Origin of the sequence: Halobacillus sp. A5 (assembly GCF_024189315.1) — a bacterium.
In the GTDB taxonomy this organism is placed as follows: domain Bacteria; phylum Bacillota; class Bacilli; order Bacillales; family Halobacillaceae; genus Halobacillus_A.
Genome location: NZ_JAIZEO010000001.1, coordinates 1,037,546 through 1,150,706, shown reverse-complemented (window position 1 = coordinate 1,150,706; position 113,161 = coordinate 1,037,546). Strand labels below are relative to the sequence as shown.

Genomic DNA, 113,161 nt, shown 5'->3' with positions numbered 1-113,161 from the left:
TATGTTGTAAGAGATAATCTTGAGACCTATGAAGTCGTTTCTAAGAGAATCCGTCCGGGCGTGACGATAGACTTTTACTCCTCTGAAAGCTGGGATTCCCTTTATGGAGAGGATCTCACAGGTATAAAGTCCACGGACCTTATTATTTTAGTTAGTGCCCGCCGCGGGACCGTGGCCTGGCACCCAGAACTTGAGGTGCTTCCAAAAAAGCTTGCTGATATGAACAAGGGAAGCTTAATCGTTTTCTATCCTACGGAAATGAAGGAAGCCGATTTAAGAGGGACGAGAGGAACGGAGGTACCTAAAGAGCTGTTATTTAGAAGCGATTATCATGATTGATTTTACCTGAAGAGCACCTGTCTGGTGCTCTTCTTTTGTTAGAGGCAAGGCGCATCAGAAACGTTCTGTGTCATAATATGATAAAATTTAAGTACACGCTTCGATCTAATTTTTCCTCGTTGAACGAATGTGTTCAATATTTCACTTCTATTCCCATTCATAAGGAGACTCAAGATTATATGTTATTTGAATCATTTGGTACGGATTCTTTTCTGCTTATTACAGCCTTATTATTTTTCAGCGGGATTCTGGTAGCCCGCTTTTCCAGCCGCTGGGGCATTCCTTCCCTTGTCCTCTTTATTCTTGTAGGCATGCTGGTTGGAAGTGACGGATTAGGTCTTATTTATTTCGACAATGCGAGAGTGGCCCAGATTATCGGCGTCTTTGCCCTGGTTATCATTCTTTTTGAAGGGGGCCTGCATACGAAGTGGACCACGGTTCGATCCGTGGCAGGTGCTTCGTTATCCCTTGCTACGCTTGGAGTCTTATTGACATCAACGATTGTTGGATTCGCAGCCTACTTCATTTTAGATATTACTTTGCTTGAAGGTCTTCTTTTTGGGGCAATAGTAGGCTCAACTGACGCTGCAGCAGTATTTGCCGCGTTAAAAGAGCGTAATATCAAAGCGAAGATGGGGGCGACACTAGAAGCTGAATCGGGAACGAACGATCCGATGGCCGTTTTTTTAACGTTATCGTTAATTGAGCTTATTGTCATAGAAGACAGCAGCATTTTCATGATGATTCCAACCTTTTTCCTTCAAATGGGTCTTGGTTTATTATTAGGATTTGGATTCGGTAAATTAGCCTCATTCTCAATCAATCGAATTAAGCTTGACTCGAGCGCACTTTACCCTATTTTCTCAGTGGCCTTCGCATTGATTACCTACAGCGGTACTGCAATTGTCGGGGGAAGCGGCTTCTTGGCTGTATATGTAGCTGCATTAGTTATTGGCAACTCCGAGCTGACCTATCGTTATTCTATTTTTCAATTTAATGAAGGCTTTGCCTGGATGGCCCAAATCCTTATGTTCATCATTTTAGGATTACTTGTATTCCCCGGGCAGCTGTTTACTGTAAATATAATTATTAATGGACTTCTGCTATCTGCTATACTTATGCTCGCCGCACGACCCGCAGCTGTATTCTTGTCCACGATTAAAATGAATTATTCGATAAAGGAAAAGACATTTATTTCATGGGCAGGACTGCGGGGAGCTGTACCTATTGTTCTGGCAACCTTTCCGATTGTAGACGGACTTAACAACAGCCAGACACTCTTTAATATTGTTTTTTTCGTCGTATTAACCTCTACTTTAGTACAGGGTTCAACCATATCTTACGCTGCAAAGAAATTGAATCTCGTCGGTCCTAAAAAGGACATTCCACACCATTCCATTGAATTGATTTCAATGGGGAAAGCGTCCGCTGAAATGATCCAGTATCAAACGAATGCAGAGTCCGCGATTGTAGGTCAAAAATTATCTGAAGTTTCATTTCCGAATCGGGCTAATATTAGTGCCATTATCAGGAATAATCAAGTGATTACACCTTATGGGGAAACGAAAATTGAGGAAGGTGATTTTCTTTATATTTTGGTTGAATCGAAGCACAAAGAAGAACTTCGAAAAGTACTGGAAGAAAAATCAAAGCAGCAAGAAAAAAGTTCATAAACTGCTGCTGCCTTCCCATGAATAATTTTTCTCTCTTTCTTCAAACTAAAAATGAGAAAGGGAGGATGAATATGTCGAAAAAAGATAAAAAAGTGGATAACCAGTTTAAAGAAAACAAAAATCATGGTGAACATCGTAATGGAAGACTGAGCCAATTTAAGAACCACAACAGTCAGAGTGGAGAAAAACCGAACGAATACGTCACCAAAAGAGAAGAATAAATCCGGAGCATGCTTTCTGCTCTGGATTTTTTTAGATTTAAATTAATAAAATAAGTATATTTTTCCATGTCGGCGCCTATACTGTCTAAATAAACACTGATGGTAAAGGAGAGAGGATCTTTGGACCGGGAATGGCTGCATCAACAGGTTTTGAGTGTGAAAGGTCAGATTTGTTCGGGTGAGTTAAAGTTTAAGTGCCGCGATGATTATTTTATTCAGCAGCTGGATAAAGTTAAAGAATGCGAGGATGGATTAGTGGATACTAACACGGTTTCTCCTACATTAATGACGTTGATTCACGCTGTAAATAAGTCTTAAGACATCCTGAAAAAAGGGTGTCTTTTTAATTTTTTCAGAAAAATTTTCATGTACAGGCAGGAAAATGTATAATTTTGTCGAAATAGTCCGATATAATAGGTGTAGGTTCGGGGAGTGGTAGGTCGAAGGAGGGAAGTCGATTGACAGAGGCTTTACAACTTGATTTTCACTCGTACATTTTTGCCATAACAGATCGTTACATTTGTGAGAATTGCCGCACTCATTCAATGGGACCAAGGCATATCTCGTTTCTAGATAAAGATCTTGCAGATGTACTGATTCAGTGCGGAAAATGCGGCGCGACTGAATATATAAAAATAGTAAAGTAGGTCGCAGTGATAGACAGGAGAGGCATTGGAGGTGTCGAATTGTTTGGAGAGGTAGATTATGGTTCTATGAACTATGTCATATTCCATCTATTCTCTTTAGGCATTTGTATGGTTGTGGCTGGTATGATAAGTATGGCGGTTCTTAGGGAGTTGAGGCTTCCTGCTTCGCTGACGGGATCGATTGCATCTATGCTTTCGATTGTGGTTGCTTATGTCTATTACCAGACATTCTTTTAACAGCCATGAGGGCTGAATGAATTTTGAGAACGAAAGGAAAGAGTGGCCATCGAACCGATTAAAGAGTTATACTTTGGCAAAAAGAAATTGAAGATTAGTGGAAGATTCAGTGTAAGAATTGACGATACAATTGTCATTGAACCATATAAAGCCCCAGAGGCAAAGATTAACCAGTACATAGGGGAAAACAAAAGAGCAGACAAAGTGGCTGTAAAATCCTATTACGGGGTTCCGCCGCGTGAGTTGAACGGTCCTTATTTTATGAAAAGGATGCATGGACTCCTCGTACTCGGAAAAGAATGATATTGCCCAAGTGACGAGCTTGAAGACCTCTTTAACATGATAAAATCATTAGGTCTTTCCCAAGTCGAAACTGCAGGAATCCCTCCTTATTTTGGTGAATGTTTATATATACCAAAATAAAGGAGGAATTTTTATGAAGTGGAAAGGATTAGCTGTATTATCATTCGCAGTTACTCTCTCATTGATGCCAAATGCCGGCGAAGCTTCAGCAGACAAAAAAGATGATCTGCCAAAGGTGGAGTCGAAGGCTGAACAGAGCAAGGGGGACTATGTAAAAGGTGAAGTGGTGGTTAAGTTTAAAGAAGGTAAAGGGAAATCTGCTCAACAGTCTGCAGTTAAGGGCGCATCAGCGGAAGAAATCGAGGATAAAGATGCTGTAGATTCAGAATTTAAAGTCTTAAAGGTAGGCAATGTGGAAAAAGCAGTAGAAGCTTTAAATAAGAATCCAAACGTAGAATATGCTGAGCCTAACTATGAGTTTGAAAGCACGTGGTCTCCAAATGATACTTATTATAACAGTGCACAATACGGGCCGCAGAACACAAATACGGAAGCGGCCTGGGACATAACAAGAGGAAGCAGCAGCCAGCAGATCGCTATAGTGGATTCCGGTGTTGATTACAACCATCCTGATTTAGACGGAAAGACTGTCCTTGGCTACGATTTTATAGATTATGATTATAACCCAATGGATGAAAATGGACACGGCACCCACGTGGCGGGAACGGCAGCAGCTGAAACCAATAATGCTCAAGGTGTTGCGGGCATGGCCCCGAATACTGAAATATTAGCTGTACGTGCTTTAGATGCAAACGGAAGCGGTTCTCTGGCGGCTATAGCTGATGCCATTCGCTATTCAGCTGATGAAGGAGCCGAAGTCATTAATTTATCGTTAGGCTGTGACTGCGATACTCAAACCCTGGAAAACGCTGTGAATTATGCCTGGAATCAGGGGTCCGTTGTAATCGCCGCAGCTGGAAATGATGGTGTATCGACTACTTTTGAGCCTGCATCGTACAGCAATGTGCTCGCCGTAGGGGCAGTGGATCAATATGATAATAAAGCATCCTTTTCCAATTATGGCACATGGGTTGATGTAACCGCACCAGGTGTAGATATTGCATCTACGGTTCCTAATGGTGGATATGCTTACATGTCTGGGACATCTATGGCATCTCCGCACGTTGCCGGCCTGGCCGGATTATTGGCATCTCAAGGACGCAGCAATTCCGACATCCGAGCGGCTATTGAGAATACCGCTGATCCAATTTCCGGGACAGGATATTACTTTAATGATGGACGAATTAATTCATATGCAGCATTAAACTATTAATCTATTGAGAAAAAGCTGACTCTTTAAAGGTGGGGGCCTTTAGAGTCAGCTTTTTTGTGTTGTCTACCAGGGCGCTTGCGCTTTTGTTCTTTGAAAGAAACTATTCTTCCCCGCCCTCCGTCTTTTTCTGCAGCCGCAGCTTCTCCACTTCAAGCTTCTTTTGCTCGAGTTCCATTTCTTTTATTTTAAGTTCATTAGATTTTTTCTTGTCGTAGCTTTGGTAAATAAAGGACAGAGCAATAATTATCGTGATGTAAAAAAATAAATCCATTTAGTATTCACCTCCATGATGACGTCAAAAACCAACTCAGCGTATCCTATGCTGCGATTCATCCGAAAAGAATAAATATTATATTAATATATTTATAATAAGTGATAGAATGTAAAAAGAATGTGGAGCGATGTGAAGCGATGAGTCGAAATGCGGATTAAATATATAGTGTTTGCTCGCTGTATCTCTTGTTATCAAACTTTATCATCGAATAATTAAATTTTCTTGAAATAGTAGTTTATCCAGATGCACAGTGGGAAGAAGATGCGTACGTGGGGAAGCTTAGTAGAGATGAACAGCCTGGAAAACGACTTCATTTCGTAGAATACATTTATCATTTTTTTAAGGAGTGTTTTATAATGAAAGATCTTTATCCATCCAGAAAAAAAAATAAGCCGGAGATTTTAGAGAGACAGGATCCAGTTATTCATACGGATCGCTCTAAGGACCACGAAGCCCCGATTTCCAAAGATAAGCTTAATTTTTATGAGAAGAATGGTTTTCTGCAGATTGAGAATTTCTTTTCTGAACAAGAGGTTTCTCAAATGCAGAAAGGGATCTTTGAACTTCAGGACGACAGCCGGGATACTTTTTCTGATAAAGTGGTTCGAGAACCACAGAGTGATGAAATTCGTTCCATTTTCCATGTTCATGAAGATGACAACTACTTCAAAGATGTAGCAAACGATCAACGTATTTTAGACATAGTAAATCATTTATTGGGAAGTGATGTCTATATTCATCAATCCCGCATTAATTATAAGCCGGGATTTACAGGTAAAGAGTTCGACTGGCATTCCGATTTTGAAACATGGCACGTAGAAGACGGTATGCCCCGGATGAGAGCTGTCAGTCTGTCCATTGCCCTATCAGATAACTATACCTTTAACGGGCCTTTGATGCTTATACCAGGGTCCCAAAACTATTACGTGAGTTGCATAGGTGAAACGCCAGACGATAATTACAAAGAATCGCTTCAAAAGCAAAAGCTAGGTGTACCTGATCATGATAGTCTGCGCTGGCTCGCTGAGAAGGGAGAGGGGATTTCAGTTCCAACAGGAAAAGCTGGTTCGATTACCTTATTTGAAAGCAATACGATGCACGGATCCAACGGCAACATTACCCCATACAGCCGAAACAACCTGTTCATGGTTTACAATAGTGTGGAAAACCAGCTCGTTAAACCTTTCTCAGGAGGAAAAGAGCGACCGGAATTCATTGCTGTAAGAGAAGGTGCTAAATCCTTTAGTCACAGCTGATTTCTATAAAAAGCTTCCCCGCAACAGTTAAAAGCTCGAGGTATTTAGAACCTCGAGCTCAGGCTGTCGAGACTTTCTCGACAGCCTGATTTTTTTGATTTCTTTTATTTTTCACCGCGTTCATTTGTTAGCCTATAGATAAGAATCTGTTTAGGAGGTGATCTTTTGTTTCAGTCCAGAAAAGAACGACAAAATGAAATGGAAATCGTAACGATTGAAGAGCTTGTCCCGGAAAATCACTTACTCCGTAAGATTGACCAATACATAGATTTCTCCTTTATCCCCGAAAAAGTTCGAGAGCAGGCGTTACTGACGGCTGCCTGCCAGAACATGAAAAAGATTGCCCTTCACCTAACCAAGGTGAGTTAGGTGAAGGAGAGTCTTTTTTGGTGAAGGGCGGTCAAATACCAGGAGACTCCTGCGGAAAAACGGGCGATTCGAGACCCCGCAGTGGGGTTTTCACGAGGAGGCTCGGGCGTTCGTCCGCGGAAAGCGAATGGTATTTGTCCGCACGGGCGCACAAAAAAAAGCTTGTAGTAAAACACAGGGTTTCTCTACAAGCTGAGCTTGAGGTATTTAGTACCTCGAGCTTTTTCTTTTACTAACTTCAGATGAAACTGAAATCGGGGTGAATCCGTAATATAAGCAAGAAATAAGGATTGGGGTCGTTAGATTATGGCGTATGGATTACAGGACGGATTTTGGGTGGAATTTATCCCACTTATTGGCGCATTAGGATTTATATTGATTGGAATTCCTGCCGTACTTCGTTATATATGGGGAGCTGATAAGAGGAATTGGAATTTAAATGTTTACATAAACGACTTCCATAGAAAAGGAGATTGGTGCTTAAAGACAATTTTCCTGCTAATATTTTTAGCATCAACCTTCATTTTTTACCCTAATACGTACATACCTTTTATAATTTCGATGGTTTTTGCATTCGCTCAGCTTGTATTTCAAACCTATGTAGAGTGGAAATTTGCGGAAAATCGCAGAAATTATAAAGTCTCATTTGTGGAGCTCATACTGCTGTTTGTTATATTTGTGTGGGTTATGCTTTGGATAGATAAGCAGTAGTTATTACACACTTAAGGGCTGTTGGCAGAAGATTCCTTCACTAGAATAAATCAGGGGGAGACCGTTATGAATATACCCAGGCACATTGTTTCAGCTGCGGTAGTAATCGTAAATGAAAACAACGACATTTTGTTAATTAAAGGACCGAAAAGAGGCTGGGAAATGCCCGGAGGTCAAGTGGAAGAAGAGGAGCCGCTGCAAGAAGCTGCTGTTAGGGAGGTAAAAGAAGAGTGCGGGCTCATCATTGAAATCACCAGTTACTGTGGGATTTTTCAAAATGTAACTCGCTGCATATGTAACCATCTATTTACAGCCAGGGCGGTTGGTGGAGAGGTAATAACAACTCCCGAAGCCTTAGAAGTCGGTTACTTTTCTATAGAAGAAGTAAGAGAGAGGGTAACGTGGGGAAATTTTTTGGAACGCATAGAATATTGTTTAGATCAAAACAGCCAGCCGTTCTGCGTCAGTTTTAAATAAGAATGTTAACGATTCGCCGTCCTCACATAAAAGCTTGGCTCCACACTTTCGAGATAAAAGAGAACTGGTTTTTCAACAAACTGAAAAACGCTCAAAGCTGTATGCTTTGAGCGCTTTTTCATTAAAATGGGTTCGTGGCCCATTGAAGTGAAGTTTTTATAAAAATGCGTTGATCGAGTTTAAGCTGTGAAACCATATATTCTGCCAGGTCGTCGGGCTGCATGAATTTTTCTTTATCCTGCTCATCCAGCTTATCTCCAAAGGCAAGCTCTGTAGCTACTAAACTCGGATTCATTGTAAATACACGGATATTATTGCGGCGTACTTCCTGCATCAAGGCTTCGGTCATGCCCTGAACCGCAAACTTCGATCCACTGTAAGCGGTCGATCCGGCGGTACCTTTTAACCCGTTACTGGAGGAAATGTTGATGATATCGCCTTGGTTCTTTTCAATTAGATCGGGAAGCACGGCGCGGGTGACGTGGTACGTACCAAACACATTTACTTCGAAGGTCCGCTTCCACTCTTCAGGGTCGATTTCAAGAAAATTACCTTTTGACCCAATCGCTGCATTGTTTAGTAGGATATCAGCAGGACCCAGATTGTTCTTTAAGTGAGCAACGGCCTCGTTCACTTCATTTATTTGGGAAATGTCAGCAGCGGCATAGCTTGCCTTGACTCCCATCTTTTCCGCTTCTTCTGCAACTTCCTTAAGGCGGCTTTCCGTACGTGCAATCAGACCAACATGAATACCTTCACGTGCAAATTCCAGAGCTGCTGCTTTTCCAATGCCCCGGCCGGCTCCTGTGATGTAAGCAACCTTTCCTTGAATATCCTGCGCCATTTTATCCATCCTTTCTTTTCATTCGTCTAAGCCAATTGTATGGTTAACTTCTTAATTAAGCAAAACATCCGATTCCCGTTAAAATACTTAGGAACCTAAACAAATTCCTTTCGGTGGTCGAAATAATATGGTATGATTTATTGATGTGAAATAGATCTTGAGAAAGAAGGATTAACATGGGTGAACAGCTTAACTCAACAAATGAAACTGAACAAATTAATAGAGGGCCCTTAATGCTCGTCCTCATTTCTGGTGCGTTTGCTGCCATTTTAAATCAGACGCTGCTGGCTACTGCTCTGCCTCATATTATGAGGGACCTAAGCTTAGAAGCAAGCACAGCCCAGTGGCTTACTTCAATATTTATGCTTGTCAATGGAATTATGATCCCAATCACGGCATTTTTAATTGAACGATTTACTACACGTGCGCTTTTCCTTACAGCGATGGGTTTATTTGCAGCAGGAACCGTAATTTGTGCAATTGCGCCAAGCTTTTCTGTGCTGATGGCAGGGAGGGTCATTCAAGCTTCAGGTGCAGGGATTATTATGCCTCTTATGCAGACAATACTAATGATGGTTTATCCTATAGAAAAAAGAGGAGCGGCGATGGGAATGTTCGGGCTTGTTATTTCTTTTGCACCCGCTATCGGCCCTACTCTATCAGGCTGGCTTGTAGAGCAGTTTCCATGGCGCAGTTTATTTTATGTCATTCTGCCCGTTGTCATTATAGACTTTATCGTAGCTTACTTTATTCTTAAAAATGTCACAAAACAAACCTTCCCTAAGGTAGATGTGTTATCTATTATTCTATCTTCCCTCGGATTCGGTGGATTATTATATGGATTCAGTACCGCCGGCAATATGGGCTGGGGGGATGAACAGGTCGTAGTATCTATGGTGGTTGGCGCAATAGCTCTGACTTGGTTTATCCTTAGACAATTTAAACTCAAGCAGCCAATTCTTGAATTTAGAGTTTTTAAAATTAAAATCTTTACGCTGACTACCGTACTGGGAATGGTTATGTTTATAGCTTTAATTGGGGGAGCGACCGTCCTTCCGCTGCTGATGCAGAATATGCTTGGGTTTACAGCGTTTGAATCAGGTTTGATGCTGCTCCCAGGGGCACTCGTGATGGGCTTTATGAACCCGATTACCGGACGGCTGTTTGATAAGTTTGGGGCCCGCTGGCTTGCTATCAGCGGACTCATTATTGTTACGATCACTACGTTCATGTTTACAAACCTTAGTTCAGAAACAACGTTTACGTATTTGGCTGTCGTAAATGCGGCGAGAATGTTCGGAGTAGCAATGGTTATGATGCCTGTCACTACGGCTGGATTGAATCAGCTGCCTACTCACTTAATACCGCACGGCACTGCAATGAATAATACAATGCGTCAGGTATCTGGAGCAGTAGGGACGGCATTGCTCGTTACAGTTATGGCCAATGGAGCGGTTCCTGATGAAGGGGTGGAAGGGATGGTCCATGGCGTCAATGTTTCCTTTATTGTCGCAGGAATTTCAGCTCTAATTGGACTGGTCTTATCCTTTTTTATAAAAAAGAACCCCGCGCAGCCTAATAATATTCAAGTTCACCGGCCGGCAGCGGGCACTAAATAGAGTTAAGTGAAGCTAAAGCACTCGAGAACGTCTCGACCGCTTTAGCTTCACCCTGTGATGGAAGAGCTTGTGCCAGAATAAATCCTGCTCCCGCTCGAAGCAGATTTAATAAAATTGATAGTTTAAGAATAGGAGCTGGTGACAGCACCCAGAAGAAAACTGACTTACTTCAAAGTCAGTTTTTTTTACAAAAATACCCTAATCTTATGTTTGTCTTGTGCTAAACTAAATGTAATCAGCTACTGAAGGATTTATTTTAATGACGCAAAAAGCGGAATTGCTTAAAGCATTTAACGAGGCATTTATTAAAGGAGATATTGATTTTGTATTCGAAAGTGTAACGGATAATATTGCCTGGGAAATGGTTGGAGCAGACGTGATCGAAGGGAAAGAAAATTTTGCTGAAGCTCTAAAGCAAATGAAGAATGACTTTTAGGCAGATGTTTCATTTCATCATGTGACAACTCATGGGATAACGGCTGCCGTGGACGGCACGATTCATATGAAAACAACCGATGGTCAAAAAATATTATACAGCTTCTGTGATATTTATAAGTTTAATAAGTTCAAAGATGGAAAAATTAAAGCTTTAAAGTCATATGTTGTAGAAATTCCTTGAAACCTTCCAGCCTTTAGAAGCGTTTAGATAGTAAGTGACCTCAATAATCATTGAAAGGGGATTTATGTGAATTATAGGATGATTTTTTATCTGGTGTTGAGTACTGCATTTGTGTACTCAGCTGTTTCAACTTACCAGGCGGGTGGAAAACTATGGATAATATGGGCATTTAATTCGGTAATTTTCATCATTGGAATAATAGTAGAAGTCGTCAAGGAAAAACATAAGGAAAGTGAGTCTTAAATTTAGATTTAAGAGGAAAATCTGTATAAAAAAGAAGAGAATTTTCAGGTTAAATATTCGGTTGTAAAAGAAGAAGCAAGAGTGAAAGCTGATTTAATATTTGAGAACTATATATTTGAATGATTCGCACAGCAAAAGGCTGGCCAAACGCTTATTTACATATGTTGATAGAAAACCGACTGCTTGAAGAAAACAAAGTAATCTGAAAAACGAAGGATTTTCTACAGAGGCAGCCTTCTGTTACGTATTAAATCTGAAGGGATGCTCCTGCAAGTCATTCTTAGAATAAGGGTTTCGAAAATCATTTGATTAGTAAAGATGGAAGGAGGGACCTTATGAAATTCACTACACAGCTTCCTGTATTTAATGAGCAGCTGCACGCTAAGCTGGTCAATGAAGGCTGGACCCCGTTTAAGGAACCCAAAAAGTTAACGACAGCGATTTTATTTTCTTTTCCGTTTATGATTTTAAATACTCTGATCGCGTTCGCTGTATTGTATACAGCATCCCTAATCAGCCCGGGTCAGTTTCCTGCGGAGACCTTTAGCATTACGATTAATTTAATGGGGCTGGTTTATCTCTTTCTGCTGCTTATTGTACATGAACTCATCCATTTAATAGTAGTACCGAATTTCTTGAAATCCCGTGAAACATTTATTGGAGTGCACTGGCTTGCAGGGTTCGTTTATACGACTCAGGTGATACGGAAGGGAAGGTTTCTGTTCATATCACTCGCCCCTTTCTTTCTATTATCAATCGCGGCACCTTTTGTTTTGGGGATATTTGGTCTATTAACACCTGCTGTGGCCATACTGGTGATGATCAATGCGGCTGCTTCTTCTGTAGACTCGCTAACCTCAACTATTATCCTTTTTCAGGCGCCGGGCCGAACGAAGATTGCCAGTAATGGGATGATGTCTTATTGGAAAAAAGATGAAAGCTCTAAGGGTGAAGCTGCTGTAAGGTAATGATGCGAGTAATTTTACCAAGGAGGAGGATATGTATTAAACCTGGTATGATTCTTGGTGTCATTGTAGGAATAGGAGTGCTTTTTTTAACCGTACAGGCTGCGGTTCAAGCGTTTCATAAAAAGAAAGGAGCAGGATACGCAGCTGCTTTTCTCATACCATTTACAATTGGCGTAGTGTTTCAAAGCCAGCTGGTGATGTGGGTGAGCCCGCTTACTGTAATTATTCTTGCAATGTACCAGGTTTCTATTAGAAATGAGTCCAGTTACCATCGTTAAGAGGAGTGAAAGCACATGTGGTTTTTCCCGGTTATAGTAATCGCAGGTTTTATAGGGATTTATCTATGGGCGAAGGATGATATCAATGGATCTTCGATTACTAAGCGCGGTTTTATAAAAATGCTGATCGGCTTTGTCGGTATATTATTAGTTTCACTTATAACAGTGGCTGTCACAAATTAGGGGGGGCAATGATCAGCATTCACAGGAGGGTTAGAAGGATGGTGTTTATACATTTCCTTGTTTTATTGCTTTTAACGGGCTGTACTTTTAATCAACTTGATCAACCTCCTGAGGGAAGCGTCCAGGTAAACAGTCGGGAAATTGACCTTATGATAGGTGCTTATCAGTGGGAGACAGGATCATTCTTCTCCAAAGAAACAGTTACTGTTGATGCAGCCAGTCCTATTCAAGCTGCAGCTAATCGTGAAGCAGAAAACGTCCATTCACCTGCCAATGCCGAGGTTTCCTTTGCTCATCGTCCAGAAGAATTGCAAGTTTACCTCTGGGAGAGTGAGACTAAAATGCAGCTTGTTTCCGAGGGAAATCAATGGGAACTGCCAGCCGAAGCAGGGGAATATGTGTATGAAGTTCGTGGTAAGTGGCTTGATGGGGAAGCGTCCTATACTGTGTCTTTAAAAATTGAACCCTCTGACGAATGACCGTAGAGGGTTCAATAAATTTATTAGTAGGATAATCCGTGACCATATTCGTATAATTCTGGGATGGTTACTGGCAGTTCACCGGAGGGGTTAACTTCTCCGGTCAGTACTTTGGCTAACGCTTCTACTGATATTTCTTCGAATCCGTAGGTCAGAACGTTCGCTTCAATATCAGGGAAAGCCATAATATCATATGGATTTCTCATAGAAGTAACGATGACTTCCTTGCCTGTGCTCTGCAGGTCTTCAACAAGCTGCTGCTGGGCTTCATTTGTATTAGCTGTATAGGCAGTAACGATCACTTTGTCTGCTCCTTCAGCCTGATCCACGGCATTTTCAATCTCACTGGAAGTGGGGCTTGTCCCTGTTGACATGGAACGGGATCCAATCCCTTCATTGTTCAGGAGATCTGCTAGTAAATCCGGATTTGCTATAGAAGGACCGGTGACAAACATTTCGTCGTCAGCTTCCAAAGGTAATACGTCTTCATTTTTTACAAGCGTAATGCTGTCTTCTGTCATTTGATCCGCTAAGGCCAGGTTTTCCTCCAGTCCGATATTTTGAAGGGACTCCTCTGAAACACTTGGATCATCAAACAGACCTCGTTTAAACTTCATTTCTAGTATACGGAATACTGATTCATCCACTCTTTTCTCAGAGATTTCTCCTTCTTCAACCGCTTCAAGCATAGCGTCGTAGGCTAGAGGTACATTTGGCGGATTGAGCAGAATATCTGCGCCTGCTTTAAAGGCTTCAACGGGTACCTCCTCCGGCGGGACGACATTCGCTCCTGACATTCCTAAGCTGTCCGTAATGATCACTCCCTCAAAGCCCATTTCCTCCCTTAGTAAATCTGTTAGAATAGGCTTGGATAAAGTAGCAGGAAGTCCCGAATCATCAAGAGCCGGTACGACAATATGGGCGGGCATTATGGAGTCTATTCCTGCATCGATAGCGGCTTTAAAAGGTTTTAAATCCACTTCATGCAGTGTTTCTAAATCATGGTTAATTATGGGCAGCCCGTAATGAGAGTCAACGTTTGTATCCCCGTGTCCAGGGAAGTGTTTGGCTGTGGCTGATACATTTTCACTTTGGAAGCCAGTTACTTGCGCAGAGCCTAATTCCGCCACCAAATCTGGATTTTCTGAATAGGAACGCACGCCGATGACGGGATTCTCTGGATTAACGTTTACATCTAAATCGGGTGCTAAATCCATGTTTATGCCAAGGATTTTTTGTTCCATCCCCATAATTTCAGCGGATTGCTGGGCATACTCTGCTGAACGTGTGGCGCCTATGGCCATGTTACCCGGGAATACGGTCGCAGGCTCCGTCACCCGGGCTACAACACCGCCTTCCTGATCGGTAGCGATCATTAAAGGAATAGGCATTCTTTGATCCATGGCGATGTCCTGCAGACCGTTAGACAGCGATTGAACTTGCTCAAAATCAATCGGGGTTCCAATGTTATCTGTCCAATTAAAGTAAATCACTCCACCTATGTGATATTTTTCAATGGCTTCTTCAAAATTTTTCACCCCGCGGTTTTGGTTGATATTCGTTTCCTCATAATTCGGGTCAGCAGGGGTTTGTCCATAAACATGGATCATAAATAATTGGCCGATTTTCTCTTCAAGAGTCATGTGCTGGATTTTGCTTTGAATCCATCCTTTTTTTGGTTCTTTGCCTTCCCATCCGGGTTTGCTGCTATCATTCCATGAGGCTTGAGTGACATGGGGTAGTACAAGGAAAAGAATCATGAAGCACATCCATGAACGTAACAAATGCTTTTTCATCTTTAGTCACTTCCTTTTAAGATTTGTCCATTATTTCCGCGCTCTACGGATAAATCTGCAATTACAGGTAAGTGGTCTGAGGCTTCAGATTGGATAAGGTGAGCATCCAGTACTTCAATATCATCAGAAGCATAAATGTGATCAATTCGATTATTAGGACTAAGGGAAGGATAAGTGTAACCGGGAGTTGTGTTCACAGTGTTCCAGACATCTGTAAATTTTTCTAAAAGAGGACGGAGTTCATTCGCTTCAGGCGAAGCATTCATGTCTCCCATCAACACTTTAGAGCCTGGCTGTTCTTCAAATATTTGCAGCATATCATCTACTTGCATTTCACGGATATGTGGATCCCCGCGGTAATCCAGGTGAGTGGAATAAAAGGGAATGAGTGATCCTTGAACGTTAATAATGGCTTCTGCAAATCCTGGGGTAAGTTTATGTTCTAGTGAGGCATCCTGGGTGGAAAGTCTGGTGATTTCTTGATTGGTTTCTTTTAGAATGGGGTACTTACTCATGATGGCGACGCCGAATTGCTGTCTCGGACCATTTTCTTCCAGAGGGGGATTATCATAAATCGGAGCAAAGGTGTAGTTCATATCTAGTTGGTCAGCTAATCGGTCCACCACGTTTTCAAATTGGCTGCGTGCGCCCCAGTGAACATCAACTTCCTGTAAAGCGACGACCTCAGCCTGACTTTCTTTAATGATGTCGGCGATGTGGTCAGAATCGTATTGACCGTCAGCTCCCATCCCTGCCTGAATGTTGTAAGTCATAACACGAACATCTACAGATTTACCACCTTCAGCAGCAACAGGTAAAGCAGTTGAAACGAATACGAAAACCACTGCGATCATAAAAAACCAGCGGATTTTCAAATCATCCTCTCCCTTCAAATTTTATTATTGATTTTCTCTAATTAAGCATAATGCAGAAGATATATAGTTGTCTATACAACAAATTACCTTAATAATCCATATTATAGTTGTGAATAAGTGTCTTTTCCTCACTTTTTACACTGAAGCCTAACTTTTGAACTGAGTATACAGAACTAGGTAAAATGAAAAGTATAGGAGGAAGATGCTTATGCCGAACTTTTTCAAAAAGGTGGTCAAACAGGAGAAATGCTTGATATGCAAAAAGACAGCAAAAAAGCCGGGTTACTATCTGGACGATAATGGTAATAAAGTAGCTGTATGTTTTAACTGTGTCAGTTACGCAGAGCGCCGGGCGTTAAGAAAAATATAAATCCCCTTTTCATTCAGAGGAATTAACGTTACAATGGTCAATAGGAAAAAGGCAGAGCACTTTTTCCCTTATAAATAAGCACTGGTTAAATGATGATCCCTTTCTTTAACAAATTGTAAATTAAATAATATTGGTAGTAATGAACTGGACAATAGAGCTGGACATAAGCCAAAAAAAGGACGAAAGGACCTTTTTTGGCTTTTTTTATTGGAAAAAATTGATAGATGAGGTGTGGGAGGAAAACCTTATGAGACAGATTGATAAATCTACGTTTGATAAATCCCTGCTGGGGTTGACGGGCATTCATTTTGCCAAGAAGAGTATGGAAGCTTATCATCATGCTAAGAATATAACGGAACAGGATTCACCTATTGTTTTGGAGATTTGTGAAGCCTGCGCTCGTATTTGTCACGAGTGTGTTCAAGAATTAAAAGCTATGGAAGATCATGAGCTTGATGAAGTAATAGAGATATGTTTAGCTAATGCTATTTTATGTGAAGAACTGATTGAGAACCTGACAAAATAAAAGTTTAACGTCTATAGATTAGTGGTAAAAAAATCATGAACCAAATAGCGGACTTAGTCCTGCTAAACAAAGGGTGAAATCTATGGAAAAAAATTCAGTACAAGCAGAAGTTGCAAGTTATACAGGTAAACTGTTCCGTGACAATTTTGGCAAAGGACCGTCCTCTGTTTATGTGTCAATCGAGCATCCTTTTATTACCATATATTTAAGTGATTTTCTGGCACCTATGGAAAGGGTGTTAGTTGGTCAGAAGAATTACATGAAAGTGGAAGAGACGCGTGACCTGCTGATGCAGGAGTTAATTCCAGAGATCAAGGCGACTCTGCGCGTTACGGCGGATATTCATGTGGAAAATATATATTACGATTGGTCGCTGAAAAATCGAAGCGGCATTATTGTAGGTGTAGTAAAGGAAGAAAGCGAGGCGGAGGAACTGCTGTCGTTAGCGGATTATTCCAATAAGGCCAAAGTGCATGATGAGATCGTTAAAGTAAGCAAGCAGGCAGAGAAGGTACCAGAGCAGGTGGATTCCCTTTTTCTTAATCCAAGAACGCTGGTAGTTGATCGTAAAGGAATTCTTGTTCGAATCGAAAAAGAATTAATTAGTTCAGGCTTCAGTGAACAATTACGTTTAAGTAAGCGTCAGTTGGAGAAGCGTTTACTCGATTCATCTGTTTTTGAAAAAATTCTAGATACGCCGGTACAGGATATTTTTGTTGATTGGGATTTTTCACTGGATAAGAGTTATATTATTTTCATTCTAAAACCGAATAAAAAGTAATGGTGGAAATGAGCTGGACAATTAGAGCCGGACATGAGCCGAAAAGGTGAGGAGCAAAACATGCGACCCTTTTCGGTTTTTTTAATGGGAAAATATCTCCAAATTATGCTGTGGAAAGGATGAATTGGGTTACTCATTTAACTGAGTGTAAAAGAAGGAGAGAATGAATTGTTTGGAATATCAGATTTTTTACAGCTTGCTTTATCTGCCTTTATCATTCTGCCGGTCGTTTCGGTTATAAGAGAAGGCGGATACTTGGCAGCAAGTTATTTTCTTGGGGCGAAAAGCTCTAAAGTTACTATAGGATGCGGGCCCCGGCTTTTTCATTTAGGAGTATTTGAAATTCGAAAATATTACTTTATGTACAGCTGGTGCAGCTATGACGAATTACGTGTTGATAAATTATGGGCTCACCTTATTGTATATGTGTCCCCAATGTTGAGTAACATCTTTGTAGCGGCAGGTGTGAACGGATTACTGGCATTAGATTGGATGGGAATGGAGACATTCTGGCGGCAGTTTATCTTCTATGCCTTTTATTTTGTATTATTTGACGCACTTCCCCTATATTACCCTGATGGTCAGCCAAGCAATGGCCGTGTGGTCTATGATTTAGTGCGGCATGGTCAATTAACAGACTTTCAACGGAATGACCCAAAGGAAAAGGTGGATCAAGAAGCCAATTGATAGAAAGGAAGGTAATATGACCTTTAAACTTATCGCACACGATGTAAACGATACAACAATAGAATTTGCTAAGAACAATGAAGAAATTATTTTTAACTCGTATGATGAAGCAGAGAAATTTGCTCTACGAGTAAAAAAAGATAACAGGTGGGCGGCTGACTATGAATTTTCTATTATTGAAAATAAATAACCCCTGATGCACTGGTCTAAAGAGGAGCTTAGGCCAGTTTTTTTATGAGCATAACTGGTAAAATAAGTATGATAGTTGTGGTACTATTAACTTAATTATCAAGGAGGGTGAATGATGAGATTTTCGCAAGTTCTACTATACACAGATAAACTTGATGAGCTGTTTTCTTTTTACATACATAAGCTTAAGTTTCCTCTTCATGAAGATAGCGAAGATCATTTTACAATAATCATAGGCAAAAGCCAGTTAACCTTCGTTAAGAGTGAAAATAAACACTTCTACCATTTTGCATTGAATCTGGCGGTGAATCATTTTGAAGATGCCAAACAAACTATGAAACCATTGGTTGATTTAAACGTAGAAGTTGGAGAGGACGAAGTGCATTTTACAGCATCTAACGCGCGTTCTTTCTACTTTCATGACCCTGCAGGTAACATTGTAGAGTTTATAGTCAGGTATGATTACAGTCATACAATGGAGAAGCCATTTTCGGTTTCAAATCTGCTTGATATTGGTGAGGTCAGCCTTACATCAAGGGACGGAGGGGTGGAAGTACAGCAATTGAATTTCATGGGGAAAGACGGCCGCTACATTTTACTAGGACCGCCGGGGAGAAAATGGTTATTCTCGCATCAAGCAGGGGAGCAGCACCCGGTTCGTATTGAAATTAACGACGGACTGATTATAGAAATGGACGACCAGGGGGAGCTGAATGTTCAATGAGCTGTCACGCAGAGGTTTTATAAAAGGGGAAGGCGTTCTCATTGCTGTTACCCTAACCAGTGGGATAGCGCCCTAACCTGGGAGGATAACGACCTAACGGGTGATGATTGCTTTCTAACCCATATTGAGGTAGAAGAAAGAGTAACAGAGCAGGAGAAGTTTCTTACTAATTTCCATTTACTTCGAAAAAGGAGGAAGCTGAATGAAATATCAAGAGTTCGGCCTGATTCTTTTTGTCGAGAACTATGAAGCCTGTCTGAACTTTTATGAAAATAAGTTTGGTTTAACGAAGCGAAGTGAGAAAGACGATCTCACTACATATACGATTTCAACAGGTTATTTAATGATAGAAAAAGGAGGGGCAGGTTCTACTGGTGAAAAACCTAGAGATCAGAACCCTACTGTTTTGCGCTTTGACTCAGCATTGTTGGAAAGAACAGTCCATGAATTAAAGTCTAGAGGAATAAGATTTCAGGAGGAATGTCTAAATTTTGAGTGGGGAAAAATTGCTGTTTGTCTCGATCCAGACGGAAATCGTATAGAAATTGGCGAAGTTTACAGCAGAAGAAGTGGATAGAAGGGATGAGGAGGAGGGCAGCATGAACAAAAAGAACGCTTTAGATATTTTTCATGAACAATTGCGGATCAAGGCTGCGATCCCGGGTTATGTGAGAGAAGAAAATGAGCATGTTATTCGTCACGTATCTCAGCATAATGAAGAAGGGTTTATTTCCTGCTCTTCTCTTACTCTGGATAATGCAGAACGGGCGATCGAAAAAGAAATGGCTTATTTTCAAAGCTTAGGTCAGCGTTTTGAATGGAAGGTTTATAGTTATGACCAGCCTGATCGCCTGGTGGATCTATTGCAGTCCAAGGGTTTTACTATTGACGATCGGGAGGCCTTAATGGTGATGGAAATCAACCATAACCATTCTTTTTATAACCCATCCCTTCCCCTGCGGTTAAAAGAAATTACCGAGGAAGCAGGCGTTAAGCAGATGATGGAGTTACTTACAGAAGTGTGGGGAGAGTCTTACACTTTATTGGGAAATCGATTGTGGAGGGACAAAAAGAACGATCCTGAAACTTTATTTCTATATGGCATTTATGATGGAGAAAAGCTTGTCAGTACAGCATGGATGTATTTAGAAAAGGGTACATCCTTTGCCAGCTTCTGGGGAGGGGCTACCTTAATGAATCACCGGGGGCAAGGCTGTTACTCTGCTTTACTAGCTGTACGCGCACAAAAAGCACATGAAAGAGGTTATCGTTTTTTAACAGTGGATGCCAGCCCGATGAGTCAGCCAATTTTAGAAAAGAATGGGTTTACTTGTTTAGCCTACTCTTACGGATGCCTGTCACCCGAAATACAGAATTAGGGTTTTTAAACGAGAAATACCACCACCTTGTTGAAGAATCACGATGTTTTGATTTAACGAATCGACAAAACATGGCTGCCTGAGGAGCAGTCAGAAAAGAAAGGGAGATCTAATGTTTAAGGGCGAGCGAATTAAACTGCGGAAACTAGCTTTATCTGACATAGATACTTTTCACAGCTGGCGGAATAATGAAGAAGTTATGAAGTATACCAATCCATCTTTAGATAAATATACTTATGGAGAGACGGAAGCTTTCATAGAAAAGCTTCTTCAATCAGGCACCTCGAAAAGCTACATGATTGAGCTGATCCAGTCAAAGAAACCGTTAGGCCTTACCTCCCTCATAAATATTGATTATAAAAATCGCAACGCAGAATGCATAATTGACATCGGAGAGCATGAATACTGGGGGAGCGGCTACGGCACGGAAGCCTTACAGCTGCTGATCACCTATAGTTTTAAAGAGATGAACTTACACAAAGTACATATCCGTGTGTTTTCTTTTAATGAAAGAGCGATCTCCCTCTATAAGAAAATGGGGTTTCGTATTGAAGGTGAACAAATGGATCAGCTGTTTCGAGACGGGCAATGGCATAACGTTGTACTTATGGCAGCATTTCAAAAAGAATTTTTCGCTTCTCATTTATAGCATTTCTTCATAGAAAAAAATACGTGCACAATCTTGAAAGTTGTTACTGACTGGTTTCGTGACCAGATTTCTGTCGAAGTAAGGGTCATTAACGTTGCCCATGACTTATGCTGGGAGCGCCTCCGCCATGTATATGAGGAAATTCATCTATTTTTAGAAAAACTATGCAGATAAAGAAGGTTTTGTATGTGTTATACCGAAATATAAACAGAGGAGAATTCAGTTGAGGAGAGATGAAATGACGCAAACGAATACGAGTCTTGCTATCAAAGAGAAAGAAGAGTTATTTAAACAGATTATAGACTATTCTTTTGCCCCGACGATTATACATGCGGAACAGAAGGTGTTATATATAAATAAAGCTGCGGAGGATTTCCTGCTAGCCAATAAAAGTGAGCTGATCGGCACTTCCGCACTAGGGATTTTTAAAGAGGAAAATAAGCCTTATATGAGGAATCGTATGGCTGAGATTAAAGAATCGCATCAACCTGGGGAATTAATAGAGATTTCTCTTATAAAAGCTGATGGCAGCTTGGTGGATGTGGAGTTAACGTGCACGCCAGTGATTTTTGGTGAGACTCCCGCCATTCAATCGGTTGCCCATGATATTACTGCTCATAAATTGACAGCTAGTGAGCTTGATGAGGTGCGTCATGAGATTTATGAAATCGCAACAGCCATTGTTCCGGTCTCAGAAGGTGTCTCCATATTACCTTTGACAGGGAGGATTGATGAAACACGCGTGAACCAGCTTTTAGACACTATTCCTTTGAAGCTGAAGGATTATGATTTAGATCACCTTATTATTGATTTCTCAGGAATTTATCGTTTAGACGAAACGGTAGTATCCTTTTTCTACCAGATTAACGATATTATCCGACTGCTTGGGATTCACCCGATTTTTACAGGGATTCGGCCAGAACTGGCGAGAAAGGCTGTCGAGATTGGACGTGATTTAACTGATATTGATACAATAGGCACCGTGAAACAAGCCATCCTGAAAATTAAGAAAAGCCAATAAGAAGAGCTGCTATGGATTATTCCAGCAGTTCTTTTTTCTATAAGGCTGTATTGGGAAGCAGCAACATTTCTAATCGTGTTATTCTATAAAAGTACCGATTGAAAAACAAGTTTTCTTACTTTAAATGAAAGATAGCCCGCCTGTTTATTAGCGCTTTATTCTAGTAGAACTTGTTTACAAAAGTTCTTTATTTGTTGGAACTTACGAGGAAAAAGGGGATTTTTATGACAGACATCACGATCATAGGTGCTGGAGTCAGCAGCGTCTTTTTGGCTTACAGCTTGATGAACAAGCACGAAGGCATATCCATTCACGTTATTGATAAAGGGAAAGAGTTAAACCGTCGTTCGTGTGGGTTGGAACGGGGGGAGAGCTGTTCTTGTGAGCAGGGCTGCAGCAAATACCTCGGATTTGCGGGGCTGGGAAAATCAGAAGGGAAATTTAATTATACGAATGATTTTGGCGGAGAGCTGGGACGAAAGATTAGAAATGAGAAAACGATGCAGCTTATGCAGGAAGTGGACCGTATTCTTTGCAGCTTCGGGGCAGACCGTGTAAACCTCTATAGTACAAAGAATGATCGTTTATCTGCACGAGCTTCCTGCCATGCTTTAAAGGTGCTCTCCACAGAAGTCAGACATTTAGGGACGACTTTGGCAGAAGAAATTTTTCAGAAGATGTATGAAGTCCTGGAGAAGCGTGTTCAATTTACGTTCGAAGCAGAGGTGCAGCATATTGAAAAAGACAAGAATTTTAAAATTGAAACAAATAAAGAGACGTTTTCAAGTGAAAAAGTAGTACTTGCCACCGGAATGAGTGGAAGCCGGTGGTTCAATAAACAGACTCATCAATTAGGGCTGTATCCCGGAGAAACGAGGCTGGACTTAGGTATTAGAGTGGAAATGCGGGGGGACCAGCTCGAATCCATTCTTAAGGATACATTCGAAACCAAGTTAACCTACTTTGGAGATGATTACTCAGCCACAACGTACTGCATGAATCCTAAAGGCCGGGTGATTCGTAAATATCAGCACGGGTTAGTTATGCCCGACGGCCAGAACCAGCGGGAAAAAGACTCGCCAAGTGATAATTTAAACTTTACCTTGTTCGTTCCGAGGTATTATGCGACTTACGAGGAAGCTATAAATAAAGCAGAAAGTGTCATTAAACCTATTAATAGAAACAGTGACCGGATCGTGGTACAGAGGTTAATGGACTTTAAAAACGATCGTTCTGCAAATGATAGTCGAACAGGTTCAATCATTCCTTCTCTTGAATGTGAGACTGGACGGTTAAATGAAGAAGTTCCCGTATTGTATCAGAGGGCGCTCCTCGATTTTTTTGAAGCGCTGGAGGGTTTGCTTGGGGAACGACTCGATCCAGATACATTACTTTACGGAATAGATGCTAAATTCTATGAACCTAAATTATATACTGATTACCGGTTTGAAACTGAAGTTCGAGGACTTTATTTGATAGGAGATTGTTCAGGGGAAACTCATTCCCTGTCACAGGCAGCAGCCAGCGGGATTTATTTAAGCGACATTTTGACTAGCTGAGCTCGAAGGAGATCAATCGTGATTAAACGAGAAAAGTACAGCCCGGGAAGGAAGGGCTGCACTTTTTGGGTCAGGTTGCCGGCGGGCCGAATTTTCCTTCGTGATAATCACGGTACGCCTGTTTAATTTCTTCCATTGTATTCATTACAAAGGGGCCATAAGGTACGATTTCTTCTTCAATCGGCATCCCGGAATAAACTAGAATTTTAGTCTGGCGTTTTTTTGATTTAATTTCCAACGTGCTTTTCGTTTCAGAGCTGCCTTCTTTGTTGTAAGTAAGTGCAGCCACTCCGTGTTTCTTTAAAGTGGTCTCGTTTGCAAATTCTGCTTCGCCGGCTAATACATAAAGGAAAGCATTATGGTTCGCTGGTAGTTCTAGGGTATACTCTGCTCCTGTTGCTAACGTCATTTCCGTTAACGTAATGGGAACAATTGACTGAAGCGGACCCTGTACACCAGCTACATCTCCTGAGAATACTTTTATTGTTCCTCCGTCAATAGAAACGACCGGAGCATGTTCAGAATAAATATTTTGATAGATTGTTTCTGAGTTCTTTTTATCTTTAGGAAGGTTCAACCACAACTGCAGGGTGTGGGCGATATCATCCTCCACCCCGTCTTCAGCGTGGCGGGCAGCCCAGCCTGCATTCATATACTGGACGTCTCCGGGTTCTAGAATATCACGTCCTCCTGCGTTATCGATGTGTTCAAGTCTCCCATCCACAACATAGGTCACGGTTTGAAAACCGCGGTGAGGGTGGTCCGGGAAAGTTCCCTTCTTAAACCAGTCTTCAGCCATGAGAATAAAAGGATCAAATTCAGCCCAGCGGTCAACAGGAAGGATCCAGCCTTTCTGAATGGAAGGAAGACTCATCTCGTTGTATTCAACGTACCAATGATCTTTTACTTGGCGATGGAATATATCTTTCATTTGTGATCATCTCCTCGTACTTATTCTCTTTTCTCTATATTTTGATTCATCTTTGTCAGCAGGTGATCAAGCTGTTCGAGCTCTTCTGTAGTGATTCCCTCGCATACGATTTCGTTAAACTGTTCAGCAACAGGCAGCACCTTGCGTTTTAACTCTTCTCCTGATTCGGTTAAGAATAGGGTCAGGGAACGTCGGTCGGTTTGCGATGAGCTTCGTCTTATGAAGCCTTTCTCCTCTAAATTGGCTGCCATACGGGCTATATTTGTTTTATCTTTATTTAAGCGGACGGCGAGCTGATTTTGTGAAAGACCATTTTCTTCCCAAAGCAGCATCATAATTAAGTTCTGCTCAGGGGCGAGATTGTATGGCTTCAATTGAGATTTTATATATCCAGTCAGTTTTAAATCCGTTTTGTGGATTTTAATACTGATATAGTCTTGAAAGGTTAAGCTCATGAATTCATCCCTCATTCCAGAAATAGAATAGTTGCTATACATACTATTTGAGTTGTGTTTAGTATAGGCAGGAGCAGTTCACTTGTCAATTGTTTTGGATACCACGCAGAAACTGTATTATGATGAGGGTATAGAAACTAGAAGGTTATATAAATACAATGGTTACATACGCGTCCACTTCCAGGAGCGATATTAGGTATCACTATTCTTACTTCTTTATGGCAGCCGCCGCATATTAAAAAGTTTGACTGTGCAGTGCACCACACGGTTTATGATGAAACAGGGGGGAGTCATGTACAGGATAAGTGAATTTGCCGCAATGACAGGTTTAACGAAAGAAACATTGCGATACTATGCCGAAATTAAATTGCTTGAGCCAGCTTATATTCATCCCACAAATCATTACCGCTATTATGATGATGGCAGTTTTTTTCTTGCTGATCTGTTAGTGAAGTTAAGGTGTCTCGGCTTCTCTATTCAGGAGATGGTCACTGTAATGGAGGATGAGTCATTTGAGAACCTTGAAGCTCTTTTAGTAGAGAAGAAAAATAACCTACAGGAACAGATGGACCGCTTGCAAATGAAGATAAACGAAATTGACGATTTCTTAGCGTCAGGTAAGGAGGAAGGATAAGTGATTGAATGGAAAGAGGAACGAACAATCGAAACGAATATCGAGAACATATGGGAGCTTTTCTTAGATGAAAACATTAAACGGATTATGCCGAAAGTCGAAGAGCATGCTTTAATTGAAAAGAATGAAGATGAACCGGGGGCTAAACACCGGCAGTCGTACCGGGAGGGAAAACGTCTTGAAACGTATATCGTCGATACGCTGGCCTACGAAAACAAGGAAGATGAGAAATATAAGAAAGTAAGCTTTATTATAGGCAAAGCGTTTGAAATCACTGTTTCTTATCACTTAATCAAGCTTGAGGAAACACGAACTAAATTTATATATGAAGGAACGAATCAAGGAGTGAATTTCGTGGGACGAGCGATGTTAAAGCTCGCAAATAAAAAAGGGAACCATGATGTAGTGGCTGAATTTATGGACCGGGTGGAAGAGGAAGCTGTGAAGCGGCATACGCAGACATAGTTCTCATGGATACTGGGTAGAATTGTAATAAGAGCAGGAGAGGAGGCGGGGTCATTGAAGGTCCGCATTGAACTATTATATAAGACACCAAAGCGTACAGAAACCAATTTCACCTCTGAAGTGATGCCGGCAGGTCAGGCTGTTCTAATGGCTGAAGATCTCGAGAAAACAGGAAGAGCGAAGACGATCACGTTTATCGATGAAGCAGAGCGCAGCTGGAACCTTAAGGAATTAAAGCAATATATGAAAGGGATTGAAACTGAGCCTCATAACATTAAGATCTATTTTGACGGTGGATTTGATCACGCATCTAGACGTTCCGGCCTTGGATGTGTCGTGTATTATGAGCAGAACGGCAAATCACTCCGCCTCCGTAAAAATGCTCAAGTAGATGAGCTGAATTCCAATAATGAAGCAGAATATGCTGCCCTCCATTTAGCCTTAAAAGAATTGGAGCTGCTTGGTGTGCATCACTTACCGGTACAGGTGGTCGGCGACTCTCAAGTGGTGATTAATCAGCTTAAAGGAGAGTGGCCCTGTTTAGAGAGTGATCTGTCAGATTGGGCAGATTGGATAGAAGACAAGATGAAAGAGATGGGAATTCAACCCGAATACGCTTTAGTTTCCCGGAAGTCAAACCGGGAAGCTGATAGACTTGCTACTCAGGCACTGCAGGATATTGAAATCACAAGTACAAGTGAAATGACTTAACAGGGGGAGGTTGTTGTGAAGGCAGGGACACTTTTATGCCTGTTATGTTTAATAGGCTGCAGCACCGAAACCAGCTCATACTCAGACGAACCGACTATTGAAGGTTATATTATTGAAGCTGACACGAATACAATTGTAGTTGCGGAAGGCATGACGAAGGAAGAAGCGATGGCATCTAATCCAATCGATGTTTCAGATGATGTTTATGTTCATAGATTTAAAGAGGAAGGCTGGTTTCCTCAAACAGCTGATTACAAAGAAGGTCAGAAGGTGAAGGTTTGGGGAGAGGGCGGTGCAATGGAATCATATCCTCCGCAATCCGTGTTAGGTAAAATTGAACAAGTGAAATGAATGGAAACAGCTTTACTTGATGTCAGCTGTTTTGCTGCCAAGTTGAACTTTTGAAATCTCTACTTCAGTCCGGTCAATTTTCATAACCATTGTTGTTGGCGAGGCATCGGCGGTGCAATCCTTCTTAACCTCTTTCAACTGATAGGAAATCATATTGTCAACCTTATCAATGTCTTCTCCTATGATCTTGTGCGGACAGCTGCTTGATTCATAAGTCGCTAACAACAGTAAATAATTATCCTGCCATTCCACGTCCGGGAGGTCCTTCGTCAGGTTGTAATCATTCCATTTCTTTTTTAATTCACTTTGATTCTCTGCTTTATGAGCGATGAAATCATTTGTTGCCATTCCTTCTGGTGAAGTCTGTTCCTGGAGGATAAGTGATTCCATTGTTTGCGTGCCGCACCCCGCTGGGAAAATAAAAATACACAGCAAAATTATTTTTCTCCTCATAGGACCTAACTTTCATTTGATTAACAACACTCTAATTTTACCATAGCAGCAGAGCCCATAAATTCATTGTAATTAATTGCATAAAATCATATGACAATAGTAGAAGTCCGGATATATAATATATGTATTCGGATGTTTTTTTATAAACGAGAACGCTTCACGATTTACATAGAAGGAGGGAGACTCGTGGATCCGTTAGATATCGTTAGTCATTTACATAAAATTAAGCCTGTATATCAGCCGGTGATCAGTGCGATTAAACATGATGTGGTTGGATATGAAGTATTGGGACGTTATGAATACGAAGGCGAGTGGCAGAGTCTTGGTGGTTTTTTTCATGACCCGGACGTGCCGGAGGAATTTAAAGTAGAGGTGGATCAGCACCTTTTACATTTAGCGTTATCAGACATGCTGACTCACCAAAACAGCGGCTACTTGTTTATTAATCGTAATGCTAAGCAGCTTATGATTAATGATGGGGAGGATCTGCTTGAAACGCTGCTCACGTTTAAACAGAAAGGATTCCCGACGGACCGGATCGTGATAGAGGTAACGGAGCATGACTTTGATGAAGAATTCGAAGAACTCAGCCATCTGCTGCTTTACTATAAAACATTCGGTATACAAATAGCGATTGACCACGTAGGTGCAAAAAGCTCAAATATTGATCGAATCCGGCAGCTTGAGCCTCACATTTTAAAAATTGATACAAAGACGATCCGCACTCACAATTCTGAAGGATTTCAGGATATTATGTTCTCGTTGTCCATGTTAGCCCAGAGAATAGGAGCGGCTTTACTTTTTGAAAATATAGAGGATGATTTTCAGCTGCATTTTGCCTGGAAGCATGGAGGACGATACTATCAAGGGTTTTACTTAGCAAGGCCCAGCTTTCAACTCTTATCGAAGGAGGACCTGCCATTACATTTAGGACATAAGATAAATGCTTATATTCAACGAGAGAAACTGTTAATCGAACAACGCCTGTTTCTCGTCCGTTCGTGGGAAGAGAAGGTTAAAGGAATTCTTTCGAAATGGGATGGCCCGAAGAAGGTGGATTCATTTATTAATTGGGCCACCAGTCAATTTGACCAGGAAAGCTTTAGAATGTTCATTTGTAACAGTGACGGCCAGCAAGTGTCCTCCAACTTTAGAAAGTATGAAAATTCTTGGAGCCAGGAACCTCTTAAGAAAGGATCGAACTGGGCCTTTCGTCCTTACTTTTTAGAAAGTGTTATGCAGATGAAAACCTCCAGCAAAGGGATGCTGTCGGAAATTTATTCTGATATCGAAACAAAAGACCTGATTCGAACCTTTAGTTTCCCCTTAACGGACCATCACTTTTTATTTATAGATCTACAATATTCCTACATGTACAACCATGAAAGTCTGCTCATATAAGAAAGATATTTTAACGAGGAGGAGAAAAGAATGGCTCAAAATCGTATTGTATCTAAAGTGGATGGTCGTGTACTTGAAGTGGAAAGGGTGTTTGAGGCGCCACGAGATCTAGTCTTTAATATGTTCTCTGAGTCCAAACATGTAGAAAGCTGGTGGGGACCAAAAGGGTGGAGTACGACGAATAAAAAATTTGAGTTTAAACCAGGAGGAACGTGGCACTACTGTATGCGGTGCGTAGATGAACAGCAGGGAGACTTCTACGGCTATGAGTCATGGGGTATGGGAGTTTTTCAAAACATTTCAACCCCTGAGACCATCGTTTATACAGATTCATTTGCGGATGAAGAAGGTAATATTGCTGAATCAATGCCGGAAAGCCTCGTAACTCTGCAATTTATTGATATGGGGAAGGAAACAAAACTAATTACCCGCAGCCAGTTTGAAACGCTCGAAAACCTGGAAACGGTAATGGAAATGGGAGTGCTTGAAGGGGTTAGTTCCCAGTTTGAATGTTTAGACGATTATTTAAATCAAATACAGAACCTCTAGAGGCTGGGACAAAAGTAAAGCAGTGGTGTCAAAGAACGAACATTTGTATAAACGCAGATGATTAGCGCAGCTAAAATGCGAAGACTCCTGTGGGAACAGCACGAGCCGAAGATCCCGGAGGAAAGCGTTCCTTGCTTTCTGAGGAAGCTTAAGGCCGTGCCTGCGGAAAGCGAAGCATTTTGACGGAGCGATAGTGTGTGCTCTTTAACATAAATAATCCGAACTGATTTCCACAAAATCATTCGGATTATTTTACTTTTTACTCAGATTTGTCCCGACTTCTTTTGTTATTTTTGCGTTAATTTGAAATAATTGGAACGATAGAGAAGGAAAAATAAAATGAAAGAGAGGGAGCGAATACCTTGATCTTCAGACCGATTCACCTGAAAAAAGATCTTAGTGTTGTTCGTCAATTTCGCAGGGATTCATTTGTTGAAAGCTTCGGAAATGATGATGGTTTTGACAGTGATGACTACATAGCCTGGTTGAAAGAGAATATCCGCATTTTTCCCAGCGGGTTTGTAATGGCGGAAGAACATGGCCGGCCTGTCGGTCAAATTGAATTATCCATCCGAAGATATGAAGGCAGGTTGATTGGCTACGTTCATTTATATTACTTAATACCGGAAGAGCGGGGTGAGGGGAAAGGCAGGTATCTCCTGGCGTATTCAGAGGATTTTTTCCGCTGGCATCGTGTAAAAGAATACCACTTAAGAGTCTCGCCCACGAACACAAGAGCCGTTAAGTTTTATAAAAAATCCGGACTCAGGGAAGTTGGTACAGAACTAAACGGCAAAGTTGTACGATTGAATAAAGAAATAGAAATCGACTAATGTACAGGGGTGTTCAAGAGTGGTACATAAAAAGGAGAGTGATGGTAATTAATAAATTCATTTACTTATACGTTTTCTTCTCAACTTTAGTATTTTTGGCCGGCGTATTCGGTGTCATTACAGATGTCCTGGCTGCTTCTTTAATGATCACTACTGGACTGTTATTTGCGGCAGCAATCAAATTCACTACAGGTCGAAGCTGAATATGGATCAGCCATAAAAAGTCTGGCTGATCCATGTTAATTTAGAACCAATGCAGTGGTTCGGGGTTTGTATTCTCATAAATGTGTTTCACTTCTGTATATTCCTCCAGCCCCTGTCTTCCGAGTTCTCTCCCGATACCGGAGGATTTATAGCCGCCCCATGGGGCCTGAGCGAAATAAGGGTGGAAATCATTGATCCATACCGTTCCCATACGAAGTTTTCCAGCAGCCCGCTCAGCCTTCTTTGTATCTTCTGTCCACACCGCACCTGCCAGTCCGTAGATTGAATCATTAGCTAATTGCACGGCTTCTTCTTCTGTATGGAAGCGCTCGATGGTCAGAATGGGCCCAAAGGTTTCTTCCTGAACGATGCGCATAGAGGAGTCACAGTCTGTGAAAATAGTGGGTTCATAGAAAAAACCAGATTGCAGTTCTTTACCCGTGGGACGCTTACCGCCAGTGATAAGCTTGGCGCCTTCTTTAATTCCAACAGCTGTATAATTTTCGACTTTCTCCAGGTGTTCTTTTGAAATGAGCGGACCTGACTGTGTCGTTTTGTCAAAACCGCTGCCGAGCTTGATCTGCTTCGTCCGTTTCACAAGCTCTGGCACAAACCGGTCATGAAGGGAATCCTGGACGAGCAGCCGGGCACCTGCCGAGCAAACCTGGCCGGCATGAAAGAATACAGCGTTAAGCGCTTGATCCATCGCTGTGTCAAAGTCTGCATCTTCAAAGACAATATTAGGGTTCTTCCCACCGAGTTCCAGTGCGATTTTTTTGAAATTGCCAGAGGCAGCATTCATCACCTTACGACCGGTTTCGAGTCCCCCGGTGAAGGAGATTAAATCCACTTCATGGCTCTCTGCAAGCTGCTGACCGGTTTTTTCACCGGGACCTAAAACTAAGTTAACCACCCCTGATGGGACTCCGGCTTCTTCCATCAGTTCAGTTACTTTAATCGTCGTTAATGGTGTAATTTCGCTCGGTTTTATAATAATTGTATTGCCCGCTGCCAAAGCGGGAGCGATTTTCCAGGCTGCCTGGAGAAGCGGGTAATTCCAGGGGGTGATTTGTCCGCATACTCCAACCGGTTCCCTGACTACCTTACTTCTGGAGTCGGGAATAGGGGAATCAATAATCTCCCCTCCATCCTTGTCGGCCAGTCCCCCATAATAACGGAATACTTCAATAATATCGTTCATGTCGTCCAGGCTTTCAGTAACGGTCTTTCCTGTATCGAGTGTTTCCATCTTCGCTAGTTCTTGTTTATCACGCTCGATCAATTCTGCTATCTTAAATACTAGCTTTCCGCGTTCAACAGCAGGTTTGTGCGTCCATTCCCCTTCGTCAAATGCTTTTCTGGCAGCTTCAATTGCTTCAAGTGTATCAGCTTCGCCACCCTCAGCAACCTCAGCGACGGCTTCCTGATTAAAAGGGTTAATGATAGTCCGGGTGCGGCCTTTTGCTGAATCAACCCATTGCCCATTGATAAACAACTTCTTTTCCTTCATAAGTCTGCCTCCTCAAATTTTTTTGATGAGATACGTGCTGTTTAGGAGATAATCAAATGCGATCGTCTTGCTTTTCCTATATTTATTCTCCACCGAGTACCCGGGTGCTGTGGGGAGGCTGAACTCTTGTCCCCGGATCAATATAGTGTTTCGCCTGACTAATAGCGGTTGGTGCTTCTCCAAATCCTGAAGCAATCAGTTTTACTTTTCCATCGTAAGTTGTAATATCACCCGCAGCATAAATCCCTTGAATGTTTGTTTCCATCTTCTGATTAACTAGAATGGAATTTTTCTCGAGTTCCAATCCCCTCTGCTCCGCTGGTAATTAGAACAGTGGGTGCATAGTGCACCGCTTGAGTTGTAGTAACTTCAAATAGCTGTTCTTCCAGCTTGTTTACATATTGTGCGTTTTCCTCCATGCAGATTTCCGGGTCAAACTGGGCAGCCTGATCTTCTAATTGCCCCACCAAGGCTTTAGCTCGGACTTTCGGAAAGCCGGCAACATCGTAAATATATTTCTCGGGATATAAAGCCATAAGCTGCCCGCCAGGCTGGGGCAGGCTGTCGATAACTTTAACCGACATCTCTCTCATGCCTCCGTAGAACGCAGCAAAAAGACCTGTGGGACCTCCGCCGATAATAATCACGTCAGAAATGTTGTCTGGATAATTCATCGTTTTCACCTTCTTTGATTATTTAAATAAAATGACATTTTCTTCTTCAATTCGTACTTTAAAACTCGGAATTTTTTTATCCGGGTTAGCAAGCATTCGACCTTCGTTCTTAATATTGAATTCCCGTCCGTGCCAGGGACAGCGGATAATTTCCCCTTCATGGGAGTAATCATAATCTCCCGGTGTACTTAATTCTGTTGCAGCACCGCACATCATCCCTTTATCGAGAGGAGCACCCTGATGAATGCACTGGTTCATGAATGCATAGAACTCCCCGTCGGGTGTCCGGCATATTAGTACATTTTGCTTGCCAAAGGTTGATTTCATCATTTCACCGGGTTCGATATCTGACGTTTTACATACAACTTGTTCTCTCATGAGGACTCCTCCTTAATCATCATTTGGTAATTTCGGATAAAAGTTCTTAGCGTTATCAGCAAAAATTCTCTGCTTTAGCTCACGGTCCATATTCGGCAGAGCTCTATGTGGAGAGTCATAATCCCAATGCGGGTAGTCTGTGGAGAAACATAGCATTTCATCTGTACCCATCTGCTCAAGAAGCGACGTGAATTCTTTCTTCGTCAGTTCTTCAGCCGGCTGTGTCGTAAAGCGCACCTGCTCCTTCATAATCTGGCTTGGCTTCCTTTTCAGCCAAGGAACTTCATGACGTAGATCCCGGTATTGCTGATCCATCTTCCACATGAGGTGGGGAATAAAGGTGAAGCCGCCTTCGATCATCATCAGTCCAAGGTTCGGGAACTTTTCGAAAACGCCATTAAACATCATGCTTGTAATCTGCTTCATGTGAGCCGTAGGTATTAATGTGTGCCATTCTATAAAGTATCTGGGCCATTTCCCGTAATAAACAGGTGGCTCGTTATGGTGCATCCCAATCATAAGATTATGTTTTTCGGCGGCCTCGAAGATAGGGTGATAGTAGGGTTCACCCCACATGATGTCATCAATGGGGAGCAGCACCTGAACCATTTTAGGATGATCACCAACTCTTTCGATTTCCTGGATGGCCGCTTCACGATCCTGGGCAGCGACATGAACCGACCCATACAATCGTTCGTCTATATCGAGCCAATTTTCAATCTGCCAGTCATTGTAGGCTGAAGCTAATGCTGCTGCCATTTCGTGCCATCCATGCATTGAAGACGGGGAAGGGTCTAACGCACTTGTTAATATGCCGTATTCATGACCGATCTCATCCAACAGCTGCTCCTGCATAAACCCAAGGTCTGATCCAGCCGGCCGGCCGTCTGGGAGTACTGCATCTGCACGATCAACACCTGCCACAGAAGGCTGAGTGTAGGGCATATGCTTCTCCTGTATCCAGTGGCAGTTCTCAATGTAATGCTTAAACGGTTCATCGAGTTTGTCCAGAATATCTGAGTAACACACTCGTTCATGAATGTCGGTATCGACAAGTGGAATTTTTTGGTTTGTCATCGTAATGCCTCCTTTGTTTCCTTTCGCGACGCGAACATGAAAATCATAGCAGGACCTTGTACAGGTCTCCAAACCGGCTGAGTCTGACTGAGTTACGCTTAGATATCTCAGTGAAGCTCAGTAACGTTCAGTGACAGATTTTCATTTTAGATAAAAATTTTGATGGGTTTTGGTTTTCTTTGTCTATTTAAGGGTAAAAGTTGGAGAGCGCTTAGAGGGAAAGAGTTCTACTATGGGAGGCGCAGATGATGAGTCTGCCGGAATTTGCGCAGTTGTCTCATAATTTAGTAAAATAACGTTTGCACTGAATCTATTTCGTATGTATTATATAAAACTGTTATCATGTTCCGTCCATAGAACTAGTTTTTTCTGGAAATTAATTATTACATAAGAGGTGAATCTATGAAGAAAGTAACTCGCGTTTTCTGGTATGGTTTAACTGTTTGTTTATTGTTTGTCCTTTGGGGAGCGTCTGCCCCTGAAAACCTAAAAACGATGACTGCTGATGCTGGTCTTCTGTATTTATTTAATATTTTCACGGTTTAATAAAATAAAGCTGGGTAAAGAGGGGGATACTCCCGATTTCAGTCTTCCTGCCTGGTTTGCTATGTTGTTTAGTGCCGGTATGGGGATGGGGCTGGTATTCTGGACAACAGCTGAACCTATTTCTCATGCCTTTTTAAGCAGTCCGCGTGCGGAAGTTGGAAGTGATCAGGCTATCAAGGAGGCCCTTCAGTTTTCTTTCTTTCACTGGGGGATCCATGCCTGGGCCGTGTACGCGCTTGTCGCCTTAGTGCTCGCTTACTTTAAATTCCACCGTGGGTATCCCGGCTTGATCAGTGCTACCCTCATTCCAGTTTTTGGGGAGAAGAGAATGAAAGGTTTCGCAGGACAGCTTGTGGACACACTGGCAGTAGTCGCTACTGTAGTAGGGGTCGCGGCTACGTTAGGCTTCGGTACGGCTCAAATAAACGAGGGACTTGCGTATGTATTTAATACACCTTCGAATTACTGGGTACAGCTGATTATTTTAGTCGTAGCTACCGCTTTGTTTATTTTCTCGGCCTGGTCAGGTGTGAGCCGCGGAATTAAATACTTAAGTAACCTTAACATGATTCTAGGGTTTCTCCTTATGATCGTCCTCTTCATAGTAGGTCCTACATTGTATATCTTAAATATGTTCACGGACTCACTCGGCGGGTATATTACTAATTTCTTTAATATGAGTCTTCGCATCGCGCCACTGGACGATGATGGGCGTACATGGATTGATAGCTGGACAATTTTTTACTGGGCCTGGTGGATTTCCTGGTCTCCATTTGTCGGGATCTTCATTGCGCGTATTTCCAGAGGACGTACGATTAAAGAGTTTATGATGGGCGTTCTATTTGTTCCATCACTCGTATGTTTTGTCTTTTTTGCCGTATTTGGAGTATCAGCATTGGATTTAGAACAGCAGGGGCTGGCGACGATCTCAGATTTTCCGATGGAAACCGCTACTTTTGCTATGCTGGAGCAATACCCACTTGGTTTACTCATGTCCATCGTAACGATTGCTGTCATCGCTGTGTTTTTTATTACATCTGCAGACTCAGCTACCTTCGTGCTGGGCATGCTGTCCACATCCGGATCGCTTAACCCTTCAGGAATGGTGAAAATTGTATGGGGGTTAAGCCTGTCAGCCATGGCAGCCATTATCGTTTACTTTGGAGGTACAGAAGGGCTGCAGAACGTATTGATTATTGCAGCATTCCCATTCTCTGTCATTGTATTGTTAATGGGATATTCCTTCTTTAAATCTGCCAACCAGGAAATCTCCGCAGAAAAACGTAAGGCAGCTAAATAATTCAATAGATGGTATTAATTCAAGAGACCCGGACAATCGATTGGAATTTGTCCGGGTCTTTCTGTGTTTTGCAATATCCATTCGTCAACATTCTTTGCTTTGGCTAAACCCTCCTCAAGAAGCAAGGGGGTCTAAAGACTTGGACAGTTGCCGCAGGGGTCTTCATATGTTCCATTTTGAAGGATTATTATTTAATTTAGATGATAATAAAGGCCCGTTTTCAGCTTGCAGATCCCCTCTGTTTTCTACAAGTTTGGTGAGCACATCGTGGCAGTGGAGTACCGATTCTTTTCCGCAGAAGATTTGCCGTTATTATCATTTGGATATTTATGTTAAGGTGGTCCTAGTTTCAATATTCTAAATCTTATAAGCATCGGAGAATTCTAAATGTCTATATTTACTAGAGCGATTGCTGCATTTGCTTCCTCAGTTATCTTAGCTGTGTTTATTAATGTTGCCTTTGCCGGAGGAGGCATGGCCGCTTTTGTTTTTTTTATTCTCTTCCTTTGTTTCTCATCGTGGGAACTGGTACATCCATAACCATAGAGCGGGTATTAAAACAATTCTCCATTACTAATTACAAATCGACCATGGAGATGCTTATCTATTTTATCGCTGGAGTTCTGGCAGGGATCTTAGTGATAGCAGCCGCATCAGCTGATGCAGAGCACTATGTAACATTAATTTCACTAACCGTCTGTTCGTCATTACTGTATTACTCCACCCTGTCTGTCACAAAATTTATTCGGAAGGAGTAGAGTGAGAATGAGAGAAAACCTTCCCTATTTATTTTACTGGGCCTTATTTCTTATTGGAGCTGTATCCTATTGGCCATTCTTTTTCGTAGAATATGGTTTTGTTTACACGATTTTAATTACGTTCAGTACAGGTTTTATCGGAGCTGTTATTGCATTATCCTTGAATAGCCGCAGGTTGATCGCCGTAAGTGTGTTACTCGGTTTAAGCCCTTTTCTTACATTTATCATTTTGTACATCATTTTGCAGATTTTTTAATAGCACTGTATAGATGTTAACTTATAAGATTATTATGTTAACAAGGATGAAAAATTTAGTTATCCAGCTGGGCACCTCGTCCTTTAGAAGGGTAATTGTGCAGATTAATAATTTTTGAAATAATTGTATGATAATCTATTCTTTTGTTTACTAACTCTAATCCTGAGAAATAATAGAGATGAATCATGTCTTATGCTGTTCGTCCAGCGGCTGAACCAGATTGTATGATTGAACATGTGCAGGCTTTTCGAAGCGGATGATAGACTGTTCAGCTGATCGGGTACTTTATAAATATCAGGTGGTATTTGCTGGTTTTAAACAGAATGGAAGAGGAGTGAAAGTATGGTTATACTTCACGAGGCTCAACAAGAAGAAGAATATATTCTTCATAATTTGATGCAGTTTTACACCTATGAATTTAGTAAATTTATTCCGGCCATCCGTCTGGAAGAAGACGGCACCTTTGAGTGGTTTAATCTTGATAAGTACTGGGAGGCCGCTCATTATCATGCTTTCTTAATTAAGCACTATGATGAACTTATTGGATTTGCTTTAATTGAAAGTCAGTCAGCGGGTAAACCCAATCGGATGGAAGAATTCTTTATTATGGCAAAGTATCATGGCCTGGGATTTGGAAAAACAGCCGCAATTCAGCTGTTTCATAAATTCCCGGGAGCATGGAGTATCTACCAAATGGAAAAGAATAAACCTTCTCAGTCCTTCTGGAAGAAGTTAATCAACCGCCTGACTGATGGATATTACGTTGAGTATGTCGAACAGGGAAAGCACATTCAAGAGTTTCATACGAATTCATTCAAGAAAGCTAAATAGGGGATGCCAGCTATGATTTATATGTACTCAGGAGGGGCAGATGGTGAATAAGAATGGGACTTTAATTCTTTGTGGCGGAGGAGACGCAGGGGAAACTATGCGAATTAATCAGTATTTTTCGAATATCATTGATACAGCCAGACCATTGTTATATATTCCGCTTGCAGGTGATTTAAAGAAGAGGTCCTACGAAGAAAGCTATGATTATACTTATAATTTATTCAGAGATTATGGAGTTCGGGAAGTGGTAATGTGGACGGACTTAAGAGATAAAAGTTACGGAGACTTACATTCTTTTTCCTCTATATATCTTAGCGGAGGCAGTGCTTTACAATTGCTCAAAACTATCAGGGAATCAGAGTTTGAAGAAGTACTGCTGGCTTATTATCAAAATGGTGGAATTCTTTATGGTCAAAGTGCAGGTGCGATTATTTTTGGGAAGTATATTAATAGTGTTGATCATAATTGCCCTGAGCGTGGAATGAATCTAGTGGAAGGAATATGGTGTCACTATAAGCCGGAAGACGATGATAAGGTAATGTCATTTGCGAAGAGGTTAGAATCATCGGTTCTTGCTATTTCAGATGGGGCAGCGGTCGTCTGCCGGGGGAATAGAAGCTTTGCTATAGGGGCGGATTCTGTATACATATTTAATAAGAATGGAAAAAAAGTCATCGGGAGGCAGTAATGAATTATATGATTCGCAGGGCCGTTTTGGAGGACGCCGAAGCGGTCGCCGACGTAAGTACAACCAGCTGGAAAACAACGTACAAAGGAATTCTTCCTCATTCCTTTCTGAATTCTTTAAACGCTCAAACAAAAATTCAGAAATGGAAAAGCTTGATCCGTCAATGTGAAGAACATTATATATATGTAGCACAGGACCGAAAAGGGCAGGTGGTCGGCTTTTGCCACGGAGGGTTGGAACGGACAGGCGAATATAAGTATAAAGGTGAATTATACGCCATTTATCTTTATGAAGAATACCAGGATAAGGGAATAGGGAGCAAGCTTATTCAAACTTTAATGAAGAAGTTCAATGAAGCTGGTATCCAATCTTTAATCGTCTGGGTCCTTAAGGAAAACCCGTATCGTAAATTCTATGAACAGCTCGGTGCAGGCAAAGTGGATGAGAAGCAGATTGAGATTGCCGGCCATTTCTACAAGGAAACAGCCTATGCATGGGAACACACAAAAATAGGGGAGGAGAGCAGAGATGAGGAATAAAGACATCAGCACAAAGATGAATCTTGATAAAATAATTTTTATTGGAAGAACCTATGAAGAATATATGGATATGTTTGACTTATCCGAGGATCGTTTAAAGGGCAGAAAGATTCTGGATTGTCCCGCGGGCGCTTGTTCATTTACCGCCGAGGGAAGAGAAAAAGGACTGGACATAACAGCAGCTGATATCGCTTATGATCACTCACTGGATCAGCTTGAATTGAAGGGGAGGCAGGATGTCCACCATGCTATAAATCATATGGAGAAGGCGAAAAGTAATTATATATGGAGCTACTTTAAAAATTTACATGCATTAGAGGAATACCGTTTGAGCGCACTAAAGAAATGTACGGATCACATGCATCAATTTAATGAGCACTATGTGCCTGTAACTTTACCTGAGTTACCCTTTGAAGATCAACAGTTTGACATTGTGTTATCCGCTCATTTCTTATTTATGTATGCTGACCGGTTAGATGAGGATTTTCATTTAAAAGCGATAGATGAGCTTATACGTGTGGCAAAAGAGGAAGTGCGTATTTTTCCTACAGTAGATTTACAAGGAAATCGCTATAAATATCTAGATCACATACATTCTTATTATCGTGATATGGGTTTTGATACTGAAGAAGTTAAAGTCCCTTATGAATTTCAAGCAAATGCTGACCAGATGCTGGTAATAAAGAAATACAGATCCTATTAATTCATTCGCTCATAGAATGGGAGGCAGGAGAAATGAATCATAAACGTGAAACACCAGAAAGCCGCCGGAACAGATTGCGGCAGCAGGAGTCAAAAAATAATCCTGCAGGCGGATTTGAAGGATCTGGGCTGTCTGACTTGGTAAGCGGGTTAAGATGGAAGGCTTCTGCAATGATAATAAGCTGCTTAATAGGGGGTGTTCTACTATTTTTCTGGTTGTTTTAAATGTGACTTTAACATGATGGAGGGGTCTGCCATTTACAGGGTTGCGCATAATGTACCAAATAGTTAAAAAATCGAGTGTAAATAGGTATGTCTGCCTATCCTATAAGAAACCTGTTTAGGATATGATGAACATATTATAATCGAACAGGTGGCGTTTCCATGAGTAAAAGAATGGTTTTGCTTATAGTTGTCTTCCTTGCCGCCTTTAGCATGGCTGGTAACTTTCCCCTTCAATCTGAAGTCGTAACCCACGATGTTACCTTCAGTGATGACGACAGGGAAACTGAAGTTTCTGCTGTGAACTTTTCCTCATCATCCCCTCTACTGGTATTTAAATCCGTATTTCTTTTACCTATGAAAATAAGAAAGATAAAAGTGTCAGCTATTCATCATTCCCTCAATGGTGCCTCCACTTCTTATATTAAGGACAGTTCGTATTATGCAGTTCATTTTAAGAATATCCAGGGAGATTATCTGTAATTCTATGCTTTAATTTCAAATTAAAATTAAAGGAGAAGAATGATGGATAAACAGAGTAAAGAAAACATAGAATGGATTGTGTCTGCAGGTATAGTGCTCGCCCTATTCTTTGGAACTATTGGACTGGCCGGTATGTTCGCAGGCGTAAATTGGCTTGAACTCATTCCTCATTATTCTGGGGAATTCGTGAATATTGACGTTTTTAAAGACTTGATAAACTTCCGGGAGAACTAAAAGAGGGATCGTTCAATGGAAATAATAGATCTAATCAAGGTGATTATTTTAGGAATGGTCGAAGGGTTAACTGAATTTGCTCCGATTTCCTCTACGGGTCATATGATCGTAGTGGACGATTTATGGCTTCACTCGGATCAATTTCTATCAAAATACGCAGCGAATACGTTTAAAGTTGTAATTCAGCTGGGTTCCATCTGTGCTGTGGTGGTCGTGTTTAAGGAGCGGTTCAAACAATTATTTAAGGACTTAACAACGTCTGAGTCTCAGCCTCTAAAAAGATTGAAGTTCAGTCATATCCTGGCAGGCTTATTGCCGGCTGTTGTTCTTGGGTTGTTTTTTGAAGATTTTATTGACGAGCATTTGTTCTCGGTCTCTACAGTGGGGATCGGTCTTATTCTCGGCTCCTTTCTAATGATGGCTGCAGATAAATGGAGAAGGAAGGCCCCCCTGACGTTAACAGTCGATGATATTACTCACCGTCAGGCTTTTACTGTTGGATTAATTCAATGCTTCTCTCTGTGGCCTGGATTCTCAAGATCAGGATCTACGATCTCGGGCGGGGTGCTCCTTGGGATGAGCTACCGGTCTGCGGCAGACTTCACATTTATAATGGCAGTGCCTATTATGTTAGGGGCAAGCGGCCTCTCCTTAATGAAAAATTGGTCCTATTTTACTTTGGACGCTTTTCCTTATTTTGCAGCCGGGTTTATTACCGCTTTTTTGTTTGCTTTGCTGTCGATCCGTTTTTTCTTAAACGTGATTCAAAAAGTGAAGTTAATGCCCTTTGCGATATACAGGCTTGTATTGGCAGCAGCGGTTTACCTTGTTTATTTCTAATAGGCACTTTAGTGTAAAATAAAAACTCTTAATAGTTGTATAGCGAAAAACCTTCAACCTCCAGTTATAAAAAGAGAAACTGGGTGTTGAAGGTTTTTATTAGTTACTCCAGCATTCCGCCGGTTCTGTAAATCCGGGAAGCAGCAGCAATTGCCTTTACTGCCTGTACGTGCTCCTTACTTTAAGTTATCCTCAAAGAATTGTAGTAATTTCTCCGCGGCCGGCTCAATATGCTCAGGCTTGTCAGTTAAGGAAACGTGTGTGGCCCGACGATCACTGACTTCTTCTAAAAAGAGAGGTGTCTCTTTGTATTTATTCGAATTCTTGCTTTAACTGATCAAGCATGGATAAGTTTTGGGGTGCAGTTCCTTTGTAATCCGTTAACTTATAGCTGCTGGCGATTTCACCTCTAAAGGAGAAATCAGAAGGATAGCCATGAGATTTTAAGTAATCTACGACACTCCATTTGTTCCAGCCCGACGCAGGAGATGCATAATTTAAACCGCCCTTATTCTTCCAGGAAGCCTCTTTACTATCATCATTTTCTGGAGCATCTTCAAGTTCTAGCCCCATAGCCTCCGCCATTTTAGTTGGAATATCTATGTTATTAACAAGGCCTGAAAAATCATCAGAAGACGGACCATAAGCATAAATAGGAACGTCCACTCCCGTGTGTACGGAGCTTGTCCACCCAACAAGAGCATGGTCACTTACGGCGTCATTTATAGCTTCATTTGGTTTTTCGGCTGAACGTATGGTTTCTACTTCTTCTTTCGAGAGCTCAACACCAGCGTACTCCTCTACTACTTGTGCCACATTCGATCGATCCTCGTCTAATTGCTCCGCCATATGATCACCGGTAGCACTTACCCCTTGTACGACATCCTGTTTCACATCGTATTCTCCATTGGATCCGACTGTCATTCCGCCTGTTTCATGATCACCCGCAATGACTACAAGCGTTTCTTCATCCTGCTTTGCATAGTCTAATGCTTCTGCGGCTGCTTCCTCAAAAGCAGCGGTATCATTCATAGCCCAGGCGGCATCGTGAGCATGGCCGGCCCAGTCAATCTGACTGCCTTCCACCATAAGGAAGAAGCCTTCTTCATCTTGAGAAAGGGATTGAATGGCGGTGGAGGTCATCTCTGATAAACTTGGCTCTTCAGTTTCCCCGCGTTCCATTTCAGGGCTTAGAGGGCCATCAGCAAATAAACCGAGAATTTTTTCATCATTTTCTACATTTGACAGTTCCTCCTGGTTTTCAACAAAGGAGTATCCACTTTCCTCTGCCTGCGTTAATAGATTCTCTTCCTGTTCTCCGCCTTCGGATTCGGGTAAGAACATTTCTTTCCCTCCACCTAATAAAACGTCTACATCATTCTCAAGAAGCTGCGGAGCAATCCCGGCTTCATTGTCACGGTCTTCTACGTGGGAAGCAAACACAGCGGGTGTAGCATGGGTTATAGTAGAAGTAGCTACAAGACCCGAGGATTTTCCTGCATTTTCTGAAGCGTGAAGTATACTATCGACTTTTTCACCATCAGGAGTAACGCCAATCATTCCGTTATTCGTTTTATGACCAGTAGCCATAGCTGTACCTGCAGCTGCAGAATCGGTCACTTCAGTGTCTTCTGAGTAAGTTTTCATCATTCCTTTTAGGTAAGGATCAAAAACAGAATCCTCCCCTTTAAACCAGCGGTAATTCGTAGCATAGCCAGCTGAGTAACCATCAGGAATCATGTAAATCACATTTTTTACTTTCTTATCTGAGGATGTTTCATCAGCATAGACAGGCTGATGCCCTCCTAAACCTGCACCTGAGAACAAGATGGTTGTACTTACCAACAGAGCTGCGGATTTTTTAATCATCTGCCTTCTCCCTTCTAAAATATGTAATGGGTATTACATCCGCAATACTAGCGCTCTAGTATTAATAGAAAGATAACTAAATGTAAATCTATTGAAAATAAAAAAAATAAGTATTTTATCCTGTGCCATAAGTAGCGATAAAGATGTACTTAAAAATGAAACGAACGCGAAGTTGACTCGTAAGACAATTAGGAATAATGAAGGAGGCGAAGGAGTGAGCAAACGAAAGGGGATATTTTTTCAAGACAAGAGATATAAAAGCTCTAAACCTGTGAACCTGGTTAGGGTTGTATTTGCACTCACAGCAGGTTTGCTCCTGCTTTATGGAATTAAGCAAGAGTTCGAAGGGATCATAGGTTATGTATTTGGTATTGCCGGTGCAGGTTCATTTATAGACGCAGCAGAAAGCTATGTACACCGAGAAGAGAAAACGGTTTATTTAGCAGAATTAGGCTTTGCTCTCGTATGGATTTGTGCTTTCATACTGTGGTTAATATAAAAGTAATTTGAATAGAAGCGATCCTTGAGTGAGTAAGAAAGAGTGGGTGTCAAGATGGTTAAACTTTATAAAATACATATCATCGGCTCTGTCGCAAGCGGGAAGACCACATTAGCAAGAACTTTATCTTCCAAGCTGGAAATTCCTTATTATGAGCTCGACAACGTGGCCTGGAAAAGAGATAAATCAGGAGACACTCGCAGAACAGAACAAGAAAGAGAAAATGATCTACATACTATAGTAAACTTAAAATCCTGGGTGATTGAAGGCGTACACTACGAAGCATGGACTAACGAATGCTTTCAAAAAGCAGATATCATTATTTTTCTCGACACTCCCTACACAGTGCGGACATTAAGGATCATTACACGTTTTGTAAAACAGAAAGCCGGAGTAGAAAAAGCAAACTACAAGCCGACCTTATCTATATTTTTCAAAATGTTTAAATGGAACGCCCATTTCGAGAAGAAGAGTAAGCCGCTTATTATGGAGAAACTTCGCAGCCACGAAGATAAGCTGTACGTGATTACTTCAGGAATTAAAGGAGTAGATGGTAAAGACAGAAATATATTTAATCACTTTAACACTAGTCCATGAAGCAGTTTTTTTACAAAAAACGCTTTCTTCGTGATAAGCTGTATAAGGAATTTGCATTCGAGGAGTGGTGTTATGAAGGAAAATCAAAAAATAATGGCGAGTGGTAAACTTACATCAGCTGATTATAGAAGACATAACAATTATCATATGAAAAAGGTGAAATTATTTTATTTCTTAGCAGCATTTGCTTTGTTCTTTTTTGTTAGTTTTCAATCATTGGAAGGGCCCTTACTATTCTCAGTTATATTTACAGCCATTGTTTCCTTCCTGTTGGCCGGAATTATGGTCTTATTCCTCATAATAATGATCAATTTTAGAGCTACGAGGGAATATAAGAAAAATATACCGCTTCAAAATGAAGCAGTCTATACGTTCCGGCCGGGAAATATTCATCAAAAAACAAAAAATGCAACCAACCGTTTTAAATGGTCCGATTTAATGGCTGTGCATGAGCATAAAGATATGTTTCAGCTTTATTTGTCTAAACAAAATGCCATGATTGTACCTAAGTGGTTTTTTCAGTCTGAAGATGATGTACAAGCATTCAAAACAATGGTAAAGAACCAGTCGAATACAAAGCAGATTAAGTTACGAAAAGAAAAGCAGGCTTAACCAAAAAGTAAAGGCAGACCTTGGATGAGGTCTGCCTTTACTTTTTGGGTTGCATATTTTGAGTGGTTAAGAGGTACAGTTATTCACATTGTATGGTGGTTATCTTGGAACTGAGTCTTCTATATAAGGGCAGCATTCCTGTTATGAAGAAATATCGTATTTCACGAAAAAATGACCTCTTGGTATGATAGATATGTCCTGAAGCTGGCCAGCACAAAGGACAAATTCATATACCAGGAGGCCATGAAATGAATTATAACCAAAATAAGAAGCTTGCTCAAATAACATCTCAAACACTAATTGTAGGCGTGGATATTGCGAAACACAATCATGTCGCACGAGCTCAAGATTTTAGAGGTATAGAACTAGGATCATCTCTAACATTCGAGAATACACAAGCAGGATTCAATAGCTTACTTGACTGGATTCAACAGTTACTTACTGATCATCATATGAACCAAATCTTGATTGGTATGGAACCTACCGGTCATTACTGGCTCAACCTAGCTCATTTCTTAACGGAGAAGGATATCAAGTTCGTGGTCGTGAACCCTTCACATGTGAAGAAATCGAAAGAGTTGGATGATAATTCACCTACAAAGAATGACATCAAAGATGCGAAGGTTATTGCACAATTAGTGAAAGATGGGAGATACGCTGAACCAAACATTCCGCAAGGAGTTTATGCAGAACTCCGTGGAGCTAAAAAAATTCGTGATCTTCTATCTGTTGACCTTCAAGTAGTGCAGGGCCAAATTCATAACTGGATTGATCGGCATTTCCCTGAGTTATTAACGGTGTTTAAAAATTGGGAGGGTAAAGCAGCTCTTCAAATATTGAAACTTAACTTACTTCCACATGAACTTATGAAACTCACAGATCGAGAACTAATGTTGCACCTTCGAAAGACAGTCAAACGTGGCGTAGGGTTAGAGAAGATGCAGGAATTAAAGCGAGTGGCTGGATGTTCAGTAGGCATTCGTCAAGGTTCGGATATGGCTAAATTAGAGCTCCATACCCTGTTAGAGAAGTATCAATTGATTCATCAAAAGTTGGAAAAGCTTGAGTCCAGAATGGACTCTCTACTTGAACAGGTGCCTGGCGTGCAACAAATGCTGGGAATCACAGGCATAGGAAGAGACACTGTGGTAGGGTTCTTTTCAGAGGTCGGAGACCTTAAAGGCTACTCTCATCCTCGCCAGATTATAAAGTTAGCAGGCTTGAATTTGAAAGAGAATACCTCAGGACAACATAAAGGTCAGACAAAGCGAGGCCGAAAGAAATTGAGAGCCCTATTGTTTAGAGTCGTCATGCCCCTTGTCGCCAAGAATTCTGCTTTTAAAGCTCTACATGAATACTATACGAAACGACCCAACAATCCTCTGAAAAAGATGCAATCGATGATTGCCTTGTGTAATAAACTGATAAGAATATTGTTTGCCATCGGTAAGAAACAATTTGAGTTTAGTGAAGAGAAGATGTTAAGAGATATTCCTCATATGAAAGAATTGCAGACAGCAGCTTAGTTTTTTGTAGTCATAGTTATCTTAGCTATATAGACATTTGAAGCACGGATTAGTCAGTCAAACCAACTAACCTACGGACATTGATCCTGCAGGGCAGCATTACTGACATCCACCTCATGGAAAGGTTGTACGAAGGAATTTTAGAGCATTGACTCTGTGAGACATGGGAGGGTTCACCTCCATGAGAATTGTGGACATCCATAAGTGCGATCATAAGTGAATCACAACCCAAATTTTTTAGAAATTAGCACTTGGGTGTACACTGTCAGGCTCTAAAACTCCATAATTAGACAAAAATACAACGAAATTCCACGATTCAAATAAATGCTAAATATGTACGGCTATGAAATCCTGAGAAAACAGGAGAAATCGTAAGATTGTCCTTTCTTTATAGAGGGAGGATAGTTTAAGACTCAGTTTCGAGATAATTATCTTTTTTTGAAACCGTATGAGTACTGGTTCGTAGGTTAAGTAAAGTACTAAAAATGATGGGAAGATGGCAATTTGAACTCCAAAAAAACGATTATAAGTCACTTTGAAACATACAAGGAAGCTTTATTTCAAGAAATCATTACACTTAATTCTTTTCTTGAACTATACGTACACATAAGAAAAAGAAGAAATGATCGTTTAGAAATATTGAATAAGTCACCTGCTTTTTTTTATCTAATCCAGGAATCTTTATTATCCAGTGTTATTATAGGTGTTGCTAAAATCTATGAGAAAAGAAACCAAAAAGGAAGAACTATTTTCAATTTTCTAAACTTCATTAAAGCAAATCACAAAGCTATCTTTAATAATTCAGCGCTTAAGGAAAAGGGTGTTGGTGGAATAACAGAAAAATCAATTGAAAATCATTTGGTACTATTATCAGACCAAGAACCATTAATAAATAAAGTATTTGCTTGGAGGGATGGAAGTTTCGCTCATTCTGATAAAAAGTACTTCCAGGATCGTAAAATTTTAGGAGAAGAATATCCAATAACAATAAGTGATCTAAGAACGCTTATTGAGTTAGTGGCAGAAATTTTAAATAAATATGAAGGAGATTACAATAATAGTTACCAATCAATAAATGCAACAAATATTACTGACATAGACAATATTTTAAATTGGTTATACAAAGTAGAGCCGTATAAGAGCGATATAAACAAAATGGTGAGAGAGCAGACGTACAATAGAAAGTAGCTGCTATACAAAATTAAACAAACAGGGGCGATTCTTAAAGCACTATTGTTTCCCCAATTTTCATCTAATTATTAGGTATATTTACTTAAATAAGAAAAGTCTAAAGCTAACGCTCAATGCATTAACGGAGATTGATTCAATAAGCACAAACCTGTTGCTCTATTATTTGAAGATTTACGGTAATCACAATTTTAGAATGGGGCGAGGAATCATCTTTTATTTAAAAAAACACCCAAAAATTTGGGGGCCAATTCTCGTATTTATTCTTTTAGGTGTTGCAATATGGATGGCTGACAATAAGTCCACAGAAGATGAGTTGAATATAGAGAATAACCTCAGTCCAACGTTTACTAGTAATGGTTTCGAATTGACAGGTGAGGAAGGAAGATTCGGAATGTGGGACCCTGCTAACGAACCAAAAGATATACTTGAATTTAAAGCTAATAATCAAGTAACTTTATATGAGTTTTATTTCTGGGGTGAGGAAGAGGAGCTAGTAGGTGAAACTCATAGGCTAGTAGCCACTAATGAAAATACCAGAGAACAGAAAACATTTCAGGAAAGGCTCATCGAAACTAACCAAAATGAAGAGATCCCAGCCCAAGCTCTAAGCGCAGGGCGAGTGAGTTTTAATGAAGGTGAGACTGGAAGTTGGTTATTTAAGGTTTATGTTGATGGGAAGGTGCATTCAAGTTTTAGTATTGATGTAAAGGATTAGAATTAAATTATAGGTCCCCATTTGAGTCATCTAAATAAATGGTAGTGGGGGTCTGGTTAGATTATCTTGAAATCGAGTCTTCCATAATTGGGGGCTTTTCTTTAGTTAGTTAAATTGTCCTCTATACTTATAATTGTTGAGAGTTATCCCGGGAAGTTGTTTTATTGAAAGGTAGTGTAGGGCAGTTGTACAGGAATTTAGAGAAACTGAAAAAGAGTGAAGGTCCTGCAAGAAACAATATAAAATATAGGCGATGTTTTAAGGAGGGAATGATATGCAATGGGAGACATTGGCTGATTGGATCTGGGCAATATATTACTTATTTATTATTGCGACTTTAGGCACTGCAGTATTTAGTGTTGTTAAAAAGGGTAATAAAGGTTGGTCCATTGTTGCCGTTTTATTTACTATTACAGTTCCGATAGTTAGTCTGATAAATAGTATTGGAAGACCAAGAGGTTTGAATGAATTTGATTATTTAGTTAGTCAAATACAACACGGTGCTTTTTGGTCAGTTTTCGTATTGATTGGCTATTTCTTTTTATTAGGATGGTGGGGGTTATTCCTGTTCAAAATTAGGCTAATAAATACCTCCTCTTAAAGTAAAGTTTAGAGCGAGAGTTAGTCAATGCAACGGTCTTGGAATGGGTCTTCCAAAATAAAAAGTAAGATAAATTAGAGAAATGAAAACTTTATACCGGTGTTTTAATCAACATAAATTAATTTATCTTGAAATCAAGTCTTTCGCTAATTGGGGCGCGCGACAAGTTCTGCTATAAGCGCTTTTCAGCGCGAAAGGCAGGGAATCTGTTGGATTAAATTTCAACTGTACAACGGAGGATGGGAATGAAGGATCCATGTTTCCCGAAACCATCCCGTTAATACTCCTGCATGCGTTGAGACGGACAGGTCTCTTGGTATGAAGCACAGGTGAAGGCGGCAGAACAAAGGCTAAAGCTATTTGCAAAGAAAAGGTATGCCTGAGGATATGCCGGACGGCTAATACCTAGTTAAGGTGAGAATCGTTCTTTGAGATAGGAACTGACGAACTTCCGAAGGTAAGGGTCTAAAGATACGAACGTAAGGAAACTTATGTGGTCATCTAACGATGACGTGAGTGGTGTGGAGTAAAACTGCCCCATCTGAAAGACGCTATACCGAACCAAGGCGGTATCCAGCTCACAGGCTTACAGGAAGCACCTAATTCTAGTATTGATAGCTACGTTGTATGGTACTTGGAAAGCAAGGAACGTTGAATCAAGGGCTGTCACCCGAAACGGTTGCTATAAAGATATGCTGAAAAGCATTTATCCTTGTGAGGGTAGGGGAATGACTGATGAAACTTCTGTAATAGAAGTGGAAGAATAGCCCCAAGTCTAGAGTATGAAACGATTATTTTCTTAACGTGAATGGCACCGATCGGGTAGGAACGTGGGAACATCGCTCCAAAGGAGGGATGCCACAGTGTCAACGCTGCGAAACTGGGATTACTATAATATGACGGAGACCTTTACGGATCTTTATGAAAAAGCGAGTCAGGGACATACGTTTTCTTATCTATATGAAACCATCATATCGAGAGAAAACATCCTGCTCGCCTTTCGCATGATCAAAACCAATAAAGGATCTAAAACACCAGGCACCGATGGGAAAACTATCGATGACATGAAAGAGCTCTCCGAAAATGATCTGGTAAACGAAGTCCGAACGAAACTTAGAAACTATTGCCCGAAGAAAGTTCGCAGAGAATGGATTGAAAAAGACAACGGAAAATGGAGACCCCTTGGGATTCCGTGCATCCTGGATCGAGTGATCCAACAATGCTTTAAACAAGTTCTCGAACCGATTGTAGAATCTCAATTCTTCAAACATAGCTACGGATTCAGACCTCTCCAGTCTGCTCATCATGCTATGGCAAGAATACAATCTTTGATTAATCGCGGTCAACTTCATTACGTCGTTGATGTAGATATTAAGAGTTTCTTTGATAACGTAAATCATCGTCTATTAAAGAGGCAACTCTGGAACATCGGTATTCAAGACCGTAAGGTACTAGCCTGTATCTCAAAAATGATCACTTCGGAGATTGATGGAGAAGGAGTGCCCGAGAAGGGTTCGCCACAAGGTGGAATTTTATCCCCTCTTCTTTCTAATGTCGTCTTAAATGATCTAGACCAATGGGTTGCCGACCAGTGGGAAGTATTTCCCCTGACGAAAGCCTACAGTTCAGATGATGCCAGAAGGCGAGCGAGAAAACAAACGAATTTGAAACAAGGATACCTGTGAAAGAGTCGCATTTAAAATGGACAATATAGCCGGCTAAAAACATACAAAATCGTCGCCTTAAATTTCGACAAGCTTCATAATTAAATTGATTCCTAAAGGGGAGGAGATTTAGTTTATGAAGCTGGAGGGAGAGCGACGAAAGGTGAAAGAATTACTAGAACGGGGTATGTCTTATACAGACATTGCCCAACTCTTAGGTATGCATCGTCATACGGTTAAATCCTTAAGCGAACGGGAGAAAAACCACATACAAAAGCGAGCAAATAAAGGGTCTAAGTTAGATCCTTACAAGGACTACTTGCTTAAACGATTACAGAAAGATCATGTTTTCAATTGTGAAAAACTCTATCAGGAGATCCGAAAACAGGGGTATTCTGGAGGGAAGACGATTCTAAAAGATTTTGTACAGCCTTATCGCAAGTCCTTCAAGGAAAGTCATACCCGGAGGTATGAAACAGAACCGGGAGAACAAATACAGGTGGACTGGAAAGAAGCTGGTCTTTATCAGGTAGATGGAGATACAATTCCCCTTATGATATTTGTGGCCACTCTCTCTTATTCACGAATGAGTTATGTTTGTTTTGCGGAGAAGCAAGACCGAGAGCACCTATTTCAATGTCTCATTAATGCTTTTGAATACTTTGGTGGTGTCACGCAAAAAGTCCTGTTCGATAATATGAAAACCATAATCAATCGAAGAAATGGACCTGAAATTGAATGGAATGAAAAGTTCTTGGACTTTGTAGATCATTACGGGTTTACCCCTAAGGTCCATCGACCTTATCGTCCTCAAACAAAAGGAAAGGTGGAACGTTTCATTGGCTACATGAATGGATGGCTAGAGACATCTTCCGTCCAATCCTTACAGGATTTGAACCGGACACTTATGAGGTGGGTAGAAGACACCGCGAATCAACGTGTTCACTCTACAACAGAACGGAAGCCTGTAGAGTTATGGATGAAAGAATCTCTCGATTCTCTTCCTTCTAAATATGAAGTAAGCTATCTCACCTATCGGAAAATAGGAAGAGATGGTGTGCTGAACTATCACGCTAGAAAAATTCTTATGAGCTCTACTTATGCAGGACATGAAGTCATGATTAAGGAAACCCTGGATGGAAGGATTACCGTTTACCACCATGGCGAAGCCATTCTTACCTACACCACAGATGATAAGATCTTACCTCTCTCCGAACAGATAAGAAAAAAGCAGCGTTCAAAGGCTGGCACCTTTCACGCTGCATCAGATGTTGAGGTCGCTGTTCGCCCACTAAGCGTCTACGACCGATTTCTTCAAGAGGGAGAGCGATAAGTGATGAATCAAGTGATTGATACATACTGTGAATCACTCAAATTATCTACAATTCAACTGAAATGGCGTAACCTCATTGAAGAAGCTTCTAAAGATAATATACCATATCATATCTTTCTTGAGCGACTACTAGAAGTGGAAAACCAAGCGAGAATCGAGAGAAGCAGACAAACTTTACTGAGACTCTCCCGCTTACCTTTCAAAAAGACGTTGGATACGTTTGACTTTGATCGTATTAGTGGTGTGACCCGAAGGGACATCGAAGAATATATGAGTCTCAGTTTCATCGAACAAAGTCAGAATCTTATTTTCCTAGGTCCGCCTGGCGTTGGGAAAACACACCTTGCGGTTTCAATCGCTCTAGAAGCCATAAGCAAAGGATTGAAAACGTATTTTATGACAGCTCAGGAACTCGTTACGTCCCTTGAGACAGCAGATGGACAAGGGAAATTGGATAAGAAAATGAGAGGAATCGCTAAGCCTTCTCTCTTGATCATCGACGAAATGGGCTATTTGAATCTATCAGACCAAGGTGGTCATTACTTATTTCAAGTAATTAGCCGTAGGTATGAAAATAGCTCTATTATTCTAACGTCGAACAAGACGTTCAGCCAGTGGGGAGAGGTTTTAGGCGATGGAATTATTGCGACGGCCATATTGGATCGGTTACTTCATCATTCAAGAGTGTTTTCTATTGATGGGCCAAGTTTTCGAATGAAAAACAAAGCTGCCAAATAAGGTGGCAGCTTTGTATAATTTTAACCCGACGATTTTGTATAAAATTAAACGGCCTTGACAACCTGGTCCGATATGCTGATGATTTTAAAATTCTTTGTCGGGATGGAAAGACAGCGCAAAGGTGGTACCATGCGGTACGTCTGTACCTCAAAGAGCGTTTGAAACTGGACATCTCACCGGAGAAATCTCAAATTGTAAACTTAAGAAAACGAGAATCTGAGTTCTTAGGGTTCACCATTCGGGCGAATAAAAAGGGTAAGAAACGAGTGGCCCATACTGGGGTCATTTCTTCTAAAAGAAAGAAAATGAAGCAGGAAGCGAAAAAGCTCATTCGGAGAATGAAAAGTTCACCTTCTGCTGAGAATATTCATCGTTACAATAGTTTTGTTCTGGGACTTCACCAATACTTTAAGCGAGCGACTCTTGTAAATCTTGTGTTCTCACGTCTTGCTTACGATCTTAAACCATTTCTAGTGAACCGTCTTCGTCCGGTTGGAAAGCTAGAACATCCTTTTCAGCCACCGCCTTTTTATAAGAAAACCTTTAGCTTAGGAACGAAAACATTCAATATCAATGGTGTGTATCTGTTCCCTATAGGCAATGTGAAAACATTTCATACGAGGAACTTCAGTCCAAAGCTTTCGCTTTATACAAAGACAGGCAGAGAACAGATACACAAAAGTCTCCGCCCTGATATCCAGAAAGAAATCGGTCACTTAATGAAGTCTTCTCTACCGAAACGAAGTATCGAATACCTGGATAATCGTATTAGCCGGTATAGTATGAAGATGGGGAGACGCGAAATTACAGGTGAGTACCTCCATGCATCAGACGTTCACTGCCATCATTACGTGCCAAGGAACCAAGGAGGTTCGGATCAATTTCAAAATCTCCGTAATCTTCATAAGGATATTCACCGACTTATCCATATGAAAGATATAGAAAAGATAAAGGTTTACCTTGAAAAGTTACCACAGAATCGATTGATCTTAGATAAGATCAATCAATACCGAAAGGTATGTGGGGTGGAAGGGATCGAAGCATCCAGTCTCGCAGAGTAACATAGGAACTTATAATTTAGTACATACCTTTAGATGGAACGCCGGATGCTGGGAAACTAGCACGTCCGGTGTGGAGCAGGGGAAAAGCCGGAGATAACCTCAAACGCTTACCTATTGCTAACAATTCTTTATTAACATACTTTAGTATTTGGATGCTTTTCTAATGTGCTTTATTAGGGGGGAATCTGTTGGTTGATCTTTTCGAAAGAATGAAAGAAGGTAATAAAAAGCAACGAAATGCTTATAGCACTATTACAGAACTGGATATATTTGATGAATTGAGTATCTACAATCCTGTGCTTTGTGGAACTGTTCCCATTGGTGTTGACTTAGATAATTCAGATCTCGACATCGTTATGGAAGTCAAAGACCTAAAGCTGTTTGGAAATAAGCTAAACAACCTTTATGGAAATATGCCTGGCTTTACTTTGAAAAGAACAACTATATTAGGACATAGAGTTGTTAAGGCGAATTTCTTCTATGACAAATTTGAATTAGAACTCTTTGGCCAAAATCAACCTATAGAGCGTCAGAACGCTTATTTACATATGATTATTGAATACGAACTCTTAAAAAATAATCCGTCGCTTAAAGGTAAAGTTATTGAACTCAAAAAACAGGGGTATAAGACTGAACCAGCGTTCTGTGAGCTATTAGGTATTGAAGGGGATCCTTATAAAGGCTTGGTTCAATATGGAATTAAAGAAAGAATTATAAGTCTGGATTGCTGAAATTTACTCACTGGAAGTGGGAATTATCTTGATTTCAAGTCTTCAACTATTTGGGGCTATTGCTTAAGAAGTAATTATCTTACATAATCGGTGTGACTAAGGAGAGAGGTCATGGATTTTGCATTTAACTTTTTAATATATATGTTTATTCTTTTTCCAATAGTTTCAATTGTTCATGAGTTTGGTCATGCTTTTTTTGCAAAGCTATTCTCACAGAAAATAGAAGAGATTTCAATAGGGATGGGAAAAGTAATTTTTGAGAAAGACTTGTTAAGTATTAAGTCAGCGTATTTTGCTTTCGGTTGGGTAACACTCAATGAAGATATGGAAGGAAAAATGACAAAATTTCAAACTTCTTTATTTCTATTAGGAGGAATTATTTTCAACCTTGCTACAGCTGTTATACTTGATATATTTACAGGATATGAGTTCTTCTATTTTAGGAATTATGTAGATAGCTTTATTTTTTTGTCCTACCTTCAAGTTCTTAACTTACTTCCAGTAACACTAATCCATGGGGAGTCAGACGGCAAACAGATGATTTCGAGAGTTTTAAAAAGTTAATTCTTATCTCTACATTAACAAAGAAAATGGCTAGTTTCTCAAACGAGATATCTCGGAATTAATTCTTACTGTATCGGGGGCATTTGCAAAATAAGCCCCTAGCTTATTTACATACATACAAAGCCATCGGGCGTAAAATTTCGAGTGAGAATGTGCTATGTACCGATGCTTGGCGTGCCTTTAAAACATATGCGTTTGATAATGGTATGACTATCTATCAATTCAAATCGGACGGTAAAATCCGCACCAAGGGTATTTATCACATCCAGATCGTTAATTACTACCACCGAAGGCTGAAAGGGTGGATACAGCGCTTTAACGGGGTGGCGACCAAGTATCTGAACAATTACCTTGCGTGGTTCAAATGTTGGAGAGCTTTCATCACCAGAGAAACGAAGTCACAAGAATGATATGATAAGCAAACGGAATTTAATCCCAAGTGTGGAAACTTATGATACACTCTGGTTATCTAAGTTCAAAGTATAAATAATATTGCATTTTTGAACTATATAGATTCTTAAAGGAGGCGTTGTTTATGAAAATGAAAATAACTATTACTGGGGTTCAATTGATTTAAGGGAAGCGTATAAGCCCCCTATAAACTACGTGGTCCCTGAATAAATCCAAAGAAATGGGGACTTTTAAGTATGACTGAAATTAGAAAAATAGGTTCTTTATGTTCTATAGACGATAAAGGATATATAGTAAACGAGTCTAAACCCGAAAAAATCAATAATAAATTTCTAGAGGTAATCAGACTAATAAATGAAAGTTGTCTTATCGCTTTACCAAAGGAAATTCACAGCATTTATATAAGAGGGTCTGTGCCAAGAGGGTTAGACATTGAAGGTGTATCTGATGTTGACGTGATCATAGTAACTTATTCGAATCCTCAAGATATTGACCTTGATTGGGTTGAGGAAACTGAACAATTTATTGACCAAAAATTCCGTTTTATAAACGGTGTGGAATTCGGATTCTCCCCTTTAATTGAGTTTGAGGAGTCCAAATATTGCTCAATGATTCCCTTTATTCTAAAAACATATGGCGTTTGTGTTTATGGTGAAAACCTAATAAATAAGCTCCCTGATTATAAACCTGATATATCATTGGCGAATGAACATCTTATTCACTTAACATCTCTTATTGATACTGCTAAGCAAGGTTTATCTGGAAATAATGACATAGAGGACATAAAGGATTGGTGTTCGTGGGTAATGAGAATTATTGTGAGGGCTGGTGGAGTGCTTGTCATTGATAAAGAGCACTCATACACAAGGGACTTATACCCAGCTTTCGAACTATTCTCCAAGCATTATCCTGAAAAAGAACAAGAGATGAGGACAGCTCTTTGGTACTCAATCAACCCCTTATCAAGTTCAGAAGAAACAGTAAAATTCTTGAATCATTTTGGGAATTGGATTGAGGCGGAAACAGAACAGTGGCTAAATGTGTATAACCCAACAAGGGAAATACATTTACCTCTTTGATAATGTCTCACTTTTCACTTGAAGAGAGCATTAGATTAATAAGGCATTAGTTCATTACTGGACTTCCGATAATTAGAAGTCCTTTTTCTATATATAAATATCAACATTGAAATTTAACAGAGCCTATTAAAAAATAGATTATCTTGAATTCAAGTCTTATGAAAACTGGGGCGATTGCTCAATAGAGTACTCGCCATAATTTAAATAACAAACGGAAATATTGGAGGAGTTTAATGAAAAGAAAATCACCAATGGTAATTGCTATTGCTGCGGTTTCAGGCGGCGGAAAAACGACAATTGCTTCTTGCTTAAATGGGAAGCTACCAAATAGTAAAACGATATATTTTGATGACTATGATTTTGAAGCTCCTAAAGACATAATTAAATGGATTGATAATGGCTGTAACCCTGATGATTGGGACTTATCACCACTTATTAGAGATATAAAACAGTTCCTTACTGAACCTCTAGAGTACATAATATTAGATTTTCCATTTGCATATTTACATAATAAAACAAGTAGTCTTATTGATTTTGCCGTGTTTATTGATACTCCATTGGATATTGCAATGGCACGCAGAATAAATAGAGATTTTAAAAGTGGTTCTGCTGAAGATATATTACTGGATTTAGATAACTACTTAGCTAGAGGGAGGCGAGGTTATCTTACTATGTTAGATACGACAAAACCAAATTCTGACCTAATTGTAGACGGTGCACTACCTAAATTTGAGGTTGCAGATATTATCACTAAAAATGTAGTGAAGATAGTATGATTGTTATGGAAAGGAAGTGTTTCAATTGGAAGTAAAATAGGGTCATTAAAAGGATTCACTCCACAAATAGGTCATCTAGTGTCGCAAATGAACTATGTGAGAAAAACAACGCTGGATGCTGTATCAGGCCTAACAACCTCTGAATTGGATTTTTTACCAAGTAGGGAGGGGAATAGTATTGGAGCTCTTTTATTACATATAGCTGCTGTAGAGAAAGGGTTTCAAATAGAAATTTTTGATGGCCGAAGACCAAATGAACAGGAAATGTTGGAATGGGGATCCCCTTATAGTCTTGGAGAAAAAGGAAGAAAAAACATTAATGGATATCCACTAGATTTTTATATCACAAAACTTGAAGAAATTAGACATAGAACACTTCAGAAATTTGAGATGATGACCGATGAATGGTTATACGAAAACCGGCTTTGGGACCATTATCCCTCTAATAACTATTTTATTGGGTTTCATGTTTTTGAAGATGAAATCAACCATAGAGGTCAAATAAGGATAATTAGAAAAATGATGTCAAAAGAATAGTTATTTATTTCATTGTAGATCAGATAAGCTTTTTTAGAGTATCTTGAAATCGAGTCTTACACAATCTGGGGCTAATCTTTAACACAAGGGTTTGCTCCGTTAAGTTATGCAAATGGGGTTAGTTGAATAAAGACAAAATCGACTTGACTAAAAAGTCTAATTAAGAATACTCTTAATCCTGTTTAGTCTAATTAGACCTATGCAAACAAAGAAAGAAGGTTTTTCTATGAAATCTATTTTATTAATCGGACAATCAAATATGGCAGGTAGAGGATTTATTAAGGATGTAGCGCCGATTTATAATGAGCATATAAATGTGTTGCGAAACGGCAGATGGCAAATGATGGCAGAACCGATTAATTTTGATCGCCACGTATCTGGTGTTGGTCCATCAGCCTCTTTTGCTCAGGCTTGGACGGAGGATCATCCGGGTGAGTCCATTGGGTTGATACCATGTGCTGAAGGAGGAAGCTCTATTGATGAGTGGACAATTGATGGACTATTAACAAGACATGCAATTTCTGAAGCAAAATTTGCTATGGAAACAAGTGAAATAGTGGGAATTCTGTGGCATCAAGGAGAAAGTGACAGTTACGGAGAACGTTATAAGACGTATGAAGAAAAGTTGCGTTCATTATTTAAACATTTGAGAGAAGAATTGAATGCACCAGATATCCCGATTATTATCGGTGAGTTGGGCCATTACCTTGGAGAAGTCGGATTTGAAAAAAGCGCTGTAGAATATAAACAAATCAACCAGGTATTATCTAAAGTTGCTCATACCGAAAAAAATTGCTATTTTGTAACATCAAAAGGCTTATCAGCAAATCCAGATGGCATTCATATTAATGCTATATCCCAAAGAAAATTTGGATTAAGATACCATGAAGCTTTTTCAAAACAAAAGCATATTTTAGATAGTTTAGACTTTGAGCAAGAATGGATTGAAAAGGTAGCAAAACGTGAACTAACTAAAAATGAACGTAGGTTTGTTCAAAGTACAAAGTTTGCTTTAGGACAATTAAGTTTTGGGGAGTTTTCTATTAATATCTCCAATATTAATGAAAGGGAATAAAACAACTTGTTAAACAATCGGGAGCTAATCTTGAATAATGGTTGGTCCCCATTTCTAAATATATAGACGAAAATATTGAACTAACGAATCAGGTTAATTGAACTGTCAAGGGAGGCGATTATGTGAATTTAGGATGGATAAGTTTTATTTCGATTTTGCTAATCATTTTGTGTTTTTCCTATACCCTTAATTTTATAGAAAATCTACAAAAAGGTGATAAACGGCTCGCTAACCAGTCAAAAATGGTAGCTATAATTTGTCTTGGGTTAGCTCTTTTTATTCCTTTTGTTTATAGTTTAATTGCACAGGACTTTTAAACTAACGGGTGCTAAAATAAAAGAACAGTAAGAGATATCTCGAATCCGAGTATTACATAAACGGGGCGATTGTTCAATATGAGCACTCGCTTTCGCTACCGAGTAATTGGGTAAGACTCAGTTTCGAGATAATAACCAGTTTTGAAGCTAAAGCAGATAAATTTTGTGAGTTTTTAGTGAAGGCTATCTGTAGAGGAGATTTTCGTGTTATAGAATGCTCTAACGATCCATTCGGAATAAAATTACGCTGAAGAAATAAATAACCTTAACTAGATTTACTCAAAAGGAGATGTATCTAATGACTGTGCTTGTATTTAGTGGGTTATCTACACTTATTTTATTGGGCGCAGTATTAAGCTATATTGCAGCTAAGCGAGGTTTGATGAAAAATAAAAAGATGTTAGAAAATGTAATTTTAGCAAGTTGCTTTATTTTTGTCTTTGGTCTCATTAGTGCATTGTTATGGTTTAAGTATGCAGGACCAATCAATGAATTCTTATTATTTGGGGGAATGCTCTCCATAATTGCAATCACTTTAATTTGTATAGTCATTGTTACTGTAATTTTATTAGTAAGGAAAAGGAATTTTATTCAACCTGAGAAATAGAATCATTTTGTTTACTAAGGATGGTTTTTTTAATAGTTATAGTGATGGAAATGTCTCGAATTCAAGTCTTATAAAAACTGGGGCTATACTGGAAATAAGATGAAAGCAATTAGGGAGCACCAAGCTCCCTATTGATCAGATATGCAAATGCAAAATATGTTGAGGACCTTTTGGACCTTCATAAGTTTTGTTTTCATCTACAAAACCGGTCTTTAAGTATAGGGTTATTGCTGCAGTATTTCTTTTGTTGACCCCAAGAACTACTTCATCGACATCGGGCAGAGTTTCTCTTACAAAAGAAGGTAGTAATTTTAACCCTTCTTTGGCGATCCCCTTACCTTGAAACTTAGAATTAATCGAGAAAGCTGTCAAAACTCTGGCTTTTGGATTATCACTATATCTCTTAACTTTCTCACCGTCTTCCAATGCGAAATACCCTGCTGGTTTATTATTATCCAGGATTAATATATGAGAAGAAGTTTTCGTCACATTCGAATTATGAATTTTTTCTAATGGGAGACTTGTAAAATTCAGTTGTTCTTCGGGTAAGTAGTAGTCGGATAATAGATTCTTGTATGTATCCTTATACTCAACTAATGTTATTGATGGATTTATAGTATTGTACTCCATAAGCAAACCTCCAGTTTTTGTAATTTAAATTTATTATAAGACACTGAGAAAATTCAGACAAAAATAATTGTGTTAAACAAGAGATTTGTTTTAGTGTCACATATCTCAATTTCGAGTCTTCCGCAAACGGGGAGCGATAGTTGCAAAGGAGAGTGAAAACAATATGAGATGTCTATGTAAACACAAAGAAACAATTGAATTAAAAGTTGAGGGGGATGTGGGGGCAGACCCTATTTGGTGTAATCAGTGTAATTGTAACCTTGATATAGAAGAGATTCCAATTGAACTCGCTTTAAAGTTGGAGTTAATGAAATGGATAGGGAAGTATGGTGAATGGATAGATTGGTATAAAGATGGAATAGTTCCTAATGGGGTTGAACTTGAAGAAGAGCATAATATAGAAGGATTAAAACTAACAGAAAAAGTACAGAAAGAGCTTGAAGGAAAATATAAAGTATCATTTTCACCTTCAACATTTGCAAAGGCAAATAAATAGAATGCAGTCACCCTGATTGTATTAACGGGGGAGTTAGTGGAGAATCTGATTCAATATATCTCGAAATAAAGTCTTATAGAAACTGGGGCTTTCTTTTAATACCGATCTTCCGAAATTGGGCGTAAGAATGGAATAAGTATAAATGTTATCGAAGTAGTTATTCAGGGTACTCATGAAACTGAAATGATATATTATGGGAAAATGTTATAGAGAAAGGGAGAACTTAAAATGAATAAAGGAATATCATTAATTCATTCAGCAAATTTAGCTCGAACTGATTACGCATATGCTAGTCGAGTACCATCGGGAATGGATTTACTATACTTAGCAGGTGCCTGTCCTCTTAATAAAGACGGAAAGATACTTTATCCAAATGATTATGAGCTTCAAGCTGAAGCCTGTGTTAATAATTTAAAAGAAGCATTGAAAGAGTGTGGTGCTTCATTGGATGATGTTGTATATACAAGGGTTCTTGTTGCTTCACAAAATCGTTCAGATCTGGTAACTGCCTGGGGAACAATTAGAAGTGAATTTGGTGATCACGATGTACCAAGCACCTTATCTGGAGTTACAGTATTAGGATATTCAAATCAATTAGTGGAAATCGAAGCTGTAGCAGCAATCGAAGAATTTTCTAAGTGATATAAAGTAAATATTATTCTGTTATCAGGCATAATTCAGAAGTATTGGAAAGTGTTCGACAGACTTAAGTTTACTGGAGAAGGAACTGTGGAGGATGGAGAATATAAATGGAATTTCCCAAAAGAATTAGGAACAAGTAGTGGATCTCTACCAGCTCAAAATGTACATCAAACACCAAGAGATTCCACTGGAACAGATAAGAGCATTTCGTTTTATCAAGATAAAATAAAACAAACATCTCTTATAATTAAATGGAGAGATGAGTATGGGAAACACGAAGAAGAAATTAAGCTGGAAATTTCTAAATGAATTATAGGAAAATATTTGTTCAACTAAAGGGAGCTAATCTGTAACTAGGAGGCGTTCGGTTTTATCAATGCCGTTAAACGTAATAATTGTCAAATCATTCACATTGACATATCGGGAAAAGTAGATTAGTATAAAAACATGATAAATATTAATATTTTTAAAGCTCTATCAAATGAAACACGCATAGAGATATTGAGATGGTTGAAGGAACCAAATAAACATTTTGACAATCCTCCAGGCAAAGATCCTCAAAATATTGATGAGAAAGGTGGCGTATGTGTAGGAGTTATTCAAAAGAAAGCCCAATTGTCACAATCAACGACATCTCAATATCTATCTATGATGCAGAGGGCTGGCTTATTGAAATCTGAACGACGCGGAAAGTGGACTTATTACAGAAGAAATGAAAAAATGATACAAGATTTATCTGAATTCTTAAAAGAAAAACTTTAATTAGTTTTTTTAAACATATATATCGACATTTTTAGATATATAAATGTATTGTATTTAACTATATCCGAACGGTCCAGTCCCAAAAAAATAAAAGAAAGAAGGTAAATTATAATGAAGGTACTGACAGTTGTTACTCATCCTAGAGAGGATTCTTTGACTTTTAAAGTTGCAGACAGTTTCATCAAAGGCCTTAGGGATGCAGGTCATGAAACGGAGGTATTAGATTTATATCGCAGCGGTTTTAATCCGATACTTTGGGAAGAGGATGAGCCCGAATGGTCTAGAGATCATCAAGTATATTCTCCTGAGGTCGAAATGGAAATGGAACGAATGAAAAGACACGATTCGTTGGCTTTTGTTTTTCCGCTTTGGTGGTGGAGCATGCCGGCTATGTTAAAAGGTTATATAGACCGCGTTTGGAACTGGGGGTTTGCTTACGGACCAGGAAAGCTTGAGCATGAAAAAGTATTATGGCTCAGCCTGGCCGGTGCACCAATTGAGCGTTTTGAGAAGAGGCATTACGATGAGATGATGTTACGATATTTCAATGTTGGTTTGGCAGAATATTGCGGAATCCAAAATTCGCAATTCGAACTTTTATATGAAACCATAAAAGTACAACCTGGCTATATGGAAAAATGGTTGACTAGAGCTTATAATTTAGGACTGCACTATGCCAAATAGTAAGTTTTGAGCTCACTTAAATGTGTACTTTCCGCTACTATCGGGGTTAATCATGTTATTATTCAAGAACTGGGGCTAATCAGGAGTAGAGTTCAAAGAATTATTCTCAAAATGATTTCCTATACATTGATGAAGGACTCCACTAATAAATAAGTGGGGTCCTTCATCAGAATGGGGGCTATTCCTTAATAAAAGGTACTAATTTTTGGAGGTGATCATTTATTCAAAAATGTAAATATTGCAATAGTCAATTTAATTGGACAGAAATATTTATCTCACTTAATTTAGGGTACAAAGCGATTAATTGTAATAAATGTGGAACAGAACATAAAGTTGCAATTTCTTCTAGGATCTTTCCCTCTATATTTCTAGTGGTGCCAATTTGTATGTTGGGTTACTTGATTAACGTTAAAGCCTTTATCACAGTAAATTACGCATTAATAATAATGATTGTTTATAGCGCAATCTTTATTTTATTACTTCCGTTTTTTGTGGAGTATAAGCCAGTAGAGTAAATCACTCTTCTCTATATAAAGTTAAAAATTATCTTGATTTCAAGTCTTATGGTATCTGGGGCGATTGTTTAATATGAGCAATCGCTTTTTACTAATAAGCAGGTTTGTGGAAGACTCAGTTTCCAGATAAAAGGATGAATATGCTTAATTTTGAAACTTCATTTGGATCTTTTCGTAATTAATATAAAGGGGCTTTTGAGATGAGTAAGAAGTATATTAATTATTCTATAATTGGTGGCTTAATTCCCTTTGTTCTTTGCTTAGTTATTCTCTTGGCAATCAACGCTCCCTCTCCATATATAGGATCTCTTGTTGTAGGCTTTATAATCTTTGAAATATGCTTCTACCACTTCTTCGGTAGAGAAAAGGAAAAACAAAAGTTGAGTTAAGGCTCAATGCAGATGTGTTATTTGCCCGAGAAATTCCTTGGAAACTTTTTTACTAGGAGGGGTTATATCAAGGGGGTTTTAAATTGAAGTGGGTATTAATGGTGGTTTTGTTATTAGCCGGTTGTGAAGCAGAGCGGCAGGATTTAATTGTAAGTAAGGAAAAAATAGAACTGCCAGACACAGTATATTCCAAATCCACTGAGGCCTACAAAATTACATATTTAAGTGATGAGCTTGAAATTGCAGGGTTTATGGTCAGCCCGAAGAATATAGAAGATGATCTTCCCTTGTTGATTTATAACCGGGGCGGGAATCAGGAATATGGAAAGATCGACCGGGAAATGCTTTCAAAATACTTGTCCTTATGGGCAAACAAAGGATACATTGTGTTAGCTTCTCAGTATCGCGGTAATGATGGCGGTGAGGGACAGGAAGAATTTGGAGGTTCTGACGTAAAGGACGTTTCAAATCTCCTCAAAGCAGCAGATGAGCTTCCCAATGTGGATACTGACAATGCTGTAATGCTTGGTAGATCTAGAGGTGGCATGATGACTTACTTGGCTATTAAAGAAGGGGTTAATATAAAAGCAGCCGCTGTCGAAGGAGGAATTACTGATTTATTTAGCCAATATGAAAGAAATACAGCCATGAGACAAGTTTTAAATGACCTGATTGGAAATCCCAATCAAAATGAAGATACCTATAAAAGTCGATCTGCTGTATATTGGCCCGACGAAATAGACGTCCCTCTCTTAATGTTGCATGGGGGGGAGGATTGGAAAGTTCCTGTAGAACAGGCACGAGAATTAAGAGATAAGCTATCTGAGCAGGATGCCGAGTTCGAATACATTGAATACGAAGAGGGCGATCACGGCTTAACCAATCATATGAATGAATATATAGAAAAAGTTAATCAATGGTTTCAGGAACATATTGATTAGGAAGATTTTTAAGAGTCATTAATTCAAGGGGTAATCATAAATAGAATCGCTTATGGTTTCCAATACCCCTCGTCCGATTTATTTATGATCGGGGCGGGAGAACTCAACATTAGAGACTTCACTAACAAACAGATTGACTATTAATAGAGGTGATATCCTGCTATTTACTTCCTTCAGTGTCAGTGGGATAACTTTATGTTTTGGTCTTAATAGCTTCGCCTGGCTGGCATTGGTTTTGTCAGTACTATACGGTATTAGCGAACAAATCAAATCGATAACGTTAGAAACGTATCTTCAAAATGAAGCTACAGTCGTCGATTTGCCTAAAATTTATGGAGCACAGCGAGCATTAACATCTTTAACATTTGGACTTTCCTCATTATTGCTAGGTGGAATGGCGGATGTTTTTGGCGTTCAGTATGTGTTTTTACTTGCTGGTATCTTATTAGCCCTAGCTGCTGTTTATATTGGAGTTTCAAGCCAAAGTTTTCCTGCAACATATACGGATGGTCATAATGCTTAGAAAATTTCAATGAAAAGCCTGCACAATTGAGTAGTGCAGTCTTTTCATTACGATTAAATTGTCTTTTTACCGAGTCTTCCGGTTTTGAAGGGCTTATCCAAAAAAGGATAAGTTTTCTTTTTAAAATGAAAACAATACAATGTTGAAAGGTCTATGCTTTCATTTTTATTGGTTGTAAGGAGTCGAAATAACGGAGGGATTCAGGGTGGTTTCAACGTACGATAATATGTTGTCTTGGGTAGAGGAAATCAAAGAGAGAAATAAAAGCCCTGCTGCTGCACTCACAGTAATAAAAGATAATGAGATTGTATTAGAACATTTTAGTGGTACTTATTCCAATACGGGCAATGCACTACCTGTAAATGAATATTCTAGATTCAATGTAGCGTCTGCGAGGAAGAGTTATTTAGGGTTGTGCGTAGCATTTGCTTTATATGAAGGGAAAATACATAGCCTTGATGAATATGTAAGTAAGCATTTTCAAGACATAGACCCAGACATACTTAGAGATACCACAATACGTCATATGGTTACTCACACGCATGGTTTAGATGAAAATTCAGAAGGGGAGATCATCAGAGAGTTCAACCCTGGAGAAAAATGGGCCTACAGAGGAATCAATATCAAACTAATGACTCAACTAATTCATATAATTTACGGTATTCCTTTTCCAGAATATTTATATCGAAAAGTGTTCTCACCAATGGGATTGAAGCGAACATGGTGGGAAACTCAAGACAATAATGGTTTAGTAAAAGTAATAATTGATCCTAATAAGAATGGAGAAGATACAACAGGTTCTATGGAAAATGGAGTGGAATCGAACCTGTTTGTTTCTGCTCGTGAATTTGCTCTTTGGGGGAACCTCTTCCTAAATAATGGGGAAATCAATGGTAATCAGATTGTCCCTAAGGAAGTAATTGAACTAGCCATTAGCATCCATACACCAAATTACCTAGCGAAAGAATTTCCGCGTCACGGTATGTTTTGGTATGTGCAGGATATTCCTAGAGAATTGAGTGAGTTAGGTGATCGAGTGCCAAGTGGCTCCTTTCAAATCTTAGGAGTAACGGGACCAACTTTGCTAGTAATTCCAAAATATAAAGTTGTAGTTGCCAAAATGTACAACAAGAGATACAACTACGGCAATGAGAACTATCTTTACTATCTTAAAAAATTTAGCAACATAGTAGCTGATACTTTTAAGTAGTGGTAAATTCAACGGGGAAGTTTTCATTGGACAAGTCTTTTCGCGGACGTTAATCAAAGATAGTGATGGTAATATCTTAGTAGTACAAGACAGAGAAAACTTATGGAATCTTCTTGGAGGGAAAAGAGAAGAAAGTGAAACACCAGTAAGTCCCACAGCAAGTTTGAGAAAAGTTATTTAATAAGGAAATGTGAATTGTCACAAGAGTAGTACCACTAATGGCAAGCCTGCATTGGAATTTGGTAAAGCTATTAAAGGAAGTGAGATTATGGCTGAAGAAATTCATTTAAAGGTTTGGGTGCCAATTCAGGATTTTTCTGGAGATTATCTGGAAAAAGTGAAATTTGTTGAGGATAGAGAGGGGTTAGAAATTTCACTTGAAAATGAGGAGCAGGAATTTAAACTTATTTATAACAATCTGGAGCTGGGAAACTTTGTGTTCGCGTTAAAACTTTCTTCGGAGTTGGTATATAGTCATTATTCTAGAGCGGCAAGGAAGGCTAGAAAAGAATTTTTTGGGAGAAGTACAAAGCATTGGTTTTTTTATAAAGCAATTAGGTCTGATTTTTTAGAGTGGTTTACTGAAAATTCTGGGCTGGAAATTGAGAAGGATAGCATTGAGCACCACATAATTTCGACATCTGAAACAACATTTGAAATACTTAGCAGTTATACACCGGAAGTAATTACTACTAACAAGACTGATAAACATAAAACAGAATAATTTACCGCTTGGGGCTGAATTTAATATCAGTTCCGTCTTTATGGGACCACGAGGGTCTAATTGTTGTCCGATGAATAGAGTGAGACGACTAAGGTTTATGCTCAGTTAAGTGGAAAGCTTAGACAAGATTTATATGCAAAATACTTTTGAAGCACCTTTCCCTTGGAGGGTGCTTATTTTAATAGAGTAATTGTTCATTTAACCATGATTTGAATTAATCTGTATTATAAAAATTGCGTAGGATTTGCAATTATGCTCCGATAATTACAAATGGTGAAACTAACCTAACTTTTAATCGTTTTAAAAGTAGAATTTAATATCGAATTAGTTCTGATTACTAAAGTCGTAAAGGAGGAGGTTATGTCCGCTGTGTGGTTTCACTGGGTATTTGATATCAGGAATTCGTCCAAATTGGAGGCTCATAAGGGTAGTATATGATAATCAACAATAAATGGAAAGATCCACTATTATTACTGTCCTCTATCGGAATATCGAGTATCGGGGACTTTATTTATTTAGTTGCAATTAATATTATTGTATTTCAACTTACAGGTTCAGCAACGGCTGTAGCTGGTCTTTGGATTATAGGACCTTTAACGAATATTGTAACTAAATTCTGGACCGGGAGTTTTATTGAGTATCGGAGTAAAAGAAAAATAATGATTGGAACCTACATAATTAGAGCTGTTTTCATTTTCCTGATTCCATTTGCATCACACATGGCAGTTATTTATGTGATATTAGTTATCTTAAGTGTGGCAAAAGCATTTTATAATCCATCATCAATGACTTACATTGCAATACTTGTTCCGAGAGAAAAAAGGAAACGTTTTAATTCGATTCGTTCATTTGCGAGTTCTGGCGCTTTTATAGTCGGCCCTGCTATTGGGGGTTCACTTATATTAATAACATCTGTTGAAATGACGTTATGGATGAATGCTCTATTCTTCTTAATTTCAGCAATTTTATTATTATCTCTTCCTGAAAAAGAAAACATTGATAGGGAATCTATTCCCACATTGACTATAGCTCAAGTGGTACGTGACTTCACAGTCGTTAAGAAATTCATGTTAAACAATAAATACATATCGTTTATTTATCTTGGCTTTATTATCATTATGATATTTTCGTTTGCCATGGATGCTCAAGAGGTTGTTTTTACCCAGCACGTAGTGGGTCTTTCTGAGTTTGAATATAGTTTGTTGATTAGTATAACTGGAATAGGTTCTGTTGTAGGAGCTTTCCTGTTATCAATATTTTCTAATAAAATATCACTTAGATATATGATTACAATTGGTTTAATCATGATGACGGTTGGCTATGTCATCTATGCCTTTTCGTGGTCGTTCATATCCATCGTTACTGGATTTGTAGTCTTAGGTTTTTTTAATGTCATTTTAAATGCAGGAATTATGACGTTCTATCAAAACAATGTTTCTGTTGATATTATGGGAAGAGTAACCAGCATTTACGATTTAATCCAAAGTATGTTCCAAGTCATTTTTATTTTAGTTATTGGGATTGCAGCAGATTTTGTATCCTTACGACTGACCATTGTCACTTTGGCACTGGTCATGTTGCTATCTTCTATTATTTTTTCGATCGTAGTATTAAAGCCAAATAAAAAGAGTTTTTATTGAGAACTTGATCATGATTAAGAAGAATTAAATTTAAAAGTAAAATATATAAATGCTCGTAACGAGTGCATGAATGAATATCTGCTTTTAAATATTTCGAAACTACCACTTCTTGTAAATGGCGCTTTAATAAAATGACTTATTAGTTAAGGCAGGTTAGAGCTATATGAGCGAAGAAAAGAAAGAATTTTTTGTAGAATAGGACTGCATTAATGTTAAAATTTAGATAAATTAAGCAGGGAAAGGAAAATTAAATGGGGGATTGGGAAAGGAATCTACTTGATACATCACGTGGCGCATTTGAAATATTTATAAAAGGTAAAGGGGCACCCATGTGTGTAACCCATCTTTACTCTGTATTTAACCAAACAGGAGACTATTTTGCCGAAGCATTTACAAGCACTCACCAAGTCTTCTTAGTAAACTTAAGAGAAACCGGTTACTCAGAGAAAGCCAAGGAACCCTATCAACTAAGCATGTTGGAAGCTATATTTGATTTAGAAGCTATTCGTAAAGAACTTGGAATTGTTAAATGGGGCTTCGCTGGTCACTCCACTGGAGGAATGCTAGGAGTAATTTACGGAATATACTATTCAGAATCTCTAAATTTTAATGTGATCGTCGGAGCAGCTGCCAGGGAATATATGACATTCTCAAAAGATTGTATATATAATTCAGAGCATCCTAAATTTGATAGAATGCAGGAACTAAATGAAGCTTTAAAACGTAAGGATTTACTACTAAAAGAAAAAAATGAGCTGAAAATTGAAAGGACAAAAATGTCTTTACTTGCTCCTGAAAAATATGATGAACTTTTTTCTTTAAATATACATAAAGGTTTGTCTGCAATTCGAATGAATTTCTTCAGCCGAGAATTGCAAGTTTATGATGTAACTCGAAAGCTGGAGCTTATATCAACCCCTTCTTTAATCATTTGTGGCAGATATGATGTCCAATGTCCATTAATGTACTCTGTGGAAATGGTTGAAAGCATACCTAATTCAAAATTAGTCATCTTCGAACAAAGTAGCCATTACCCATTTTTGGAAGAAAAAGAGAAATTTATTAATGTATTTGATTCATTTATTAAAGATGATCAGCTGCTAGTCAAATAAGGGTTTATAGTGAGGAAGAATTAAGTTCGTAGATTAGGAACAAATAAATAAACAATATACATATAGTGTCTCAGCGAGGTGACAAGGAATGCAAATAAGTTTGAATAAATTACCTTGGAAGGATATCGCACTTGGGTTTATACTTGTTACGGTTCTGTACATAACTTTACCTTATTTAGGAATCAACAGGTATTCTATAGTGTTAGCTCTTATAGGTATGGCAGAATGGGGGACAAAATATATTCTCCCCTGGATCGTCTTATACTGGGGCATAAGGTTAATTAAGAGTCTGGAAGCTAAATAGATAACAAGTTCTGGTTTTCTTTATCTTGTGATTGAGTTATCCAAACGGGGTCGGAAGCTGGAGGTTATATTAATGGTCTTCAGCTTTTCTTTTATTTAAGAACTGGGCAGAAAGTTTGAGGGTCAATTTTGAGATAATAGTCTCTCTTGAAACTGTTACAGTACATTTTCCTAGGTAGTAGAGTTATTATAGGATTGATAGAATGATTTTATCATTTAAAGTAATGTTATTAGTCATTGCATTAATCAAAATAGCCGATTGGGATAATACTTTAACATGCTAGCTTACGATCAGTTTGAACTAAAGGAGGAGTGTGTGTGAAGGTTGTTTTTTCATTTGCGGCGATTATTGTATTACTTTCAAGTTTTTTTATACCTCCTTTTGGTACGTCAAATGCCCTGATGGTTACTTCCGTTTTATTTGTTTTAGCATTAGTTCTTTTATTTTTGAAATCGAAAAAAGCTGTAAAGTAGGTATGAACGGTATATTGACACGGCGGAGGCTGTGAATGTAGATTAGGAAGGATTTCGTTGATAAGTTCTTATTGTATGCCACATACCTATTTGCTTATTTTCTTGAGATTATATTTCCTTCCAGGCGGTTGATATTTGCATTTGTATGATTTTTTTGAAAATTAGGCTTTACTTTAAGGTAAGCTTCATATATAATTTCCAGAGAAAGAAAAAATTTCTAGAAAGCGAGGTCGAAACAAATGATGATCACTTTAACTTGCAACCAAACTGTACAACTAAATCGACCTGCGCTATATATTAGACCTTAATAAACATTTTTTGAAAATAGGTTAATAACAGCCGCAGGTAGTGCATATTGTATTCCTGTGGCTTTTTTACATCTTCAGAAATGGAGAGCTTTAAAGCAGAGCCACAGGACATCTGTGGCTTTTTTGCGTCTTCAGAAATGGAGAGCTTTAACGTAGAGCCACAGACCACCTGTGGCTTTTTCTTATGGAATTAAAGGGTATTTTTACTCTTTAAATATAAATTTACAATTTGAAGGGAGGTGAGTAATGATGACCATGCATTTCTTTATTTTTACTATTCGTGTAAACCGGCGGAAAAAACAAACTTATTCACCGCTGCCTGGTTACCGGCTGAGTGCCCATGATCAATGGCTTGACCGAAAAGCTACTGCCAAAAATATCATCTAAGAAAGGGAGTGTTACCGATGGCTGAACTATTGAGGATTGAATTTATGAATTGGTTAAATGCGGAGAAGGACTCCGCTTAGTGACAATCACGTAGGAGGAATAAACGATGAGATTTAACTTTTTGATTTTTGTGTTATCAATTGAAAAAAAGGCGCCAGAGGCTAGAGATCGTTCTGCTGAGCGTGCTCGATTAATTAGTGAACGCATTAACGAAAGAAAAATGAAACACAATCAATTGTAATAAAAACTCTCCGCTTTTTGGAGTGATATAGCAAATAAGACTAAAAATTGATCCATTTCTTAAAGAGGGTAATGCATAAATTTTTACAAATCGGGCGTTTACTTTTATATAAGTAAACGTCCTTTATCCTAATAACGGTTTAACTTGTTTAAAACTTGTAGTGTCATAGATTCGCGGTTTATACCTTCGCAATCATGGCTGCAAAGAAGAGGCCGGTATAGCGGATGGGATCAGCGTCCTTCGAAGATTTCCCGGCTGGCTTAAGAATTATTAACCTTATAATGTGAAGGGCGTGGCAGCTACAATTCTTTATTCGCGAACAAAACATTGCTATCCAGCATAAATATGTATACACTATAGTTAGATATTTAGAAATATATCTAACTATCTAATCATAGTTTTCATAAAAGAAAATAAGATGAGAGGTGATGAAATGTCTCTTAATGAAGCCTTCAAAGCATTATCTGATCCAACTCGAAGGCAAATCCTAACTTTGTTAAAGGAAGATGAACTAACCGCAGGAGAAATCGCGTCTCATTTCAATATGCAGAAACCCAGCGTTTCTCATCATCTGAAAATTTTAAAACATGCTTCATTAATTGATGATGAAAGAAGGGGTCAGCATATTTATTATTCTTTAAATACTACCGTTTTTCATGAATTAATGGGCTGGTATTTCACTTTTATTGATAGGGAGGAGAAGAAATGAGGAAGTATGTATTCAGTTTAATTCTTATTGTTGTTAGCTTGGGGATAAGTGTGATTGTTCTCCCGTACTTGCCCGAGCAAGTGGCTATGCATTGGAATATCAAGGGTGAGGCTGATCAGTTTTGGAACAAATCGTATGCCGTTTTCTTTATGCCGTTATTAATGATCGTAATGGTGGCTTTGTTTACTCTGATACCAAAGATTGATCCTAAAAAAGAAAACTACAAAAAGTTTTCAGGCAGCTACAATATTTTTGTAAACCTGCTTATCGCATTCTTTTTTCTGCTTCACATAATGATGGTGGGATATAACTTAGGCTGGGCCATTGATATTTCATTAGTGATTCTCATAGCAATCGGTTGTCTATTTATAACTTTAGGGAATTACCTGCCTCGTATTAAACATAATTATTTTCTGGGGATTCGCACACCTTGGACTTTGGCTGATGAAAAAACATGGAGGAAAACACACCAATTAGGGGGAAAGGTGTTTGTCATTACGGGAGTATTCATGATTTTAATTTCTTTTTTACCAGGACTTTATAAAATTATCAGCTTACTGGTTATAATAGTAATCATGCTCTTCATTTTAACCATTTCCTCTTATGTATTTTTTAATAGATCGAAATAAACCGTTCGGAATCAGAATGGTTCACGGTTTTGCTTATTAGGCTTCCATTTAATCTTTTTTTCTGAAACAAGGGGCAAACCAGAAAAGTTTGCCCCTTGATCTATGAGCTGTCGAAAAGAAAGAAGTATATGTAATTATGAGAGCAATTTTCAATTTAAATTAATCAATCATCTAATAATTCCCTGTTCTTCTTGAATGATTTCTTAAGTGAGATATAACTTATCATAAACACAACTAAACTGATGAAAAAAGCTGGGCCAATGAGATCGAATATCTCAGTTACATTAGAAGGGATGCCAGCCATTAAAGTATGTGTAATTAGAATAAGAACCAGGGTAGTTAAGCTCCTGTTGAAAATTGCTTTTATTTCCTTATGGTATCTCTTCTCATTTGTAACTTCTGTATATCCAATGCCTGAAAGTGTGTGTCTGATCAATGGATAAGCGATTAGGAATCCTAAAGAAAGTAACGCTGTTGTTCCAGTTGTTGAATTTCCGTAAAGAGAGTAGTTATTTATTAATGCGAATATCAGCAGTAATATTGCAAGAATAACGGCAGATTCAGCAATGAAATATAGTATCCTTTTTTCCTTGTACTCATCGTTCGGTAAAACCTTAGAAAGCCATGATTTTTCCATTCTAATTACTCCTCCCAATATAGGTCATCAAGTGTTTTGTCTAATGCTTTTGCGATAGAAATACAAAGGCGTAAAGTCGGGTTATACTCTCCTTTTTCAATCAATCCGATTGTCTGGCGGGTAACATTTACCTTTTTCGCTAGTTGTGCTTGAGTTAAAGACTTTTCAACCCTCGCTATCTTGATACGATTTCTCATTCGTTCACCATCCGGGCAATATATATATTACTTAATGCAATTTATATATTACATAACTAAATCAGTAAAATCAATAGTCTGAGTGAAAACGACAAGCAAAATTAAAAGTGCTGCTTTTCTACTGACGTGCATTCCTACAGCACGACTGGTAATCTAAGAACGATTCATGTAAAATTAATTTGTGTGAATCTTCTGAAATAAATTTAAAGGGGCTGATATTATGAATGACAAGATTAAGGTGGCAGACCCAGGTCGTTTTGTTCATTAGTCTAAAAACTAATTAGGAGATGAGTAGTTGAAAGCGTTATTCTTTTTATATGAAGGTTATGTTGATTGGGAAATCAGTCCCTTATCCTACATGTTAAATATTTCTGATGTGTCCATTAAAACGACGGCATTAAGTGATGAAGTCACTCATCAAGGAAATTTTACAATGAAAGCTGATTTGGATATTGAGGCATGCGATCCCGCTGAGTACGATATTTTGATCATACCTGGAGGAGAGCCGGCTCCGATTGATAGGGATGAGCGGCTGTTAAATCTCATTAAAAGTTTTGACGATCAAGGCAGATGGATCGCAGCCATTTGCGGGGCACCGACTTTTCTAGCGGCCGCAGGCGTTCTTCGTGAGAGAACATATTCAACATCTATTGATGACAACCCCGAATATGCGCATTATTTCAATGATAAATTTATGAGTGAAAATGATGTTACAGTATGTGAGAACTTAATTACCGCTGAAGGAAATGCATATATTGAATTTGCAATTGCCGTTGGAAAAGAGTTGGACATTTTTGAAGACAGAGAAGATGAGTTAGAAACGGTATTGTTCTTTAAAAATCAATTGAGGAGTTAATTTTCTATGGTCAACCATTTGGGTTGGCTTTTTTATCTTTTGATAACCTTTCAATGACCAGCAGAAATAATTAGAAAAGTGTTTTCAAATAAATTTATTAATGTCACTGTACAGCTAAACTTCTCGGCCATCATATATATCCAGTGTAAATCTGTAATGAGAAGAGAGGTGAAGGGAATGAAAAAGTTAGAACCAGTTGTAGCAGCGAAACAATATATGGAGAAGTACTTTGCAAATTGCCAGGGGGCTTTATTGTCTGGAAGTGTAGTCAGGGGAGAGGCAACAGTAGCATCTGATCTTGATATTGTTATTTTTGATAAAAGAATCAAGTCATCATATCGAGAATCGATGATTGACTTTGGATGGGCTGTAGAAGTTTTTGTTCATAATTTATCTTCATACCAATACTTTATTGAAATGGACTGCAAAGCTGCGAAGCCTTCAATGGCAAGAATGATTTCTGAAGGAGTCATTTTAAAAGATGAAGGAATCTTAGAGTCAGTAAAAAAGGAAGCAAACGACGTATTGGAGAAGGGACCTGAAATATGGTCAGAAGAAACGATTAGAACAAAGCGGTACTTTATTACTGATGTGCTTGATGACTTTTCAGGGAGTGATAACAGAGCTGAAGAAATATTTACAGCCAACACATTAGCGGACCTTGTGCACGAATTTGTATTAAGAACTAATCGTCACTGGATTGGTTCGTCGAAATGGATTATTCGTGCTTTGAAGCAGTATGACGAGAAATTTACTGACGAATTTATAGAAGCCTTTAATGTTTATTATGTAACAGGAGAGAAAAATAAAGTTGTTCAATTAGTAGATAAAGTATTAGAACCACACGGTGGACGTTTATTTGATGGATTTTCTTTAGGAAAAGAAAAATCACAAGCTCGTTAGTTACAAAATAAATCACTGGCAGAGCTGTTCGAATTAAAGATTAATTTAAAAGCAGCAGCCCCTCACCGGTTAAATGGGTGACGGGGCCATTACCTATTAATGATTTTTAGTTTCTCCCTCAGGAGAGTGCTCATTTTCCCAGGCGATCAGAATTTTTCCCATTTCTTTTTCCAGGCTGGTTAACTTATCTCGATCTGCTTCTGAAAGCTGGGCAAGGTGATAGTCGCTTTGATTCATGTGGTAACCTCCTTAAGAATTGCTATCTTAAGTATTTGCCAATGATGAGGGACTATTCCATTTACCGTGAAACAAATTTGTTATCTGTTACCCAGAATCTCCATGGAAAATCGCGGGCCTCTCCGGAGTTTTTAATGCCAATTCGGGTTCCCTGAGAAACGCTCACTGGTGTGAATCCAGAGGCAATGTATAGTGGTGATTCCTGATAGGAGCGGCCGTAATCTTCCCGTGTAATTCCTAAAGCCTTAGTTAATTTACCAGGTCCGTTTGTTAAGTCTTTTTCTTTTTTATCGCCGCGCCTATCGTACATAAGTTCAATACTTTCAACCGGTTCAACAGCACGAATTAATACAGCTTCCGGACTGCCTTCTTCGCCGCTGACCACATTGACGAGACAGTGGGTATGCATTACATACGTATAAGCAAACCCGGCAGATCCGAACATGACCTCTGTTCTTTTCGTCCGTTTGTAATTATAGCTGTGGGCGGCCTGATCTACCGGCCCGATATATGCCTCAGTCTCTACAATGTATCCTGAGGCACGTCCTTCCTGAGTTTCTTTAACGAGTTGACAGCCTAACAAAGAGCGGGCCAGTTCTAAAGTAGGCTGAGAGTAAAAGCTGATTGGCAGGATTTCCATATATACAACACCTCTAAATTTTAATACTACTGTAACAATGAATGTGTTAGCCTTTAATTATCAGTATTTCCCATTTTACCTGGCAAATAAGGCGGCATTTTTATTGTACTATGATGAGCTCCATTTAACTATCAAATCATAAAATTGAGGTGTGTCTATGATTAAGCTGATCGAGAGAATGACACAGAACCAGGCTGAGCATATCGCTTATCATTGGCATTATGATGGTCCTTACTCTTTCTATAATATGGAAGCAGATCCTGACGATTTAGCTGATTTCCTGAACCCGGAAGTAAGAGGTGACCATTATTTTGCCGCCCTTGATCAAGACGGTGTACTTGTGGGATTTTTCAGCCTGGATCCTTTTGAAGATGGAAAGGTGGATATCGGAGTGGGGCTCAAGCCCGAGCTTACTGGACAAGGACTTGGTATGGAGTTTTTAACGAAGGTTATTTATCATGCTCAATCATTATTTAAGCCCAGGGTTCTTACACTTTCAGTGGCCGATTTTAATCAACGAGCGATAAAGCTTTACAGGAAAGCCGGGTTTGAACCGGTGGCAACCTTTCTGCAGAAGACAAATGGAAGTCACTTCAAGTTTATAAAAATGGAAAGGCAGACAGCTTATGATTCTGACTTCTAATCGTATATATATGAGGCCGTATGAAACTAAAGATGAAGACTTTCTTTATTCGATGCTGGCTAACCGTGAAGTCGTTCAATATATTGGTGATGGACGGATAAAGAATCAAGACGAAAAGACTAAGTTCATGGAGTGGATTTACCATACTTATATGAAAGATCCCCGTCTCGGCTTACATGTTTTAGTAAGAAAAGCGGACAATCTACGAGTGGGACATGCGGGGCTCGTTCAGCAGATTATTGATCAAGTGGAAGAACTGGAGGTGGGATATTGGATTGACCGGCCGTTTTGGGGGATGGGGTATGCCACTGAAGCAGCTTCAGCATTAGTTGAATATGGCTGGTTTGAATTAAAGAAAAGCAGGCTTATTTCTCTGATCCAAACAGATAACAATAATTCGAGAAATGTAGCAAAAAAGGTGGGGATGGTCAAAGAGAACGTACGAAAAATGGGGGAGAGGGACGTAGAGATTTACTCTATTACTCGTAAAAAAGAAATGGAATGAAATATTTTAAACAGCACTCTTCTTCATTAGGAAAAGTGTTGTTTTTCTTGTGCTTAATAATGGTTTTATAAAAAATTTCCAATTAATCAGAAGTTTAAGAATGAATGATAAAAAGAATTAAACACTTGATTTGTATTTTTATCATTTGTACTGCCTTTCTTTTTACCTAAATAACAGGAGTCGAGGCCTGTTTATTAAAGATAGAAAAAAAGGAACAGTGTCGAATGTTAGGTTAATCCTACTGTAAGTTTGAAGAAAATGAAGGAAGAGGACGTTTAAGATAGAAAGAATTAGGAGCTATCGTCTATATATAGGATTCAGAATCTTCTGTAAAATGTAGAATAATATAGAAAGGAGGAGAAATTTATTGAATTCAAAGCATGTACGAATCTGGTCACTTATCGTATTGATGTTTCTTTTGTTCACTACAGCACTGCCGGCTGGCGCTTTAGCTAAGGGTCCTCCTCATTATTCTGACGATGAAGTAGCGTATGGAGGGGAAGGGATGGTAGCTACCGCTCATCCAGCTGCCTCGGAAGTTGGTGCAGAGGTTCTTCGTAAAGGGGGAACGGCAATGGATGCAGCAATTGCTATACAGCTTGCACTGAATGTGGCAGAGCCGATGATGTCGGGCATTGGCGGTGGCGGATTTATGATGGTGTATGATGCGGAAAAGGACGATGTGTCGATCATTGACAGTCGTGAACGTGCTCCGGCTGGTGCGGAGCCGGATATGTTCCTTGATGAGGATGGAGAAGTCATTCCTTTTTCTGAGCGGCATATTACCGGGAATGCTGTCGGGGTACCTGGAACTTTAAAAGGATTAATGACAGCCTATGACGAATGGGGTACTCGACCCTTTAATCAATTAATCAATCCCGCCATTAAACTTGCACAAAAGGGTGTTGAAGTAAATAGTGTTCTGGCTGAAGCCATTGATGATAATCAATATGAATTATCAAGAAGCGCAGCAAAAGATGTCTTTTTACCTGGGGGTGAACCTTTACAGGAAGGAGAAGAGCTTGTCCAAAAAGACCTGGCCGATACCTTTAAACTCATCCGAAAAGATGGGTTAGATGCTTTTTACGGAGGTGAAATTGGACAGGCTCTTGCAGATACGGTTCAGGATTTTGGTGGCACTATGACATCTGAAGATCTTGAGAACTATCAACTTACAATAGATGAGCCTGTAACGGGGACTTACCGGGGATACAAAATTGCTTCAATGCCGCCGCCAAGCTCTGGAGGTCTGACTGTTCTTCAAATGCTTAAAATGCTTGAAGGGGTTGATTTGAGCGAATATGATGTAAGATCACCTGAAAAATATCATTTAATGGCAGAAGCGATGCACCTCGCTTATGCTGATCGAAATGCTTATATTGGAGATACACAGTTTGTGGATGTACCGATGGAAGGCATGTTAAATGAAGAATACTTAGCAGAACGAGCTTCTCTAATTGAGCCGGAGCAGGCTAATGACGATGTGGAGCCAGGTGATCCATGGGCTTACCAGGACGGTGAATCAGGTCATGCAGCCAGTAGTGAGGACGACCGTGAAATCGGGGAGACCACCCATTTCAGTGTAGCAGATAAATGGGGGAATCACGTTTCCTATACGACAACGATTGAGCAGGTATTTGGCAGTGGAATTATGGTGCCGGATTACGGCATTATGCTGAATAACGAGTTAACCGATTTCAGTGCAGTACCCGAAGGACCTAATCAGGTGGAACCTGGCAAACGGCCGATGAGCAGTATGACTCCTACCATGGTGTTAGAAGATGGCGAACCGTATTTGTCACTTGGTTCCCCTGGCGGACCTACCATTATAACCTCTGTATTTCAAACACTTGTTAATGTAATCGATTATGATATGCCGTTGAAGGATGCGATTGAAGAACCGAGAATTTACAGTCCATCTTATCCTCAAATTACTTGGGAAGAAGGCATTCCTGATCATGTAAGAGCTGCAATGGAAGACTGGGGACACCAATGGCAGAGCAATCCAGGAGAAATTGGCAATGTACAGGCTGTAAGAGTCCTGGAAGATGGCAGCTATGAAGGTGCGGCTGATTCATCGAGAGGCGGAACAGCCATAGGACTTGATAAAACAGCAGGGAAAAAATAAAAAAGTACTACAGCATTATTAAACGGAGTCCTTTAAATCAGGACTCCGTTTTTCTTATCACTGCTGAGATTCTTTTAATTCGTATAAAGGTACCTCTTGAATGATATTCGGCTGATCCATTGGGTGAATCCGGGCCATTTCATTTCTTTCAATTACTTCTTCAATGTAGACGTGTCGGTCTTCATGAGTGACATCAATCATGTCCTCAGAGTGAAAAATTTCTTTAGCACGTTCTTTATTCACTTATAAATCCCCCTTCTGGTTCTTGTTTTAATTTTTACCCTAAGCGGATAATCTATGCGCAAAAGAAAACAGCACCCCTGAATGGAGGTGCCGTCAGATGAATCATTATTTATCTTGTTCTTCTTCTTCATTGAACCATAGTGGATCATCGTTCTCTACTTCTCCGTTATAGTTAATAAATATTTCTTCACCTTCTTTAATGTCAGAAAAAGCATAGAAATCAAAGGAGTCATTTTCAAAATTCACTCGATAGTCTGCGTTAGGCTGGTAAGAGTGATTAAACATCATCCCATATCCAAGAAGAAAAGCAGTATGATTTGAACCATATTCAAACGCGTAATCAGCAAGGTACGTTTTCTCAATATGTTTATGTTCTTTATTTGGATAAGGAAGCACAGGGGCTTCGTGAATCAGTTCATCCTTAGCTATATTTCTGGTGGCAAATACGCCTTTATTTGTCTCGTCATCTGTTATATTTGATCTTCTAACTTCGATCATCTTTTCTCACCTGCATTTCTATTTAAAAGTGGTGGTCCTTCTATAGTTTGACAGGGCTTTTGAAATAATGCAATTGACGGAATATTCTTGTAGTTTAACGTAGCATTAAAGCTGAGTTTTATGAAAGAAATACTTAGTTATTGTTAGCTGTAAGGAAGTCCTTGAAACTCCATGGGCATAGTGAGCTTCCACAGGCTTCGGCCGACATCAAAAAAGCAGGAGTTCAGTGGCTGGAAGAATCACTTCGCATTTGAATACTTCTTTACGTAATCCCCACGAAAATAAAAAAACGAGCTCCGGCTAAGCACCGAAACTCGTTAGGCTGGGAGGGATTAAAAGGTTACATCCTGGCCGTAATAAGCCGCTTTAAACAATTTTTTCATTTCTTCCACTGAAGTTTCTCTTGGATTAGTACCTGTGCAAGGATCCTCCATAGCATTTTCTGCCATTTTATCTAGATGCTTTTTAAATAAGTCTTCAGACACGCCAAATTCTTTAAGCGAATTAGGTACCTCCATTTCACGGTTAAGACTGCGCACCCAGTCTATTAATGAATCCACTAACTCTTGATCTGTGTTCCCGCTTAAGCCAATCCTTCTTGCGATGGTAGCAAAGCGGTCTTCTACTTCACTGCGGTTAAATTGAATGACGTAAGGTAAATAAATGGCATTCGCGCAGCCATGAGGTACTTCAAACGTCGGCCCGCTCTTATGTGCCATACTGTGAACATTGCCCAGTACAGCATTGGCAAAAGCCATGCCCGCCATAGCTTGAGCATAGTGCACCTGCTCTCGTGCATCTTGATTTCCATTATATGAGGAAATTAAATTATTTTTTAACAGTTCAGCAGCCTCAATGGCAAGTGAATTAGTAAATGTTGTGCGTGGTTTAGCCACGTATGCTTCAATACTGTGTGTTACGGCATCCATTCCGCTGTAGGCAAGCACTTTCTTAGGCATCGATTCGACCATGACAGGGTCAATGACAGCCAAGTCTGGTGTAAATTCAAAATCAGCCAGAGGATACTTCATTCCTGTCTCTGAATCCGTAATAACGGACAAATTGGAAATTTCTGATGCGGTTCCACTTGTGGTAGGGATGCCGGCGAACTTAGCTTTCGTACGCAGATCCGGCAGGTTAAACGGCTCTGTCATTTCTTCAAATGTCAGGTAGGGATGTTCATAAGAAAGCCACATAGCTTTCGCTGCATCCATAGGTGAGCCGCCACCGATTCCGATAATCCAGTCAGGCTTATAGTCGTTTAAAGTGGGAAGGTGTTCTTCTACCAATTGAGTGGAAGGTTCTTCTGTTATGCCTTCAATCACTCTTGTATCAATATTTGCCTCTGATAGGTTTTGTTTGATTTTGTCTAGGTTTCCGTTGTCTTTCACAGATCCTCCGCCAATAACGAGAAGGGCTTTTTCTCCTTTAATTGACTTCAGGATATCGAGTGCATTCTCTCCGAAATAAATGTCGCGTGGAATAGTAAAACGATTCATGTTAACGGCCTCCAATGTTTTTCAATCATGTACTTTATTGTTGCAAGCACACATTACTCACTCATTCACGGAATACTTATTTAGTAAACATGTGAATAGGCCATGGATGTTGTTTACTTTTTCACAAAACAAGGGAGGGGTTGAATGATTCAAGTTGCCGGAAGACCTTATGGGATCGATGATGCTGAATCTCCTGACCGGCTTGAAAGAATAATCATAGAATTAATGAGCCGAGCATCTGCTGTCTATTCCTTTCCAACAGAGCAAGGTTTACAATTTGAAATAAATTTACGGAAAAATATTGTTCAAAGTGCAGAGTCGATGAGTAAGAGTGATGTATCATTTGCTACATTTGAGACTACTCGGAGCAACCCACAATACTGGGTATTAACGAATTACGGAGCTCTGCACTTAAGGCCGGGTGTACAGCCTGCAGATGCGGTTGAAGATATTTATGTAAACAGCGGCCAGTATGCATTTGAATGCGCCGGAGCCATGCTGATCATTTATTACCATGCAGTGCTTCAAGTTCTCGGAGCGCGTACGTTTAACTTCTTGTTTCCGGATCTATACATTTACAGCTGGCATGCAGATAGTGATCTGGGGTTATACCCGTTAAATACGAGGAATTATCTCCCGGGGGACGTAGTTTACTTTGATAACCCGGACTTTGACCCTTCTGCACCTCAATGGAGAGGAGAGAATGCTGTCGCCATGGGGGAATATCTCTATTTTGGACACGGTTTAGGAGTTCTTTCAGAAAAGCAGATGGTGGAAACCCTCAATGAACTGAGGAGACCGGGAGCGTATACTTCATCTTATTTAACGAATTTAGTCGTTCGGCCAACCTTCAGTCACCTGCAGCAATTTGCTGTAAGAGGCCAGTCTGAATTTGTTCGTAAGTACCAGCCTGCTTTAATTCTGCACAACGAAAGCTCGATACCATACGAACGATACCGTTACTACATGAACAAAGTTTTCAAACAATTATTTTAAAAGAAGCGCTTATCATACTTATGATGAGCGCTTCTTTGATAAAGTCTTCTATTGTTTAAATGTGAAAATTTTGAAATAATTAAGTGAAATCTTTTCGCAAAAGTGGAGGCAATTTTTTTGGCACCAAATGATCCGGTTGTGCTGACGGCTGTTTATTACATATGGCTATTCGTAACGATGAGTACAGCTGTCATCATGGTAGTAAAACGCAGACATATACGATCTTCAATTGGAGTTGTTGTTCTTGTTCCTGTATTCGTAGTCATTAACATAGTCGGGACGATACCAAGGACTACGCAAACGGAGACAGCATACTGGGTGGGCGAATTAATGGATTTGAAGCTGTGGGTTTTATTTTCTTTGTTCATTATGATGTACCTCCTGCTGTGGTGGGGGCACCTGTTAAGACAGTACCGGAAGAAGTGAGGTAGTTTAAGCATTTAAATATGAAGGGAGAGAGGTTTGGTGAATTTTAATTTTGAAGAAGCAATTGAAATCCTTGATCGTACTCCTAAGACAGTAGAGTCGTTTCTGTCAGGTTTATCAGACGGGTGGATTTCTTCAAATGAGGGAGCGGGAACGTGGACAGCTTCAGAAGTGGTTGATCACTTAATAGAAGGGGAGAAGCATAATTGGATTCCACGTCTGGAATTTATGCTTACTCATAGTGAGAAGACTCCATTTCCGGCATTTGACCGCTTTTCCCATTTGGATAAAGGATCTGCTGAAGAATCAATGATTCAAAAAATAGAGGAGTTTAAGAGACTGCGAAAGAATAACGTGTATAAACTACGCAGCTTGGTTAAGCCTGAAATGGATTTGGAATTAACAGGTGTTCATCCTGCCTTAGGGGAGGTTAGAATAAGAGAACTAATATCCACTTGGGCGGTTCATGATTTAACCCATTTGGCGCAGATTGTACGGGTTTTCGCTGAAAGGTACAGGGAAGATGCAGGACCGTGGAGTGAATACTTAGGAATTTTGCATAGAAAGTAATGGAATGCTGAGGAGGAATATGAAGCGTAATTTATTCGTAATCTTATTTGTTTTTATTGTTATGTTGATCGTAAGTATAACCGGTCCGTATAATATTCTGCATGAACTAAATGAAGAGAGAGCATTAGAGGAGTTTCTTGCAGAGGATGAAATTTTTAAAAACCTGCAAATCACAGAAATTGATTAAAAGGATCGGATACTTATTTTGTGAGAACCGCAGATGGGGAGGAGGAGAAGAATTATCTTGTAATGAGCCACTACACTTCTGTAATGAATGGATACTGGAAGGTCTTTGAAGAAAAAGCAGACGAGGTTCAGTTTTAATCAAGAGTAGTTTAAGGATACTGCCTGGTGCTTACCCTTCGGCAAAACTATCAAACGGCGCATTTGCGAGTCCTGACACGAAGCCGACTCGCGTGAAATGCGCCTGTTTTAAAGTATTTATTTGCTGGTACAGATTATTTATGCTGGGGTCTTTGGATAATAGGTTCTTGATCAAAGTCTCTGAAAGAAGGTTCAGGTGAAAAAGGGTTGAACTCCTCGTTTTCTTCTTTTTCAAGAGGACTCTGTTTACCTGAAGACTTATATCTAATATGGAATTCTTCTTCAAAAGCCGGAATTTCTTTCACCGGTTCTTCATTAGTAAGCTTCATTCCGGAAATCCACGTTTCAAACTTGTAAGTTCCTCTGTCGATAATTTCACACAAATCTTCAAGGGACATGGTTAATTCTAATAAACAATCCAGTCCATTTCTTAAGATAATTCCTCTTTCTTTAGCCTGTTCAATGGAATGCTCGAGTCTGTAAGCTTCGTTCTGGTATTGAAATTCAATAAAACAGCTGCTCCGGTCCCAATTGAAATTAAAGTCCTCGATTTTTAAACGTTTCACGACTTTGACCAGTCTTTTTTCACAAATATATTGTTCTTTATGCGGCATCCATTTAAATATAGTATTTTTGATTGTGCGAATCATAGGATTCACCATCCTTTTTAGTCTGTTATTATATAATTTCTACAAAATTTTAGAAATCCCTGCTGTAATCGTATTACACTTCCCGAGCTTTTTCAGCAAAATGTGAGTTTTTTCTACTTTACGTTATTTCGCTTAAATTATTGAGGCAGGAATAAGGAGGAGGAACGAAAGGGATAACGGAGTGGTTTCATAAAGAAAGCCGCAGAAATCAAACGTTTCTGCGGCAGCAGTACTGCGGTATTTATTTTTCCTTCACGGCTTCTTCTTTATTGATTCTTTGGCGGACGTTATCAGCCGCTTTTACCATATTGGTGAGAGCTTCCGTTGTTTCGGTTACGCCGCGCGTTTTTAAGCCGCAGTCAGGATTTACCCAGAATTGCCTGGAATCCAGTACTTGTAAGGCGCGCTCGATATTCCTTTCCATTTCTTCTACCTTAGGAATACGTGGACTGTGAATATCATAGACTCCAAGACCGATTCCTTTCTCGTAGGAGTGCTCCTCAAAGGCTGTAATTAATTCTCCGTGACTTCTTGCTGTTTCTATAGAAATAACATCTGCATCCAGCTGGTCGATGGTTTCCATAATGGCTCCGAATTCTGAATAGCACATATGGGTATGAATCTGCGTTTCATTGTTTACGGCTGACGTTGCAAGCTTAAAGGCGTAGACGGCCTCATCAAGGTAAGTCTGCTGTTTCGCAGGCTTTAAAGGCAGGCCTTCACGTAAGGCTGGTTCGTCGACTTGAATCATTTGAATCTGGTTTTCCTCTAATGCTTTTATTTCTTTTTGCAGAGCTAATGCGATCTGCTTTGTGACGTCGTATTGACTTATATCCTCTCTGACAAATGACCAATTGAGAATAGTGACGGGCCCTGTAAGCATACCTTTGACCGGTTTAGCGGTTTGGGATTGGGCATAATTGATTTCTTTTACGGTCATTGGTTCGTTTAAAGCAACGTCACCGTAAATGATCGGAGGCTTCACGCAGCGGGAGCCATAGGATTGAACCCAGGCATACCTGGTGAAGGCAAATCCGTCCAGCTTCTCTCCGAAGAATTCAACCATATCATTGCGTTCAAATTCACCATGAATGAGCACATCAAGTCCTATATCTTCCTGCCGTTCGATCCATTCCCGGATATTCGCTTCAATAAATTCTTCGTATTTCACATCATCCCAATCACCTTTGCGCCATCTCATGCGAGCTTGACGGATTTCGGTCGTCTGAGGGAGGCTGCCGATGGTTGTGGTTGGCAGTAAAGGAAGATTGAAGTACTCCTGCTGCAGCTTCTGACGAGTGGAATGGTGCTGATCACGGCTTGGTTCAACTCCCTTCCAGAATTTCACTTCCTTCTGTACCTCGAGACGGTTTCTGCTCGCTGAGCTTAGAAGGGCGCCGCGTGCATTCGAATTCTCCTCAATCCTCTGGCGAATGGCTTCTTCTCCTTTATTTAAGCCCTCCGTTAAAGTAGTTGTCTCTTCAAGCTTCTGATCGGCAAAAGCTAAAGCGTTCTTGAGCTCAGTGTTCAGCTCATGCTCTGTCTCAACAGTTACCGGAACGTGAAGAAGACTGCAGGAAGGTTGAACAATTAAGCGTTCTTTATCTGCAATAGCTGTAATCGTATTTAGTGCAGCCAGGCTGGATTTTAAGTCACTTCTCCATATGTTGCGGCCATTTATAACTCCTGCAGCTAATGTTTTATCTTTGGGGAAACCGTGCTTCTGCAGGGATAACAAGTTTGCGCCTTCATCATGAACAAAATCCAGTCCAATACCAGCGACCGGTAGAGACACAACCTCCTCGTAATAGTCCACGGATTCAAAATAGGTCTGCAGTAAAATTTTGACCGATGTCAGCTCGTCGTTAAAGGTTTGATAGACTTCCTTAAAGATACTGATGTCCTTATCATCCAAAGTAGTGGATAAGACCGGCTCATCGATTTGAACCCATTCCGCTCCTGCATTTTCAAGCTCCTTTAACACCTGCACGTAAAGAGGTACCAGTTTATTAAGCAGAGTTGTAAAGTGTTCCTCCTGATAGCCTTTCGATAATTTAAGGAGAGTAATGGGACCAAGAATTACTGGCTTGCCTGTAATGCCGAGTTTTTGTTTAGCTTCTTCAAAATAGTGAAGCACCCGATTGTTAAGTAAAGATGGCTCTGCATCGTTCTGCAGTTCAGGGACAATGTAGTGATAGTTCGTATTAAACCATTTCGTCATTTCACAAGCAACGGCACTTTCATTTCCCCGTGCCATATCAAAATAGGTGTCCAGGTCGCTTTTGTCTTGAACCTTGAATCTATCAGGAATTAAGCCAAACATAAAAGCAGTATCAAGTACATGATCATATAGGCTGAAGTCTCCAATAGGTATGAGATCGATTCCTCTATCCTTCTGCTTTTTTAAATAATGAAGTCGCAGACCTTCTATTTCAGTTAGAAATTCTTCTTCCTGTAGATTTCCTTTCCAATACTGCTCTAGTGCTTTTTTCCATTCTCTTTTCTCCCCGATTCGGGGATAACCGAGCGTTGAACTTTTAGTCATAAGCTTTCCTCCTTTAGATTCTGTAAAAATAAAACAATCCCTCTTTTACAAAAAAGAGGGATTGTTATAAACGCATCTTTAACTTTAGCCTGTCATAAGACAGACTGGTACAAATTTAAGCGTTAAAACACCTCCCTATTCCTCGTAGGTTCTAGTGTGCAATCACCAGGCAGGTCTCCTGACTTAAGTTCATCGCTTCCTGCGTCTTCCCGTCGATTCAGACAGTGACGTATGCAGGAGGCTCCCTCTAACAGTGGCGGGACCGTGCCGGACTTTCACCGGCCTTCCCTTTTAAGCTGAAGAAGTAAGTTAATAAGCTTCTTTCAACACCTGAGTGATGTACGTTATTTAATTTTCTAAAGCATATGTATGAAAAAAACCTCTCATTGAGAGAGGTTAACATACGCACCTCTCTTATCTTTCAAAGCATGCCGCTTTGCTGGAATTAGCACCACAGTCATAAGATGATTGGTTGCCGGGCTTCATTGGGCCAGTCCCTCCGCCTCTCTAAATAAGAGAATTATTGAATTGATTATAAGACTAGCACGACAGGGGGGAGGTGTCAACGAGGAATGTGAGCAAAAAAAAGATTCCGCAGATGGGCGGAATCTTTTTTTTGAATAGATTACTAGTTAAATAGCAACTTCTTTACCAGATTTACTGGTTTCTTCAGCAGCCGGCTGCCGCTCGTTCGCAAGTGCTTGTCCAGGTTCGTTTAAGAAGAAGCAGGCGACAAAACAGAAGAAGGCCATTATCGAGATTCCTAGGAAAAACAGGGAAGGATTTAGCAAACCAAGCACAGCTAGAAACAACACGGAGCCGACGCTGCCATAAGCCCCAACCATACCTGCAACCTGACCTGTCAGTCGTTTTTTTACTAAAGGCACCATAGAGAAGACAGCACCTTCGCCGGCCTGAACAAAGAAAGAGCAAGTCATCGTTAACATGACAGCTGCTGCAATTGACCAGCCAGATCCTATTTGGGACATCCCTAAGTAGGCCGCAGAAGTAGCTGCTAATAAAACGATCAATGTTTTCTTACGACCGAGCTTATCACTCAGCCAGCCTCCGCCGGGCCGTGCTATTAGGTTCATAAAAGCAAACGAACTGGCAATTATTCCAGCTTCGGCCACGCCCATGCTGAAGGTAGCTTCAAAGAACATCGGAAGCATTGAGATGACAGCCAGCTCAGAGCCGAACGTAATAAAGTATGCAAAATCTAAAATGGCCACCTGTTTAAAAGAGTATTGCTCCTTCTCTGGAACCCCATCTCTTAAATGATCCCGGTTGACGACCCAGATTTTGTATAGGTTATACCCATAGACGAGAGTTAGAACGACGTAAATGACAGCGGCATACTGATAAGTAATGAGGGAGGTATTACTCAACTGCCATGTGATCAGAGCAAGAGCACCATAAAGAGGTAGAGACATCAGCATGAGGGCAGCCATACTTTTATAGCTGGTTACCTCCATGGCGCCGTTGCGCTTAGGTTTTTTAAATTCTTTTCCAGAGGGGGTATTCTCAACTGATCTAAAGTAAATAAATGCATAAACAATACAGAGGACCCCAGTGAGAGCAATCGCGATGCGCCACCCATTCTCTCCTCCAAATAATAGAGCGAGAAGTGGGAGAGAGAAAGCAGCTGCGGAAGAACCGAAATTCCCCCAGCCGCCGTAAATGCCTTCAGCCAGTCCCAGGTGCTTCGCCGGGAACCATTCGGAGACCATTCGGATACCGATCACGAATCCAGCACCTACTACAGACAGCAGGGCGCGGGCCATGAATAACTGCCAGAAAGAATTGGCAAACGCAAACCAGAAACAGGGTATACTGACAGCTATGAGCAAGGTGGCATATACATGTTTCGGTCCAAAACGGTCAACAAGCATACCGATAATGATTCTTGCCGGAATAGTCAGTGCCACGTTGATAGAAAGAAGGACTCCAATTTCTTCATTTGATAATTGCAGTGTCTTTTGAATGGTCGATGCAAAAGGTGCCATATTAAACCAGACGACGAAGCTTAAGAAAAAAGCAAACGTGGTCATAAATAATATTTTCTTGTTTCCTTTGTAAGTATTTTGTTCTTCGCCCATAATCAAGCCTCCAATTTTTATAATAGACTGATTATTTCAAAAATAACGGGCTGTGTCATAACTTGTGTCAGGTTTTCTGACATGAAAACTTAAAAACACATCGTTTTTACCATACAAAAATAGACCGATTCTCACCTATGTAAGAATCGGTCTAATAAAATTATTCAGCTGCTGGCTGTTGTTTCTTTGTTAAAGTAAAGAAGGTAATCGAACCAATTGCAGCAGTTGTAAATAATACGGCTCCCATCGGTACAGCGGTTGTCTCATTAATACCTACGAGCGGCGACACCATGGATCCAAATAACAGAGGAAGCATACCGAGTACAGCACTGGCACTTCCTGCGCGGTGTCCCTGATGTTCCATAGCCAGAGTGAACGTACTGGTCAGGACCATCCCCATGGATGTCATATAAATAAAGATAGGTATTACTAATGAAGGCAGAGGACCTTCAATAATGGTCATGACAAGCAGGAATGAGGTGGCTGTGACAGCAGTAATAACCGCTGTTCTCAATAAGCTCCGCTCATGAATGATTCCACCTAATCGCCCGATAATAAAGCTTCCGGAGATGATAGCAAGCCCGTTAATACCAAACAATATACTAAAAGCTTGAGGGGACACACCATAAATATCCTGATACACAAAAGGGGTGCCCGATACATAGGCAAAACTGCCCCCATGGACAAATCCGATCGTCAGCGCATAACCAATAAATGAACGGTCTTTAAATAAACTGCCGATCGTACCAAGTGAATGTTTCAGAGTGCTTGGAATTCGTTTCTCAGGCGGCAGTGTTTCTTTAAGGCGCAGCGCAATGACTAATACAATAAGGAGTCCGAGCAGACTCAGGAAATAAAAAATGGTGTGCCAGCTTGCAAATGGCAAAAGTAAAATGGCTCCCCCAGCCATAGGAGCCATCATAGGAGCCGTAGCATTAATGACCATCAGCAAGGCGAAAAACTTCGTCAATTCCCGGCCGCTGAATACATCGCGTACGACGGCTCTCGATAATACGACACCGGCAGAAGCGGTGAATCCCTGCAGAAAACGGGCGCCGACTAACGTAACAATGTTAGGAGCAAGCGCACAGAGCAGGGAGGAAACAGCGAATAAAAATATGGAAATCATTAATGGTTTTCTTCTTCCCTGCGCATCGCTGATGGTTCCAACGACAAGCTGGCCGACTGCAAGACCAATAAGGCAAGTTGTTAAGCTGAGCTGTACCAGCGAGGCACTTGTGTTTAAGTCATTGGCAATACCGGGAAAGCTGGGCAGATACATATCTATATTAAGCGGACCTAAAATGCCAAGCATCCCTAGAAGAAATGCCAGCCCTATACGTTCTTTGCCTGTAGGATTATGGATCATGATACATAAGCACCTTTCATATGAATATCTGAGTTTAATAGATTATTTTTCAATCAGTCTACTATACAATATTTAGGTGGAAAACGAAAGAACAATGGTTTTTAAACGAGAAAAAGCGCCGCTTTTTAGCGGAGCAGGCGGAAAGTCTCTTCGATTTGCTGCTCTTCCCGCAGAAGTCGTCGCGTTTTCCATTCCTTTAATCAAAAGAGGCTCTCGGAAAGGGAGTCGTTTTCTAGAACCCTTTCTTCCAGCTCCTGCAAGGATTGTATACACACTTTTGAGATGAAAGATAAACCAGTGGTTTCTCACCAAACTGAAAAAGCCAGCGCTTAATGCGCTGGCTTTCATAAATTTATCTTATTTGAATGATTTAACGCCTAAATAATGATCCTGCCAGTAATCAATGCTCATATCAGCCACTTCTACTCCATCGCTTCCCGCGTGAATCATCTGGTTGTCGCCAATATAAATACCGCTGTGAGAAGCGCCTTCTGTGTCATACGTGCCTTCAAAGAAAACTACGTCTCCTACTTCTGGAGAATTTACCTCTTCTCCGTCATACAGCCACATATCGCTTTCCGTACGGTTAAGGTCGACACCAACTTGTTCAAATACGTGGTAGATCAAGCCGCTGCTGTCTACACCTTCTGCACTTGTGCCGCCCCATACATATGGAGTGCCGATTAAGTCTTCGGCAATGGATACGACTTCAGAATCGGCTGCTGGTTCTTCTTCAGCAGGTTCTTCTGGTGCAGGCTCTTCTTCTGTGCTTTCCTCAGGAGAAGATGCTAATACAGACTCTGTCTCCGGTCCGACAATCCCGTCAACTGCAAGTCCTTCGTCCGATTGAAACGACTTCACTGCATCTTCTGTTAAGGGACCAAATATTCCATCGATGGCAGCTGTATAGTAACCATGTGTTTCTAATTCAGATTGTACTGACTCGACTTGATCCCCTTGATCACCGCTGCTTATAATTGAAGAAGTATCAGCAGAGCTGCTGGACTCGGTTGAGGTTGGGTCTGCATTGGCCGAAACATTTTCCGTTAATACAGGGGTAAGAGCTAAAGACGTAACTATTGCGGAAGAAATTACATACTTTCGCATAGTAGTGGACTTCGTCATGAAAAAAATCCTCCTATGATGTGAGTTATTTAGTTTGAAAAATACAAAAGCAGATCGCTCAACTATAGGGGATCATATGTAATCCATGCCTAATCATAAGATGTGACTACATCGTTGTTGCTCTTTTTCAAACTAGGATCTAGTTTATCAAAGATAATGGGTTAGCAGGTTTCACTGAGATTAAGCTGATATTATAATCGTTTTACAAAAAACAACACAGTTCGCATTTAAATGCTTGTTGTGAAAACATTATTCCCTCTATTAGTTAGGACGTGTAACCATTTCTTGAATGAACAAGAGGAAAAGGTTTTAGGAAACGGCTCCCTTTCCAAGGCCCCACACGACGTGCCGTACTTAATCGACCAGGCGTCACCACCGAACGCTCATAGTGCCATGAACAGAGGGTGAAACGAGAAGGAGTGATTTTCTTTGATATATAAAAGAAAATCACTCTTTTTCTTGTCCAATGAAAGGAATACATAAAAATAAGGGATTCGATGTTAGCTGTCCATTATTCTTGAATTTAATGAAGAAATAGATGACACAAACCTCTTGAAATTAGATGAAAAGCGGTCTGTATGAAAACTAAATTCCACGCAGACCGCTTTTTAAGAAAGCTGCTTTTCTCAGACCTTCAGTTTTTCAGTGGCCTACATTATAGCCCTCCGGGGCCACACCTGATTCGTCTCTCACTTAGAAGTCTCACCGTTTCCTAGAACCCTTTTTCGATAATGGATCAGTCTAAGAAGTCCTCTTCCACAAGGCTCTATGTTCTCCAGGGCCTCTATTTTGATTAAAAGGAACGGAAAAAGTGCCGACGTTTGTTCCGGTTAAAAGCGGCATTTTCCTGTTCCTTTTCCCTGGATTATTATGGGGAACCATGACATATCACGTCTACATTCATCCAAGCTTTTTCAGCAGCCTAGTATAAACGGTTTTTTTGCTTAAGAACTGTTTGACTGTTTTATTGAAACTGCCAGGCGGGGAGGACGCGGCTGAGTGGTTTATCCTGCCTGTAGCCTAATACGTATTCGGCTTGCATAATCGTATGGATTTCCCGAGTTCCTTCATAAATAACGGGTGCTTTGGAATTCCGTAAGTAGCGCTCGACCGGATATTCATTCGAATAGCCGTAAGCACCGTGTATTTGAACGGCATCGTCTGCCGCTTGATTGGCGAAGTCACACGCCTGCCATTTAGCAAGCGAAGTTTCCCGTGTGTTTCGGACACCTTGATTTTTTAATTCACCGGCACGATAGACGAGAAGCCGGCTCATTTGTAAGCCTGCTTCCATTTTTGCGATCATTTGCTGAACGAGCTGGTGACGGCCGATTTCTTTTCCAAATGTTTTGCGGTCATGACAGTAGTTAACTGAAGATTCGAGACAGGCCATAATTTGCCCGCACGCACCTGCTGCCACAGTAAAGCGTCCATTATCAAGTGCAGCCATAGCAATTTTAAAACCATCGCCTTCGCTGCCGAGTAAATTTTCTTTTGGCACTTTTACTTGGTCAAAGAACAACTCGCCTGTATTGCCCGCACGGATTCCGAGCTTGCCTTTCGCTGCCTTTGATGAGAAACCTTCCATCGTACGTTCAACGATAAAGGCTGAAATACCGTTATGCTTCTTAGACTTATCGGTGTACGCAAATACGAGGAAATAATCAGCTGTGTCACATAAAGAAATCCACGTTTTCTGGCCATTTAAGACATAGAAATCGCCTTCGAGCGCAGCTGTTGATTGTAAAGCTGCTACATCAGAACCGGCTCCTGGTTCTGTTAGTCCGAACGCCCCTATCTTTTTACCGGCAGCCTGGGGGATTAAATATTTTTGTTTCTGAAGCTCTGTACCCCATTGCAGCAAAGTCATGCTGTTTAAGCCTGTGTGCACCGAAACCGCAGTACGAAAAGCAGTATCTCCGCGCTCCAATTCCTCGCATACAATCGCTAACGAATTATAATCCATTCCGCTCCCACCGTACTTTTCAGGAATACAGACGCCCATTAAGCCCAGGTTTGCAAGCTTATTTAAAATGGTCTTATCGAAATTACCGTTCTCGTCCCAGTCTTTAATATGCGGCATAATTTCCAGGTCTACAAAGCCTCTTACAGTCTTACGGAGCATTCTTTGTTCATCACTAAATTCAAAATTCATGACGAATGGGCCTCCTTATATCATGTTTCTTTTCCTTAATTCATTTATTTCATCTTCATCGCAGCCGAGCTGTCTGAGAATGTCTGTGGTATGCTCACCAGGTTCAGGCGGATGGCGTTCATATGAAACAGGAGTACGCGAGAGCTTCAGCGGGCTGCCGATCATCTTAATTTCTCCCGCTTTTGGATGAGTAGAGGTAATGAACATGTGACGCTCATTTAACTGTTCATCGGCTGCTACATCGTCGATTGTCTGAATGGCTCCAAAGGGAATATTGGCTGCGCGGCATTGTTCCTCCCAGTAAGTTGTTGGTTTTGTTTCGAAAGCTTTTTGTAAAATCTCACCAAGTAAATTCCGATTGGCGACTCTGTCAGGATTTGTGCGGAACCTTAGATCTGCTGCAAGCTTTGGCTCGCCGGCTACCCGGCATAGGGAGGCGAACTGTTTATCATTCCCGACAGCCACGACCATTTCTCCATCAGAGGAGGTAAAGGTTTGGTAGGGAACGATGTTAGCATGGTGATTTCCCCATCTCAAAGGTTTTTCTCCTGACATTAAGTAATTGCTCCCAATATTAATTAACGAGCTCACTGCGGAGTCATACAGAGATAAATCAATTTTTTGACCAGCTCCGGAACGGTTTCTTTCTACTAAAGCTGCTTGAATACCAATGCAGGCATATAATCCTGTCAGTACGTCAGTAATTGCAATTCCCATTTTCTGCGGCCCTGAAGAAGCATTTCCTGTAATACTCATTAAGCCGCTCATTGCTTGAATGATGAAATCATAGCCTGGCAGATTTTTAAGCGGTCCGGTTTCACCAAAGCCGGTAATGGCGCAGTACACGAGAAGAGGGTTGATTTCTCTTAACTCTAAATAAGAGAGACCCAGCCTTTCCATCGTTCCTGTCTTAAAGTTATGAATGAGTACGTCACTCTTTGCTGCAAGCTTCTTAATCATTTCTCTGCCCTGTTCGGTTTTTAAATTAATCGTAAGACTCTTTTTATTTCGATTGGCACATAAGTAATACGCACTCACCCCTTCTTGAAAAGGAGGACCCCATTTTCTTGTTTCATCGCTTCCCCCCGGCGCCTCCACTTTAATTACTTCTGCCCCTAAATCACCTAAAATCATTGAACAATACGGACCTGCAAGAACACGGGTCAAGTCGAGAACGGTTATGCCTTCAAGCGCAGCGGTCACTTTCATCACACCCTTTCAACATAAGGAAAAAAGCCAGATGAACCCATACGATGTATGAATCCAGCCGGCTTCTAGATCTACTGGGATTAGAGGGATGCGGATAAGGTTTGTCCTGCCTTACATCTTATTCTAATTTATCAGCGGATATGACCTTAGATGTACATGGAAGCAAAAGACCTATCATGAAAAAGGTTTTTCTTTAATAGGATAGACTAATCGGACAACCCATGTGGCAAATGTGAGCAAAGAAACGGGGGGTGTATGCGTGAAGTATGGATCCAGTCAGGTGAATAGCCTGCCTCCTTATCTTTTTTCAGTTTTTCATCAAAAGAAGAAAGAGCTGCAGGAGAAGGGAATAGACATTATTGACTTAGGGATAGGGGCTCCGGATCTGCCGACACCGGACTTTATTATTAACCGCTTAATCAATGAATCCAGGAAGCCGGATAATCATAAATATTCGCCTTATGGAGGTTGTCTTGAATTTAAACAAGCAGTAGCAGGGTTTTATAAGAAGCATTACAAAGTTGAAGTCGACCCTGAAACTGAAGTACAGGCGCTCATTGGTTCCAAGGAAGGAATTGCTCATTTAATCCTTGCTGTATTAAATCCAGGAGATAAAGTACTGATCCCGGATCCAGGCTACCCGGTTTACCAATCAGCTGTTCACCTTGCGCATGGAACAGGAGTACCGCTTCCGCTTAATTCAGAGAAACATTATGTGCCTCAGTTTGATCATTTTAAAGAGGACGAGTTGAAGCAAGTAAAGCTGATGCTGCTCAACTATCCGGGTAACCCTACAGGAGCGACTGTGGAAAGAGAAACATTTAAAGAAGCTCTGGATTTTGCTTCCAGATATAACATACTAACAGCTCATGATGCGGCATATGATTTAGTTACTTTTAAAGATTATCAAGCTCCCAGTATTTTGCAAATACCAGGGGCTAAGGAAGCTGCCGTAGAATTTGGGTCATTGTCCAAGAGCTTTAATATGACAGGCTGGAGAATGGGGTATGTGGTTGGAAATAAAGATTTAATCCAGGCTCTATCTATTGTGAAGAGCAATATAGATACGAGTCAGTTTCCAGCCATCCAAAAAGCAGGAGCTGAAGCATTGAACAGTGACCTTTCAACCGTTAAAGAGAATAATGCAGTCTATTATTCCCGGATGAAATATATGATGGCGGCTTTAAAGGAGTTGGGCATCGAAGCAGATGAGCCGAGGGGGACCTTCTTTATTTGGGCGAAGATACCTGAGGGCTTCACATCGAGGGCTTTTACGGAAAAAGTTTTGGAGGAAGCAGGAGTTATTCTCACCCCTGGAACGGCCTTTGGAAAGCTGGGTGAAGGATATGTAAGAATATCCCTGTCTGTAGCCATGCCCCGTTTGGAGGAGGCTGTCTTACGCTTGAAAAAAATGAATGGAGGAGGGTCTCCTTGAAGATCCCACATCAACTTTCACTGATGACAAGTGCTCAAGCTATTGTGGAGTGTATCAAGCTTGAAAGGATCAATCAGGTCTTTTGTGTACCGGGAGAAAGCTATTTACCTGTGATGGATGCGATTTATGATGAATCGAGCATTGAACTGAAGTCGGCAAGACATGAAGGCGGGGCTTCGTTCATGGCTGAAGGATTCGCTAAAGCAAGTGGAAAGCCAGGGGTCGTGCTTGCTACAAGAGGAGTCGGGGGTTCGAATTTATCAATTGGGGTTCACACGGCTTATCAGGACTCTACCCCCCTGGTCGTTTTTTTAGGACAGGTTCATAGTCAATTTAGAGGGAGGGAAGGTTTTCAAGAAATTGAGCTGGAGCAATTTTTCGGGCCCATTACGAAATGGGTGGTAGAGATTCAACATCCGGAAAGAGTACCTGAGCTTGTTCAGCGGGCTTTTAGAATAGCGAAAACCGGCCGGCCCGGTCCGGTAGTTATTTCTCTGCCGGAAGACCTGCTTATGAAGAAAGCAGAGATGGTATTTACCCATTCGGTGAACAGACCCTGCCCGCGTCCTTCCTTAAAAGAAGTTCATGAAGTGGAAAGAAGACTGCGCCGTGCAGAGCGTCCGGTAGTTATTGCCGGGGGCGGAGTGAAAGCTGCGGAGGCTGAAGGTGTACTGCTGTCATTTGCTGAAAAGTACAAAATTCCGGTTATGTCGGCCTTCCGCCGGCATGATGTGTTTCCTAATGAACATTCGAAGTATACCGGTCATCTTGGACTCGGAATGAAGCGACAGCTCGTAGAAACCGTAAATAAAGCAGATGTCGTTCTCGCTGTCGGCTCAAGATTATCTGAAGTGACGACTCAAGATTATTCCCTTCTAACGAGTGGCCAGTCTCTGATTCATATTGACATCGACTATGAAACCCTAGGGAAGGTGTATCCTCCAGATGTAGGAATCGCAGCAGATGCCAAGGAAGCTTTAACGTGCCTATTATCTATGGAAGTTAGTCCCACTTGGGAGGTATGGGCAGAAGAGCGCCGTGCTGCTTATGTACAATCCCTGCACGTAAATAACAAAACCAGCCATTATGAAATCATTTCTATTTTACAAAAGTGCTTACCTGAAGATGCCATTATTACAAACGATGCGGGGAACTTCGCAGGATGGCTGCATACTTATTTTCAATTTAATAAAAAGCAGACATACGTTGGTCCCACCTCGGGCGCAATGGGATATGGAATGCCCGCCGCTATTGGAGTTAAGCTTGCACGACCAGAGTGTAAAGTCGTGTCTCTCTCAGGGGATGGCGGTTTTATGATGACCTTTCAAGAGCTGGAAACAGCGGTCAGATATAACATCCCTGTGATCAGTGTTGTTTTTAATAACAATATGTATGGGACGATTCGTATGCATCAGGAGCTTCAATTTCCTAATAAAACGATTGGCACTGACTTAGGCGTGGTGCCATTTTCCAGGCTTGCCCGTGAAGTAGGGGCAGTGAGTTATTTAGTGAAGAAGGCAGATGAATTTGAACAAGCTCTTACCCAGGCGTTAAAAGTCGAAAAGCCTGCCGTAATTGAAATTGACTGCGACCGTGAACAAATCTCCGTTTCTTCAACCATAGGTCAAATCAGGGAGAGAACGTTCGGCAATTCATAATAAGGGAGGAATGAGCAGGTGAGTTTAAAGCTGATGAGGAACGAAAAGCTTCTAAATTATATAGGTGGAAAATGGATGGAGCCTTCCAATAATAGATTCACAGAGGTTACGAATCCTGCGACGCTGGAAACGATTGTACAAGTACCTTTATCTCTTAAGCAAGAGGTAAAAGAAGCAGTGCAGGCAGCCAAAAAGGCGCAGAAAAGCTGGGCTCTTGTTCCAGCACCGCAGCGGGCAGAGGTTCTGTTCCGTGTAGGAGTGTTAATGAAGGAAAATAAAGAAAGACTTTCTCAATTATTAACAATGGAAAACGGAAAGGTGATCGAAGAAGCGCGCGGTGAGGTGCAGGAAGGGATTGATATGGCTTTCTACATGGCGGGAGAAGGCCGTCGTTTATTTGGACAAACGACTCCATCCGAGCTTAAGGATAAGTTCGCCATGAGTGTGCGGGCCCCCGTTGGTGTAGTAGGTATTATCACACCATGGAACTTTCCGATTGCAATCGCTACATGGAAATCATTTCCTGCTATTGTCGCGGGGAATGCAGTTGTGTGGAAGCCTGCTACTGAGACTCCGATTATGGCCTATGAATTAGCAAAAATATTTGAAGAAGCAGGCCTGCCTAAAGGCGTAGTTAATGTCGTATTCGGATCAGGAGCTGATGTGGGAGAAGCGATGATCGAGCAGGAAGACATCCGAGTGATTTCATTTACCGGATCGAATGAAGTCGGGCGGAATATTGCAGGGAAATGTGGTCAGCGTTTAAAAAAAGTGTCTCTGGAAATGGGCGGTAAAAATGCCGTTATCGTCATGGAGGATGCCGATTTATCACTGGCGGTAGAAGGGATTTTGTGGAGCGCCTATGGAACGAGCGGGCAGAGATGTACAGCTTGCAGCCGGGTAATCGTTCATGAAGATGTGAAGGAAGAGCTTGAAAAACGGCTGCAGCATGAAATCACTAAACTCACAATCGGTAATGGGTTGGATGAAACAGTGAAAGTCGGTCCGATAATAAATCAAAAAGGGCTGGAGAAGGTTAGGAACTATATCGAGGTTGGTAAAGAGGAAGGGGCTGTGCTGCTTGCCGGAGGTCACGTTTTGGAATCTGGTGAACATCGAAAAGGAAATTATTTTGCTCCGACTCTGTTTACCGATGTGACAGCAGACATGCGCATTGCCCAGGAGGAAATCTTTGGTCCTGTTGTTTCTTTAATTCCTGTGAAGAGCATGGAGGAAGCAATCGAAATTAATAACAGCGTGGAATTTGGATTATCGAGTTCCATTTTCACCCGGGACGTAAATAAAGTGTTCGCTGCCCAGCGAGATTTAGATACGGGCATTGTGTATATTAATGCTGGGACTACAGGGGCAGAAATTCATCTTCCTTTTGGGGGTACGAAGGGAACAGGGAACGGGCACCGTGATTCGGGGGTTGCGGCTTTAGATGTGTTTACAGAATGGAAAGCGGTGTATGTTGATTTCAGCGGTAAGCTGCAGCGGGCGCAGATAGATGTAGAATAGTCTGAACAGCTGGTGAAAAGGAGGCGGACTATGAAAGTAGCTGTATTAGGATCTGGCTTAATGGGAAAAGAAGCAGCACGTGATTTAGTTCAAAGCGCCGGGGTGATGAAAGTAGGACTGGCAGACATCGACCGCAAAAGGGCCGAAGCTGTATGTCGGGTTATAGATTCACCCAAGCTTCAGGCGTATCAGGTTGATGCAGGCAATCCTGATCAATTGGCATTATTTATTAAAGAATTTGATGTCGTAATTAATGCTTTGTTTTATTCTTTTAATGAAGTAGTAGCCCGTACGGCAATTGAAGTGGGCGTGAGTTCGGTTGATTTAGGCGGGCACATCGGACATATTACTGATCGTGTTCTCCAGCTGGATCAAAAGGCAAAAGCAGCTCAAGTAACAATTATACCTGACCTTGGTGTTGCACCCGGGATGATTAATATCCTTTCTGGATACGGTGCAGGTAAGCTTGACAAGCTGCAGTCTATTAAGTTATTTGTCGGCGGGATCCCTGTTCATCCTGAACCGCCGCTTGAATATAAGCATGTTTTTTCGATGGAGGGATTATTCGACCACTATACCGATCCATCGACCATTATACGGAATGGAAAGAAACAGAAGGTGCCTTCCCTGTCTGAAGTCGAACGGCTGTATTTTGACCGGTTCGGTCCACTTGAAGCGTTTCATACATCAGGGGGCACTTCCACTTTACTAAATACCTATTCTGAGATTGAAACGCTCGAATATAAAACCATACGCTACCCGGGACATGCAGATAAAATGAAGCTGCTTGTTGATTTAAAATTAACAAGCAATGATTACGAGATTGAAGTTGGGGGAGTGATGGTCAAACCTCGTGAAGTATTGCTGAAAGCTCTTGATCCGATCGTTGATTTAGGGGATAAAGATGATGCTGTACTGCTTCGGGTCTGTGTGGGCGGAATTAAGGATGGCATAAATGCCGCGTATCAATACGAGATGGTTACCTATAAAGATCGTTTGAATCAAGTAACTGCTATGGCACGTGCCACTGCCAATACGATCTCCGTAGCCGCTCAGATGATCGGCAGCCGGTTCATTACAAAAAGAGGGGTGCTGCCTCCTGAGCAGGTCGTACCTGGTGATTTGTATATAGCTGAAATGGCGAAGCGGGGAGTAGTGATTTCTGAAGAATTTTTTCAGGATAAATAGAACACAAAAGACGAGTCCTCAATATAAAGGGGCTCGTTTTTTCTGTCTATGAATCTACTGTGAATAAAGCAGCAATCGGCGTAAGCGCCCAGGTACTTGATTTATAAGGCATCCTTTTTTTGGAAGGGAAGGATGCCTGTCAGGGCGCTTGCGCCTTTTTTTCGGTGGATTACTGCTTTGTTAATTCCTTCAGATTTTTATTTCGCATCTGCTTCTCCTCATCAGCGGCCAGGTCGTACTTTTTAAGTAAATGAAACAGCTCATTAAGCTCATCTTGAGAAGGGCGGCTGTTTAAAAAGTGACCGGCTGCTTTATACAATTCTTCCGGCAGAAACTCCTTTTGGCTTTCCAGCTTCTTCTTAGTATCTTCGAGTGTATGATCAATTGGACATGAACTCATCAGGAAACACCTCCTTCTTAATTAGTAACTCTTCTTGGATGAGAGTATATATTGAACGAACTTCCACGGATGAAGCCAACCGCTGTAATATTTAAATCCTCAGCCAGCTGTACAGCTAAATCTGTCGGAGCAGACTTTGACAGGACGATACCGACGCCGATTTTGGCAGCTTTTGTTAAGACCTCTGAAGAAATTCTGCCGCTGAATACAAGAATTTTATCCCTGACGGAAATTTGATTCATGAGACAATGGCCATAAAGCTTATCTAATGCGTTATGCCGGCCGATGTCTGTACGGCCTACCACCATTTCACCGCTTGTACAGATCGCCGCGTTATGTACGCCTCCAGTCCCTTTAAACACATGGCTGTTATCCTGCATCTGCTGCATGAGGCGAATGCACTGATCGGCGGTAATCTTCGTTTCAGCTGTTGATGTTTTAGCGGTTTGTACATCATTCTGAAAGTAAAACTGACGGCTTTTCCCACAGCAGGAGCCAATGAAGCGTTTAGAGAAATCCCGCTGATTGTTAATCTCTTTTCCCTCAGCGAGTTCCACATAGGCAAAGCCTTTTTCTTCGTCAATATTTAAAGCTTTAATATCGTTTCGAAAACGAATAACTCCTTCTGAGGCTAAGAAGCCGATCACCATTTCATCAAAATGGGCAGGTGTGCAGACCATAGTGGCAAATTCTTCGTTATTAACGTAGATAGTCATAGGAAATTCTGTAACAATATGGTCATTAATTTGATTAAAATTACCGTCTTTAAACCGGACAATAGACTTATTCACACTCATTCTCTCATTCATGTTGTTCACCCTCTCTGAGTGTTATTGACATTACTAAAACTATAACGAATAACAAAGTTGCATGACAAGTTTAAATACTTAAAGTCGATCAGATACAAAAACTATTTGAAATTTTCATCAAAAAAAGATAATATCTATAATAGATTCATAAATTTGTAACATTTAAGGTACGGGACAGCGGACCTGTCGCCGACTTAAGTGTGTGTTTATGTGTAAGCGATTACTTTGGTTAAAAAGCAGCGAACCTGCTTGTTACTAAACGTCGTCTCTTTCTTTTTGCTGGAGAAATCTCTCTGCAAATGGAATGGACGGCGTTTTTTTATTGAAGAAGGAGTGAGGACAATGAAGAAAACGAAAAACCGCTGGCTTATTGCATTGTCAGCTGTAGGAATTCACATTTCGATCGGCTCGGTTTATGCATGGAGTGTTTTTACCAACCCGCTTATTGATCAGTACGGCTGGGATTTAAGCTATGTATCTTTAACTTTCAGTATAGCTATTTTATTTCTGGGGCTTTCAGCGGCATTTATGGGGCACTTCGTGGAAAAGTATGGACCGAGAATCTCTGGAATAGTGGCTGCTACCTTTTTTGGGGCAGGTATGATGGCTTCTGGTGGAGCGACTTTGCTCGAATCGATCTGGCTTTTATACGTTACATACGGTGTTCTCGCCGGTATAGGGCTTGGGATCGGTTATATTACTCCGGTTTCTACTTTAGTTAAATGGTTTCCTGACCGAAGAGGTCTCGCTACAGGCCTTGCGATTATGGGCTTTGGTTTTTCCGCGATGATTGCAAGCCCGATTATGGCCGGATTAATCGATTCCGTCGGGATTCCAGCTACTTTCTTTCTTTTGGGAATCGTGTACTTTGTCCTCATGATGGCATCCGCCTTGTACTTAGAACGTCCTCCTGAAGGCTATATGGAAGAGTTTATTGTAGAGAAAAAGAAAACACCGGATTTGTCGCAGTTAACGGCGAATGAAGCAGTGAAGACGAGAAGGTTCTGGTTCTTGTGGGTGATGCTGTTTATAAATATTACATGTGGTATTGCTATTCTATCTGTGGCTTCCCCGATTGCTCAGGAAATTGCAGGTTTATCTGCAGGTGCCGCAGCTGCAATGGTAGGGGTGATGGGATTTTTTAATGGGGCAGGAAGGATTACGTGGGCGTCAATATCTGATTACATGGGAAGACCAAACGTATATACAACCTTTTTTCTCGTCCAGATCGCAGCCTTTTTCACCCTCCCCGGCATTACCCAGGCGCTCTTGTTCCAGGTAGTTCTGTTTTTGATTATCTCCTGTTATGGAGGCGGATTTGCCTCTGTTCCTGCGTATATTGGCGATCTGTTTGGAACGAAGCAGCTCGGAGCCATCCATGGATATATTTTAACGGCCTGGGCTGCAGCCGGCTTAGTTGGTCCTCTCTTAGTGTCATGGATACGTGAAGTCACGGAAAGCTATGTATTAACCCTATCTATATTTGGAGCCGCACTGGTAGGAGCATTATTAATTTCATTGTGGATCCGCGTAGACATCAAGCAGCTTAAGAAGGCAAACCGGGCTGCTCAAGGAAATGACGCCCACAGAATGTCCAGTTGACTACTTTTCACTCCTGGATTTATAATCTTTTTAATAAACGAAAAAAGGTTGAACATTCATGAATAAATACGAAGCGGAATTTAGTAATTTAGTAAAGGCTTTTCGTAAGAAGCATATGGGCAAAGGCCCGCGCAAAATAAGCACCACATTTTGTAAGAATTGGGCTATTTGCGAGATGGAGGGGAATTTATCCCCTGTCGAGAAATTCATCGCAGGGGCAGACGACGGAAAGCAGATGCTCCGTGCTGCCCGCACAGAAATGGTTAAGGAAATGTACCGCAGAAATCATCCGGTTGAAATGGAAGATTTCCTGCAGTGTAAATTTATTGATTTGTTTGTTGATATTGATATTGAGAAAGACTTTGGTATGTCGATCTTCATTTTTAATGAAGATATTGCTAAAAAGTTCTCTAATTGAATAAAGGTATGGCACTTTGCAGCGATCCTGCTAAAGACTTAACCACCGATGCAGCCCTTTCCCATTTTAGTAAAGGGTTGTACGGTGGTTTTTTTAAAAGCAAGAAAACAATAAGGAGGATATTATATAATGGGAGAAACAAAGCACGACGGACCTATGAAAAAAATAAAGAAACCTGCTCCAGAGCACTGGGTAAGTCCAATACCCTTTGGGTTAGGTAAAATAAAGCCAAAGCATATCCGCGATACAATGAAAATAGCCTGGGACAATAAAGATAACCTCGGCTATGCCAAAAATATTATTACCAAAGGAGTTTGTGACGGTTGTGCACTCGGGGTCTCAGGTTTATACGATCAAACCTTAACAGGACCGCATATTTGTACGACACGTTTGAACGTCCTTCGTTTAAATACAATGCCTGCGGTCGAGGAGAGTATTCTCCACTCGGATATAGACGAGCTTCGTAAGTATTCAAGCACTGAGCTGAGAGAGCTCGGCCGTATCCCTTATCCAATGATCCGCCGTAAAGGGGAGAGGAAGTTTTCCAGACTGACCTGGGATGATGCCATGGAAATGATTGCAGATAAGATGAAGCAGCTCGATCCGAAGCAGTACGGGTTTTACCTGACGTCCAGGGGGATCACAAATGAATCCTACTATGTCGCTGGTAAGGTTTCACGATTCCTTGGAACCAATCATGTGGATAATGCTTCGCGAATCTGCCATTCACCGAGTAAGACGGCACTTAAACGGTCAGTCGGAGTCGGGGCTTCTACTGCCAATTATCAAGACTGGATTGGTACGGATGTTCTTTTGTTCTGGGGCAGTGTAGCGTCGAACAGTTCTCCGGTCTCAACAAAGTACATGCTTGAGGCAAAGAAGAAAGGAACGAAAATCATTGTCATTAATCCCTATAGAGAGCCAGCGATGGATAAGTATTGGATCCCATCGAACACTGAGTCTGCCTTATTCGGCACAAAAATAGCCGATGACTTTTATCAAATTAATATCGGCGGCGATATTGCCTTTATGCATGGAATTATGAAACACTGGTTCGATATGGAAGAAGAACAACATGGTTCCGCCATTAATCATAGTTTTGTAGAAGATCACGTGAATGGCCTTGAGGAACTAAAAGCAAATGTTCAGGCTCAGACGTGGGAAGAAATATGTAAGTCGTCAGGCGTTTCGAAAGAGAGAATCATCGAATTATCTGAGCTGCTGGCAAATAGCAAAAATGCCGTATTTGCCTGGGCGCTTGGGTTAACGATGCATTCTTTTGCCACTGATAACATTTCACAGGTCGCGAACTTAGCGCTGCTCAGGGGATTTCTCGGCCGTAAGTACAGCGGTTTAATGCCATTCCGGGGTCATTCGAGTGTGCAGGGGAGCGGAGAGATGGGGGCGGATCCGTTCGTACTGCCAGGCGGGGATTTTAAAGGAGATAATATCAGCCGCATCGAAGACCTCTGGGGCTTTGAGCTGCCGAAATGGCAGGGTGATGTGGTCGGAGTCACCCTCGAGAATATTTTGCTTCCTGAGAATCATGAACGAAAGATAAAGCTTTATTATTTATCCGGAGGTAATTTCCTGGAAACGATGCCCGATCCCGATTATGTGGAAAAAGCCCTTTCTGAACTTGATGTACGCATTCACCAGGACATTATTTTGAACACTTCCACGCTAGTGGATGCGAAGGAAGCGGTCATCGTTCTTCCTGCTAAGACCAGGTATGAACAAGAAGGGGGAGGGACCTCCACCTCAACTGAACGAATGGTCTATTATTCACCGGAAATCAAAGGGAATAAAAATAAAATTGAAGAAGCACGGGCCGAGTGGAAAATCTATATTGATCTAGCTAAACGAATCAAACCAGAGACAGCTCACCTCGTTGATTTTAAAGATGGAGCAGCGATACGAGAAGAGATTGCAAAAGCGAATCCTAGCTATGACGGTGTCCAGCATTTGAAAAAACAAGGTGACGTCTTCCAATGGGGAGGCGCCTGGCTTTGTGAAGATGGAGTATGTCCGACACCTGACGGGAGAGGGAACTTAATCCCTGTGGAGATTCCAGATTTGGAGAAAAAGCCCGGAGACTTTTACCTCACTACAAGGAGAGGAAAACAGTTTAATTCAATGGTTTACAAAGAGACCGATCCCCTTAACGGCGCGGAACGCTACGATGTTCTCCTTAGCAAAGAAGACGCGCGCACGCTTAGAATTGAGGACGAAGAAGCGATTGTATTATATAATTCCTATGGTATTTTTCAGGGAAGGGCAAAGCTGGCTGATATCGCGAAAGGCAATCTCGGCGTTCACTTTCCTGAAGGCAATTTTCTTCTGCCAAAAGGACGATATGAAAAATTCGCCAAAATCCCCGATTATAATGTAGGGGTCAAAGTAGAAAAAGCCGAGAAATTTAACGCGAGAAAAGATACCCAATATCTTGAGAAACGTGTGGATGATTTAGAGGATACCCCTGGAGCATAAATGAAACAACCTCGCCTGCCCTTTAAGCATGCGGGGTTTTTTTAGTTAGAAAGCTTTATTATTGAAACCTCATATTTATAGTGATACAGCTGGAGCCATCCTTATAAATTCTGGAATATACAGACCAGTACGTAAAAATAAAAACCCCCTGCCATTTTCTAAGCAGGGGGTGGAACCTAATAATAAGGCGAGATCATCAAGTAAACAATGACGCCGGTTAAACTGACGTACAGCCAGAGAGGCATCGTCCAACGGGCAATTTTTCTGTGTTTGTCCACCTTCATTGCTAAACCGCGGAACAAGGTGAGCAATGCTAAAGGAACAATCGCTGCTGCCAAAACAATATGAGTGATTAATATAAAGTAGTAAATGGCAGCTATTATGCCTTCGCCTCCGTAAGAAGTCGAGGTCGACATAGAGTGATATGTTAAGTAAGATACAAGAAAAAATGTTGTAGTTGTAAAAGCTGCAAATATAAACCTCTTATGCCACGTGATGTTTTTTCGTAGAATCATAAATAGTGCGGCCAGGAGAAATACAAACGTAAAAGAGTTTAAGATTGCATTCAGTAAAGGAAGAAGCGTAATATCAAAGCTCGTTCCACCATCAAGTTCAGGGATAAAAAGTAACGCAACAACAATCGCGTTGATCGCTATGGAAAGCCCGATGACCCAGGGCACATAGTTGTAATCCTTGTTAATTTCCACTGTCAATCACCTTCTCTAAGTTAAAATCATTCAAGTCCAGTATATCTAAAATAACAGTCGAATTCATCAGCCTAAGCTTATCAGCCGTGACGAATTTGTTAAATTTTACGCTGATTTTCGAATTATCCAATATTTCTCAGTCGTGAAGCTTTAAGTATTCAGCTCTGCCCGTTTTCCATTTAACACGTTTTACCAAATCATATACCGACAGAAATAGTGGAGCGTGTTGGAAATGTATATGGCTGCCTGAAGCAGTCTTCATGACCTTTTTAACAGTGGTATTTGGAGACGCGGCTCAACCATTTTCTATGAGATAGCCAATAGTTACTAGTGTTGTTATGATGGTTATAGCAGATTTACTAAAACTGTTTAACATCATCCTGTACTGCGCATAATACATCGAATCATGAAGAATAAGTGACAAAATTCTAAAAATCTCGACAAATGGTGCGTGAATAAGAGATACTATAAATAATAGACAGAGAGTAAGAGGCGACAGGGCAATTTTTAAATAGGAGGGAAAGGAAATCGAACTAAGAAAAATTACTGCAGGACTGATCACATCTGCACTATTGTTTGCTTTTTCAATACCTGCTTCTGCCTTTAGTGACTCTAAAGAAGAGGAAGAACCTGAGTTATTGACGGAGTCAGCGATTGTTGTGGACAAATCTTCAGGACTGACTTTATTTGAGAAAAATGCTGAACAGGAAATGTACCCCGCAAGTCTGACAAAGATGGCCACAGCTATTTATGCCATCGAAAATGCTGATTTGGATGAGAAGGTTACAGTTAGTGAGAATGCAAGATCAGTAGAAGGCACCAGGGTTTATTTAGAAGAAGGGGAAGAAGTGTCTCTTGAAAAGCTCGTGCAAGGTTTATTAATTAATTCCGGAAATGATGCCGGCGTAGCTATAGCAGAGCATCTAAGCGGATCTGAAGAAAGTTTTGCGGAAGACCTAAATGAGTACTTAGAGCAGGAAGTGGGACTCGAGGATACTAACTTTACGAACCCGCATGGTCTCCATGATGAAGACCACGTGACTACAGCTGCTGACTTAGCCAAACTGACGAGATATGCACTAAAGGACCCGGATTTTAAAGAATATTTTGGTGCAGAGGAGCTTGACTGGAAGGGCGAATCGTGGGAAACCACTATACTTTCACATCATCGACTATTGTTGGAGGATAAAGGCTTAACTATTACTGGAGGGAAAACAGGTTACGTGGAGAAATCCGGTAATACGCTGGCTACTTCTGCAAAGGAAGATGGAATGGAAGTTATTGTGATTACATTGAAGAGTGATTCTCAGGATATCGCCTACAGTGAAACAGAAAAACTACTGGATTATACGTTTGACACAATTGAAGCACCTGATATTCCTGAAATGGAAGCCTTTAGTATTAAAGGGAAAGAACGCGCCTTCTTTAAAAGCTCTTCTCTATTAAACATGGTGAATTAGCCTCAAAGCCTGTAACTCTTCCGTCATTTGGTATAAGGAGTTACAGGCTTTTCTTGATTGGCTGTATTTACCTTGCAAGCGGTGATAGATAAAATAAAAAAAGCACGAGGACGGGTGCCTCATGCTCTTAATTAGTCTGCATTTTTTTCTTTTGGCGTGCTTTTTCTTTTTCGATTTGTTTACTGCGAAGCTGACCGCACGCGGCGTCGATATCAGTACCATGTTCCGTACGAACTCCGCACTTAATGCCGCGGTCCATTAAGGTTTGATAGAACGTCAGAATGGCTTCCTTCTCACTTCGCTCATAAGGGTTGTCCGCCACCGGATTGTAAGGAATTAAGTTTACATACGATAAGTGACGTTTATCTTTAAGAAGATCAGCGAGCTCTTCGGCTTCTTTCTTATGATCGTTAACATCCTTTAATAAAATATACTCAAACGTAATCCTTCGGTTTGTTTTCTCAAGGTAATAGTCAATCGCCGGCATCAGTTTCTCTAATGGGTAGGCACGATTGATTTTCATAATTTGTGTTCGAAGTTTATTGTTTGGCGCATGAATAGAAAGTGCCAGGTTGATTTGAATACCTTCGTCTGCAAATTCATACATTTTCGGTGCAATGCCGCTCGTGGACACTGTAATATGACGGGCTCCGATGGACAATCCCTTTTGATCGTTTACGACCTTTAGGAAATCAATTAAGTTATCGTAGTTATCAAATGGTTCTCCAATGCCCATGACGACAATATGACTGACACGCTCATCGTTTCCCTGTAAATCCAGGTGCTGCTGAACCTGCATGATCTGCTCGACAATTTCTCCGCTGGATAAATCCCGGTTCTTACGGAGAACACCGCTGGCACAGAATGAGCAGCCGATGTTACAGCCGACCTGAGTCGTAACACAGACAGATAGACCGTAATTAAACCTCATCAATACCGTCTCAATGATGTTTCCATCATGTAATTTAAACAAGAATTTAACCGTCCCATCTTTTGATTCCTGCTTAATTTCTTCGCTCAGGGATTCAATCGTAAAGTGTTCTTTCAGAAGATCGATGCAGGATTGGTTTACATTTTTCATTTGTGAAAAATCAGTTATTCTTTTCTGGTAGAGCCAGTCCCACACTTGCTTGGAGCGGAACTTCTTCTCCCCGTTTGCCGTAATCCACTCTGTCAGTTGTTCAAAGGTCAATCCGTAAATGGATCGTTTCATAGATACGCTCCTCTGTAAAAAAGTCACTATTCCTATGGTAATGGATTTAAGCGAAGGAAACAACCTATTTATGAATAGTCGAATATTTGTAATGTATGGAAAGGGAGTCGTTTTCTAGAACCCTTTCCCCTAGTTAATGCAAGGAATGTTTACAGCTTAGAGTAAACACTGGTTTCTAAAAAGCTGAAAACCATCACTCCAGAAGAGTGATGGTTCCGTTGTTTACTTTATTTCTTCAATTAATTCAGCTAAGGAAACCTCCAGTTCATTCTCGGGGTTTTGCATGGAGTAAATCCTGGCGGTTTCATTTTCTTCATTTACATGTTGAATGTAAATGGGCGCGTTGTTGTAAGTGACGTGGGCCATTACTGAAGATGAAGCAATTTCTTGAGCTCTTTGAGAATTCAACATAAACGCCTCCTTTATCGTCTAACATGTACGATTGGAGACCTTTTTATTCATCGCTTCGTGCTTACTTTTCCTCATCCTCTTGCTTTTCCTGTCTGCGGCGTCTTTGTCTATACCCATAAGTCGCATTTAAGATCGTTTCTTCACTCTCAAGGCCGGCGCCTAACGAACCTGCAAGTGTGGCAACTGAACTCGCAAGCCAGGCAAGCAGCACATAAGTCGTCACGGTGGGCGCGTGTCCCAGGTTCTGCTCCAAAATATTTCCGGGAACAAAGAGAACAACTGCTAAGAGAAATAAAATTAAAATGACAACGTAATAAAATAAGACCGCGACTCCGAGTGTAATTATGGTCGCCGTGTTGTAGAGTCTGACTAAAAACCTGGAGCCGCTATCTCTGCTATGCTTTTCCCAAAGACTGTGCGCAACTATTATCCAAATTACCATAGCCACCATCGCGGTAATCATTAATGCAATAAATCGAAAAATCCCATATCCATCACTCAACTGCCATAAGGTGGGAAATATTAAACCGTAGGACCCGGTTGCAAAGGCTACAGCAATTACACTTTTAAATGAAGAGAAGATGGTCCACGGACTGTTCGCCAGAGCCATGCCGGATAAGAGCCTGATGCGGCCGGTTGTTTTATGCTTATTATAAAACCGAATACCGGCATCATTTTCATCTTTATTAAAGTGAGCTTTCTCAATCGGTGACAGACGTTCTGTCAGGCTGCGTCCAAGTAAACGCTTAGACTCCCTTTGTTTTCTGAGTTCTCTCCTCGATTTCTTATTTTCATCCTTTAGGTCCTCAGGTGCCGGACTGCCGTGGTGAATTTCACTTGTAAGCTGAAAAATCGATTCCCGCAAACGGCGCTGCAGCGGAAACGCACCAAGAGAAGGGAAGGAAATATATCCAGAATTTCGATCGTTGCTCGCTTCGGCAACGACCAGCCTTCCTGAAGACAGTATAGGCAGATCGGTTATACAAATGGCATAATCCCAATCATGCTCTTGCTTAAAGGCTTCTGTTTTTTCCATAATCTCATGTGCATCTTCTGTGCCTCCCGTAAGCGGGTCTGTGAGCACCTTAATTTTCCAGTGGATTTGATCGTCAATTTGATCATTTAACAGCTGGGGAAGGTCTTCTACCAGCTTATAGGCAAACTTCTCAGCGAGCTCTGGAGCGGGTACCAGCCCTAATGTAATTGTTTTATACTGATCAGGTGAACTCTCATCTGTATAGGTTTCTTCCTGATTTTCTGTATCTGAATGGGCTGTGGTTTGATGGCTAGACAAGAGTATCTCCTCCTTTATCGTATTTAGGCTGTGAAACCTGTATAATTCATACCCCATTTTTTATTATAAAAACATCTTTATAAAATATAAATCGTTCCTCTGTCGTTGTAAAATGTAATACCCCCTCGCCGCCAGCCTGCCAAGTTCTCCTTCCTTTTCTGCTCTTAGCAGTCCGGCAGGTAACGCAACATCAATATTAATACTTTCTAAGACGTTAGTTAAAACCACCCCATTATTAACTTTTTATAGAAGGAACTTGTATTTGATTGCGAGAACTATATATAGAGGGTCTGATGAGCATGCACTAAAAAATAAAAATTAGAATCGTTGAAACTTTTATTTCTCTCATACGTTTAATGTAGAAGTTAGATACAGTTATGAAAACAGCTGGCACAGGTTAGAGTTCCATTATAAAAAAATAAGAGACAGGAGGCTGTCCTGATGAATGTAACGAATCACAATCGCAAGGCATGGAATAAGAAGGTAAAAAATCAAATATCTTACACTAAGCCGGTAGAACAACACACCATTACTAAAGCAGGAAAAGGTGACTGGGCTATTACATTGACTACTAAAAAAATGGTACCAAGAGAATGGTTTCCTTCGTCGCTTCAAGGTGTAAGGG

132 protein-coding genes, 4 pseudogenes and 2 riboswitches (2 of these 138 cut by a window edge) are annotated in these 113,161 nt (G+C 40.4%); of the genes and pseudogenes, 102 read left to right on the top strand and 34 right to left on the bottom strand.

Annotation, left to right across the window (positions count from 1 at the left end; all coding sequences use genetic code 11):
- The 8 genes from LF822_RS06055 to LF822_RS06020 all read left to right on the top strand — a co-directional run.
- Positions 1-339: the 3' end of a cation:proton antiporter gene (locus LF822_RS06055; protein WP_253923029.1), read on the top strand. It extends 1,725 nt beyond the left edge of the window; the window shows 339 of its 2,064 coding nt (coding positions 1,726-2,064); the start codon falls outside the window, past its left edge; the stop codon is at positions 337-339.
- A gap of 179 nt (positions 340-518) precedes the next feature.
- Complete coding sequence (locus LF822_RS06050) at positions 519-2,012, top strand: potassium/proton antiporter (protein WP_253923028.1); 1,494 nt, start codon at positions 519-521, stop codon at positions 2,010-2,012.
- A gap of 71 nt (positions 2,013-2,083) precedes the next feature.
- Positions 2,084-2,233 carry a hypothetical protein gene (locus tag LF822_RS06045; protein ID WP_253923027.1) on the top strand — a complete coding sequence of 50 codons (150 nt, stop codon included), beginning with the start codon at positions 2,084-2,086 and terminating at the stop codon, positions 2,231-2,233.
- A 120-nt stretch (positions 2,234-2,353) separates the two neighbouring features.
- Positions 2,354-2,551 (top strand): hypothetical protein, encoded by a 198-nt coding sequence (locus LF822_RS06040; RefSeq protein ID WP_253923026.1) that lies wholly within the window; start codon positions 2,354-2,356, stop codon positions 2,549-2,551.
- A gap of 140 nt (positions 2,552-2,691) precedes the next feature.
- Positions 2,692-2,880 carry a hypothetical protein gene (locus tag LF822_RS06035; protein WP_253923025.1) on the top strand — a complete coding sequence of 63 codons (189 nt, stop codon included), beginning with the start codon at positions 2,692-2,694 and terminating at the stop codon, positions 2,878-2,880.
- Positions 2,881-2,919: 39 nt separating this feature from the next.
- Positions 2,920-3,117, top strand: a complete 198-nt coding sequence (locus tag LF822_RS06030) for a hypothetical protein (RefSeq protein WP_253923024.1) — start codon at positions 2,920-2,922, stop codon at positions 3,115-3,117.
- A 42-nt stretch (positions 3,118-3,159) separates the two neighbouring features.
- Positions 3,160-3,420, top strand: coding sequence for a hypothetical protein (locus tag LF822_RS06025; protein WP_253923023.1), 261 nt, complete (start codon positions 3,160-3,162; stop codon positions 3,418-3,420).
- Positions 3,421-3,553: 133 nt separating this feature from the next.
- Entirely contained in the window at positions 3,554-4,753 is a 1,200-nt protein-coding gene (locus LF822_RS06020) for a S8 family peptidase (RefSeq protein WP_253923022.1), read from the top strand.
- 100 nt (positions 4,754-4,853) lie between these two features.
- Here LF822_RS06020 and LF822_RS06015 read toward each other — a convergent pair whose 3' ends face one another.
- Complete coding sequence (locus tag LF822_RS06015) at positions 4,854-5,024, bottom strand: hypothetical protein (protein ID WP_253923021.1); 171 nt, start codon at positions 5,022-5,024, stop codon at positions 4,854-4,856.
- Between the two features lie 359 nt (positions 5,025-5,383).
- Here LF822_RS06015 and thpD point away from each other — a divergent pair, with 359 nt between their 5' ends.
- From thpD to LF822_RS05995, 4 genes are all read left to right on the top strand, one after another.
- Positions 5,384-6,283 carry an ectoine hydroxylase gene (gene thpD / locus LF822_RS06010; protein ID WP_253923020.1) on the top strand — a complete coding sequence of 300 codons (900 nt, stop codon included), beginning with the start codon at positions 5,384-5,386 and terminating at the stop codon, positions 6,281-6,283.
- A 165-nt stretch (positions 6,284-6,448) separates the two neighbouring features.
- A complete protein-coding gene (locus LF822_RS06005) occupies positions 6,449-6,652 on the top strand; it encodes a hypothetical protein (RefSeq protein WP_253923501.1) in 204 nt (67 codons plus the stop codon).
- 306 nt (positions 6,653-6,958) lie between these two features.
- The gene (locus tag LF822_RS06000; RefSeq protein WP_253923019.1) at positions 6,959-7,363 is read left to right on the top strand and encodes a DUF4181 domain-containing protein; all 405 of its coding nucleotides are present in this window, start codon (positions 6,959-6,961) and stop codon (positions 7,361-7,363) included.
- A 66-nt stretch (positions 7,364-7,429) separates the two neighbouring features.
- Complete coding sequence (locus tag LF822_RS05995; RefSeq protein ID WP_253923018.1) at positions 7,430-7,840, top strand: NUDIX hydrolase; 411 nt, start codon at positions 7,430-7,432, stop codon at positions 7,838-7,840.
- A 121-nt stretch (positions 7,841-7,961) separates the two neighbouring features.
- Here LF822_RS05995 and LF822_RS05990 read toward each other — a convergent pair whose 3' ends face one another.
- Positions 7,962-8,684, bottom strand: coding sequence for a 3-ketoacyl-ACP reductase (locus tag LF822_RS05990; protein ID WP_253923017.1), 723 nt, complete (start codon positions 8,682-8,684; stop codon positions 7,962-7,964).
- Positions 8,685-8,860: 176 nt separating this feature from the next.
- Between LF822_RS05990 and LF822_RS05985 the strand changes: the two genes are divergently transcribed.
- The 6 genes from LF822_RS05985 (at position 8,861) to LF822_RS05960 (ending at position 13,073) form a co-directional block, all read left to right on the top strand.
- Positions 8,861-10,303, top strand: a complete 1,443-nt coding sequence (locus tag LF822_RS05985; RefSeq protein ID WP_253923016.1) for an MDR family MFS transporter — start codon at positions 8,861-8,863, stop codon at positions 10,301-10,303.
- Positions 10,304-10,562: 259 nt separating this feature from the next.
- Positions 10,563-10,739, top strand: a complete 177-nt coding sequence (locus LF822_RS05980) for a nuclear transport factor 2 family protein (RefSeq protein ID WP_253923015.1) — start codon at positions 10,563-10,565, stop codon at positions 10,737-10,739.
- A 761-nt stretch (positions 10,740-11,500) separates the two neighbouring features.
- The gene (locus LF822_RS05975) at positions 11,501-12,133 is read left to right on the top strand and encodes a DUF3267 domain-containing protein (protein WP_253923014.1); all 633 of its coding nucleotides are present in this window, start codon (positions 11,501-11,503) and stop codon (positions 12,131-12,133) included.
- Positions 12,133-12,411 carry a hypothetical protein gene (locus LF822_RS05970; protein WP_253923013.1) on the top strand — a complete coding sequence of 93 codons (279 nt, stop codon included), beginning with the start codon at positions 12,133-12,135 and terminating at the stop codon, positions 12,409-12,411. The genes LF822_RS05975 and LF822_RS05970 overlap by 1 nt, the downstream gene beginning before the upstream one ends.
- 15 nt (positions 12,412-12,426) lie before the next feature.
- Positions 12,427-12,594 (top strand): DUF3976 domain-containing protein, encoded by a 168-nt coding sequence (locus tag LF822_RS05965; protein WP_253923012.1) that lies wholly within the window; start codon positions 12,427-12,429, stop codon positions 12,592-12,594.
- 38 nt (positions 12,595-12,632) lie between these two features.
- Complete coding sequence (locus LF822_RS05960; protein WP_253923011.1) at positions 12,633-13,073, top strand: hypothetical protein; 441 nt, start codon at positions 12,633-12,635, stop codon at positions 13,071-13,073.
- A gap of 23 nt (positions 13,074-13,096) precedes the next feature.
- On the opposite strand, the gene LF822_RS05955 is transcribed toward LF822_RS05960, so the two are convergent.
- Positions 13,097-14,869, bottom strand: a complete 1,773-nt coding sequence (locus LF822_RS05955; protein ID WP_253923010.1) for a glycoside hydrolase family 3 protein — start codon at positions 14,867-14,869, stop codon at positions 13,097-13,099.
- 2 nt (positions 14,870-14,871) lie between these two features.
- On the bottom strand, positions 14,872-15,744 hold the full coding sequence (locus LF822_RS05950) for an endonuclease/exonuclease/phosphatase family protein (RefSeq protein WP_253923009.1): 873 nt from the start codon (positions 15,742-15,744) through the stop codon (positions 14,872-14,874).
- Between the two features lie 208 nt (positions 15,745-15,952).
- Between LF822_RS05950 and LF822_RS05945 the strand changes: the two genes are divergently transcribed.
- The 11 genes from LF822_RS05945 (at position 15,953) to LF822_RS05895 (ending at position 23,629) form a co-directional block, all read left to right on the top strand.
- On the top strand, positions 15,953-16,114 hold the full coding sequence (locus LF822_RS05945) for a hypothetical protein (protein ID WP_253923008.1): 162 nt from the start codon (positions 15,953-15,955) through the stop codon (positions 16,112-16,114).
- 247 nt (positions 16,115-16,361) lie between these two features.
- The gene (locus tag LF822_RS05940) at positions 16,362-16,640 is read left to right on the top strand and encodes a four-helix bundle copper-binding protein (protein WP_253923007.1); all 279 of its coding nucleotides are present in this window, start codon (positions 16,362-16,364) and stop codon (positions 16,638-16,640) included.
- Between the two features lie 82 nt (positions 16,641-16,722).
- Complete coding sequence (locus tag LF822_RS05935) at positions 16,723-17,421, top strand: Na-translocating system protein MpsC family protein (RefSeq protein WP_253923006.1); 699 nt, start codon at positions 16,723-16,725, stop codon at positions 17,419-17,421.
- A 168-nt stretch (positions 17,422-17,589) separates the two neighbouring features.
- Entirely contained in the window at positions 17,590-18,108 is a 519-nt protein-coding gene (locus tag LF822_RS05930) for a hypothetical protein (protein WP_253923005.1), read from the top strand.
- A gap of 16 nt (positions 18,109-18,124) precedes the next feature.
- Positions 18,125-18,298, top strand: a complete 174-nt coding sequence (locus LF822_RS05925) for a hypothetical protein (protein ID WP_253923004.1) — start codon at positions 18,125-18,127, stop codon at positions 18,296-18,298.
- A gap of 114 nt (positions 18,299-18,412) precedes the next feature.
- A complete protein-coding gene (locus LF822_RS05920; protein ID WP_253923003.1) occupies positions 18,413-19,021 on the top strand; it encodes a VOC family protein in 609 nt (202 codons plus the stop codon).
- 202 nt (positions 19,022-19,223) lie between these two features.
- Positions 19,224-19,598, top strand: a complete 375-nt coding sequence (locus LF822_RS05915; protein ID WP_253923002.1) for a VOC family protein — start codon at positions 19,224-19,226, stop codon at positions 19,596-19,598.
- A 22-nt stretch (positions 19,599-19,620) separates the two neighbouring features.
- The gene (locus LF822_RS05910) at positions 19,621-20,400 is read left to right on the top strand and encodes a GNAT family N-acetyltransferase (protein WP_253923001.1); all 780 of its coding nucleotides are present in this window, start codon (positions 19,621-19,623) and stop codon (positions 20,398-20,400) included.
- 112 nt (positions 20,401-20,512) lie between these two features.
- A complete protein-coding gene (locus LF822_RS05905) occupies positions 20,513-21,049 on the top strand; it encodes a GNAT family N-acetyltransferase (RefSeq protein ID WP_253923000.1) in 537 nt (178 codons plus the stop codon).
- Between the two features lie 238 nt (positions 21,050-21,287).
- Entirely contained in the window at positions 21,288-22,070 is a 783-nt protein-coding gene (locus tag LF822_RS05900; RefSeq protein WP_253922999.1) for a PAS domain S-box protein, read from the top strand.
- Between the two features lie 224 nt (positions 22,071-22,294).
- Positions 22,295-23,629, top strand: coding sequence for an FAD-dependent oxidoreductase (locus LF822_RS05895; protein ID WP_253922998.1), 1,335 nt, complete (start codon positions 22,295-22,297; stop codon positions 23,627-23,629).
- Between the two features lie 70 nt (positions 23,630-23,699).
- Here LF822_RS05895 and LF822_RS05890 read toward each other — a convergent pair whose 3' ends face one another.
- Together LF822_RS05890 and LF822_RS05885 are read right to left on the bottom strand one after the other, a co-directional pair.
- Positions 23,700-24,560 carry a pirin family protein gene (locus tag LF822_RS05890; RefSeq protein ID WP_253922997.1) on the bottom strand — a complete coding sequence of 287 codons (861 nt, stop codon included), beginning with the start codon at positions 24,558-24,560 and terminating at the stop codon, positions 23,700-23,702.
- Between the two features lie 20 nt (positions 24,561-24,580).
- Positions 24,581-25,015: a MarR family winged helix-turn-helix transcriptional regulator gene (locus LF822_RS05885; RefSeq protein WP_253922996.1), complete on the bottom strand. Its 435-nt coding sequence runs from the start codon at positions 25,013-25,015 to the stop codon at positions 24,581-24,583.
- A gap of 292 nt (positions 25,016-25,307) precedes the next feature.
- Between LF822_RS05885 and LF822_RS05880 the strand changes: the two genes are divergently transcribed.
- From LF822_RS05880 to LF822_RS05865, 4 genes are read left to right on the top strand one after another with little or no spacing between them, the layout of a single operon-like run.
- Positions 25,308-25,649: a MerR family transcriptional regulator gene (locus tag LF822_RS05880; protein WP_253922995.1), complete on the top strand. Its 342-nt coding sequence runs from the start codon at positions 25,308-25,310 to the stop codon at positions 25,647-25,649.
- Positions 25,650-26,114 (top strand): SRPBCC family protein, encoded by a 465-nt coding sequence (locus tag LF822_RS05875; protein WP_253922994.1) that lies wholly within the window; start codon positions 25,650-25,652, stop codon positions 26,112-26,114.
- 54 nt (positions 26,115-26,168) lie between these two features.
- Positions 26,169-26,825 carry a ribonuclease H family protein gene (locus LF822_RS05870; protein ID WP_253922993.1) on the top strand — a complete coding sequence of 219 codons (657 nt, stop codon included), beginning with the start codon at positions 26,169-26,171 and terminating at the stop codon, positions 26,823-26,825.
- Between the two features lie 15 nt (positions 26,826-26,840).
- The gene (locus LF822_RS05865; RefSeq protein WP_253922992.1) at positions 26,841-27,176 is read left to right on the top strand and encodes a DUF3221 domain-containing protein; all 336 of its coding nucleotides are present in this window, start codon (positions 26,841-26,843) and stop codon (positions 27,174-27,176) included.
- A gap of 12 nt (positions 27,177-27,188) precedes the next feature.
- On the opposite strand, the gene LF822_RS05860 is transcribed toward LF822_RS05865, so the two are convergent.
- The gene (locus LF822_RS05860; protein WP_253922991.1) at positions 27,189-27,611 is read right to left on the bottom strand and encodes a hypothetical protein; all 423 of its coding nucleotides are present in this window, start codon (positions 27,609-27,611) and stop codon (positions 27,189-27,191) included.
- Between the two features lie 204 nt (positions 27,612-27,815).
- Here LF822_RS05860 and LF822_RS05855 point away from each other — a divergent pair, with 204 nt between their 5' ends.
- From LF822_RS05855 to LF822_RS05845, 3 genes are all read left to right on the top strand, one after another.
- A complete protein-coding gene (locus LF822_RS05855; protein WP_253922990.1) occupies positions 27,816-29,030 on the top strand; it encodes an EAL domain-containing protein in 1,215 nt (404 codons plus the stop codon).
- A 30-nt stretch (positions 29,031-29,060) separates the two neighbouring features.
- Entirely contained in the window at positions 29,061-29,579 is a 519-nt protein-coding gene (locus LF822_RS05850; RefSeq protein ID WP_253922989.1) for an SRPBCC family protein, read from the top strand.
- Positions 29,580-29,941: 362 nt separating this feature from the next.
- The gene (locus LF822_RS05845; RefSeq protein WP_253922988.1) at positions 29,942-30,412 is read left to right on the top strand and encodes a GNAT family N-acetyltransferase; all 471 of its coding nucleotides are present in this window, start codon (positions 29,942-29,944) and stop codon (positions 30,410-30,412) included.
- Positions 30,413-30,473: 61 nt separating this feature from the next.
- Here LF822_RS05845 and LF822_RS05840 read toward each other — a convergent pair whose 3' ends face one another.
- The 5 genes and pseudogenes from LF822_RS05840 to LF822_RS05820 all read right to left on the bottom strand — a co-directional run bounded on the left by LF822_RS05840 (position 30,474) and on the right by LF822_RS05820 (position 34,255).
- Complete coding sequence (locus LF822_RS05840) at positions 30,474-30,650, bottom strand: hypothetical protein (RefSeq protein ID WP_253922987.1); 177 nt, start codon at positions 30,648-30,650, stop codon at positions 30,474-30,476.
- Between the two features lie 6 nt (positions 30,651-30,656).
- Positions 30,657-32,126: a betaine-aldehyde dehydrogenase gene (gene betB, locus LF822_RS05835; RefSeq protein WP_253922986.1), complete on the bottom strand. Its 1,470-nt coding sequence runs from the start codon at positions 32,124-32,126 to the stop codon at positions 30,657-30,659.
- A gap of 82 nt (positions 32,127-32,208) precedes the next feature.
- A pseudogene (locus LF822_RS05830) lies at positions 32,209-32,800 on the bottom strand (NAD(P)/FAD-dependent oxidoreductase).
- A gap of 18 nt (positions 32,801-32,818) precedes the next feature.
- The gene (locus tag LF822_RS05825) at positions 32,819-33,178 is read right to left on the bottom strand and encodes a Rieske (2Fe-2S) protein (protein WP_253922985.1); all 360 of its coding nucleotides are present in this window, start codon (positions 33,176-33,178) and stop codon (positions 32,819-32,821) included.
- Positions 33,179-33,190: 12 nt separating this feature from the next.
- Positions 33,191-34,255, bottom strand: coding sequence for an amidohydrolase family protein (locus LF822_RS05820; RefSeq protein ID WP_253922984.1), 1,065 nt, complete (start codon positions 34,253-34,255; stop codon positions 33,191-33,193).
- 402 nt (positions 34,256-34,657) lie between these two features.
- Between LF822_RS05820 and LF822_RS05815 the strand changes: the two are divergent.
- From LF822_RS05815 to LF822_RS05765, 11 genes and pseudogenes are all read left to right on the top strand, one after another.
- Positions 34,658-36,101 (top strand): annotated as a pseudogene (locus tag LF822_RS05815) (BCCT family transporter).
- 387 nt (positions 36,102-36,488) lie between these two features.
- Positions 36,489-36,641 carry a hypothetical protein gene (locus tag LF822_RS05810; RefSeq protein WP_253922983.1) on the top strand — a complete coding sequence of 51 codons (153 nt, stop codon included), beginning with the start codon at positions 36,489-36,491 and terminating at the stop codon, positions 36,639-36,641.
- Positions 36,642-36,866: 225 nt separating this feature from the next.
- Positions 36,867-37,115 carry a hypothetical protein gene (locus LF822_RS05805; protein ID WP_253922982.1) on the top strand — a complete coding sequence of 83 codons (249 nt, stop codon included), beginning with the start codon at positions 36,867-36,869 and terminating at the stop codon, positions 37,113-37,115.
- A gap of 342 nt (positions 37,116-37,457) precedes the next feature.
- Entirely contained in the window at positions 37,458-37,946 is a 489-nt protein-coding gene (locus LF822_RS05800; RefSeq protein ID WP_253922981.1) for a GNAT family N-acetyltransferase, read from the top strand.
- Positions 37,947-37,986: 40 nt separating this feature from the next.
- On the top strand, positions 37,987-38,634 hold the full coding sequence (locus tag LF822_RS05795) for a Type 1 glutamine amidotransferase-like domain-containing protein (RefSeq protein ID WP_253922980.1): 648 nt from the start codon (positions 37,987-37,989) through the stop codon (positions 38,632-38,634).
- A complete protein-coding gene (locus LF822_RS05790) occupies positions 38,634-39,173 on the top strand; it encodes a GNAT family N-acetyltransferase (RefSeq protein WP_253922979.1) in 540 nt (179 codons plus the stop codon). The genes LF822_RS05795 and LF822_RS05790 overlap by 1 nt, the downstream gene beginning before the upstream one ends.
- Entirely contained in the window at positions 39,163-39,876 is a 714-nt protein-coding gene (locus LF822_RS05785; protein WP_253922978.1) for a methyltransferase domain-containing protein, read from the top strand. The genes LF822_RS05790 and LF822_RS05785 overlap by 11 nt, the downstream gene beginning before the upstream one ends.
- 32 nt (positions 39,877-39,908) lie before the next feature.
- Positions 39,909-40,100, top strand: coding sequence for a DUF6366 family protein (locus tag LF822_RS05780; protein ID WP_253922977.1), 192 nt, complete (start codon positions 39,909-39,911; stop codon positions 40,098-40,100).
- Positions 40,101-40,259: 159 nt separating this feature from the next.
- Entirely contained in the window at positions 40,260-40,580 is a 321-nt protein-coding gene (locus LF822_RS05775) for a hypothetical protein (RefSeq protein WP_253922976.1), read from the top strand.
- Positions 40,581-40,622: 42 nt separating this feature from the next.
- The gene (locus LF822_RS05770) at positions 40,623-40,814 is read left to right on the top strand and encodes a hypothetical protein (protein WP_253922975.1); all 192 of its coding nucleotides are present in this window, start codon (positions 40,623-40,625) and stop codon (positions 40,812-40,814) included.
- 15 nt (positions 40,815-40,829) lie between these two features.
- Positions 40,830-41,654 (top strand): undecaprenyl-diphosphate phosphatase, encoded by an 825-nt coding sequence (locus LF822_RS05765; RefSeq protein ID WP_253922974.1) that lies wholly within the window; start codon positions 40,830-40,832, stop codon positions 41,652-41,654.
- A 312-nt stretch (positions 41,655-41,966) separates the two neighbouring features.
- Here the strand turns inward: LF822_RS05765 and LF822_RS05760 are convergent, their stop codons facing one another.
- On the bottom strand, positions 41,967-43,523 hold the full coding sequence (locus LF822_RS05760) for an alkaline phosphatase (protein ID WP_371925834.1): 1,557 nt from the start codon (positions 43,521-43,523) through the stop codon (positions 41,967-41,969).
- 214 nt (positions 43,524-43,737) lie between these two features.
- On the opposite strand from LF822_RS05760, the gene LF822_RS05755 reads away from it, so the two are divergent.
- The 20 genes and pseudogenes from LF822_RS05755 (at position 43,738) to LF822_RS05660 (ending at position 60,157) form a co-directional block, all read left to right on the top strand.
- The gene (locus LF822_RS05755) at positions 43,738-44,022 is read left to right on the top strand and encodes a hypothetical protein (protein WP_253922973.1); all 285 of its coding nucleotides are present in this window, start codon (positions 43,738-43,740) and stop codon (positions 44,020-44,022) included.
- Positions 44,023-44,076: 54 nt separating this feature from the next.
- Complete coding sequence (locus LF822_RS05750) at positions 44,077-44,619, top strand: P-loop NTPase family protein (protein ID WP_253922972.1); 543 nt, start codon at positions 44,077-44,079, stop codon at positions 44,617-44,619.
- Positions 44,620-44,691: 72 nt separating this feature from the next.
- Entirely contained in the window at positions 44,692-45,231 is a 540-nt protein-coding gene (locus LF822_RS05745; protein WP_253922971.1) for a YcxB family protein, read from the top strand.
- A 248-nt stretch (positions 45,232-45,479) separates the two neighbouring features.
- Entirely contained in the window at positions 45,480-46,757 is a 1,278-nt protein-coding gene (locus tag LF822_RS05740) for an IS110 family RNA-guided transposase (protein WP_253922970.1), read from the top strand.
- A gap of 504 nt (positions 46,758-47,261) precedes the next feature.
- A complete protein-coding gene (locus tag LF822_RS05735; protein WP_253922969.1) occupies positions 47,262-47,945 on the top strand; it encodes an AbiU2 domain-containing protein in 684 nt (227 codons plus the stop codon).
- Between the two features lie 286 nt (positions 47,946-48,231).
- Complete coding sequence (locus LF822_RS05730; RefSeq protein WP_253922968.1) at positions 48,232-48,663, top strand: hypothetical protein; 432 nt, start codon at positions 48,232-48,234, stop codon at positions 48,661-48,663.
- 274 nt (positions 48,664-48,937) lie between these two features.
- Positions 48,938-49,264: a hypothetical protein gene (locus LF822_RS05725; RefSeq protein WP_253922967.1), complete on the top strand. Its 327-nt coding sequence runs from the start codon at positions 48,938-48,940 to the stop codon at positions 49,262-49,264.
- An 863-nt stretch (positions 49,265-50,127) separates the two neighbouring features.
- Positions 50,128-50,946, top strand: a pseudogene (locus tag LF822_RS05720) (reverse transcriptase domain-containing protein); the annotation flags it as partial.
- Positions 50,947-51,064: 118 nt separating this feature from the next.
- Positions 51,065-52,261 carry an IS21 family transposase gene (gene istA, locus LF822_RS05715; protein ID WP_253922966.1) on the top strand — a complete coding sequence of 399 codons (1,197 nt, stop codon included), beginning with the start codon at positions 51,065-51,067 and terminating at the stop codon, positions 52,259-52,261.
- A gap of 3 nt (positions 52,262-52,264) precedes the next feature.
- Complete coding sequence (gene istB / locus LF822_RS05710; RefSeq protein ID WP_253923484.1) at positions 52,265-52,999, top strand: IS21-like element helper ATPase IstB; 735 nt, start codon at positions 52,265-52,267, stop codon at positions 52,997-52,999.
- Positions 52,996-54,060, top strand: coding sequence for a reverse transcriptase domain-containing protein (locus LF822_RS05705; RefSeq protein ID WP_371925855.1), 1,065 nt, complete (start codon positions 52,996-52,998; stop codon positions 54,058-54,060). The genes istB and LF822_RS05705 overlap by 4 nt, the downstream gene beginning before the upstream one ends.
- A 188-nt stretch (positions 54,061-54,248) precedes the next feature.
- Entirely contained in the window at positions 54,249-54,791 is a 543-nt protein-coding gene (locus LF822_RS05700) for a DUF4269 domain-containing protein (RefSeq protein WP_253922965.1), read from the top strand.
- Positions 54,792-54,902: 111 nt separating this feature from the next.
- Positions 54,903-55,355 carry a site-2 protease family protein gene (locus tag LF822_RS05695; protein WP_253922964.1) on the top strand — a complete coding sequence of 151 codons (453 nt, stop codon included), beginning with the start codon at positions 54,903-54,905 and terminating at the stop codon, positions 55,353-55,355.
- A gap of 119 nt (positions 55,356-55,474) precedes the next feature.
- Positions 55,475-55,841, top strand: a pseudogene (locus tag LF822_RS05690) (IS1595 family transposase); the annotation flags it as partial.
- A 161-nt stretch (positions 55,842-56,002) separates the two neighbouring features.
- Positions 56,003-56,845 carry a nucleotidyltransferase domain-containing protein gene (locus LF822_RS05685; protein ID WP_253922963.1) on the top strand — a complete coding sequence of 281 codons (843 nt, stop codon included), beginning with the start codon at positions 56,003-56,005 and terminating at the stop codon, positions 56,843-56,845.
- A gap of 233 nt (positions 56,846-57,078) precedes the next feature.
- Entirely contained in the window at positions 57,079-57,621 is a 543-nt protein-coding gene (locus LF822_RS05680) for a nucleoside/nucleotide kinase family protein (protein WP_253922962.1), read from the top strand.
- Positions 57,622-58,158: a DinB family protein gene (locus LF822_RS05675; protein ID WP_256521556.1), complete on the top strand. Its 537-nt coding sequence runs from the start codon at positions 57,622-57,624 to the stop codon at positions 58,156-58,158.
- 226 nt (positions 58,159-58,384) lie between these two features.
- A complete protein-coding gene (locus tag LF822_RS05670; protein ID WP_253922961.1) occupies positions 58,385-59,233 on the top strand; it encodes a sialate O-acetylesterase in 849 nt (282 codons plus the stop codon).
- A 122-nt stretch (positions 59,234-59,355) separates the two neighbouring features.
- Complete coding sequence (locus tag LF822_RS05665; RefSeq protein ID WP_253922960.1) at positions 59,356-59,550, top strand: hypothetical protein; 195 nt, start codon at positions 59,356-59,358, stop codon at positions 59,548-59,550.
- Between the two features lie 298 nt (positions 59,551-59,848).
- Entirely contained in the window at positions 59,849-60,157 is a 309-nt protein-coding gene (locus tag LF822_RS05660; RefSeq protein ID WP_253922959.1) for a hypothetical protein, read from the top strand.
- 135 nt (positions 60,158-60,292) lie between these two features.
- On the opposite strand, the gene LF822_RS05655 is transcribed toward LF822_RS05660, so the two are convergent.
- Positions 60,293-60,787, bottom strand: coding sequence for a GNAT family N-acetyltransferase (locus LF822_RS05655; RefSeq protein ID WP_253922958.1), 495 nt, complete (start codon positions 60,785-60,787; stop codon positions 60,293-60,295).
- Between the two features lie 163 nt (positions 60,788-60,950).
- Between LF822_RS05655 and LF822_RS05650 the strand changes: the two genes are divergently transcribed.
- From LF822_RS05650 to LF822_RS05580, 17 genes are all read left to right on the top strand, one after another.
- Positions 60,951-61,283: a hypothetical protein gene (locus LF822_RS05650; protein ID WP_253922957.1), complete on the top strand. Its 333-nt coding sequence runs from the start codon at positions 60,951-60,953 to the stop codon at positions 61,281-61,283.
- A 228-nt stretch (positions 61,284-61,511) separates the two neighbouring features.
- On the top strand, positions 61,512-61,925 hold the full coding sequence (locus LF822_RS05645) for a RidA family protein (protein ID WP_253922956.1): 414 nt from the start codon (positions 61,512-61,514) through the stop codon (positions 61,923-61,925).
- Positions 61,926-62,012: 87 nt separating this feature from the next.
- Positions 62,013-62,234 (top strand): hypothetical protein, encoded by a 222-nt coding sequence (locus tag LF822_RS05640; RefSeq protein ID WP_253922955.1) that lies wholly within the window; start codon positions 62,013-62,015, stop codon positions 62,232-62,234.
- A gap of 138 nt (positions 62,235-62,372) precedes the next feature.
- Positions 62,373-62,687 (top strand): ArsR/SmtB family transcription factor, encoded by a 315-nt coding sequence (locus LF822_RS05635; protein WP_253922954.1) that lies wholly within the window; start codon positions 62,373-62,375, stop codon positions 62,685-62,687.
- A 111-nt stretch (positions 62,688-62,798) separates the two neighbouring features.
- Positions 62,799-63,371: an NAD(P)H oxidoreductase gene (locus tag LF822_RS05630; protein ID WP_253922953.1), complete on the top strand. Its 573-nt coding sequence runs from the start codon at positions 62,799-62,801 to the stop codon at positions 63,369-63,371.
- A 221-nt stretch (positions 63,372-63,592) separates the two neighbouring features.
- On the top strand, positions 63,593-63,886 hold the full coding sequence (locus tag LF822_RS23030) for a TIGR04104 family putative zinc finger protein (protein WP_371925854.1): 294 nt from the start codon (positions 63,593-63,595) through the stop codon (positions 63,884-63,886).
- A gap of 472 nt (positions 63,887-64,358) precedes the next feature.
- On the top strand, positions 64,359-65,216 hold the full coding sequence (locus LF822_RS05625; protein ID WP_253922952.1) for an alpha/beta hydrolase family protein: 858 nt from the start codon (positions 64,359-64,361) through the stop codon (positions 65,214-65,216).
- Between the two features lie 235 nt (positions 65,217-65,451).
- Positions 65,452-65,739 (top strand): hypothetical protein, encoded by a 288-nt coding sequence (locus LF822_RS05620; protein ID WP_253922951.1) that lies wholly within the window; start codon positions 65,452-65,454, stop codon positions 65,737-65,739.
- A gap of 226 nt (positions 65,740-65,965) precedes the next feature.
- Entirely contained in the window at positions 65,966-66,949 is a 984-nt protein-coding gene (locus LF822_RS05615; RefSeq protein WP_253923481.1) for a serine hydrolase domain-containing protein, read from the top strand.
- 268 nt (positions 66,950-67,217) lie between these two features.
- Positions 67,218-67,673 carry a hypothetical protein gene (locus tag LF822_RS05610; protein WP_253922950.1) on the top strand — a complete coding sequence of 152 codons (456 nt, stop codon included), beginning with the start codon at positions 67,218-67,220 and terminating at the stop codon, positions 67,671-67,673.
- Positions 67,674-68,107: 434 nt separating this feature from the next.
- The gene (locus LF822_RS05605) at positions 68,108-69,313 is read left to right on the top strand and encodes an MFS transporter (RefSeq protein WP_253922949.1); all 1,206 of its coding nucleotides are present in this window, start codon (positions 68,108-68,110) and stop codon (positions 69,311-69,313) included.
- 251 nt (positions 69,314-69,564) lie between these two features.
- Positions 69,565-70,425 (top strand): alpha/beta fold hydrolase, encoded by an 861-nt coding sequence (locus LF822_RS05600; RefSeq protein WP_253922948.1) that lies wholly within the window; start codon positions 69,565-69,567, stop codon positions 70,423-70,425.
- 621 nt (positions 70,426-71,046) lie between these two features.
- Positions 71,047-71,202 (top strand): hypothetical protein, encoded by a 156-nt coding sequence (locus LF822_RS05595; protein WP_253922947.1) that lies wholly within the window; start codon positions 71,047-71,049, stop codon positions 71,200-71,202.
- Between the two features lie 554 nt (positions 71,203-71,756).
- The gene (locus LF822_RS05590) at positions 71,757-71,897 is read left to right on the top strand and encodes a hypothetical protein (RefSeq protein ID WP_253922946.1); all 141 of its coding nucleotides are present in this window, start codon (positions 71,757-71,759) and stop codon (positions 71,895-71,897) included.
- Positions 71,898-72,003: 106 nt separating this feature from the next.
- The gene (locus tag LF822_RS22780) at positions 72,004-72,138 is read left to right on the top strand and encodes a hypothetical protein (protein ID WP_256521553.1); all 135 of its coding nucleotides are present in this window, start codon (positions 72,004-72,006) and stop codon (positions 72,136-72,138) included.
- Positions 72,139-72,571: 433 nt separating this feature from the next.
- A complete protein-coding gene (locus LF822_RS05585; protein WP_253922945.1) occupies positions 72,572-72,847 on the top strand; it encodes an autorepressor SdpR family transcription factor in 276 nt (91 codons plus the stop codon).
- Entirely contained in the window at positions 72,844-73,476 is a 633-nt protein-coding gene (locus tag LF822_RS05580) for an SdpI family protein (protein WP_253922944.1), read from the top strand. The genes LF822_RS05585 and LF822_RS05580 overlap by 4 nt, the downstream gene beginning before the upstream one ends.
- Positions 73,477-73,639: 163 nt before the next feature.
- Here LF822_RS05580 and LF822_RS05575 read toward each other — a convergent pair whose 3' ends face one another.
- Both LF822_RS05575 and LF822_RS05570 read right to left on the bottom strand, forming a co-directional pair.
- Entirely contained in the window at positions 73,640-74,113 is a 474-nt protein-coding gene (locus tag LF822_RS05575; protein WP_253922943.1) for a hypothetical protein, read from the bottom strand.
- Positions 74,114-74,118: 5 nt separating this feature from the next.
- The gene (locus tag LF822_RS05570; protein WP_253922942.1) at positions 74,119-74,310 is read right to left on the bottom strand and encodes a helix-turn-helix transcriptional regulator; all 192 of its coding nucleotides are present in this window, start codon (positions 74,308-74,310) and stop codon (positions 74,119-74,121) included.
- Positions 74,311-74,605: 295 nt separating this feature from the next.
- On the opposite strand from LF822_RS05570, the gene LF822_RS05565 reads away from it, so the two are divergent.
- Together LF822_RS05565 and LF822_RS05560 are read left to right on the top strand one after the other, a co-directional pair.
- Positions 74,606-75,166 carry a DJ-1/PfpI family protein gene (locus LF822_RS05565; protein WP_253922941.1) on the top strand — a complete coding sequence of 187 codons (561 nt, stop codon included), beginning with the start codon at positions 74,606-74,608 and terminating at the stop codon, positions 75,164-75,166.
- Positions 75,167-75,343: 177 nt separating this feature from the next.
- Positions 75,344-76,069, top strand: a complete 726-nt coding sequence (locus tag LF822_RS05560; RefSeq protein WP_253922940.1) for a nucleotidyltransferase domain-containing protein — start codon at positions 75,344-75,346, stop codon at positions 76,067-76,069.
- A gap of 96 nt (positions 76,070-76,165) precedes the next feature.
- On the opposite strand, the gene LF822_RS05555 is transcribed toward LF822_RS05560, so the two are convergent.
- Entirely contained in the window at positions 76,166-76,306 is a 141-nt protein-coding gene (locus tag LF822_RS05555) for a hypothetical protein (protein WP_253922939.1), read from the bottom strand.
- A gap of 61 nt (positions 76,307-76,367) precedes the next feature.
- The gene (locus LF822_RS05550; protein WP_253922938.1) at positions 76,368-76,946 is read right to left on the bottom strand and encodes a DNA-3-methyladenine glycosylase; all 579 of its coding nucleotides are present in this window, start codon (positions 76,944-76,946) and stop codon (positions 76,368-76,370) included.
- Between the two features lie 157 nt (positions 76,947-77,103).
- Here LF822_RS05550 and LF822_RS05545 point away from each other — a divergent pair, with 157 nt between their 5' ends.
- From LF822_RS05545 to ggt, 3 genes are all read left to right on the top strand, one after another.
- Entirely contained in the window at positions 77,104-77,589 is a 486-nt protein-coding gene (locus LF822_RS05545; protein ID WP_253922937.1) for a GNAT family N-acetyltransferase, read from the top strand.
- On the top strand, positions 77,573-78,094 hold the full coding sequence (locus LF822_RS05540) for a GNAT family N-acetyltransferase (RefSeq protein WP_253922936.1): 522 nt from the start codon (positions 77,573-77,575) through the stop codon (positions 78,092-78,094). The genes LF822_RS05545 and LF822_RS05540 overlap by 17 nt, the downstream gene beginning before the upstream one ends.
- 409 nt (positions 78,095-78,503) lie before the next feature.
- Positions 78,504-80,222 carry a gamma-glutamyltransferase gene (gene ggt, locus LF822_RS05535; protein ID WP_253923480.1) on the top strand — a complete coding sequence of 573 codons (1,719 nt, stop codon included), beginning with the start codon at positions 78,504-78,506 and terminating at the stop codon, positions 80,220-80,222.
- Between the two features lie 57 nt (positions 80,223-80,279).
- Here the strand turns inward: ggt and LF822_RS05530 are convergent, their stop codons facing one another.
- The 3 genes from LF822_RS05530 to LF822_RS05520 form a co-directional block, all read right to left on the bottom strand.
- Positions 80,280-80,465 carry an H-type small acid-soluble spore protein gene (locus LF822_RS05530; protein ID WP_253922935.1) on the bottom strand — a complete coding sequence of 62 codons (186 nt, stop codon included), beginning with the start codon at positions 80,463-80,465 and terminating at the stop codon, positions 80,280-80,282.
- Positions 80,466-80,570: 105 nt separating this feature from the next.
- Complete coding sequence (locus LF822_RS05525; protein ID WP_253922934.1) at positions 80,571-80,963, bottom strand: SET domain-containing protein; 393 nt, start codon at positions 80,961-80,963, stop codon at positions 80,571-80,573.
- 332 nt (positions 80,964-81,295) lie between these two features.
- On the bottom strand, positions 81,296-82,462 hold the full coding sequence (locus tag LF822_RS05520) for an iron-containing alcohol dehydrogenase (protein WP_253922933.1): 1,167 nt from the start codon (positions 82,460-82,462) through the stop codon (positions 81,296-81,298).
- A gap of 144 nt (positions 82,463-82,606) precedes the next feature.
- Between LF822_RS05520 and LF822_RS05515 the strand changes: the two genes are divergently transcribed.
- From LF822_RS05515 to LF822_RS05500, 4 genes are all read left to right on the top strand, one after another.
- Complete coding sequence (locus LF822_RS05515) at positions 82,607-83,458, top strand: protein-glutamine gamma-glutamyltransferase (protein WP_253922932.1); 852 nt, start codon at positions 82,607-82,609, stop codon at positions 83,456-83,458.
- 117 nt (positions 83,459-83,575) lie between these two features.
- Positions 83,576-83,884: a hypothetical protein gene (locus tag LF822_RS05510; protein WP_253922931.1), complete on the top strand. Its 309-nt coding sequence runs from the start codon at positions 83,576-83,578 to the stop codon at positions 83,882-83,884.
- A gap of 39 nt (positions 83,885-83,923) precedes the next feature.
- Positions 83,924-84,454: a DinB family protein gene (locus tag LF822_RS05505; protein WP_253922930.1), complete on the top strand. Its 531-nt coding sequence runs from the start codon at positions 83,924-83,926 to the stop codon at positions 84,452-84,454.
- 19 nt (positions 84,455-84,473) lie between these two features.
- Complete coding sequence (locus LF822_RS05500; RefSeq protein WP_253922929.1) at positions 84,474-84,641, top strand: hypothetical protein; 168 nt, start codon at positions 84,474-84,476, stop codon at positions 84,639-84,641.
- A gap of 271 nt (positions 84,642-84,912) precedes the next feature.
- Here the strand turns inward: LF822_RS05500 and LF822_RS05495 are convergent, their stop codons facing one another.
- The 7 genes from LF822_RS05495 to LF822_RS05465 form a co-directional block, all read right to left on the bottom strand.
- Positions 84,913-85,428, bottom strand: a complete 516-nt coding sequence (locus LF822_RS05495; RefSeq protein ID WP_253922928.1) for a hypothetical protein — start codon at positions 85,426-85,428, stop codon at positions 84,913-84,915.
- 241 nt (positions 85,429-85,669) lie between these two features.
- Entirely contained in the window at positions 85,670-87,973 is a 2,304-nt protein-coding gene (gene metE, locus LF822_RS05490) for a 5-methyltetrahydropteroyltriglutamate--homocysteine S-methyltransferase (protein ID WP_253922927.1), read from the bottom strand.
- A 151-nt stretch (positions 87,974-88,124) separates the two neighbouring features.
- Positions 88,125-88,322: riboswitch (cobalamin riboswitch) on the bottom strand.
- 62 nt (positions 88,323-88,384) lie between these two features.
- A riboswitch (SAM riboswitch) is annotated at positions 88,385-88,491 on the bottom strand.
- 114 nt (positions 88,492-88,605) lie between these two features.
- Positions 88,606-90,072: a NarK family nitrate/nitrite MFS transporter gene (locus LF822_RS05485; protein ID WP_253922926.1), complete on the bottom strand. Its 1,467-nt coding sequence runs from the start codon at positions 90,070-90,072 to the stop codon at positions 88,606-88,608.
- Positions 90,073-90,232: 160 nt separating this feature from the next.
- Positions 90,233-91,441 (bottom strand): Bcr/CflA family efflux MFS transporter, encoded by a 1,209-nt coding sequence (locus LF822_RS05480; protein WP_253922925.1) that lies wholly within the window; start codon positions 91,439-91,441, stop codon positions 90,233-90,235.
- 357 nt (positions 91,442-91,798) lie between these two features.
- Complete coding sequence (locus LF822_RS05475; RefSeq protein WP_253922924.1) at positions 91,799-92,566, bottom strand: C40 family peptidase; 768 nt, start codon at positions 92,564-92,566, stop codon at positions 91,799-91,801.
- Between the two features lie 964 nt (positions 92,567-93,530).
- A complete protein-coding gene (locus LF822_RS05470) occupies positions 93,531-94,721 on the bottom strand; it encodes an acyl-CoA dehydrogenase family protein (protein WP_253922923.1) in 1,191 nt (396 codons plus the stop codon).
- A 15-nt stretch (positions 94,722-94,736) separates the two neighbouring features.
- Positions 94,737-95,924, bottom strand: a complete 1,188-nt coding sequence (locus LF822_RS05465) for a CaiB/BaiF CoA transferase family protein (RefSeq protein WP_253922922.1) — start codon at positions 95,922-95,924, stop codon at positions 94,737-94,739.
- A gap of 265 nt (positions 95,925-96,189) precedes the next feature.
- Here LF822_RS05465 and LF822_RS05460 point away from each other — a divergent pair, with 265 nt between their 5' ends.
- The 4 genes from LF822_RS05460 to LF822_RS05445 are packed head-to-tail and all read left to right on the top strand — an operon-like array spanning position 96,190 to position 101,732.
- Positions 96,190-97,365: an aminotransferase class I/II-fold pyridoxal phosphate-dependent enzyme gene (locus LF822_RS05460; RefSeq protein ID WP_253922921.1), complete on the top strand. Its 1,176-nt coding sequence runs from the start codon at positions 96,190-96,192 to the stop codon at positions 97,363-97,365.
- A gap of 23 nt (positions 97,366-97,388) precedes the next feature.
- Positions 97,389-99,023, top strand: coding sequence for a thiamine pyrophosphate-dependent enzyme (locus LF822_RS05455; RefSeq protein WP_253923479.1), 1,635 nt, complete (start codon positions 97,389-97,391; stop codon positions 99,021-99,023).
- 33 nt (positions 99,024-99,056) lie between these two features.
- Positions 99,057-100,544, top strand: coding sequence for an aldehyde dehydrogenase family protein (locus LF822_RS05450; RefSeq protein WP_253923478.1), 1,488 nt, complete (start codon positions 99,057-99,059; stop codon positions 100,542-100,544).
- A 30-nt stretch (positions 100,545-100,574) separates the two neighbouring features.
- Complete coding sequence (locus tag LF822_RS05445; RefSeq protein WP_253922920.1) at positions 100,575-101,732, top strand: saccharopine dehydrogenase family protein; 1,158 nt, start codon at positions 100,575-100,577, stop codon at positions 101,730-101,732.
- 169 nt (positions 101,733-101,901) lie between these two features.
- Here LF822_RS05445 and LF822_RS05440 read toward each other — a convergent pair whose 3' ends face one another.
- Both LF822_RS05440 and fdhD read right to left on the bottom strand, forming a co-directional pair.
- Positions 101,902-102,132, bottom strand: a complete 231-nt coding sequence (locus tag LF822_RS05440; RefSeq protein WP_253922919.1) for a group-specific protein — start codon at positions 102,130-102,132, stop codon at positions 101,902-101,904.
- A 17-nt stretch (positions 102,133-102,149) separates the two neighbouring features.
- On the bottom strand, positions 102,150-102,941 hold the full coding sequence (gene fdhD, locus LF822_RS05435) for a formate dehydrogenase accessory sulfurtransferase FdhD (protein ID WP_253922918.1): 792 nt from the start codon (positions 102,939-102,941) through the stop codon (positions 102,150-102,152).
- A gap of 342 nt (positions 102,942-103,283) precedes the next feature.
- Between fdhD and LF822_RS05430 the strand changes: the two genes are divergently transcribed.
- The 3 genes from LF822_RS05430 to LF822_RS05420 all read left to right on the top strand — a co-directional run bounded on the left by LF822_RS05430 (position 103,284) and on the right by LF822_RS05420 (position 107,451).
- Positions 103,284-104,543 carry an L-lactate MFS transporter gene (locus LF822_RS05430; RefSeq protein ID WP_253922917.1) on the top strand — a complete coding sequence of 420 codons (1,260 nt, stop codon included), beginning with the start codon at positions 103,284-103,286 and terminating at the stop codon, positions 104,541-104,543.
- A 58-nt stretch (positions 104,544-104,601) separates the two neighbouring features.
- Positions 104,602-104,961 carry a Na-translocating system protein MpsC family protein gene (locus LF822_RS05425; protein WP_253922916.1) on the top strand — a complete coding sequence of 120 codons (360 nt, stop codon included), beginning with the start codon at positions 104,602-104,604 and terminating at the stop codon, positions 104,959-104,961.
- A gap of 129 nt (positions 104,962-105,090) precedes the next feature.
- A complete protein-coding gene (locus LF822_RS05420; RefSeq protein WP_253922915.1) occupies positions 105,091-107,451 on the top strand; it encodes an FdhF/YdeP family oxidoreductase in 2,361 nt (786 codons plus the stop codon).
- Between the two features lie 176 nt (positions 107,452-107,627).
- On the opposite strand, the gene LF822_RS05415 is transcribed toward LF822_RS05420, so the two are convergent.
- Positions 107,628-108,164: a DUF420 domain-containing protein gene (locus tag LF822_RS05415; protein ID WP_256521543.1), complete on the bottom strand. Its 537-nt coding sequence runs from the start codon at positions 108,162-108,164 to the stop codon at positions 107,628-107,630.
- Positions 108,165-108,730: 566 nt separating this feature from the next.
- Here LF822_RS05415 and LF822_RS05410 point away from each other — a divergent pair.
- Complete coding sequence (locus LF822_RS05410) at positions 108,731-109,618, top strand: D-alanyl-D-alanine carboxypeptidase family protein (protein ID WP_256521542.1); 888 nt, start codon at positions 108,731-108,733, stop codon at positions 109,616-109,618.
- A 127-nt stretch (positions 109,619-109,745) separates the two neighbouring features.
- Here LF822_RS05410 and rlmN read toward each other — a convergent pair whose 3' ends face one another.
- From rlmN to LF822_RS05395, 3 genes are all read right to left on the bottom strand, one after another.
- The gene (gene rlmN, locus LF822_RS05405) at positions 109,746-110,831 is read right to left on the bottom strand and encodes a dual-specificity RNA methyltransferase RlmN (protein WP_253922912.1); all 1,086 of its coding nucleotides are present in this window, start codon (positions 110,829-110,831) and stop codon (positions 109,746-109,748) included.
- A 222-nt stretch (positions 110,832-111,053) separates the two neighbouring features.
- Positions 111,054-111,239, bottom strand: coding sequence for an H-type small acid-soluble spore protein (locus tag LF822_RS05400; RefSeq protein ID WP_253923477.1), 186 nt, complete (start codon positions 111,237-111,239; stop codon positions 111,054-111,056).
- A 64-nt stretch (positions 111,240-111,303) separates the two neighbouring features.
- Positions 111,304-112,536, bottom strand: coding sequence for an MFS transporter (locus tag LF822_RS05395; RefSeq protein ID WP_253922911.1), 1,233 nt, complete (start codon positions 112,534-112,536; stop codon positions 111,304-111,306).
- 441 nt (positions 112,537-112,977) lie between these two features.
- On the opposite strand from LF822_RS05395, the gene LF822_RS05390 reads away from it, so the two are divergent.
- Positions 112,978-113,161: the 5' portion of a class I SAM-dependent methyltransferase gene (locus tag LF822_RS05390; RefSeq protein ID WP_253922910.1), read on the top strand. It continues 623 nt past the right edge of the window; the window shows 184 of its 807 coding nt (coding positions 1-184); the start codon lies at positions 112,978-112,980; its stop codon lies off the right edge, out of view.

Excerpts from the sequence above, each read along its gene's own strand:
- LF822_RS06050 (WP_253923028.1), top strand. The coding sequence starts at position 519 with ATGTTATTTGAATCATTTGGTACGGATTCTTTTCTGCTTATTACAGCC.
- LF822_RS06045 (WP_253923027.1), top strand. The coding sequence starts at position 2,084 with ATGTCGAAAAAAGATAAAAAAGTGGATAACCAGTTTAAAGAAAACAAA.
- LF822_RS06020 (WP_253923022.1), top strand. The coding sequence starts at position 3,554 with ATGAAGTGGAAAGGATTAGCTGTATTATCATTCGCAGTTACTCTCTCA.
- LF822_RS06015 (WP_253923021.1), bottom strand. The coding sequence starts at position 5,024 with ATGGATTTATTTTTTTACATCACGATAATTATTGCTCTGTCCTTTATT.
- thpD (WP_253923020.1), top strand. The coding sequence starts at position 5,384 with ATGAAAGATCTTTATCCATCCAGAAAAAAAAATAAGCCGGAGATTTTA.
- LF822_RS06000 (WP_253923019.1), top strand. The coding sequence starts at position 6,959 with ATGGCGTATGGATTACAGGACGGATTTTGGGTGGAATTTATCCCACTT.
- LF822_RS05995 (WP_253923018.1), top strand. The coding sequence starts at position 7,430 with ATGAATATACCCAGGCACATTGTTTCAGCTGCGGTAGTAATCGTAAAT.
- LF822_RS05990 (WP_253923017.1), bottom strand. The coding sequence starts at position 8,684 with ATGGCGCAGGATATTCAAGGAAAGGTTGCTTACATCACAGGAGCCGGC.
- LF822_RS05985 (WP_253923016.1), top strand. The coding sequence starts at position 8,861 with ATGGGTGAACAGCTTAACTCAACAAATGAAACTGAACAAATTAATAGA.
- LF822_RS05980 (WP_253923015.1), top strand. The coding sequence starts at position 10,563 with ATGACGCAAAAAGCGGAATTGCTTAAAGCATTTAACGAGGCATTTATT.
- LF822_RS05975 (WP_253923014.1), top strand. The coding sequence starts at position 11,501 with ATGAAATTCACTACACAGCTTCCTGTATTTAATGAGCAGCTGCACGCT.
- LF822_RS05970 (WP_253923013.1), top strand. The coding sequence starts at position 12,133 with ATGATGCGAGTAATTTTACCAAGGAGGAGGATATGTATTAAACCTGGT.
- LF822_RS05965 (WP_253923012.1), top strand. The coding sequence starts at position 12,427 with ATGTGGTTTTTCCCGGTTATAGTAATCGCAGGTTTTATAGGGATTTAT.
- LF822_RS05960 (WP_253923011.1), top strand. The coding sequence starts at position 12,633 with ATGGTGTTTATACATTTCCTTGTTTTATTGCTTTTAACGGGCTGTACT.
- LF822_RS05955 (WP_253923010.1), bottom strand. The coding sequence starts at position 14,869 with ATGAAAAAGCATTTGTTACGTTCATGGATGTGCTTCATGATTCTTTTC.
- LF822_RS05945 (WP_253923008.1), top strand. The coding sequence starts at position 15,953 with ATGCCGAACTTTTTCAAAAAGGTGGTCAAACAGGAGAAATGCTTGATA.
- LF822_RS05940 (WP_253923007.1), top strand. The coding sequence starts at position 16,362 with ATGAGACAGATTGATAAATCTACGTTTGATAAATCCCTGCTGGGGTTG.
- LF822_RS05935 (WP_253923006.1), top strand. The coding sequence starts at position 16,723 with ATGGAAAAAAATTCAGTACAAGCAGAAGTTGCAAGTTATACAGGTAAA.
- LF822_RS05925 (WP_253923004.1), top strand. The coding sequence starts at position 18,125 with ATGACCTTTAAACTTATCGCACACGATGTAAACGATACAACAATAGAA.
- LF822_RS05920 (WP_253923003.1), top strand. The coding sequence starts at position 18,413 with ATGAGATTTTCGCAAGTTCTACTATACACAGATAAACTTGATGAGCTG.
- LF822_RS05915 (WP_253923002.1), top strand. The coding sequence starts at position 19,224 with ATGAAATATCAAGAGTTCGGCCTGATTCTTTTTGTCGAGAACTATGAA.
- LF822_RS05910 (WP_253923001.1), top strand. The coding sequence starts at position 19,621 with ATGAACAAAAAGAACGCTTTAGATATTTTTCATGAACAATTGCGGATC.
- LF822_RS05905 (WP_253923000.1), top strand. The coding sequence starts at position 20,513 with ATGTTTAAGGGCGAGCGAATTAAACTGCGGAAACTAGCTTTATCTGAC.
- LF822_RS05900 (WP_253922999.1), top strand. The coding sequence starts at position 21,288 with ATGACGCAAACGAATACGAGTCTTGCTATCAAAGAGAAAGAAGAGTTA.
- LF822_RS05895 (WP_253922998.1), top strand. The coding sequence starts at position 22,295 with ATGACAGACATCACGATCATAGGTGCTGGAGTCAGCAGCGTCTTTTTG.
- LF822_RS05890 (WP_253922997.1), bottom strand. The coding sequence starts at position 24,560 with ATGAAAGATATATTCCATCGCCAAGTAAAAGATCATTGGTACGTTGAA.
- LF822_RS05885 (WP_253922996.1), bottom strand. The coding sequence starts at position 25,015 with ATGAGCTTAACCTTTCAAGACTATATCAGTATTAAAATCCACAAAACG.
- LF822_RS05880 (WP_253922995.1), top strand. The coding sequence starts at position 25,308 with ATGTACAGGATAAGTGAATTTGCCGCAATGACAGGTTTAACGAAAGAA.
- LF822_RS05850 (WP_253922989.1), top strand. The coding sequence starts at position 29,061 with ATGGCTCAAAATCGTATTGTATCTAAAGTGGATGGTCGTGTACTTGAA.
- LF822_RS05840 (WP_253922987.1), bottom strand. The coding sequence starts at position 30,650 with ATGGATCAGCCAGACTTTTTATGGCTGATCCATATTCAGCTTCGACCT.
- betB (WP_253922986.1), bottom strand. The coding sequence starts at position 32,126 with ATGAAGGAAAAGAAGTTGTTTATCAATGGGCAATGGGTTGATTCAGCA.
- LF822_RS05825 (WP_253922985.1), bottom strand. The coding sequence starts at position 33,178 with ATGAGAGAACAAGTTGTATGTAAAACGTCAGATATCGAACCCGGTGAA.
- LF822_RS05820 (WP_253922984.1), bottom strand. The coding sequence starts at position 34,255 with ATGACAAACCAAAAAATTCCACTTGTCGATACCGACATTCATGAACGA.
- LF822_RS05810 (WP_253922983.1), top strand. The coding sequence starts at position 36,489 with ATGTCTATATTTACTAGAGCGATTGCTGCATTTGCTTCCTCAGTTATC.
- LF822_RS05805 (WP_253922982.1), top strand. The coding sequence starts at position 36,867 with ATGAGAGAAAACCTTCCCTATTTATTTTACTGGGCCTTATTTCTTATT.
- LF822_RS05800 (WP_253922981.1), top strand. The coding sequence starts at position 37,458 with ATGGTTATACTTCACGAGGCTCAACAAGAAGAAGAATATATTCTTCAT.
- LF822_RS05795 (WP_253922980.1), top strand. The coding sequence starts at position 37,987 with ATGGTGAATAAGAATGGGACTTTAATTCTTTGTGGCGGAGGAGACGCA.
- LF822_RS05790 (WP_253922979.1), top strand. The coding sequence starts at position 38,634 with ATGAATTATATGATTCGCAGGGCCGTTTTGGAGGACGCCGAAGCGGTC.
- LF822_RS05785 (WP_253922978.1), top strand. The coding sequence starts at position 39,163 with ATGAGGAATAAAGACATCAGCACAAAGATGAATCTTGATAAAATAATT.
- LF822_RS05780 (WP_253922977.1), top strand. The coding sequence starts at position 39,909 with ATGAATCATAAACGTGAAACACCAGAAAGCCGCCGGAACAGATTGCGG.
- LF822_RS05775 (WP_253922976.1), top strand. The coding sequence starts at position 40,260 with ATGAGTAAAAGAATGGTTTTGCTTATAGTTGTCTTCCTTGCCGCCTTT.
- LF822_RS05770 (WP_253922975.1), top strand. The coding sequence starts at position 40,623 with ATGGATAAACAGAGTAAAGAAAACATAGAATGGATTGTGTCTGCAGGT.
- LF822_RS05765 (WP_253922974.1), top strand. The coding sequence starts at position 40,830 with ATGGAAATAATAGATCTAATCAAGGTGATTATTTTAGGAATGGTCGAA.
- LF822_RS05760 (WP_371925834.1), bottom strand. The coding sequence starts at position 43,523 with ATGATTAAAAAATCCGCAGCTCTGTTGGTAAGTACAACCATCTTGTTC.
- LF822_RS05750 (WP_253922972.1), top strand. The coding sequence starts at position 44,077 with ATGGTTAAACTTTATAAAATACATATCATCGGCTCTGTCGCAAGCGGG.
- LF822_RS05745 (WP_253922971.1), top strand. The coding sequence starts at position 44,692 with ATGAAGGAAAATCAAAAAATAATGGCGAGTGGTAAACTTACATCAGCT.
- LF822_RS05740 (WP_253922970.1), top strand. The coding sequence starts at position 45,480 with ATGAATTATAACCAAAATAAGAAGCTTGCTCAAATAACATCTCAAACA.
- LF822_RS05730 (WP_253922968.1), top strand. The coding sequence starts at position 48,232 with ATGGCTGACAATAAGTCCACAGAAGATGAGTTGAATATAGAGAATAAC.
- LF822_RS05725 (WP_253922967.1), top strand. The coding sequence starts at position 48,938 with ATGCAATGGGAGACATTGGCTGATTGGATCTGGGCAATATATTACTTA.
- istA (WP_253922966.1), top strand. The coding sequence starts at position 51,065 with ATGAAGCTGGAGGGAGAGCGACGAAAGGTGAAAGAATTACTAGAACGG.
- istB (WP_253923484.1), top strand. The coding sequence starts at position 52,265 with ATGAATCAAGTGATTGATACATACTGTGAATCACTCAAATTATCTACA.
- LF822_RS05695 (WP_253922964.1), top strand. The coding sequence starts at position 54,903 with ATGGATTTTGCATTTAACTTTTTAATATATATGTTTATTCTTTTTCCA.
- LF822_RS05685 (WP_253922963.1), top strand. The coding sequence starts at position 56,003 with ATGACTGAAATTAGAAAAATAGGTTCTTTATGTTCTATAGACGATAAA.
- LF822_RS05680 (WP_253922962.1), top strand. The coding sequence starts at position 57,079 with ATGAAAAGAAAATCACCAATGGTAATTGCTATTGCTGCGGTTTCAGGC.
- LF822_RS05670 (WP_253922961.1), top strand. The coding sequence starts at position 58,385 with ATGAAATCTATTTTATTAATCGGACAATCAAATATGGCAGGTAGAGGA.
- LF822_RS05660 (WP_253922959.1), top strand. The coding sequence starts at position 59,849 with ATGACTGTGCTTGTATTTAGTGGGTTATCTACACTTATTTTATTGGGC.
- LF822_RS05655 (WP_253922958.1), bottom strand. The coding sequence starts at position 60,787 with ATGGAGTACAATACTATAAATCCATCAATAACATTAGTTGAGTATAAG.
- LF822_RS05650 (WP_253922957.1), top strand. The coding sequence starts at position 60,951 with ATGAGATGTCTATGTAAACACAAAGAAACAATTGAATTAAAAGTTGAG.
- LF822_RS05645 (WP_253922956.1), top strand. The coding sequence starts at position 61,512 with ATGAATAAAGGAATATCATTAATTCATTCAGCAAATTTAGCTCGAACT.
- LF822_RS05635 (WP_253922954.1), top strand. The coding sequence starts at position 62,373 with ATGATAAATATTAATATTTTTAAAGCTCTATCAAATGAAACACGCATA.
- LF822_RS05630 (WP_253922953.1), top strand. The coding sequence starts at position 62,799 with ATGAAGGTACTGACAGTTGTTACTCATCCTAGAGAGGATTCTTTGACT.
- LF822_RS05615 (WP_253923481.1), top strand. The coding sequence starts at position 65,966 with ATGTTGTCTTGGGTAGAGGAAATCAAAGAGAGAAATAAAAGCCCTGCT.
- LF822_RS05610 (WP_253922950.1), top strand. The coding sequence starts at position 67,218 with ATGGCTGAAGAAATTCATTTAAAGGTTTGGGTGCCAATTCAGGATTTT.
- LF822_RS05605 (WP_253922949.1), top strand. The coding sequence starts at position 68,108 with ATGATAATCAACAATAAATGGAAAGATCCACTATTATTACTGTCCTCT.
- LF822_RS05600 (WP_253922948.1), top strand. The coding sequence starts at position 69,565 with ATGGGGGATTGGGAAAGGAATCTACTTGATACATCACGTGGCGCATTT.
- LF822_RS05590 (WP_253922946.1), top strand. The coding sequence starts at position 71,757 with ATGATGACCATGCATTTCTTTATTTTTACTATTCGTGTAAACCGGCGG.
- LF822_RS22780 (WP_256521553.1), top strand. The coding sequence starts at position 72,004 with ATGAGATTTAACTTTTTGATTTTTGTGTTATCAATTGAAAAAAAGGCG.
- LF822_RS05585 (WP_253922945.1), top strand. The coding sequence starts at position 72,572 with ATGTCTCTTAATGAAGCCTTCAAAGCATTATCTGATCCAACTCGAAGG.
- LF822_RS05580 (WP_253922944.1), top strand. The coding sequence starts at position 72,844 with ATGAGGAAGTATGTATTCAGTTTAATTCTTATTGTTGTTAGCTTGGGG.
- LF822_RS05575 (WP_253922943.1), bottom strand. The coding sequence starts at position 74,113 with ATGGAAAAATCATGGCTTTCTAAGGTTTTACCGAACGATGAGTACAAG.
- LF822_RS05570 (WP_253922942.1), bottom strand. The coding sequence starts at position 74,310 with ATGAGAAATCGTATCAAGATAGCGAGGGTTGAAAAGTCTTTAACTCAA.
- LF822_RS05560 (WP_253922940.1), top strand. The coding sequence starts at position 75,344 with ATGAAAAAGTTAGAACCAGTTGTAGCAGCGAAACAATATATGGAGAAG.
- LF822_RS05555 (WP_253922939.1), bottom strand. The coding sequence starts at position 76,306 with ATGAATCAAAGCGACTATCACCTTGCCCAGCTTTCAGAAGCAGATCGA.
- LF822_RS05550 (WP_253922938.1), bottom strand. The coding sequence starts at position 76,946 with ATGGAAATCCTGCCAATCAGCTTTTACTCTCAGCCTACTTTAGAACTG.
- LF822_RS05545 (WP_253922937.1), top strand. The coding sequence starts at position 77,104 with ATGATTAAGCTGATCGAGAGAATGACACAGAACCAGGCTGAGCATATC.
- LF822_RS05540 (WP_253922936.1), top strand. The coding sequence starts at position 77,573 with ATGATTCTGACTTCTAATCGTATATATATGAGGCCGTATGAAACTAAA.
- ggt (WP_253923480.1), top strand. The coding sequence starts at position 78,504 with ATGTTTCTTTTGTTCACTACAGCACTGCCGGCTGGCGCTTTAGCTAAG.
- LF822_RS05525 (WP_253922934.1), bottom strand. The coding sequence starts at position 80,963 with ATGATCGAAGTTAGAAGATCAAATATAACAGATGACGAGACAAATAAA.
- LF822_RS05520 (WP_253922933.1), bottom strand. The coding sequence starts at position 82,462 with ATGAATCGTTTTACTATTCCACGCGACATTTATTTCGGAGAGAATGCA.
- LF822_RS05515 (WP_253922932.1), top strand. The coding sequence starts at position 82,607 with ATGATTCAAGTTGCCGGAAGACCTTATGGGATCGATGATGCTGAATCT.
- LF822_RS05500 (WP_253922929.1), top strand. The coding sequence starts at position 84,474 with ATGAAGCGTAATTTATTCGTAATCTTATTTGTTTTTATTGTTATGTTG.
- LF822_RS05495 (WP_253922928.1), bottom strand. The coding sequence starts at position 85,428 with ATGATTCGCACAATCAAAAATACTATATTTAAATGGATGCCGCATAAA.
- metE (WP_253922927.1), bottom strand. The coding sequence starts at position 87,973 with ATGACTAAAAGTTCAACGCTCGGTTATCCCCGAATCGGGGAGAAAAGA.
- LF822_RS05485 (WP_253922926.1), bottom strand. The coding sequence starts at position 90,072 with ATGGGCGAAGAACAAAATACTTACAAAGGAAACAAGAAAATATTATTT.
- LF822_RS05480 (WP_253922925.1), bottom strand. The coding sequence starts at position 91,441 with ATGATCCATAATCCTACAGGCAAAGAACGTATAGGGCTGGCATTTCTT.
- LF822_RS05475 (WP_253922924.1), bottom strand. The coding sequence starts at position 92,566 with ATGACGAAGTCCACTACTATGCGAAAGTATGTAATTTCTTCCGCAATA.
- LF822_RS05470 (WP_253922923.1), bottom strand. The coding sequence starts at position 94,721 with ATGAATTTTGAATTTAGTGATGAACAAAGAATGCTCCGTAAGACTGTA.
- LF822_RS05455 (WP_253923479.1), top strand. The coding sequence starts at position 97,389 with ATGACAAGTGCTCAAGCTATTGTGGAGTGTATCAAGCTTGAAAGGATC.
- LF822_RS05450 (WP_253923478.1), top strand. The coding sequence starts at position 99,057 with ATGAGGAACGAAAAGCTTCTAAATTATATAGGTGGAAAATGGATGGAG.
- LF822_RS05445 (WP_253922920.1), top strand. The coding sequence starts at position 100,575 with ATGAAAGTAGCTGTATTAGGATCTGGCTTAATGGGAAAAGAAGCAGCA.
- LF822_RS05440 (WP_253922919.1), bottom strand. The coding sequence starts at position 102,132 with ATGAGTTCATGTCCAATTGATCATACACTCGAAGATACTAAGAAGAAG.
- fdhD (WP_253922918.1), bottom strand. The coding sequence starts at position 102,941 with ATGAATGAGAGAATGAGTGTGAATAAGTCTATTGTCCGGTTTAAAGAC.
- LF822_RS05430 (WP_253922917.1), top strand. The coding sequence starts at position 103,284 with ATGAAGAAAACGAAAAACCGCTGGCTTATTGCATTGTCAGCTGTAGGA.
- LF822_RS05425 (WP_253922916.1), top strand. The coding sequence starts at position 104,602 with ATGAATAAATACGAAGCGGAATTTAGTAATTTAGTAAAGGCTTTTCGT.
- LF822_RS05420 (WP_253922915.1), top strand. The coding sequence starts at position 105,091 with ATGGGAGAAACAAAGCACGACGGACCTATGAAAAAAATAAAGAAACCT.
- rlmN (WP_253922912.1), bottom strand. The coding sequence starts at position 110,831 with ATGAAACGATCCATTTACGGATTGACCTTTGAACAACTGACAGAGTGG.